General features: G+C 44.1%; 81 protein-coding genes, 2 tRNA genes and 1 other RNA gene (2 of these 84 cut by a window edge). 36 read left to right on the top strand and 48 right to left on the bottom strand.

The features are described 5' to 3' along the window. The 18 genes from HMPREF9448_RS05430 to HMPREF9448_RS05345 form a co-directional block, all read right to left on the bottom strand. A protein-coding gene (locus tag HMPREF9448_RS05430) for a glycosyltransferase family protein (RefSeq protein WP_008861596.1) crosses the window boundary here: on the bottom strand, positions 1-148 show its beginning. The gene continues 1,010 nt to the left of window position 1, outside the view; 148 of the gene's 1,158 nt are visible here — the first part of the coding sequence; its start codon is at positions 146-148; its stop codon lies beyond the left edge, outside the window. After that, positions 136-660 (bottom strand): UpxY family transcription antiterminator, encoded by a 525-nt coding sequence (locus tag HMPREF9448_RS05425; RefSeq protein WP_008861595.1) that lies wholly within the window; start codon positions 658-660, stop codon positions 136-138. Before HMPREF9448_RS05425 ends, HMPREF9448_RS05430 begins: the two co-directional genes overlap by 13 nt. 352 nt (positions 661-1,012) lie before the next feature. Continuing rightward, the gene (locus HMPREF9448_RS05420) at positions 1,013-1,339 is read right to left on the bottom strand and encodes a hypothetical protein (RefSeq protein WP_008861594.1); all 327 of its coding nucleotides are present in this window, start codon (positions 1,337-1,339) and stop codon (positions 1,013-1,015) included. 291 nt (positions 1,340-1,630) lie between these two features. Beyond that, a complete protein-coding gene (locus HMPREF9448_RS05415) occupies positions 1,631-2,950 on the bottom strand; it encodes a sigma-54-dependent transcriptional regulator (RefSeq protein ID WP_008861593.1) in 1,320 nt (439 codons plus the stop codon). Between the two features lie 2 nt (positions 2,951-2,952). After that, positions 2,953-5,385 (bottom strand): hybrid sensor histidine kinase/response regulator, encoded by a 2,433-nt coding sequence (locus HMPREF9448_RS05410; protein ID WP_008861592.1) that lies wholly within the window; start codon positions 5,383-5,385, stop codon positions 2,953-2,955. Between the two features lie 102 nt (positions 5,386-5,487). After that, positions 5,488-6,015, bottom strand: a complete 528-nt coding sequence (locus HMPREF9448_RS05405) for a hypothetical protein (protein ID WP_040295997.1) — start codon at positions 6,013-6,015, stop codon at positions 5,488-5,490. Between the two features lie 4 nt (positions 6,016-6,019). Next, entirely contained in the window at positions 6,020-6,544 is a 525-nt protein-coding gene (locus HMPREF9448_RS05400) for a hypothetical protein (protein ID WP_008861590.1), read from the bottom strand. A 221-nt stretch (positions 6,545-6,765) separates the two neighbouring features. Beyond that, positions 6,766-9,453 carry an alpha-L-rhamnosidase-related protein gene (locus HMPREF9448_RS05395; protein ID WP_008861589.1) on the bottom strand — a complete coding sequence of 896 codons (2,688 nt, stop codon included), beginning with the start codon at positions 9,451-9,453 and terminating at the stop codon, positions 6,766-6,768. A 15-nt stretch (positions 9,454-9,468) separates the two neighbouring features. Further along, entirely contained in the window at positions 9,469-10,575 is a 1,107-nt protein-coding gene (locus HMPREF9448_RS05390) for a T9SS type A sorting domain-containing protein (RefSeq protein WP_008861588.1), read from the bottom strand. Between the two features lie 29 nt (positions 10,576-10,604). Continuing rightward, complete coding sequence (locus tag HMPREF9448_RS05385; RefSeq protein ID WP_008861587.1) at positions 10,605-13,790, bottom strand: glycoside hydrolase family 66 protein; 3,186 nt, start codon at positions 13,788-13,790, stop codon at positions 10,605-10,607. 72 nt (positions 13,791-13,862) lie between these two features. Next, on the bottom strand, positions 13,863-15,398 hold the full coding sequence (locus tag HMPREF9448_RS05380) for a RagB/SusD family nutrient uptake outer membrane protein (protein ID WP_008861586.1): 1,536 nt from the start codon (positions 15,396-15,398) through the stop codon (positions 13,863-13,865). Between the two features lie 12 nt (positions 15,399-15,410). After that, positions 15,411-18,515: a SusC/RagA family TonB-linked outer membrane protein gene (locus HMPREF9448_RS05375; RefSeq protein WP_008861585.1), complete on the bottom strand. Its 3,105-nt coding sequence runs from the start codon at positions 18,513-18,515 to the stop codon at positions 15,411-15,413. A 188-nt stretch (positions 18,516-18,703) separates the two neighbouring features. Beyond that, a complete protein-coding gene (locus HMPREF9448_RS05370) occupies positions 18,704-20,122 on the bottom strand; it encodes a sugar porter family MFS transporter (protein ID WP_040296073.1) in 1,419 nt (472 codons plus the stop codon). Positions 20,123-20,149: 27 nt separating this feature from the next. Then, on the bottom strand, positions 20,150-20,929 hold the full coding sequence (locus tag HMPREF9448_RS05365; protein WP_008861583.1) for a glucose-6-phosphate isomerase family protein: 780 nt from the start codon (positions 20,927-20,929) through the stop codon (positions 20,150-20,152). A 6-nt stretch (positions 20,930-20,935) separates the two neighbouring features. Continuing rightward, positions 20,936-22,714: a class I mannose-6-phosphate isomerase gene (locus HMPREF9448_RS05360; RefSeq protein ID WP_008861582.1), complete on the bottom strand. Its 1,779-nt coding sequence runs from the start codon at positions 22,712-22,714 to the stop codon at positions 20,936-20,938. Further along, positions 22,692-23,669: an ROK family protein gene (locus HMPREF9448_RS05355; RefSeq protein WP_008861581.1), complete on the bottom strand. Its 978-nt coding sequence runs from the start codon at positions 23,667-23,669 to the stop codon at positions 22,692-22,694. The genes HMPREF9448_RS05360 and HMPREF9448_RS05355 overlap by 23 nt, the downstream gene beginning before the upstream one ends. Positions 23,670-23,673: 4 nt before the next feature. Continuing rightward, the gene (locus tag HMPREF9448_RS05350; protein ID WP_008861580.1) at positions 23,674-24,237 is read right to left on the bottom strand and encodes a glucose-6-phosphate isomerase family protein; all 564 of its coding nucleotides are present in this window, start codon (positions 24,235-24,237) and stop codon (positions 23,674-23,676) included. 297 nt (positions 24,238-24,534) lie between these two features. Further along, positions 24,535-25,419 carry an AraC family transcriptional regulator gene (locus HMPREF9448_RS05345; protein ID WP_008861579.1) on the bottom strand — a complete coding sequence of 295 codons (885 nt, stop codon included), beginning with the start codon at positions 25,417-25,419 and terminating at the stop codon, positions 24,535-24,537. Positions 25,420-25,737: 318 nt separating this feature from the next. Between HMPREF9448_RS05345 and HMPREF9448_RS05335 the strand changes: the two genes are divergently transcribed. The 4 genes from HMPREF9448_RS05335 (at position 25,738) to HMPREF9448_RS05320 (ending at position 32,652) form a co-directional block, all read left to right on the top strand. Continuing rightward, entirely contained in the window at positions 25,738-26,106 is a 369-nt protein-coding gene (locus HMPREF9448_RS05335) for an arsenate reductase family protein (protein ID WP_008861576.1), read from the top strand. Between the two features lie 103 nt (positions 26,107-26,209). Further along, the gene (locus HMPREF9448_RS05330) at positions 26,210-26,764 is read left to right on the top strand and encodes a 30S ribosomal protein S16 (RefSeq protein ID WP_008861575.1); all 555 of its coding nucleotides are present in this window, start codon (positions 26,210-26,212) and stop codon (positions 26,762-26,764) included. A 657-nt stretch (positions 26,765-27,421) separates the two neighbouring features. Further along, entirely contained in the window at positions 27,422-30,820 is a 3,399-nt protein-coding gene (locus tag HMPREF9448_RS05325; protein WP_008861573.1) for a LamG-like jellyroll fold domain-containing protein, read from the top strand. 245 nt (positions 30,821-31,065) lie between these two features. Next, on the top strand, positions 31,066-32,652 hold the full coding sequence (locus tag HMPREF9448_RS05320) for a glycoside hydrolase family 31 protein (protein WP_008861571.1): 1,587 nt from the start codon (positions 31,066-31,068) through the stop codon (positions 32,650-32,652). Between the two features lie 90 nt (positions 32,653-32,742). On the opposite strand, the gene HMPREF9448_RS05315 is transcribed toward HMPREF9448_RS05320, so the two are convergent. The 6 genes from HMPREF9448_RS05315 to HMPREF9448_RS05295 form a co-directional block, all read right to left on the bottom strand. Further along, on the bottom strand, positions 32,743-33,108 hold the full coding sequence (locus HMPREF9448_RS05315; protein WP_008861570.1) for a hypothetical protein: 366 nt from the start codon (positions 33,106-33,108) through the stop codon (positions 32,743-32,745). Positions 33,109-33,247: 139 nt separating this feature from the next. Continuing rightward, positions 33,248-33,645: a transfer-messenger RNA gene (ssrA, locus tag HMPREF9448_RS14385) on the bottom strand. A gap of 96 nt (positions 33,646-33,741) precedes the next feature. Next, positions 33,742-34,110 (bottom strand): MmcQ/YjbR family DNA-binding protein, encoded by a 369-nt coding sequence (locus HMPREF9448_RS05310; protein WP_008861569.1) that lies wholly within the window; start codon positions 34,108-34,110, stop codon positions 33,742-33,744. Positions 34,111-34,129: 19 nt separating this feature from the next. Further along, complete coding sequence (locus tag HMPREF9448_RS05305; protein ID WP_008861568.1) at positions 34,130-35,251, bottom strand: DNA polymerase III subunit; 1,122 nt, start codon at positions 35,249-35,251, stop codon at positions 34,130-34,132. Positions 35,252-35,266: 15 nt separating this feature from the next. After that, positions 35,267-36,223: a methylenetetrahydrofolate reductase [NAD(P)H] gene (gene metF, locus HMPREF9448_RS05300; RefSeq protein WP_008861567.1), complete on the bottom strand. Its 957-nt coding sequence runs from the start codon at positions 36,221-36,223 to the stop codon at positions 35,267-35,269. A gap of 660 nt (positions 36,224-36,883) precedes the next feature. Continuing rightward, positions 36,884-37,636: a NigD1/NigD2 family lipoprotein gene (locus HMPREF9448_RS05295; protein WP_008861566.1), complete on the bottom strand. Its 753-nt coding sequence runs from the start codon at positions 37,634-37,636 to the stop codon at positions 36,884-36,886. A 161-nt stretch (positions 37,637-37,797) separates the two neighbouring features. Between HMPREF9448_RS05295 and HMPREF9448_RS05290 the strand changes: the two genes are divergently transcribed. The 3 genes from HMPREF9448_RS05290 to nhaC all read left to right on the top strand — a co-directional run bounded on the left by HMPREF9448_RS05290 (position 37,798) and on the right by nhaC (position 41,318). Continuing rightward, on the top strand, positions 37,798-38,358 hold the full coding sequence (locus HMPREF9448_RS05290) for an RNA polymerase sigma factor (protein WP_008861564.1): 561 nt from the start codon (positions 37,798-37,800) through the stop codon (positions 38,356-38,358). Then, positions 38,345-39,616: a porin family protein gene (locus HMPREF9448_RS14145; RefSeq protein WP_008861563.1), complete on the top strand. Its 1,272-nt coding sequence runs from the start codon at positions 38,345-38,347 to the stop codon at positions 39,614-39,616. Before HMPREF9448_RS05290 ends, HMPREF9448_RS14145 begins: the two co-directional genes overlap by 14 nt. A 217-nt stretch (positions 39,617-39,833) precedes the next feature. Beyond that, positions 39,834-41,318 (top strand): Na+/H+ antiporter NhaC, encoded by a 1,485-nt coding sequence (nhaC, locus tag HMPREF9448_RS05280; protein WP_040296071.1) that lies wholly within the window; start codon positions 39,834-39,836, stop codon positions 41,316-41,318. A gap of 56 nt (positions 41,319-41,374) precedes the next feature. Here the strand turns inward: nhaC and HMPREF9448_RS05275 are convergent, their stop codons facing one another. Both HMPREF9448_RS05275 and HMPREF9448_RS05270 read right to left on the bottom strand, forming a co-directional pair. Then, positions 41,375-41,611, bottom strand: coding sequence for a putative signal transducing protein (locus HMPREF9448_RS05275; protein WP_008861561.1), 237 nt, complete (start codon positions 41,609-41,611; stop codon positions 41,375-41,377). A 157-nt stretch (positions 41,612-41,768) separates the two neighbouring features. Continuing rightward, positions 41,769-42,713, bottom strand: a complete 945-nt coding sequence (locus HMPREF9448_RS05270) for a tRNA-dihydrouridine synthase family protein (RefSeq protein ID WP_008861560.1) — start codon at positions 42,711-42,713, stop codon at positions 41,769-41,771. A gap of 140 nt (positions 42,714-42,853) precedes the next feature. Here HMPREF9448_RS05270 and HMPREF9448_RS05265 point away from each other — a divergent pair, with 140 nt between their 5' ends. After that, positions 42,854-43,204: a hypothetical protein gene (locus tag HMPREF9448_RS05265; protein WP_040295994.1), complete on the top strand. Its 351-nt coding sequence runs from the start codon at positions 42,854-42,856 to the stop codon at positions 43,202-43,204. Between the two features lie 543 nt (positions 43,205-43,747). Here the strand turns inward: HMPREF9448_RS05265 and HMPREF9448_RS05260 are convergent. The 5 genes from HMPREF9448_RS05260 to HMPREF9448_RS05240 form a co-directional block, all read right to left on the bottom strand. Further along, entirely contained in the window at positions 43,748-45,418 is a 1,671-nt protein-coding gene (locus HMPREF9448_RS05260) for a T9SS type A sorting domain-containing protein (protein ID WP_008861559.1), read from the bottom strand. 138 nt (positions 45,419-45,556) lie between these two features. Continuing rightward, a complete protein-coding gene (locus HMPREF9448_RS05255; protein WP_008861558.1) occupies positions 45,557-49,303 on the bottom strand; it encodes a LamG-like jellyroll fold domain-containing protein in 3,747 nt (1,248 codons plus the stop codon). Positions 49,304-49,419: 116 nt separating this feature from the next. After that, positions 49,420-51,351, bottom strand: a complete 1,932-nt coding sequence (locus tag HMPREF9448_RS05250; RefSeq protein WP_008861557.1) for a hypothetical protein — start codon at positions 51,349-51,351, stop codon at positions 49,420-49,422. Positions 51,352-51,370: 19 nt separating this feature from the next. Then, the gene (locus HMPREF9448_RS05245; RefSeq protein ID WP_008861556.1) at positions 51,371-53,134 is read right to left on the bottom strand and encodes a SusD/RagB family nutrient-binding outer membrane lipoprotein; all 1,764 of its coding nucleotides are present in this window, start codon (positions 53,132-53,134) and stop codon (positions 51,371-51,373) included. Between the two features lie 32 nt (positions 53,135-53,166). Next, positions 53,167-56,403, bottom strand: coding sequence for a SusC/RagA family TonB-linked outer membrane protein (locus HMPREF9448_RS05240; RefSeq protein ID WP_040296069.1), 3,237 nt, complete (start codon positions 56,401-56,403; stop codon positions 53,167-53,169). Positions 56,404-56,871: 468 nt separating this feature from the next. Here HMPREF9448_RS05240 and bla point away from each other — a divergent pair, with 468 nt between their 5' ends. The 3 genes from bla to HMPREF9448_RS14830 are packed head-to-tail and all read left to right on the top strand — an operon-like array spanning position 56,872 to position 58,635. Next, the gene (gene bla, locus HMPREF9448_RS05235; protein WP_008861554.1) at positions 56,872-57,777 is read left to right on the top strand and encodes a class A beta-lactamase; all 906 of its coding nucleotides are present in this window, start codon (positions 56,872-56,874) and stop codon (positions 57,775-57,777) included. Between the two features lie 5 nt (positions 57,778-57,782). Then, positions 57,783-58,424 carry a hypothetical protein gene (locus HMPREF9448_RS05230; protein ID WP_008861553.1) on the top strand — a complete coding sequence of 214 codons (642 nt, stop codon included), beginning with the start codon at positions 57,783-57,785 and terminating at the stop codon, positions 58,422-58,424. A 13-nt stretch (positions 58,425-58,437) separates the two neighbouring features. Then, positions 58,438-58,635: a hypothetical protein gene (locus HMPREF9448_RS14830; protein ID WP_008861552.1), complete on the top strand. Its 198-nt coding sequence runs from the start codon at positions 58,438-58,440 to the stop codon at positions 58,633-58,635. Between the two features lie 78 nt (positions 58,636-58,713). On the opposite strand, the gene dnaJ is transcribed toward HMPREF9448_RS14830, so the two are convergent. The 6 genes from dnaJ to ispE form a co-directional block, all read right to left on the bottom strand. Continuing rightward, a complete protein-coding gene (dnaJ, locus tag HMPREF9448_RS05220) occupies positions 58,714-59,865 on the bottom strand; it encodes a molecular chaperone DnaJ (protein ID WP_008861551.1) in 1,152 nt (383 codons plus the stop codon). Between the two features lie 18 nt (positions 59,866-59,883). Then, positions 59,884-60,495 carry a nucleotide exchange factor GrpE gene (locus tag HMPREF9448_RS05215; protein WP_008861550.1) on the bottom strand — a complete coding sequence of 204 codons (612 nt, stop codon included), beginning with the start codon at positions 60,493-60,495 and terminating at the stop codon, positions 59,884-59,886. Positions 60,496-60,766: 271 nt separating this feature from the next. Then, positions 60,767-63,346 (bottom strand): beta-N-acetylglucosaminidase domain-containing protein, encoded by a 2,580-nt coding sequence (locus tag HMPREF9448_RS05210; RefSeq protein ID WP_040295992.1) that lies wholly within the window; start codon positions 63,344-63,346, stop codon positions 60,767-60,769. A gap of 63 nt (positions 63,347-63,409) precedes the next feature. Next, positions 63,410-64,561, bottom strand: a complete 1,152-nt coding sequence (locus HMPREF9448_RS05205) for an acyltransferase family protein (RefSeq protein ID WP_008861548.1) — start codon at positions 64,559-64,561, stop codon at positions 63,410-63,412. Between the two features lie 110 nt (positions 64,562-64,671). Continuing rightward, positions 64,672-65,238, bottom strand: a complete 567-nt coding sequence (locus tag HMPREF9448_RS05200; protein ID WP_040296066.1) for a Crp/Fnr family transcriptional regulator — start codon at positions 65,236-65,238, stop codon at positions 64,672-64,674. Between the two features lie 45 nt (positions 65,239-65,283). Then, entirely contained in the window at positions 65,284-66,102 is an 819-nt protein-coding gene (ispE, locus tag HMPREF9448_RS05195; RefSeq protein WP_008861546.1) for a 4-(cytidine 5'-diphospho)-2-C-methyl-D-erythritol kinase, read from the bottom strand. A 141-nt stretch (positions 66,103-66,243) separates the two neighbouring features. Between ispE and HMPREF9448_RS05190 the strand changes: the two genes are divergently transcribed. The 3 genes from HMPREF9448_RS05190 to HMPREF9448_RS14615 all read left to right on the top strand — a co-directional run bounded on the left by HMPREF9448_RS05190 (position 66,244) and on the right by HMPREF9448_RS14615 (position 69,407). Beyond that, positions 66,244-67,542, top strand: a complete 1,299-nt coding sequence (locus tag HMPREF9448_RS05190; RefSeq protein ID WP_008861545.1) for a histidine-type phosphatase — start codon at positions 66,244-66,246, stop codon at positions 67,540-67,542. Between the two features lie 106 nt (positions 67,543-67,648). Next, on the top strand, positions 67,649-69,205 hold the full coding sequence (dnaB, locus tag HMPREF9448_RS05185; protein WP_008861544.1) for a replicative DNA helicase: 1,557 nt from the start codon (positions 67,649-67,651) through the stop codon (positions 69,203-69,205). 52 nt (positions 69,206-69,257) lie between these two features. After that, the gene (locus HMPREF9448_RS14615) at positions 69,258-69,407 is read left to right on the top strand and encodes a hypothetical protein (RefSeq protein ID WP_008861543.1); all 150 of its coding nucleotides are present in this window, start codon (positions 69,258-69,260) and stop codon (positions 69,405-69,407) included. A 303-nt stretch (positions 69,408-69,710) separates the two neighbouring features. On the opposite strand, the gene mltG is transcribed toward HMPREF9448_RS14615, so the two are convergent. Continuing rightward, a complete protein-coding gene (gene mltG, locus HMPREF9448_RS05180; RefSeq protein ID WP_008861542.1) occupies positions 69,711-70,751 on the bottom strand; it encodes an endolytic transglycosylase MltG in 1,041 nt (346 codons plus the stop codon). A gap of 156 nt (positions 70,752-70,907) precedes the next feature. On the opposite strand from mltG, the gene HMPREF9448_RS05175 reads away from it, so the two are divergent. From HMPREF9448_RS05175 to HMPREF9448_RS05160, 4 genes are all read left to right on the top strand, one after another. Continuing rightward, positions 70,908-70,994, top strand: a tRNA-Ser gene (locus tag HMPREF9448_RS05175). A gap of 321 nt (positions 70,995-71,315) precedes the next feature. Then, complete coding sequence (locus HMPREF9448_RS05170; RefSeq protein WP_008861541.1) at positions 71,316-72,593, top strand: porin; 1,278 nt, start codon at positions 71,316-71,318, stop codon at positions 72,591-72,593. A 41-nt stretch (positions 72,594-72,634) separates the two neighbouring features. Then, on the top strand, positions 72,635-73,819 hold the full coding sequence (locus HMPREF9448_RS05165) for a MalY/PatB family protein (protein ID WP_008861540.1): 1,185 nt from the start codon (positions 72,635-72,637) through the stop codon (positions 73,817-73,819). A gap of 178 nt (positions 73,820-73,997) precedes the next feature. Then, a complete protein-coding gene (locus HMPREF9448_RS05160) occupies positions 73,998-76,622 on the top strand; it encodes a valine--tRNA ligase (RefSeq protein ID WP_008861539.1) in 2,625 nt (874 codons plus the stop codon). Between the two features lie 649 nt (positions 76,623-77,271). Here HMPREF9448_RS05160 and HMPREF9448_RS05155 read toward each other — a convergent pair. The 3 genes from HMPREF9448_RS05155 to HMPREF9448_RS05145 all read right to left on the bottom strand — a co-directional run bounded on the left by HMPREF9448_RS05155 (position 77,272) and on the right by HMPREF9448_RS05145 (position 80,269). After that, positions 77,272-77,769, bottom strand: coding sequence for an outer membrane beta-barrel protein (locus HMPREF9448_RS05155; RefSeq protein WP_008861538.1), 498 nt, complete (start codon positions 77,767-77,769; stop codon positions 77,272-77,274). A gap of 157 nt (positions 77,770-77,926) precedes the next feature. Beyond that, positions 77,927-78,562 (bottom strand): DUF4923 family protein, encoded by a 636-nt coding sequence (locus tag HMPREF9448_RS05150; RefSeq protein WP_008861537.1) that lies wholly within the window; start codon positions 78,560-78,562, stop codon positions 77,927-77,929. A gap of 384 nt (positions 78,563-78,946) precedes the next feature. Then, the gene (locus tag HMPREF9448_RS05145) at positions 78,947-80,269 is read right to left on the bottom strand and encodes a UDP-glucose dehydrogenase family protein (RefSeq protein ID WP_008861536.1); all 1,323 of its coding nucleotides are present in this window, start codon (positions 80,267-80,269) and stop codon (positions 78,947-78,949) included. 626 nt (positions 80,270-80,895) lie between these two features. On the opposite strand from HMPREF9448_RS05145, the gene HMPREF9448_RS05140 reads away from it, so the two are divergent. The 6 genes from HMPREF9448_RS05140 to HMPREF9448_RS05115 are packed head-to-tail and all read left to right on the top strand — an operon-like array spanning position 80,896 to position 90,077. Next, positions 80,896-83,520: a DUF4493 domain-containing protein gene (locus HMPREF9448_RS05140; RefSeq protein WP_008861535.1), complete on the top strand. Its 2,625-nt coding sequence runs from the start codon at positions 80,896-80,898 to the stop codon at positions 83,518-83,520. 12 nt (positions 83,521-83,532) lie between these two features. Next, complete coding sequence (locus HMPREF9448_RS05135; RefSeq protein WP_008861534.1) at positions 83,533-84,810, top strand: DUF4493 domain-containing protein; 1,278 nt, start codon at positions 83,533-83,535, stop codon at positions 84,808-84,810. Between the two features lies 1 nt (position 84,811). Next, positions 84,812-86,920 (top strand): PCMD domain-containing protein, encoded by a 2,109-nt coding sequence (locus HMPREF9448_RS05130; protein ID WP_008861533.1) that lies wholly within the window; start codon positions 84,812-84,814, stop codon positions 86,918-86,920. Then, positions 86,913-87,650 carry a hypothetical protein gene (locus HMPREF9448_RS05125; RefSeq protein ID WP_008861532.1) on the top strand — a complete coding sequence of 246 codons (738 nt, stop codon included), beginning with the start codon at positions 86,913-86,915 and terminating at the stop codon, positions 87,648-87,650. The genes HMPREF9448_RS05130 and HMPREF9448_RS05125 overlap by 8 nt, the downstream gene beginning before the upstream one ends. Beyond that, a complete protein-coding gene (locus HMPREF9448_RS05120; protein WP_008861531.1) occupies positions 87,647-88,501 on the top strand; it encodes a hypothetical protein in 855 nt (284 codons plus the stop codon). The genes HMPREF9448_RS05125 and HMPREF9448_RS05120 overlap by 4 nt, the downstream gene beginning before the upstream one ends. 7 nt (positions 88,502-88,508) lie before the next feature. Further along, positions 88,509-90,077, top strand: coding sequence for a PCMD domain-containing protein (locus HMPREF9448_RS05115; RefSeq protein ID WP_008861530.1), 1,569 nt, complete (start codon positions 88,509-88,511; stop codon positions 90,075-90,077). Between the two features lie 762 nt (positions 90,078-90,839). Here HMPREF9448_RS05115 and lgt read toward each other — a convergent pair. The 3 genes from lgt to HMPREF9448_RS05095 all read right to left on the bottom strand — a co-directional run bounded on the left by lgt (position 90,840) and on the right by HMPREF9448_RS05095 (position 93,042). Beyond that, positions 90,840-91,688 (bottom strand): prolipoprotein diacylglyceryl transferase, encoded by an 849-nt coding sequence (gene lgt, locus HMPREF9448_RS05110; protein ID WP_040296064.1) that lies wholly within the window; start codon positions 91,686-91,688, stop codon positions 90,840-90,842. A gap of 225 nt (positions 91,689-91,913) precedes the next feature. Then, positions 91,914-92,810 (bottom strand): diaminopimelate dehydrogenase, encoded by an 897-nt coding sequence (locus HMPREF9448_RS05100; RefSeq protein ID WP_008861527.1) that lies wholly within the window; start codon positions 92,808-92,810, stop codon positions 91,914-91,916. A gap of 16 nt (positions 92,811-92,826) precedes the next feature. Next, complete coding sequence (locus tag HMPREF9448_RS05095; RefSeq protein WP_008861526.1) at positions 92,827-93,042, bottom strand: hypothetical protein; 216 nt, start codon at positions 93,040-93,042, stop codon at positions 92,827-92,829. A 129-nt stretch (positions 93,043-93,171) separates the two neighbouring features. On the opposite strand from HMPREF9448_RS05095, the gene HMPREF9448_RS05090 reads away from it, so the two are divergent. Together HMPREF9448_RS05090 and HMPREF9448_RS05085 are read left to right on the top strand one after the other, a co-directional pair. Beyond that, positions 93,172-94,503: a glycoside hydrolase family 16 protein gene (locus HMPREF9448_RS05090; protein WP_008861525.1), complete on the top strand. Its 1,332-nt coding sequence runs from the start codon at positions 93,172-93,174 to the stop codon at positions 94,501-94,503. Then, positions 94,500-96,440, top strand: coding sequence for a hypothetical protein (locus HMPREF9448_RS05085; RefSeq protein ID WP_008861524.1), 1,941 nt, complete (start codon positions 94,500-94,502; stop codon positions 96,438-96,440). Before HMPREF9448_RS05090 ends, HMPREF9448_RS05085 begins: the two co-directional genes overlap by 4 nt. Positions 96,441-96,519: 79 nt before the next feature. Here the strand turns inward: HMPREF9448_RS05085 and HMPREF9448_RS05080 are convergent, their stop codons facing one another. Then, entirely contained in the window at positions 96,520-97,365 is an 846-nt protein-coding gene (locus tag HMPREF9448_RS05080) for a glycerophosphodiester phosphodiesterase family protein (protein WP_371417658.1), read from the bottom strand. Between the two features lie 514 nt (positions 97,366-97,879). Here HMPREF9448_RS05080 and HMPREF9448_RS05075 point away from each other — a divergent pair. After that, positions 97,880-98,239 (top strand): hypothetical protein, encoded by a 360-nt coding sequence (locus HMPREF9448_RS05075; RefSeq protein ID WP_008861522.1) that lies wholly within the window; start codon positions 97,880-97,882, stop codon positions 98,237-98,239. Positions 98,240-98,281: 42 nt separating this feature from the next. Continuing rightward, on the top strand, positions 98,282-100,573 hold the full coding sequence (locus tag HMPREF9448_RS05070; RefSeq protein ID WP_157260346.1) for a GEVED domain-containing protein: 2,292 nt from the start codon (positions 98,282-98,284) through the stop codon (positions 100,571-100,573). Positions 100,574-101,434: 861 nt separating this feature from the next. On the opposite strand, the gene HMPREF9448_RS05065 is transcribed toward HMPREF9448_RS05070, so the two are convergent. Further along, a tRNA-Ala gene (locus tag HMPREF9448_RS05065) sits at positions 101,435-101,508 on the bottom strand. A gap of 192 nt (positions 101,509-101,700) precedes the next feature. Here HMPREF9448_RS05065 and HMPREF9448_RS05060 point away from each other — a divergent pair. The 8 genes from HMPREF9448_RS05060 (at position 101,701) to tpx (ending at position 114,049) form a co-directional block, all read left to right on the top strand. Then, positions 101,701-102,009, top strand: a complete 309-nt coding sequence (locus HMPREF9448_RS05060; RefSeq protein ID WP_008861520.1) for a DUF4286 family protein — start codon at positions 101,701-101,703, stop codon at positions 102,007-102,009. Beyond that, complete coding sequence (gene ruvC / locus HMPREF9448_RS05055; RefSeq protein ID WP_008861519.1) at positions 102,010-102,597, top strand: crossover junction endodeoxyribonuclease RuvC; 588 nt, start codon at positions 102,010-102,012, stop codon at positions 102,595-102,597. A gap of 452 nt (positions 102,598-103,049) precedes the next feature. Then, complete coding sequence (gene metH, locus HMPREF9448_RS05045) at positions 103,050-106,733, top strand: methionine synthase (RefSeq protein WP_008861517.1); 3,684 nt, start codon at positions 103,050-103,052, stop codon at positions 106,731-106,733. A 935-nt stretch (positions 106,734-107,668) separates the two neighbouring features. Continuing rightward, on the top strand, positions 107,669-107,908 hold the full coding sequence (locus HMPREF9448_RS14700) for a hypothetical protein (RefSeq protein ID WP_198283344.1): 240 nt from the start codon (positions 107,669-107,671) through the stop codon (positions 107,906-107,908). A 29-nt stretch (positions 107,909-107,937) separates the two neighbouring features. Next, positions 107,938-111,318: a leucine-rich repeat protein gene (locus HMPREF9448_RS05035; protein WP_040295988.1), complete on the top strand. Its 3,381-nt coding sequence runs from the start codon at positions 107,938-107,940 to the stop codon at positions 111,316-111,318. Between the two features lie 464 nt (positions 111,319-111,782). Next, positions 111,783-112,250 carry a hypothetical protein gene (locus HMPREF9448_RS05030; protein WP_008861515.1) on the top strand — a complete coding sequence of 156 codons (468 nt, stop codon included), beginning with the start codon at positions 111,783-111,785 and terminating at the stop codon, positions 112,248-112,250. A gap of 73 nt (positions 112,251-112,323) precedes the next feature. Next, positions 112,324-113,526: a thioredoxin domain-containing protein gene (locus tag HMPREF9448_RS05025; RefSeq protein WP_008861514.1), complete on the top strand. Its 1,203-nt coding sequence runs from the start codon at positions 112,324-112,326 to the stop codon at positions 113,524-113,526. A gap of 22 nt (positions 113,527-113,548) precedes the next feature. Continuing rightward, entirely contained in the window at positions 113,549-114,049 is a 501-nt protein-coding gene (gene tpx / locus HMPREF9448_RS05020; RefSeq protein ID WP_008861513.1) for a thiol peroxidase, read from the top strand. A gap of 96 nt (positions 114,050-114,145) precedes the next feature. Here tpx and HMPREF9448_RS05015 read toward each other — a convergent pair whose 3' ends face one another. Next, on the bottom strand, positions 114,146-115,234 hold the full coding sequence (locus HMPREF9448_RS05015; protein ID WP_008861512.1) for a 2-aminoethylphosphonate--pyruvate transaminase: 1,089 nt from the start codon (positions 115,232-115,234) through the stop codon (positions 114,146-114,148). A 12-nt stretch (positions 115,235-115,246) separates the two neighbouring features. Further along, positions 115,247-115,343 carry the 3' portion of a phosphonoacetaldehyde hydrolase gene (gene phnX, locus HMPREF9448_RS05010; RefSeq protein ID WP_008861511.1) on the bottom strand. 707 nt of this gene lie beyond the right edge of the window, so 97 of the gene's 804 nt are visible here — the last part of the coding sequence; the start codon falls outside the window, past its right edge; its stop codon occupies positions 115,247-115,249.

Raw genomic sequence — 115,343 nt, 5'->3', positions numbered from 1 at the left:
ATGCCGAAACTACCTCTACGTCATATCCGATTCTTACAAGAGATTCAATGATATAATCCATTTTATTAGCCGCAGCAACGCTATAATTTCGCGCTATCCCAGAATCGGCAAAATCATAAAATGAAATATATTTAATCACCGGTCGCATATCTTTTCCAAATACCCCCCCGGTATAAAAACCGTAGCGATTGAAAATAAATTTTCGAGACGAACCACCACTCGACGATGACCTGCAATGCGGATTAACTCCCCTTCGATTCCGGCAAAAGTCCCTGCTACCACACGCACCCGATCTCCTCGTTTCAAATCATGGGGAAACAATTCTATCTCATTTTCATGACGGTCTACCAAATAGATAAAATCCTCCATTTGCTTATCGGGTACACGTAAAAGCGAACGAGTGGAAAAATCCCGCAAATATCTCATAGGATACCCATATTCGTTAATCAACTCAATGCAACTTTTTTTATTTCCTCGAACAAATATCAACCCGTTCACAAAAGGCTCTTCTACTTTTTTTCGCTTCCCATTAATCTCCTTTACGACTTGATGGAAAGGTACAAAATGCTCTACACCCATACGGGCAAGAAGGTCTTTGATCTTACGTTCCTGCCGATACGTTTTCGCTACATACCACCCGATACTGTCGTTTTCCACCATTGCAATTTTAGTTTAGGCAAAGCCTAAGCTTCCAGACAACAATACGTTATCCTCGATAAAATCAGCCTCTCCCTCGAACTTTTGCACTTCTTCCTCTTAAACAGAGTTATAAAATACAAATTCTATTGTACAAATATATGTAAAATGCATGGATTATTTAGAATTATTTATTTAGTTATTATTACTAATCATATTATATATTCATGACATTCTATCTATCTAACTAAATATTAGAAAATTAAATCCCGATACCTCCTTATAGGAGATATCGGGACCATCATCATCTTCACTAAAACAGATAAAAAATAAGAACGTTTTTTAGGGTTAGCCTATAAAATATCTTTCACAAAAGTTATCTGATAGAAAATATCTTTTGAACGTCTTCTTTTTTAGGCTCCTGCGAAGGCACACTATCGGTTTTAGCCGGTTCTTCATTCATATAAACCGATGAAGTCTTGGGTTCTTCTTTCTTGGGTTCCTGAGACGGCACACTGTCTGTCTTAGCAGGTTCTTCGCTCATACAAACCCAAGCTGCCTCTGATTTAGGCTCCTCTTTCTTAGGTTCTTCGGCTGGGACACTATCTTTCTTTACAGGCTCTACATTGGAATCTTGTGCATACAAACCAAGAGTAGATACTCCCATCATGAACACAGCTACTGATAACATTAACTTTTTCATAATTCTAACTTTTTTAGTTATACATTCTATATTCCATTCTTCGACTATAAAACAACAATCGTTATGCCAACACTTCCAAAGAATGCACAAACAACTGATTATAAATAAATTAAATAAATAGAATACAAAAATCTTATGTGGAAATTTGTAGAATAAAAAGAAAAAGGGTGTGGAAAAATTCCACACCCTTTTATCCTCAAATACAGTGAGAGATAAGTGCAAAGGCAAGCGGAAATAAGATTTCCGACTTGACTATGACGAACCGTATCCTATATTCTACAAATATATAAGTTACTCGATTTGATACAATTTCAACTTGTTATACAATGTCTTTCTATCTATGCCTAACATTGCAGCCGCTTTACTTTTATTACCCGAACATTTCTGTAATGCCGATACAATCTTAGTCCGCTCACTATCCGGATCGTGTAAAATATTTATCGGCTTGTCTATATTCATGTCTATGCCCAAATGTTCCACACGTATGGGATTCCCCTGAGCAAGTAAAGCCGCCCTCATAACAGTATTACGCATTTCTCTTAAATTTCCCGGCCAAGTATATTGAGAAATCCGTTCCATCGCTTCCGGCAAAAATCCGGGAACAGGCTTTTCGAGTTCTCGATTGGCTTGATCCAAAAAGAAATTAGCAAACAACGGTATATCCTCACCTCGTTCGCACAAATGCGGCATATAGATCGTAAATTCATTGATTCGATGATACAAATCTTCCCTAAATGCACCTGATTTTATAGCCGCCTTCAAGTCTTCATTTGTCGCAGCAATCAACCTCACATCGACTTTTACTTCCGTTGTAGTCCCGATGGGCTTCACTCTGCGTTCTTGCAACACACGTAGCAACTGTACCTGAACATCGTAACTCAGATTTCCTATTTCATCAAGAAAGATCGTTCCACCATCTGCTTCTATAAAAGCACCGACTTTATCCTCAATCGCTCCCGTAAACGAACCTTTCTTATGCCCGAAAAATTCAGAAGCAGCCAATTCTTTCGGAATGGCTCCACAATCGATGGCGACAAACGGTTTCTCCGAACGTTTACTTAATTGATGTATCCGTTTAGCCACATATTCCTTTCCTGTCCCACTGGCCCCATTGATCAGCACAGACATAGAGGTCGGAGCCACTAACTTCACATAAGTATACAATTGACGGGCAGCTTCACTCTGCCCCTCTAAATAATTTGTTTCCTCCGGTACAGATTCAGACACAGGAATCTGTTTCCCAGTCTTGACACCCGCATTAAAAACCTCGTTTATCTTTTGCAATAAATCTTCCGGATTCACCGGCTTAGATATATAATCTCTCGCACCGAGTTTCATCGCCTGAACAGCCGACGGGATAGCCGCGTAGCTCGTCATTACGATCAAAGGAACATTTACATTCCGATTGCTCACCCATTCCAACAAATCGATGCCGTCTCCATCAGGCAAACGTAAGTCGCAAAGCACCAAATCGACCGAACTTTCAATAAGAGTTTTTTTCGCTGCTGCAATTCCCGAAACAGATGCTACCGAAAATTTTTTCTTGGAAAGCCACGTCTGCAACATAACAGCAAATGTCGTATCGTCTTCTACAATGAGAATATGCTTCATAATTATTCCTCCTTTGCCAATACCAATTTAAGGCCTGTACGTATTTTCTCAGCACAGACCAACAACTTATCAAGATTTCGAGACAGCTCATCGGTCCACTTATGCGCACCTTCCTCTTCCAATCGAGACAACACCGGCAACATATCCGAAATTTTCAACATGGCGAAAATCGGTTGCCACTTATGAGCAATACGTGATACCACAATCCCATCGCGACGAGCCGCGGCCCCTTTCAACTCCTCTATCTGGCTATTTATCTCCTGAAAGAATGTCTCCAATATTTTCCGGCGAGCCTTCGCATCATCTTCGGCAAAAGCCGTAAGAGCCGCAAAATCATACGGAGCCTCTCCTCTTTCTCCCTCATCTTCTATCTCACGGGGAGTTGCCTCTTCATTCCAAATCCCCGATAAACAAAAAGATAATTGCGCCAACGAAAAAGGCTTGTGTAAAATTCCCGAAAAACCTTCCGAAAGGAATTGGTCTGCATCGCTCCTCGCCGTAACCATTACAACCGGAAGCTTTCTCGCCAGAGCGATATGAGACTCCCTCAAAAATTTCAAAAAACTCACTCCGTCCATTTCCGGCATCTGCATATCGGTAAACAAAGCATCGAAATGCTCATGTTCCAGATAACCCAAAATCTCCTCGGCCTTCATGCAGGCAACCGATTCTATACCCAATTGTTTCAACTGATTCTCAAAAAGTGTCAATTGTAATTTATCGTCATCGAGCAATAGGCAACGTTTCCCCGAAAAAGCCTTCGTATCACCGGTCTTCTCCGAGACTTCTTCCAATGGAATTTCCACGGTAAACGTACTGCCAACACCCTCCACACTGCGGACATCTATACGCCCGCCCATCAAATCGACGAGCTGTCGAGTAATAGCCAACCCCAATCCAAACCCCTCGACTCCCTGTGCCGAAGAAAGCCGTGTAAAAGCCTGAAATATATGTTCCAAATCATCTCGGGCTATTCCCCGTCCCGTATCGCTAACCGAAAAAACAAGATATCGGACACGCACAAACACATGAATCGTTACCGTACCCCGGGCTGTAAACTTCAAAGCATTGGACAACAAATTATCGACAATTTGCTTAATCCTTAACGGATCGCCCGAAAAATTGGCATCGGCCGATTTCTCAACTTTCAATATCAGATTCAGTTGTTTCTTATCCGCCACAGGTTGCATAGCAGATACTATTTTATCGAATAATACTTTGGGGCTGAAAGCAATACGATTTATATCCAATTTATGAGATTCCAAACGGTGAAAATCGAGCAAATCGCTTACCAGCGAAAGCAAATGATCCGACGATGCCTTCATGTTTTGCAAATAGAACTTTTGCCGTTCGGTATTATCCAGCCTCATCATCAACTCCACATATCCGATAATAGAACCGAGCGGAGCCTTAAAATCATGCGTTATCGTCAACATCAACTTTTCCCGGGCCTCCAATAAATCTTCGGCTCGTCTCCGAGCTTCTTCCAATGCCCTACGGAAACGATCGTCCCTTAACCAACCTTTCCAAACCAATACCCCAAAAATAACCGCCAATAAAATAGCACCGGAAGCCACAGCGACCAAAGCTCTCATAGACTCCTGACGAATCTGTTCATTTCGTTCTTGTATCTTCTCCGATACAAAAAGTTGCTCTCGTTCAAAGCTATTCATCAAACGATTGATCTGACCGTTCAACCGTTGATTATCGTTTCTCAATCGCCACCGCTCCCGTTCGAGAGCCTGTTGAGACAACTCCCGGATCTCATTATAACCGCTTTCCATCGCTTTCAAATCGGCAGCCAACGAATCGCTCAACGCTCCTATACGTTTCGATTCTATCCGAATGCTATCTAACCGAGTAGGTGCTTTCCCCGAAATAGCATCGGCTATTCGTCCGAACACATTTTTACGGCGGCGTTTCTCTATCAGCGAATCGCTCTGTCGAACCAATCTTTGCTGACGATTCTGAATAAGGATCAACGAATCTTGCTGTTTCATCATATCCTCTATTTTCCGGTTTTGCTCCTCGGCCACATCGATCGTGGTTCCCATCAATCGCCGTATAACCGCATTTTTCCGATTCAGCAGACCGATAATACTATCGATTCGGGACAGCTGGACAGAGTCCGATGTAATACGACGTAACGAATCCACACATGTTACGGCATCATTCGTCACTCTCCTATATACCGGATAATCCGAAAACTGTCCCCAAACGAGCGATTGTCCCACCGTCTCCGCTCTATACAGAGACGATAAAGCGGAAGACATCTCCTGACGTTTCAGCCTCATATCTGCCTCGACCGCTTTTATCGATACCAACAAATTTATCTCATGATACACAAACCACGAAGATGACAACAAAACGGCAATAAGCAACAGATATCCCCAAAGAGCTTTATTACGGGTCGATTTTCTGGAATAAGATGCCATAATTCATTATTTGGTGGTGAAGATAAAACATTTTCACAAAACCTATTCACACTCGTCCTTCAATTTTTTATGCAATTACGAGACTTACACCTATTCTTCACGCTAATAATATAGCGAAAAAAAATACTCCGTGTACATGCTATCATATTTATCCGGTTCATGCTCCATTATATACGTGCTTCCACTCCAATCGGAGTTCATGCACATCGCAATAATCTCCCGTGCGGGGAAACTGTCGACAACCTCTAATACCTCTTTTAGAAACATTAACTCAGCAGTTACCAATTCACCCGTACGAAGAGAAAACATGAGCCACACACGTACGGATAGCCTCTCCAAAGGGAAATCTCGCAAATACTCTTCCCAGATTCGCTTCCTCAACGCAAGAACACGAAGCTCTATCACCCTGTCCCGATAATGAAACCAGTCTGGCGCAACGGCTCTCTGCTCAGAGAATACCCTGGGATAGTTCAATGGACTAACCCAAATATGAGATTCGTAATATTCATACAAGAGCAAACTGTCCGCCGATACGTAACTGTTCAAGCACTCGTCTTTGCTCTCGGCTGTCATGGAGAAAAAAATTCCCACAGCACAGACGACGACCGAAAATATTTTTTTGAAATCCATGACACTAATAGGGTGAAAAAAGATATCCGGTGTACATATTATCATATTTATCCGGCTCATGCTCCATTATATATGTACTTCCACTCCAATCGGAGTTCATGCACATCGCAATAATCTCCCGTGCGGGGAAACTGTCGACAACCTCTAATACCTCTTTTAGAAACATTAACTCAGCAGTTACCAATTCACCCGTACGAAGAGAAAACATGAGCCACACACGTACGGATCCTCTCCCCAAAGGATAATCCTGCGGATACTCCTCCCTAATCCGCTTCCTCAGCGCAAGAACACGAAGCTCTATCACCCTGTCCCGATAATGAAACCAGTCCGGCGCAACAGCTTTCTGCTCCGGAAATACCCGTAGATAGTTCAAAGGCCGAATCATAACATACGTTTCGTAATATTCGTACAGGAGCAAACTGTCCGCCGATACGTAACTGTTCAAGCACTCGTCTTTGCTCCCGGCTGTCATGGAGAAAAAAATTCCCACCGCACAGACAACGACCGAAAATATTCTTCTCATTTCCATATTGAAATTTTTATTATCACTACTAAGACCTATTCGAACAATCTATTAGTCAAATATAGGAATTATTTTCTTAAATTTAAAAATATTCTTTCTTATTCTTCCAATGATTAAACCGCCGACAAATAGATTTTTGGCAGGATCATAAAAAGTCCGTTAAAAACAGAAAGAGAATACCCTGCATAGCAAGATATTCTCTTTCCTAAATAAACAATAAGACTTTATTAAAGTCGAATCAACTTTAAACAATCGATATGGCAATCATTAGCGTCTTCCCGTCCATGCGACATATTAAAGTCATATCCTTTCTTCTCAGGATCGATAGAAAGCGACACCGTATGTTCTCCGGCATTCAACCCTCGAAGAACAATATAATTGGAATCCAACCATTGTTTCCAATCGCCTGTTGCTTCCAAAATGAATGTACCGGCGTCGTTTCCGTCCACTGCCACCGAACGTATGGCGCACCATGTACCATGCGGCCCGTGTCCGTTAGCACCCCGAAGGGCTATGGCATAATCGCCGGCCTCGGGGACTTGTACCTGAAACTTCACATTAGCCGGACGTGCAAACAAATCGATAACAAAGCCACTCCCCGAAAATCCTTTGTGAAGATTAGAAACCGTTCCTGAATGAGAGCTCTGCTCCGCTTCACAAACCGATTGCCAAGTAGAATAAACAACCGCATTGGACATATCCGATGCAAATCCTTTTTCATCGACAGCATAAACCGAATAAAATCCATCGGGAGCCCCAATTAAATCGTAAGGAGAGGTTACCAGTTTATCCTCCTCAGAAAAATTGGAATGAAGGTAGTACTTCATATTTTCCTCTTCCTTCCAACTTAGAGTCGAACCGTTCAATACCAAAACAGGTTCTACCGGCGACCAACATTTCCCGGGTCCAGCCTTCACCAAATTTATTTTGCCTTTCGGTTCATCGATCATCATTTCTATCTCGATCGAATATTCCCCCTTACTATCGGCCGGAAGGACAAAAGGCAATGCTTGTTTCTCGCCATTGACTTTCAACGATTTCACCCGATTTCCCTTTCCAGATACCTTTATATCTATCGTCGCATCGCGATAGCGGAAATCCGACAAAGAAAGCCAGCCGTTCACCATATCGGGTACAACAGGATTAAATGCGATTCCTCGTTCCGTCAAATTCATGCCGAACAAAACTCTATACACCAAACTGATATAGGAAGAAACTGACCACAGTTGCCTATCCGAGTTCAAAGCTGTACCCCGATCATATCCGGTGTCGTAAGTCATATTCTCCTTATGTGTCAGGAAAAGAGCCGAAGCTCTCGTTAAAGAAGCCGCCATGTGTTCCACTGCCGATATATTGCCCACCTGACGAGCCGCATACATATACGGTGTTTGCCAAACCGGCCAAACACTTTTATTGTGGTATGCAAAATCGTCGGGAATAGAAGGATAAAGAACAGCAGCCCCGTATGGATATAGCGGGAAATTACCGACCATACGGCGAATTTGCTCATCGGTGCTCGCTCCCAAAACAGCACACAGTCCGTTCGACATGACACCGACCCGTTCCGAAGCCTTATACCCCGAAATTTCGGGATACAAGTAACACTCGTATAAACCTTTGTCTTCGTTCCAGAAATGTTTGTTTATCGAATCCTTCAACACATTCCTGAAACTTTCCCAATATGTTTTCTCACTTTCTGGTTTACCGAGTATGCCGGCCGTCTTCGACAAAAACTCATACATGAACATGTGCAGCGCATTTGTTCCACAGGAAAACGAACTGCCTATCGTCACATTGGTAAACCAATTCGGATAAGTATGGGTACGCCAGTCCATCGAACAAGTCTCCCCTTTGAACAGCCCTATGCGTTTATCGAATGCTACATGAATGTCCTTTCGAGCCGTATAGCTCAAACCTTCATAAGCACCTTCGAGCCACGAACTATCTCCTGTGTACAGATAGTACTCCCAAGCAGCGAGTGCCCACACCACACGGTCGGTCGATATAGGCCATGAACCTCCGCTACCTGTGTCCTGCAAGGCCTCGCGAGGATTACGAAGAGTCTGCTTATCGAGAGTTTTCCGAGACACTTCCGGCATAATCCATGCATAGCTGAACCATATACTGTACACGGCATCACGAGTCCATGTATCGGGCCAAAGAGCGCCGGCCCTAAATGTGCTGTCGCTGCGCACATCCATCAACATCTCTTCCAATGCCATATTGTACAGAGTCTCTATCAACAAATTGTTTTCAGTGGAAAATTTCGGAAAAGACGAAATATCCTGAGATAATTTCCATACTTTCTCTCCGTGATAATCGGAGTGTATCTCGGTTGGAGAAATAGCCTTAGCCGTTCGTATTCCCAAAAAAGAAGCATCCGTAACTCCATCGGGAGTAAAAGAATAAGGCAAAGGCGTACCCTCTTCTCTCACCCAAGTCCAATGGGCAGAAAAATCGGTATTTCTGTTTGCGTTATCCTGCATGCAAAGTGTACCATCTTTTTCCACCAAATGCAAATTCGACTCGGCCGAACGATTCGAAATTGTGTACCAGCCGCTATTAGTTTGAGTAACAAAATCGAAATTCCCGTAGTACCATTCGGCAGATTCGGTAACCGGTTGATCGACCACAGAACAAACGACCTGCCCATTATCGAGAGACAAATATCTACCACTCTTCTTATTTACGATACAAACATGATCGCCCTCAGCAGCCGCTATTTTCCACAAAGACTTATCGCCTTGCTTTTCACGGCTGAATTTACATTCGCCGTCGTCTTCATACAAATATTCTCCCGTCGCCCTATTTTGAAGTGCCCAAAAAGAATACACCTTCTCATCTTTTTGGTTACACGAAGAAAAGATACTCCCGGCAATAAGAAACAGAAATATATATTTCAAATAGATTTTCATACAGACTCAATTCACTTATTGAACGATTAATTTAGACGAAGAAACGGCACCTTCACTTTCGCAACAAACAAAATATGTTCCCTGAGCCCAACCATCAACCGAAACGACAACCGTCGACATGCTACCGTCGGTATCGATTTCCTTAACAAGTTGTCCCATCATACCGTATATTTTCACTTTCGTCACATCGTTACCTTTCACGGTAAAAGAATCCCCAGCCCGTACTAAGGTAGGATATACACTGACATTTGCCACGGCATGCTCCGATTCGATGCCGGTCGTTCCTTTACTCTTTACAGCACATACACAAGTAGGATTTATACCCGAAGGCATAAGTACAACCTTATCGAAAGTACCTCGACCATTATCGCTGCTATATCCGTTATTTGCAGTTTTCGTCGCACTATGGAGATTAAAACTAACTTCCTCGTCATCGACAGAACACAACCCCATATCGGCATACCCGTCACCGTCCACGTCGCACAACACAGGTATATCGTACGATGTACCGAAAGTCACCTGCACATCTTTTGAGACAAAATCGGGAGTCTTATATTCCGTATCTGACGGAGTAAAAGAGCATAACCAAGAACCCTTATCATAGCACACTATATCGTCCTGCCCGTCTCCATTCATATCTCCGGCAACCAATAAGTCTTTATCGCTAATTCCGAACTGTTGGTTTACATCAGGAGCCATCGCTTGGAACGTAATCAGCCACCAAAGGCCAAACTCATTATCGCGACGGATACCCACATCGCCGATACCGTCACCATTAAAATCTCCGGCCAATTTTTTATCTCCTTCCGACATGCCATATATGACTGTTTGAGGGTCTACGAAGTTATTATTCCCATCATTATAATAAAAAATCCAATTAATGAGATTATCGTTTAAATCGAGCTCACAAAGGTCGAAATACCCATCGCCATTCGCATCGAACACAAATACTTGCGAAATAGCTTTATCAGTCGTTTGTGTCGGTAACGAAAAATCTACCGTTCCATCTAAATCAAAATCGAATTTGTAACCGTCGGCTTGCGACCAATATACCAATCCGTCCTGACTCCATGCACTCATGGATAAGCATAAAGCTGTTAATAAAAAGACAATTTTTCTCATGGTAATCACTTTTATTGTTATACATTATTTTAATTTGCGATGCAACGGATCTGCAGCACCGTCACATCAGTTTCTTTATCTATGACCTGTATAAAATATGCACCCGGCATCGAAAGTATCGTCTCGGATAATAATCGATAACTATCTACAATGCAGTCTTCCATACCAATTACCCGCCCCGACAAATCGGTAATTTGTAGACGGAACTCTTTCCCCCGATAAAAATCGGAACCCTCAATGCATATTCTACCGTTTTCAGTCCAACACTTTATTTTGTCGTTTTTTTTTTGATTATCGATTCCACTGTTATAATCGGGCGACATAAAAATCAAGTTATCATAGTCTGCACTATTTCTATCTACCGGTCCGTAATGCACATCGGTTACGATCGCATTTGCCCATTCCACACCCCACAGACCAATCACATCGCTCAAAATATCCCGCTTATATTCTACCCATACTCCGTTCTGCGGTTTCACAGGAGTCAATGTGATATAAGCGATATTAGGCTGACTATAACCTACGCGATAATACAAGTCCCTCGATTCCCACACAGACGATGTTTCAGACGGTTTCAATAGTCGGAATCCGAACCATGAGGCAGTCGTATTATTCGAACGAACAGCAAGTTTGAACCGGTTGAATTTTTCGATAGGAATCCGAATTGCTCCGTTGTCCGTCGTATTGAACCGAATATCGCCGGCAGTCACGCGAATAGCGGATTCTCCCTGATAAGCATCCGTGATTTCATACCACTCGGCCACATTCCCGCCGAACTCGCTGGCTACTACATAAGGTTTCCCCTCTTGCATGACAGGGATATAGGTAGCCTCATCTTTATTTAAAGTCTCACCTTTCGCATCATAACCGAATGTAAACAATTCTGGCATACTTCCTACCCCGCTCGGTTCCGAAGGGAGCTCTTGCGATTTTGTCGAAGTCAGTACCAACGAAGCAAATACCGACACCGATGGAAGAGAAACCTCCACTTTATTGCCGTTCAAGGAATAGGGAACTTCGTTTCTTCCGTCGATAGTAATGCAATACAGTTTATATGCGACAAAACCATCGGGTAAAGTAAATGAAACCGAAACCTGTGTAGAAGAAGGAACTGTATTAACTTCGTCCCAACGTAAATCTAGGCTGTTGCCATAGTTCACAAGATCCACGACAAAAGCATCTATCTCACGTGTCCTTTTATCATAACGCTTTTTCAACGTCCCGAACACTCCGCTATTACTCCCCGAAACCGTAAAGTCTCCCCGGACATAATCGGTAATAAGATAAGCCGGATTCGAATAATAGAAATAAGCACCATAAGCAGCAACAAATTTATTCCACTGGGCGATACGTTCGAGTACGCTTGCCGGATAATTTACGGCATGAAACGGTACAGGATCGGTAAATCCGGCAACTCCGTCGACCACCTGCGCAGACGGGTATCCTCCTGCCGAAAGACAGGTAGCGAATTGGTAATCTATGTTTTCAACCGGCCAACTGGTCGATAAATTCATTTCCGTCGGAGGATAAAAATTAGCGAACACAGGTTTATCGGGATAACGCGATTTAGCATCATAAATATCACGATACAAATCACTATATTTTGTTCCCGTACCATACGGCCAAAGTTCCATAAACTGATGATTGACCACTGCTCCCGTCGTCAAATGGGGCACATTTCCACTAGTCGAAGGAAGTTGCAATGCCGTAGTCGTAACATCGCTCCTTACTTCCTTAACAGCAATATCCAATTGGTTGACAAATTGTGCCATTTCATAAGAAAAATTTCCCGTACCGGCCAATCCGTCACAAACATACGTTTCCGGCAAACCATACCAGTCCCAACGATAACCGTCATAATTATATTCCTGTTGAGCAGCGACGGCCTGCGCTATGAAATATTCATTAAAGCTCTTATAATTCTTTCCGTTCACCTCATAAGGAGCGTTCACATTCTCGTTAGTAGACATTAAATACAGATAAGATCCCCCGTATGTCATGAAACTTTTATCAGCCTCATTTTTCATGGCCCAACTGGGGTGTGCAAGAGCAAATGCTGGTGTACTGGCATAAATACCTGTATAACAAATTGAACGCCCTCCTATCGATCGAAACTTCTCTACCTTCTGTTTCATCATAGCCTTGCTGGTCCACAAACGGTCATCACCGACATACGTATTCCATGTTTCGGTCTCCGGTGCAACCTCCTCATGAGCTCTCATCCACGGGTGATATTCCAATGTATTGATACCCGCATATTGCAACGCAGCAGCCCATTTATCCACATCAAGAGAATTATCGAAAATACAAGTCCAGCCATGTCGCAGATTTACCTCTGCTCCCACCTCTTCCTGCGTAGCCAAAGGCAATGATTTAGGACGGGACAAATCAATGTCTGCCGCCGAAACAGCCACTACATTCTGTACTGGAACAGTAATCTCCAAATCAGAAACTCCGACACCGTTTAGATCGGCATAATGCTCATATTTAGGTTTCTTTCGATCATATAGATTAACCAACACGCGGCTCTCCAATGCTCGTAACAAAGCCATATCGTCATACCCATCGCCATCAAAATCGCCCACAAAAGGAATATCGCCCGACGTTCCGAACAAAACTCCATTAATAGCCAAATGGCTCTCGAACTCTGGATACCCTGAGATATCGGCAAAACAAACATACCAAGTACCGGAAGAGGGGCGATATACGCAAATATCATCTACTCCATCGGCATTGAAATCGCCCGACAACGGAATATCGCCCGATAAACCGAATCTCCCCTTTTCATCGAACTGTCCGTCACATGGAGCATAATCTATATACCACGTAGCCAAAGAAGAACCGGATCTCATCACGGCAATATCGGCTTTCCCGTCACCGTTAAAATCACCTACCGCACATTTATCGGTAGCCGTTTCTCCAAACGTTATAGCCTCAATATTGCTCCATTCATTATCGCCGTTACCCAGTTTCCATATCCAACGTATCTCTTCGCCCGATGTATCTATCTCACAAATGTCGGGAATACCGTCGCCATTATAATCGGCAACCACCGCCCCGCCCAAGAATGCAGAACCGTACGTTTCCGAAATAGTCGACTGATTTCCAGCATCGAAGCTCCACTCCGAAGCGGTTCTATACACAAGATCGTCATGAGCATAACTCGCTCCTATAATAAAAGCAGAAAACAATAATGTTAGAATTCGTATTTTCATGATTTACATTTTTACATCAAACAAGCTTTTCGCTCAATACTTTTTCTCTCTGTGGGAAAACTAATCCCGATTTTAGTACCCCGGATTATTAGGCAACAAATTAGGATTGGCATCTATATCGTCGATAGGTACTGGCAACAGCAAATGCTTAGGTGTGGTAAAATTAGTTTTACCTATACTTTGGAAAAATGTCTTTGCATATTCGCCATCGTTATCGTATCGAACTAAATCGAACCATCGGTGTCCACCCTCGAACGCTAATTCCATACGACGTTCATGCCTGATAATTTCTCTCAATTCTACTTGATCGGTAGTGGTCACATTAGGCAAACCAGCTCTCACGCGTACTCGATTCAACGGACCGCCATCATTCTCGGAAGATGCCAGAGCAGCCGCTTCGGACGAACGCCCCAACTCATTTAACGCTTCTGCTTGCATCAACAAAACATCGGCAAATCGCAATACCGGGAAATTAAGTGGGCTATCCATCGCCCGGTCGACACCTATATTTTCACACAAGAACTTTTTCACGTTATGCCCCGTCTGCGAACAAGTAGGATCATAAGACCAGCCTTGATAGACATCTCCTTCACACCAAACAGAAACCGACTTACGCAAATCGCCTGGTTCATAACTTTCTACAAATTCGGGATAAACAGCAAACCAACCGAAATTTCCCCACGGTCCTCCGATATTGATACTTGCCAAAGGAGCCATATACTCGTGATGCCACCCTCCTTGTCCCAATATATCAAATTCACTATATGCTGTCACATCTTTTTCATACTGAACCTCAAATAAACTCTCTGGACCGTTTTCGCGCAAATCGCTGAAATTCCATTCATATTTCCGATTAAGAGAATAAACTCCAAGATTCATCACCGAATCGATAGCAACCAAAGTTTCGTTGTACCGTTTCAATGTCAAATAAACTTTTGCGAGTAACCCGAATGCAGCCCCTTTCGTCGCACGTCCTATGTCGGTCGTATTTTCATAAACAGCCGGTAACATCGATGCCGCATCAGAAAAATCATCAATGATGTGCTGGTAAACTATATCTTTCGATGTTCTCGACACCTGCAAATCATCGCTTGCAGTCTGTTGCTTGTCTATCCAGGGCACATCGCCGAACAACCGTACCAGATTGAAATAATACAACCCTCTTAAAAAATGAGCCTCTCCCTTGTATTGGGTTTTCTTTGCGTCAGAAATCTTCGGAGATTTATCGATATTCGTCAAAATCCAATTCGTTCGACTGATTCCCGCCCAGGGTCCGCGCCATAATTCCTTAGCCCCGGAGTTATCGCTGGTCGCTGTGAAGTTAGACAACTGCGTCGTTTCGAGACCGTTTCCACCGGCTTCATTTCCAACACGGCCCTCTCCGGCGACAATATCCAATGTCCACATTCGCAAATTATACATATACGAACTCTGTAACCGCTGATACATAGAATTGACACCACTCTCTATCTCTTCGGGAGAACCCTCCTCGAAAAAGTTTTCGGTAATGATTTGGTCGTTCGGCAATATTTCGAGTTTATCCATACAGCCCGACAAGACAGTCGAAAGAACGACAACAGATATAGTAGATATAATTGTCCTTTTCATGATTCGAAAGATTTAGAATTTTACAGATGCTCCAAACATATAGACTCGGGAAGTAGGATAAATTCCATAGTCCAATCCCCAAAGACCCACCTCGGGGTCAAGACCCGAATAATTGGTCAAGGTCCACAAATTATCGAAACTCAAATACAACCGTAATGATTTGGCCCCGATCTTTTTCAACCAATCCTGAGTAAAACGATAACCGAAAGTAAGATTTTTCAACCTCAGATAAGAACCGTCTTCTACCCAACGAGTCGAAGCTCTGTTATTTCGGTTCGGATCGGCATAAATGGCACGAGGCATCGTATTGCTGGATCCTTCCCCGTTCCATCGGTTCAATGTAGAGGTAAATTGGTTATAAGTACTCTCCATACCCTCATGAGACACTCTTACGCCGTTCCATATATCATTCCCGTACGAACCCTGGAAAAATATACTCAAATCAAAATTCTTATATCCGAATTGATTGTTAAACCCAAAAATAAAATCAGGTTGAGGATTACCGATAACTGTTCGGTCAAAATCATTGATTACATCATCGCCATTCACATTGACAAACCAAATATCGCCCGGTGACGTATTGACCTGAGAATTATGCGATGCTTTATCAGGAGCGCGGTTTTCCATAGGAACCCCCGCAAAGACTTCGTCCAGTGTCTGATAGATACCACCCATCTTATAACCATAGAAAGAGTTGATAGGCAGACCTTCACGAATCAAACTTACACCGCTGAGGATTTCGGGACCGCCCAACTTCAAAACCTCATTCTTATTGAAAGTCATATTTAAGTTGGTTTCCCAAGTAAATTCTCCGACAAAATTGCGAGTATTCAAATTAAACTCGATACCCTTATTCCTCACCTTACCGATATTCACAGGAGGCCAATCGGCTTGTTCCAAAGATGTTCCACTAGTTTGAGGAACAGGCTTCTTGGTAAGCATATCGTTAGTATTCTTTAAATAGAAATCGACATTAGCGACAATTCGGTCATTCAAGAAACCTATATCCAACCCGACATTGTATTGTTCGACAGACTCCCACTTAATAGACGGATTGGATAGTTTGTACGGGTATATAAGCGATACTTGTTCCGACTCAAATCCTCGTTGCGAACCGAAATTATAAACGCCGTTCACTTCCAACTTATCGGCAAATGCATACGCATCGATATTCTGGTTACCGGTCAATCCATACCCTAAGCGCAATTTCAACATCGATATCCAGGGGACATCTTGCATGAAGCTTTCATTAGACACATTCCATGCTGTTGAAAACGAAGGGAAATACCCGAATCGATTATCGGCTCCGAACTTGGAAGAACCATCGGCTCGGAAAGTTGCCGTCAAGAAATATCGGTTGTCATACGAATAATGAACACGTCCCATATACGACATCAACGCCCAAGAATAAGAATTACCGCCCACATCAGTAGCTTTCGTCGCATTATCCAATTCCGTCGTCATCTCGCTGGCACGTCCCGTACCGGCAGCAGACATCCATTCCTTCTTATACTCTTGGTAAGAAGTTCCTATCATGGCATTCAATTTATGTTTGCCGAATACCTTGTCATAAGTAAGTGAATTATCCCACAAATACAACTCTTCATAAGCCGAAGACAATGATTGCGAGGTATTGGTCTGCTCTTTATTACCCCATTTGTATTTAGGTATATAATTGTTATTATACTCATATCCCAGTTCCGCACCTCCGGTAGTTTTAGCAACCAAACCGTCGATGATCTCCCACTCGGCCGAAATATTAGATAACATTCTGAATCCTTTCATACGATACTTTTGTTCGTTTACGATAGCCACAGGGTTCAAAGCATCTCCATTCAACTCGGCATTCCCGGTAGGACCGTTATAATTACCTTCGTCGTCATAAATAGAAATGGAAGGTAACATGCGCATAGCATTCTGAATAACAGTCGATATAGGCTGAGTACGACGATTCTCGGCGCTTAGGTTTACGTTTGCTCTTACCTTTACATTGCTCAATATTTGTGACGATATATTGGATTGAAGATTCAGTCGGTTAAATTCCGAATTTTTCATAATACCGTCTTGTGCATAATAACCCACCGATGTCGCATGATTAATCTTGGAATTACCGCCCAAAATAGAAAGATTCACTTTATGCATCGGAGCCGTACGGAATAACGGAGAAAGCCAATCCGTACCAGCACCGAGAGATTCAGGGTCGGCAAACAACGGATTCAACGATAAACCCGCATTCGACCTCATTTCATTATGTAAAGCAGCATATTGTGATGCATTCAGCATATCGAACGTCTTTGCAGATTGTTGAATACCGAAACTATAATCTAAATTAATTTCTGTTCTTCCCTCTTTGGCTTGACGAGTAGTAACCATAACTACACCGTTTGCACCTCGCGAACCATAAATAGCAGTGGCGGAAGCATCTTTAAGAACATCGATAGACTCTACATCTGCCGGATTTATATACCACATACCGCCATTTACGGGAACTCCATCGATAACATACAAAGGAGACGCATCGTTAATCGTACCGACACCGCGAATCAAAATAGAAACATCTCCACCGGGAGCTCCGGAATTTTGAACCACCTGTACACCCGACATTTTTCCGGCCAAAGATTGTACCACATTAGAAGTCGAATTCTTTACGAGTTCGCTTCCTTTTACAGAAGATATAGAACCCGTAACATCTGAACGTCTCATCGTTCCATAACCTACAACGACAACCTCATCGAGTGCTTTGGTATTTTCTTTCAAAACGATACGTACAGATTTATTCCCTTTAACACTCGTTTCCACGGCATCATAACCGATATAAGAAACTCTAAGTATTGGATTTTTTTGATCCGATTTTATCGAGAAATTACCGTCCATGTCGGTCACAGCCACATTTTTACTATCTTTCAAATGGACTGTCGCACCTATAATAGGTACGCCCGAAGCATCTATAACCTTTCCCGAAATAAACTGTTGCGAATCAGCGGCCGAAACTTTACCGGGACCGCCCTGCTCTGTCTGCTGTGCAGAAATCCCAAACGGTTGGGAAAACAAGAGTACCATACACCCCATGAGGCAACATACTCTCAAACCTCTTTTACTTTGTTTTTTCCTTGTCATAGCACCGTGTTTTTCTCTATGTTATTTTTTCATTTTACAAAAAATGGTATTGGGTTAAGAAATATCCTTACGTGATGCTAAATTAGATGATCTGGTAATACTGCCTTTCCAACATATTAGCCAAGAATTATGGTATCTTACCATAATAAATCAAACCAATCTATTTTTTGGATATTTACCATTATTTTTTATCTCAAATGACGGGGCTTTCCTCCTTTTCTCCAATACTCCTCTATCTTCTCCAATGTCACGCCTTTGGTTTCGGGAACATAGAAATATCCCCATATGATTGCGGCAAGAGCTACTATCGCATAAAACCAAAAAGCACCTGCCGGATTCCCCAAGTTTTCTCCGTCCAAATAAATTTCAGTACCTTCTACAGTGAACGCCTTCACTATTTTGAAGAATGTAAACGTTACCACTGTATTGAACACCCAAACCGATAACGAGCCCAAAGAGGAACCGAGACCTCTTACCTTCTGAGGAAATACTTCTGAAATAATGAGCCAACCGAGCGGGCCGATACTGATCGCATAAAAAGCGACGTAGACGAACACGAGAATAATAGACAACCATTTGCCCATCTCTCCGAGATAAGAAAAATGAGTAAAACAGATACCGAGTAAAAGAAGAGAGACAAAAATACCTGTCAAACCTGTAAAATATAGTTTTCTTCGGCCCAAGCGATCGACAAAATAGACCGAAACAATAGTGAACAACAGATTGACGACCCCAACACCGACCGCCGCCCAAATAGCCGAAACCGCCCCATCGAAACCGGCCATCAAGAATATCTTGGGACTATAATAGATAACCGTATTGATACCTACGAATTGTTGAAAGAACATAATCCCCACACCGATAATTACGGCATTACGCAGCCACGGTTTCATCAATTCTTTAATACCCGACTTATCTTTTTCACTTTTTATCAGCTCATTCTTGATGGTTTTGTACGAATCTTCCATTGCCTCATTCCCTTCGATACGAGCCAACACCGATTTTCCCTCTTCATCTCGACCCCGGCTTATCAACCAGCGTGGACTCTCTGGCATAAATGCCATACCTATCAACAGAATTAAAGCCGGAACGACTCCGATATAAAACATAGGACGCCAGCACGACATATCGCCTTCATCGGCAAACATCAAATCCGATAAATAGGATGCCAACACTCCTATCGTGATCATTAATTGAAACATCGAGACCAAACTGCCCCGTTTATTAGCCGGTGAAATCTCGGCTATATAAAGAGGTACTGCAAAAGACGATACCCCGATCGCTATTCCCAAAAATAAACGGGCTATAATCAACTGCTCGATACTGGGAGCAAATCCCGACCAAAGAGCACCGATCGTAAAAATAACCGCCGAAGCTAAGATAACTACCTTACGTCCCAATATATCGGTTATCTTTCCACAAAACAAAGCGCCAAGAATAGCACCCACCAATCCCGCCGAAGTAACTAATTCCACCATGGAATTATCCAAACCGAAATCTTTTTGGAAAAAAGGTATAGCCCCCGATATAACACCGGTATCGAATCCGAACAACAGGCCTCCGGTCGCAGCGATAACAGCTATTACATAAATAATTGTATTTTTCATCATATCCAATTTTAATTTATTCTAAAATCAAGGTTCATAATTCTTCCAAACCTCTTCTTTCAATCCGGGGTTCGGAACATATAAAAACGTATCTGGCGACTTCTCGAAAGTTCGGTAAATAGACTCTCCTTTCACAATGCCCAGTTCAGGGTATTCGGCCGGAGATTTACAAATAAGTTCCGATGGTTGATAACAAGGATTCGCCCGCCATTCTATTTTTCCTTCATCGTTAAAAACCGGAAACCAAGCAATTCCCTTATGACGACGTACGCCATCATATTCGAAACCATACTCCCTATCGCACCACGCTCCGAAAGTAAGAGGTTTATCAGGATTAGCACTAATAGTCGCATGAGCCCAATATGGAGGAACGATAACCACATCGCCGGCCTTAGCATACACGGCAAAACAACGACCGGGATTATCTTCGGCATATTCCTGCATGTAAATGATAGCCTCTCCTGTCCATATTTCGTAAACCTCAGGAGTAGACCAACCGCTATATTTAGAAACCCAATGGATATGACCTTGACTGCGAATAGGCTCTTTACCCAATCGACCGGCAGCATAGGTCACGACCCCATAAAGCAAATGCATCCGTTCGAGCATTTCTCTGTGTTTACATTTCCCCACGTCCATAGCTATGGAATAAACGATTTCAGGGCCATCGCACTGAGGGTCGGATAAACTTCCCCGAATATCTCGCAAATAACGATTCTCCACTTGGGGACCGAACACATCTGCACCATATTTAAATCCCATAGGATTTACAGTAGGAATTATATCAAAACCGGGATTGAATTCCATATCTTTTCATACATTATGTTTAACAAAAGCTTTTATTGTAGCGCACTGTTTTCCTTCCGACTCTCCATAAGGCCGTATCGTATACTGTCTCACCGATTCCGGGATAATAAATGTCTCGGCATAATGTACGACAAACGGATCAAATTCGCCGGTGGGACTTTCAACGATAGCTTCACGTCCCTCGACAAGATTCAGCACATTCACACTTCCATCTGTTTTGTGAAGAACTGGCTTGGTAAACCAATGCCGACGAGTTTCTATAAACTCACATTCATGCAAACCGGTATGTTCTTCAATCCAACCGTCTCCTTCGGCCACTTTATCTATCTTATTATAAATTTCACGGCGAACCCACGGCTCCGTACGATTCCATTGGATCACATGTTTACCATGCCCGATATTGATAGGTCGGGGACGGCCGTCCAATCCCAAACGCCCCCAATCCCACAACTTGAAGGTGAAAATATAAGGAGTAGCACTGATTTCGAGAACCATACTGTTACGCCCCGAACAATGAACAGTACCCGCAGGTATAAGTACATGGTCGTGCTTTTTCACGGGATAATTACCGACATACTTTTCTGCATCGAAATGCCCTGTATGTTGTGCTTCGGTCAAGGCATTTATCATCTCCTCCGGTACGATACCTTCCTTCACTCCCAAATAAACCGAAGCATCTTCTTCGGCATCGAGAATGTAATAGCTCTCGTCTTGGGTATAATGCATACCGAACTTTTCTTGTATATATTGTGTCAGCGGATGCACCTGTAAGCTCAAATTACCGCCGTCCATCGTATCCAAGAAGTCGAACCGAATAGGAAACTCGTCCCCGAAACGTCCGTAAACCGGGTTACCCAACAACTCACGCGGATAAGAAAATACCAAATCGATAGACGGTATTTCGAAACGGACTTCTCCGAAGCCCAAATACAAACTATTCTCCTCAGGGACACAATCGAAACACCATGCAAAATTGGGAGTTTCACGATCCAAATCGCATATTTCCTTCATCCATTGACCGCCCCACGGACCCGGATCGAAAAACGGAACTACTCGAAAAGGAGATTTCGAAGCCTTTTTCAAACCAGCATCCACGATTGCCGCTGTCGCCATCTTAGGATCACCCATCACATTCGTATCCAAGACATAATCCCATTTGCTCATTAACGTTTTCTTAAAACGGTCACAAATGCGCCAATCTACGAAAAAGCCTCTTTTATATTGCAACGAAGCCCGTTCCATGCGATTATCCACACCGACATTCGAGATTTCGTTTCTCCGAAAACGCATCTGTATTTCCCAACGAGCCATATCGGCATATACCAATACATCGCTTTCGGGCATCACGTAAGCAGCCCCTACGCCATATACGATTACAACACCGGCAGATATACCGGCAACCTTTTCACGCAACTCGGCAATCTTCTTTTCATCGAAATAACAATCCATATGATAGCTAGTCATATAACCGAAAATCTCATCATCGGTTATATCGGACTTCAAAAACGAATTGATCTCTTCCGAAGTTTTCATGGCCGAAGAAGCGTCCAACCACAATGTATGGGGAAGTTGTCCCTTCAAAGCCGATTTTACCTCCTCGTCATAAACACCTTGATAACATTCGACAACCAATACCTTTACCGGTTTATGAACGTTTTCCAACGACTTGTTCAACTGCGATACAATTTCCGGCCAACCTTGCCAACAAACATTTTCAGATGTTTCCGATACCTGTACGACCGGATACTTATCATAATTAGATTTATAATTTGAATACTTTTTCATTTCTTCTCCTCTTTACACTTGTCAAATAATAATTCAATCCCAATAAAGCGGCATTGTCTCCTAATTCGGAAAGCACAATATGCACCCGGTCGATAGGAGTCCAAGCTCGATCCTCGACCCACTTATTGATATAAGGCAAAATAATATCCGCACTTCTCATGATTCCGCCGCCCAGAACAACTACCTCAGGGTCATAAGCATGAATGTAAGAGACAATGGCAGCTGCCCATACATTCATACACTCTTCGCAAATAATAATAGCATTCTCATCGCCTTGTCTCATTAAACCGAACAGTTGTTTAAAATCCATATCGGATGCCGCAATCTTAAAATCTGGCGATACACGTTCGTTAGACCGAATAATATCCGGCAAGAAAAATGAAGAAGCCATAGCCTCTACACAACCTATATTTCCACAGCTGCAACGTCTTCCACGATAATCGACAACCATATGCCCTCCTAAGGAACCAGCTTGATGATGATGCCCCACCAACGGTTTGCTATCTAATATAACACCGGTTCCTATTCCTGTACCGATAGTCATCATTACCACATTTCCCGTACCTTTCGCTGCACCGTAGAGCCACTCTCCGATGACAGCAAGACGGGCATCGTTTTCCAATACGAAAGGAACGCCCCAACGACTATCGGCCCAATGACAGAGATCGATATCACAAGCATCGTCATACTTGTCGTTGGTAGAAATCACTCTGCATTCGACAGGATTCACCATACCCGGAAACGCCAATCCGATAGATACCAAATCCGTCGAAGATATTCCTTCCTCAGACAACAATGAATCAATTGCATGCTCCATCTTGGGAAGCATGTGAGATAAACCCTTCACCGAATCCGAAGAGATTGTGGTAAACCGAACAATCTCAGAATCCAATATCAAACCTATCTTTATGATAGTTCCTCCCAAATCTATTGCGACGCTATAATTTCCCCCCATAACCTTATACTCCTATCAATTGAGGCTTCCCATCGACCTCCAACAATCTGGCTGCAAAGCCATGATCGGCAATTTCCCGATAATTATGCCCTGCATCAGACGGCCAACAAGCTGCAAAAGAAAATAAAGTATTTCCCGTATTTGCCATACGGTGAGCCACACCACCCGGTATATAATGTAGGCTCCCGGGAAAAACCCGTTCGGCCCACACTCGACGCAACTGGTCCATCAAAATCAACATGCCCTCTCCTTCAAGCCCCCAATAAAATTCCGCCCGATCGATATTCGCATGGAAATGTCCCTTAGTCATGAAGTACTCGTTTCCCACTTTTCCCGGATGCAAATAAGTAATCCCGAAATATAATCCGCCGGGAGTACCCTCCTGTTCCGGCAAAAAACTACTCACCTCATAAGCCAGTATATTCTGCGGCATACGAGAAAAAGCATCGACATCGGCAAAAATACCACGCAAATCTCCCAGAGTACGGCTCACATTCTCGACTCTCTCTCCCAATAATCGGTTCCCCGCAAAGAATAATCGGGGAAATACAATTTCCATATTCTCCATTATTTTTCATGTTATTATCGATATGGCAAAGATAGAGTGACAATTGGCCTGCTCTATTCACTATATTTGCCGATAATTTTGGTATTTTACCAAATACCGATTAGAGGAGCATAAAAATGATAATATTCTATATCTATTAGGAAGCTTTTTTGGAGGTTTTTAAGCGATACATAAAAAACAAATTAAAAAACACTTTTTATAATCGAGTAGTACTCAACGTATCAAAAAGTCAATATCAATTACAAGAAAGACTTCCCAGTCCTCATAAATAATCTATATAAAAAGCTATTAAAAAGGTCAAATCGCCTTCTTCTTTTTCACCCCATATTTTTCTTGGTATTCAGAAGGAAGCATGTTGGTTGACTTCTTAAACTGCTCTATAAAATTCGACAAATTATTAAATCCGACCTCCATACTCAAAGTCGAAATTTTCATTTTGCCTTCTATCAAAAATTTCTTGGCATGCCCTATACGCATATCATTCAAATACTGTACAAAAGTCTTTTTCGTACGTTCCTTAAAATATCGACAAAAAGCAGTAGGAGTTAGTCCGGCAACAGCAGCCACCTCTTCAAGTTTAATCGGCTTATTAAAATTTTTCACCAAAAAACGATAAACTTTATTGAATCGCTCAAAATCCGAAGAATTGACCGACTGGGTAAAACCTACGCTCGCTAAAATTTCATATTCGTCGGCTTCTGCCATCATTTCCAAAAGTGTGAGCAAATTAGTTACTCGCTCGATTCCATTTTGATTAAACGTGCGTCGAATATATCGAGCGATCCGTTCACGCGATTCACCGGTAAATTTTATTCCCCGCCTCGAACGTTCTATTAACTCACGAATATTTGCCATCTCAGGCAATCGTATCAATATACCCTCAAACAACTCTTTACGAAAATAAACACAATGACAAGTCGCCCTTAAACCAGAATCCGAGTCGAAAAATTCTTTATCGTTTCTCCACTCATGCGGCAACTGAGGACCCATCATACAAACATCGCCCTCTTCATATCCTCCGATATGATCACCTACAAAACGAGTGCCCCACCCTTTTTCAATACACATGATTTCTATTTCGGGGTGATAATGCCACGGCACGATAAAATGGGGCAAATCTTCCCGATAGAAATTGATATAATTATCGACGGCAAAAGGAAGTTCTTGATACAAAGGTTTCATAATATAGCACAGTTATTAAAAGCAGTTCATCTAAAATCACACATCGAGAGCCAAAACAATATCCCAACCAACTTTGTCGGGGTATAAGCCATTTTTTATTTTTAACTTATAAAAAGTGATAGTATGGCAAAGATAAATTATAATATTATTATAGCGAAAATAAAAAAGAAGCATTAACAATGCCTTTTTGTACATTTGTAAATACGAAGATGAGATGCGGTTCGGCATAGTCCATTCGGAAATAAAATTTCCGTTTGCCTCTGCACTCACCTTTCGCTATCTTTGTCATTCAAAAATTATTTCTAAAAACAAATACCTATGAAAATTTTATTTTTTCAATACCCCTCGTGCAGCACTTGTAAAAAAGCGGCAAAATGGCTAAAAGATCACGACATTGATATAGAATCGAAGCACATCGTCGAAACACCGCCCACTGTCGGGGAACTAACCGAATGGATAACCCACAGCAATTTACCCTTACAAAAATTCTTCAATACGAGCGGACAAAAATATAGAGAACTAAATTTGAAAAACCGTATTAGTACAATTCCCGAAAAAGAACTGATAGAACTATTGGCTTCCGATGGAAAACTAATCAAACGTCCCCTTCTCGTAACAGACTCACAGGTCTTGGTCGGATTCAATGCCGAGTTATGGCAAGACGTTTTGCTATCCGAGACGAAATAATCTCATACTCAAAAAAATTAGGCGCATGCCTATTTGCACGGTTCAAAAAGAAATACTATCTTTGCGCCGCTAATGCAAATAATAACCAATTAAAAAATTTCAAATGGCAACAAAAATCAGATTACAACGCTTTGGTCACAAAGACTACGCATTTTACCAAATTGTAATCGCCGATAGCAGGGCACCACGTGATGGTAAGTTTATTGAAAGGATAGGTTCTTATAATCCGAACACTAATCCTGCTACAATAAATTTGAATTTCGAAAGAGCTTTGTATTGGCTGACAACCGGTGCTCAACCCACCGACACTGTACGTAATATCCTTTCCAAAGAAGGTGTATTGATGAAAAAACATTTATTGGGCGGTGTAAAAAAAGGTGCTTTTACCGAAGAGGTTGCAGAACAACGCTTCGAAGCATGGTTGAAGAACAAAAAATCGGCTATTGACGCTGAGAAAGCCAAAGTTTCTGCCGCAAAAGACGCTGCTGCTAAAAAACGTCTAGAAGAAGAAACCGAAAAGAACAAAGCAAAAGCCGAAGTTGTCGCTGCTAAAAAAGCAGCCGAGGCTGCCGCTAAGGCAGAAGCCGAAGCCGCTGCAAAAGCCGAAGAAGAAGCTAATGCCGTTGCAGAAGCTCCTGCATCCGAAAATGCTGAATAAATATTTTAGACAGCATATTGAAACGGAGTATCCCTCACTGGATACTCCGTTTTTATTTTTCTTCTTCCCAAAAGTATTTTAACGGCTCAGTCGTTAATTAACAGGGATCGTTCATGTATATTCTCTCCCCTATTGCGAACACTGTTCTCCGTAATACTACGGGATATTTCAGTTTTCATTATCGGAGATATTTTAGAACTCCTCCCTTGTCGTGCCCCATAACACTATCGGGCACTCTCCCTATCTCATCTGCGATGAGCACAGGGAGAGATGACCAAGCTCTTATCACCTCCCCCTGTATTTTCTACCCCTCCGTCCAGAGGAAACCGCCCCTATATTTTGCGCAGCAAAACACAGGGGGGAGAGGGGGAGTAACATGGCCAAACAATCGCCAATCGGTCTATAATAGTTCTCTTAACACGATAAAAAGCTCCTAAGAACATCTCACCTGCACGATTCTTATCGTATTCATTTTCTACTTTCTCAAAAAAAATAAAAAAAATTCACTTTTTCACTAGGGATAACCCTCGATTTAAGGTTAATATTATATAGCGCATAAAAAATGCTCAAAAATATGTATATACATATCATGAAAAAATAAAAACATATCATTCAATTTTCAGAATTACTTTTTGTTTAATTAAATATTTGTTTATCATGAAAAAACACTACATGTTATTCACTTTATTGTTTACTCTTCTGCCTTTTCTTAATAGCTATGCCGAAGAGAACAAAGCGATCACTATTCCTCAGCTCTCTTTTAGTTCTCCTACATCGGGTTACCGTTTGGAAATCCCCGAAACAATCTTAGGAGACAGAAATGGAGGTGAAACAGACCGGTCCGGAAAATCCTTTACTATATCTGCATGGATAAATATGGACCAATATACAAACAATTCGGGCAGTAAAGGAAATGTAATCATGGGACACGGTCCTAGAGTACATATGAATTACAACGGTAGTTTAGTTTTAGCTACTACCGAAACAGGTGTTCTTAAAATCATATCAGGTGCAAGCAACAAAGTAACTTCGGTTTTAGAAACCTCGGTAGATCTGGATACATGGACTTATCTTACACTTGTCTATGACAACAGCGACTTTTCGGTAAGTGTATATAAAGATGGTACTCTCGTAGCCACGAAAAACAATACTCAACAGTTAGAACTTTTCGGAGACGACCCTTGTATTTTCTTTGTAGGGGGCGCTGGATTTTCCGGATTCTGTGACGAATTCCAATTTTTCGACCGAGCATTAAACTCAAATGATGTCAAGCAAGCTTACAGCAACCCCCAAAATATATCGGGACTGACGGTTTGGTATGACTTCAATACAATTGAAGAAGGCAGTTCTTTTACCAACAAAGTAACCGAATCTGACCAAGTAAATACAAAGGCTACATTCTATAATCTCACCGGAGGACAAACAAACAGTGATGGTGGATATATCAGTATCACCAACTATACAGAAGCCGTTCCCTCTCTTACCAAAGGAAGACCAACTCCTAGTAACTACACAGTAACACTACCCACTGAAATAACTAATGGCACTTTAAGCGTAATGAACGGCGAAAGCCCTCTTTCGGCAGGAGAAAATACCGTAACATCGGGGACTACTTTAACCATAACGGCGACACCGGCCGATAATTATCGTTTGGAATCCTTGAATATCAACGGACAACCGATTGAAAACGGTGGGACATATACTGTAACGGAAGATGCAACTATTACTGTTTCATTTGTCGAAATCGTTATGCATAAAGTAACAATTACCGTCGACGAAGGAGTAGATTATCAAATTACAGCAGGAGAAGAAGTTATCGAGAACTTAGAATCGATAGCCTCTGGCACAGAATTAACCATAACATTCAATTCATTGCCAGAAAACAAGAAGATAGAATCCGTACTGATTAACGAGCAACCAGCCGAAGCAGAAGAAAACGGATCATACATTTTCACGGTAACAGAAAACACGACTATCATTGTCAACTTGACCGATATTACTTATTACACGGTTACGCTACCGACTCTGGTAGAAAATGGACAACTAAGCGTAATGAACGGTTCCGAGCCTCTTACCACAGGAGAGAATACTGGTATAAAAGAAGGCACGGTATTGACAATTACGGCTACTGCCGATCCCGGTTATGAAATTCTCTCCCTCCAAGTAAACGGATCCGATTTCACCAACGGAGATAATTACACGGTGAACGAAAATACGACTGTCACAGTCTCATTCCAAATCGAAGGCCCCAAAGCCGTACTAGTCCCTGCAATAAGTGGTAATAATAAATACCAATTCCGTTTTGATGATAAAGTATTAGGCGAACACATAAACGGAGAGAATAATTCATGGAATAACGGTAATATAACAGGTTCAGACCATCGTGCCCGTAATTTCACAATGTCCGCTTGGGTGAAAACAGTCAGCACAAATGGGCAAGTAATGGGACACGGACAAGCACCTTACTATGGAGCCGTAGGAACATTTGGTGTTGTACTCGAAAACGGAGTCCTAAAATTGAAAGCCCGTGCATGGGAAGACAAAGGTAACTGTCCGGGAATAGCCGATGTAACGACCGAAGCAACCTTGACCGCTGATGAATGGGCATTTATTACCGTGACAGTCGATGATTCCAATAAAGAAATCAAACTATACAAAAACGGAAAATTATTAGGAACCGGCGATTTAGGAACAATTGTAGAAGGTGGAGAACGAGAAGGGCATGGTATAGGTCTATTACAAGACGAGTGTGTATTCTTCGTGGGGAACGGTGGATTCTCCTGCTATGTAGACGAAGTTCAGGTATGGTCCAAAACATTGACCGAAAAAGAAGTAAAAGAATCCATTCGCGGCGGTTACGACCAGGAGAATATGCCCGAAGAATTAGTGGCCTATTACAAAATCGAAAATGATTCGGAAGCCGAATTGGAAAACAAAGGAACATTCGGTAGCTGTCCCGCCGGTGTAGTAGAAGGTACAACCGAGGTACATACTGGTGCTCCCCACTGGGGCGCAGAAGTTTATACTTGCGACTTTATTCAAGTACAAATCGTAGCCGGTCATACATTCCCGACCAATAATCTCACCATCACTCAACCCACCGAAGGGGGAACATTCAAAGTAGTTAATGCTAAAAATGAAGAAGTAACAAGTGGAGAGGTAGACCAGTTCAGCGCATTGACAGTCATAGCCGAACCGGAAGAAGGATATGTATTATCGCAAGTATTGGTAAATGGCGAAGTAAATAGCGGAACGACTTTTGTCATCGAAGACGACACAGAAGTAACAGTGGTATTCTCCAATAAAGTAATCGTAACCAATACAACCGCAACCGGTGGTAACGTCGAAATGTTCGTTAATGATGCCGAAGAAGCGACCGCATTCGGTTCCGAAATTATACGAGGATCAAAGCTAACTTTCAAAGTAACCGTAAACGAAGGATATGAATTAACGTCATTCCTCGTGAACGAAGAAGAAAAGATAGACGAACTTGCAGAAAACATATATACAGTAAACGCAATTTCCGATAATATGACAATATGTGCTGTGTTCTCGAAAATACCGACATGGAGAGTTACTTGCAATATTACCGGAAATGGTTCTGTCACCATCTCCGACGACGAAAGTAATGTATATGCCAGTGGTTCCGAAATTCTAAACAACACATTTGTCAAACTAACTTTTATCCCCGAAGAAAATTATAAGATAGAAACTTTCACTTCTTCCAATGGAGAATCGCTGTTAGACCAAATTAGTAACAATATTTACGAAATAGGAGCCATAGACAGCAACCATACTTATAACATAACATTCGGAACGATTGTAGGCATAGACAAAGAAAGCATAAAGTCTATATCACTCTACTACCAAACCGGAATACTTTACGTAAGCGGTATCGACGAAAATGCTACCATTGCCATATATGATTTGACTGGCAAATTGGTTAAAGTTACAGAAGAAGCCCCTGTAAATATAGCCGATTTGGCGAAAGGTTGTTATATCGTTAAAATAACGATGGGTAATACAGACAAAGCCATGAAATTTATCAAGAAATAAAAATCTATAAGAGAAATAAACCACATAAAGAGAGGTGATGCTGCAAATCATGCATTACCTCTCTTGTTTTTTAACCAAAGAAATGAACAAAACAAAACTAAAAAGAATATTTCACGACTTCGCTTTATACCACGACATTATTCCTACCCATATCTCCCCTACCTCAAACATAAAGAGTAGAAATAAAGTCTTTTGCCGATTCATGAAAATTTTGTAGATTCGTGCACACATTAATATATTTTATCATGAAAAAAATATCATTACTCACTTTCCTTCTGGGTTCATTTTTTCTTCTACAAGCCCAACCATACACCAAACACATTGCACCCATCAATAATGAAAAATGGTGGGGCTGCTTCGTAGGAATAGGTAACGAAATGCCCTTTGCATCGAATACCCCCCTCTATGATTTGGCAAAAGTCAATTTTAATAACGAAACCTCTCCCCTGCTCCTATCTTCGCAAGGACGTTATGTATGGAATGACGAACCTTTCCGTTTCCGCTTGGTAAACGACACACTCGTTATCGAATCAGATCATGAATCCCCACAAGTGACAACCGCTGGGAAAAACCTTCGTGATGCCTATCTTCATGCCTCAAAAACACATTTCCCGGCAAACGGAAAAACTCCGCCAGCACTCTTTTTTAAAGAACCACAATACAATACATGGATAGAACTCATGTATAATCAAAATCAAGAAGACATTCTGAACTACGCTCATAACATCATCGAAAACGGATTCCCCAAAGGAATCTTGATGATCGATGACAACTGGCAACGCTATTATGGGAACTTCGAATTTAAAGCAGAAAAATTCCCCGATGCCCGTGCCATGACAGACGAATTGCACCGGCTCGGATTCAAAGTCATGCTTTGGATTTCACCCTTTGTATCGGCCGATTCTCCCGAGTTCAGAGATTTGGCAGACAAAGGATTTCTCCTGAAAAACAAAAATGGAACACCTGCCGTTGTAAATTGGTGGAACGGATATAGTGCATGCTACGACATGACCAATCCGGCAGCTGTCGAATCACTAAAACAAACCCTAAACGAATGTATGGGAAAATACGGGATCGACGGGTTCAAATTCGACGCAGGCGATATAGCCATCTTGGCTAACGGAGAGTACGACTACTACGACAAGAATGCCGACCAAAACATTTTCTCCCAACGATGGGCCGAACTGGGACTTTCCTACCCTTTCAATGAATTTCGAGCCGCTTGGAAAACCGGAGGCCTGCCATTAGTGCAACGCATAGGAGACAAAGACTATTCGTGGTATGCCGTATCCATGCTTATACCCAACATGGCAATTTGCGGTATGCTCGGTTATCCCTATGCCTGTCCCGATATGATCGGAGGTGGGCAATTTTCCTCTTTTCTCGATATTAAAGAAGACGAATTTAACCAAGAACTCATTGTACGATCATGCCAAGTCCATGCCCTCATGCCCATGATGCAATTTTCAGTTGCCCCGTGGCGAATCCTCAATCGTGAGAATATGGAAATCTGTGCACGATACGCACAGCTACATCACACGATGGGCGACTACATTTATGAATGTGCCCGTCATGCTGCCGAGACCGGAGAGCCTATCTTGCGCCACATGGAATACAGTTTTCCACATAGCGGATTCACCGAATGCAAAGATCAGTTCATGCTCGGTGACAAATATATGATAGCCCCCATGATTACCGAAGGCACTCATCGTACCGTTAATCTTCCCAAAGGCACATGGCGCGACGATCAAGGAAAAACATTCAAGGGTCCGAAAAAAATAGAGATAGATGTCCCCCTCGATCGTCTCCCCTATTATGAACGAGTGAAATAAGAATTGGGATAATGTAAAAAAGAATCCATATACATATATGGATTCTTTTTTTATAGTAAACTTATCGGCTATCCACTACAATAACTAACCTCAATGCTTTTTTCTTTGAACTTCGAAATTCGATGAATATATGGCTTTTACCGTCAACTGTGGCCGAACGACCTCTTTACACCGAGAACACAAATACAAATAGGTATCCTCCTCCAATTTATATCTCCACCCCTCCCCATAAGAACTTCCACAGACAACACAGAAGAAACGCTCTTCAATCCTCCTACCTCTTTTTCCATAAAGTAAAGTCCTGACTTTTTGAGGTGTTTTTCTTTTAAAGACTCGTTGCGCCTCTCGATTTATACGACAGTTTTTCTCAAACATATTGGCAAAAGACACTACGGCTTTTTGTACTCCCGAAAGATGTGGGTGCACCTGTTTCTTGTTTGCTTTTTTACCAGCCATCGCTCTTTTATTTTTCACAATATTAAGATACAATCAAACAATACCATTTCAGAATCTTATGAAAAAAGATATTAAAAGTAAAACAGATAGTGCCACTTTTAATACCACTAATCAGCAACTTATTGAAAAACAATATATATCGTGGAGCTGGAGGGATTCGAACCCTCGTCCAAACGAGGAACTAATGAGCTTTCTACATGCTTATCTTCGCTTTGATTGTCGGGTACAGACAAGACCGAAGCCACCAATCTGCACCTTAGTTTCTAAATTTTCATCATCAGCTCGAAACTGGCCTCTGACTATTTCCGATATTATTGCACCACCGTTTCGGAACGCTTCGGAACAACAGCAACCGGGTGATGTCTTGTCTCCACAACTGTTGCGGAGATTAAGCTAATCTACTGTACTTCGATTAAGCAGCAAGAGCGTAGTTATTTTCGCCAGTTAAATTTTTGTTGTCTGATATTATAGAGCGGGGCAACAACGCTCTGCATGCTTACCCACCACTTCTACCCGCTGTCAAAACCGGTCAGCCCCAGTGGTAGTTTCCCGGTGTTTTCTATCCGGGACGGCAAAGATAATATTTTTTCAATAGAAAAAGACCTGTTTTTTCAAAAAAATAGACATATCTCTCTATAATAGTCTTTCCCGCTCCTTACGATTCAAACGCTTGACAACCATATCATAAGATTTCTTCACTAACTTCCTGACCATCTCGTCCGAAACATCTCGATTAAAGTAAACGCTAATCCAATGTCTTTTATTCATATGCCACCCCGGCTTTACTCCCACATAACAAGCCTGCAATTCGCCCGATTCCACCGGGTCGCATTTAATACAACAAAAATCGAACACTTCGACATTCACAAAACAAAACCATTTATCGCCCACATAGAAACACAAAACATCACGGCTATATCGGTCGGCAACATTCACGAAAGGCATCTTCTCTTCCACACCCTTCAACGAAAGACAATATTCCCTAAATTCTTCTACATTCATTTCACATCTCGACTCCTCATCAGCTTTTCAACAGCATAATAAGTTTTATAGATAGATCGAAAAGAACAATCTTGGCATTAGCATTCTGCCCGACATCATTTTCGGCATCGCTCAAATGTTTCATGATAGCCTGTACATTACGTTCATGAATAAACGGAGCGAAACGCGAAGAAAATTGAGCCTCTTCCCGATTCATATAGGTTAATGCAGGAACATGCAAATTATAGATGTAATTCTCACGTATCATTCGTTGGGCATAGGAAAGAAATCGGCGCAAACGCTCGCGCCCCAAATCGGCCACTTCTTCGCTCCATATCTTCAAGTCCTTTATTTTCCGAGCATAGGCCAAACGCATGACCTGTACAAAATAATCGAAAAACAACTTATTCTCCTCATTCAATTGAAGAGCCTCACAAGCCTTCAAATAATTACCCTCTGCGACATGGGCCACCGAAATAGCATCCTGCTCCGTTATCCCATACCGGCGTTGCAACGCCTCGGCTATAACCGACGTGGACAAAGAGCGAATCTCGATAAGCTGTGAACGCGAACGTATAGTCCCCAGCACTCTATCGGGATTATTGCTGACTAACAAAAACACACTACCGGGAAAAGGCTCTTCCAGCAATTTCAGCAATTTATTGGAGCAAGTGTCGTTCATGCGTTCCGGCAGCCATATAATCATTATTTTATACGGAGATTCATAACTCTTTAAAGACATCTTCCGCAAAATACTTTCACTCTCTTCTCCATAAATTACGGCCTGCTTGTTATCGGCATTAATATACCTCAACCATGAATCGATCCCGAAATAGGTATTCTCCTTCAAAAACTCAGTCCATTCGGGCAAATAATCGTCACATATCCGCTTCTTCTTATCCACTTTGACCATCGGGAATACAAAATGCAAATCCGGGTGAGTCAAAGCCGTATGTTGCCGGCAAGACGGACATACACCGCAAGCATCCCCATTCTGACGATTCGTGCAATGTATATACCGGGCATAAGCCATAGCCATAGCAAATTTACCGACACCCTCCGGTCCACAAAGCAACTGGGCATGAGCCACATGATCATTGTCAACCGAACGTAAAAGTCTTCGCTTTACCTCCTCCTGTCCGATAACGTCTTTAAAAAACATCGCGCGATCCCTCCGTTAATAAACCGACTTCGCCACTTGATAAACACTATCGACCGCCATAAGCGAATAATAGTGAATACTGGGTACTCCCTTCGCTTTCAATTCGAGCGATTGAGCTGTACACCAATCTATCCCTACCTGCTTAACCTGCGAATCGTCTTTACACTTAACAATCTCCCGAACCAGCATATCGGGTATATCTACGTGAAATACACGAGGTAACAATGTCAATTGCGAAGCCTTCGAGATAGGTTTCAATCCCGGGACAATGGGTACGGTAATCCCTGCTGCCCGACAACGGTCTACAAACGAGAAAAACTTTTCGTTATCGAAAAACATCTGGGTAACTATATAGTCGGCTCCTGCATCCACCTTTGCCTTCAACCATTTCATATCCTCGTCGGGATTAGGAGATTCGTCATGTTTCTCGGGATAACCCGCCACTCCGTATGAAAATTGCCTTGTACTGACCAAATCCATTCGAGTGCCATCTATGAAATAACCCTCATTAAAACGATTCACCTGCTGCTCCAATTCAATAGCATGTTCATATCCACCGGAAGCAGCGATAAATCGATTCTCATGCTTAGCCTTATCACCTCTCAAAATAAGCAAATCGCATATCCCCAAAAAATTCAAATCTATTAAAGCATATTCTGTTTCGAGAGCTGTAAAGCCACTGCATATGAGATGAGGAACAGTGGGTATCTGATATTTATTTTTTATAGCTGCCGCTACCGCTACTGTACCGGGACGACTACGTTCCGAGACCCGGCGAAACAACCCATCGGGGGTATCCTTATAAACCAATTCACTGCGATGTGTGGTTATATTAATATATAACGGCGCAAATTCCCGTAGCGTGTCTATCGCTTTAAAAGATTTCTCGATACTGCTACCCTTTAATGGAGGCAATATTTCAAATGAAAATCCTGTACTCCCGCTATTCTTTATCAAATCGGCAACCTTCATTTATTTTTCATTTAATCGGGTATTAATCTAATACCTATTTTAATTCTTACCACTCGTACAACAATAGACAAAGATAGTGAAAGGTGAGCGCAGAGGCAAACGGGGATCTCATTTCCGAATTAGCTATGTCGAACCACATCCTATCTTCGTTATGACAAAGATAATGTAAACCAAGTGCAGAAACAAATTTATTTGGATATACCGAATACAGTCCATCTTTAACAAACTCGTCCGATACCACAAACGAAAAATGTGAAAAGGATAAAACAAACAAATCCTTTTCCCCTTTTTGAATTATTTCTATCTCATTCTAATATAAGGAAATATCCGGGAACAGCGAATATTTGTTTACAGTCTCGCCAAAATGTTAAAGACCGTATACATTTACGACCAAATCGATTTACATTAGTTAAAACAAATTAAATCCAAGAAAATTATTGTCTAAATATTATGTTTGAGAACATATTTACCCCTATATTTGCAATGTGTTTTTCATGGTATTAGATTTAAGGTTAACAAAGATTGGTTGTCGTGAGACAATCAATTTTTTTTTGTACCTATCCAAAAAACTTATAAGCCCTTATTTCACAATAAAAAACCGGAAGCAAAATATCCATTCTGCTCCCGGCAATCAACACCTATTTACTTAACTATCAATTTCTATCGGACATAAGTAGAAACACTCTTCTCCTGAGTTCCAGAAATTGCATCCTCTCCTGAATCCTCCTTCTCGAAATCACAAGTACGAACTTCCGTTCCATAAGGACTACGCACTTTTATTTTCAACCCTTTCAAATCGGGATTTTCCAGTTTCAAATCATCCAATCTAAACGAAGCCACCCCCCATAAAATATGGTCTATCTCAGGATCATTCAAACGATTATGACGCAACTCCAACTGTAAATAACCGTCTCCATCGGGATTAGGAGATAAAGAATAATTCCTAACCAAATTAATCATGTGTTTCTCGCGACCAAGACCTCGCATTTCAAACTGAACCGTCAGATACTTATCGCTCGTCCACATATCCAACACATTCACAGGATCGTTACCGATACTATCGGTCGTTTCAGGAGTGATGGGAATAACATTCTTAACCAACACAGAATCTATATCATTGATAAGAATATAATAATCATATCCCTCCCGCTGTCCTTCGAGAAAAGAGAAGTTCACGATTACCCGTTTTCCATCTTTCAACAAATAATTAGGCAAACGACTGCCATTCGACGGGAAAAGTGTTTGCTTACTATCCAACTGGATATATGGCTCACTCCCGTCTTTTACGACCATATCGCCCACCGCATAGGAAAACGGAACGTATCCGCCATCGTCATCATCGTCACAAGACGACAGCCCGCACAATGTCACAACACCTAATAATCCTACCAATAAAAACTTTTTCATTTTCATATTCGTCTGTTTTTTAATTTATCCACTTTTATGAGGTAAACGTAAACCATTCAAAAATACTGCACCGAATTTTGTTAAAGAGTTAAAAACAATTTTTCTATCACCTATCATGCAGTATTTTTACATCGTTACATTTAATAAATAACAGGAATCATCAAAAAATGAACGAAGCAGAGCTGGTAGAGTGTTGCAAGCGGAAAGATATGACGGCACAGAACGAGCTGTATCAACGCTATGCCGGTGAAATGTTCGCACTTTGTATCCGTTACTCCGGGAACAGAGATTTCGCCAAAGATCTTTTACATGACGGGTTCCTTAAAGCCTTTACCTCTTTGGATAAATTTTTCTACCGAGGCGAAGGCTCATTAAAAGCATGGTTGAGCCGTATTATGGTAAATACAGCATTAGAAGCGATTCGCAAGCAAACACAACATATCGAGCTCGACATCGAAACCGCTCCCGAAATAGCCGACCCGGAAAATGAAGACGACGACAAAATCGTAAAAAACATACCTCAGGAAACGCTTCTTCGATTCATTTCGGAATTGCCGGACGGATACCGCACGGTATTCAATCTGTTCACATTCGAGAACAAATCACATAAAGAAATTGCAAACCTGCTTCATATAAACGAAAAAAGCTCCTCATCACAATTACATCGGGCACGAACGATATTGATGAATCGAGTTAAACAATATTGGGCACAATATGAAAACGGATAAAACTAAAAATTGGACAGACAGCTGGAAAGAGCAGCTCGATGAATATTCGGTTACTCCTCCGCCAGAAGTTTGGGAAGAACTTTCCAAAGAGCTCGCTCCACGTCGTATCCCCCTTCGGAAAAGAACCATTTGGTGGGCAGCCGCTTGTATTACACTTTTGTTATGTACTTTTATCGGGTTACAATTCCTCCGTCCGACTACCGACTTAAATAATCTCCCGCTTCAAACAAAAATATCCGGCTCGGAGCAAATGGAAGTATCTCGAATGCAAAATACTGTACCCTCGATAAAACAGGAACCACTCGATATAATAGCCCAATCTTATAAACCGATACGAGCACCGCAAACACCCGACCGTACCGATGTGGAAAACCATACGCCATCTCAAATAAACGAATCGCGACACATCGAACAACGGGAATCTTCCGAACCGGAAAAATCAACTCCGGAGAAAAAACGAGACAACGCACAGACTAGCTTGTTTCCATCGAGAAACGAGAATACCAACACGACAACCATACATACGCATACACAAACCAAACCTAAAAGCACTTGGTCTTTGGGCGTATCTCTGGGGAATAACCTAATCGCGTCAGCCGACAATCGAAATGGATTCAGCAATTTAGCCCCTTATGCCTCTGCCGAAATGGCAAGTCTCCCTTCCGAAAAAAATCTTTCGAACTCCGAAGGGCCGGTAACAACACCCTACCAACATATCATGCTGCAAAATATCAATAGCCAACCCAAAACAGACATTAAACACCACTTTCCCGTATCGGTTGGAATTACAGTCCAGAAAGAACTGAACAATCGACTGGCATTAGAAACGGGACTTGTATATACCTATCTTTCGTCCAACTTGACTGCCGGAGGAGCTGCATACTATACACAAAACCAGCAACTACACTATTTGGGAATACCGTTAAAACTAAACTGGAATTTCTTAAAAAAGCGCTATTTCAATCTCTACCTATCGGGAGGCGGAATGTTGGAAAAATGTGTTCACGGAGAACTCTCCGCACAATACGAAATGAACAATCGTCCGCCGTTTTCCAACGACGAGACTCTGCATATAAACCAATTGCAGTGGTCCGTATCGGCATCGGCCGGAATCTCTTTCAAACTGGCGTCGCATATAAGCCTCTATGCCGAGCCCGGTATCGTCTATTACTTCGACGATGGATCGGACATTTCGACTATTCGTAAAGAAAAACCCTTTAACATCAATCTGCAAGCCGGACTTCGATTCAATTTCTGAATTTCCGCTCGATTTTTACACTTCTCTCCAAACAAAGCATTCCAATCTACATACCGTCGAAAAAGTAGAATACCGACAATCCTCTTTTTTATTCAAAAATGAATAAATATTTATACATACAATAATTACTGTTTATTTATTCAAAAATAGAAGAAAATAAAGGTAATATATATGCATTATGATTACCTTTGCAAGCTCGAATAAAAAGAAAAATAATATGGACGAAAAAAGCAAAATACCCACTCCCGTTATTTCACTGATTCCATTGTTCGTTCTTGTCGCACTGTTGGCTATGGTTATCCCTATCTTCGGTGGAGATGCCCTTTTAGGAGGAAGCCAAGTATCGCTTCTGATCGCTTCGTCCGTATGTGTAGGCATAGCCATGATAAAATACAATTATAAATGGAGTTCTCTCGAAGAAGGCATGGCTAAAAACATAAAGAAAGTGACACCGGCCATCATCATCTTACTACTCATCGGAGCCATTTCCGGCACATGGATGCTCAGTGGCGTAGTTCCCACGCTCATATACTACGGGTTACACACGCTCACACCTCAGATATTCTTGGCATCTTGCTGTCTCATCTGCGCCATCGTTTCCGTCATTACCGGGAGCTCTTGGACAACCATCGCCACCATCGGCGTCGCCTTGCTCGGGATAGGAAAGGCACAAGGATTCGAAGCTGGGTGGATTGCCGGCGCTATCATTTCGGGGGCTTATTTCGGTGATAAAATCTCTCCGCTCTCCGATACGACGGTGCTCGCTTCGTCCACCACCGGAACGAAACTTTTCACTCACATACGCTATATGCTCGTCACGACAGTACCCTCGATAATCATTACGCTGATAATTTTTACGATTGCCGGATTCTTAAAGGGAAATGTCGCTCACGAACAAACAGCCCTGTTTGCCGATACATTAGCGCAAAAATTCAATTTATCGCCCTGGCTTCTCCTCGTTCCTGTCATTACAGGAATCCTTATACTCATAAAACTTCCCACCATTATCACACTGTTTATATCCTCGGTCATTGCAGGAATATGCATACTCATCTTCCAACCTCATATTCTCCTGCAAATCGCACAAGGTGAAACCCTAGACTTCACTACCGGATTCAAAGCCTTGATGACTTCCGTATTCGGTAGCACCTCTTTATCGACCGGACAACCCGAAATCGATGCGCTCGTCGCCACCCGGGGAATGCGAGGCATGATGGATACCATTTGGCTCATTATATGCGCCATGTGTTTCGGTGGTGTCATGTCGGCAAGCGGTATGATCCGTAGCATTACCGACGTTTTCGTCCGTTTCGTCCGTAAACCGAAAAGTGCCGTATGCTCCACTGTCGCCTCCGGACTTTTTTTCAACACTTGTACGGCCGACCAATACCTGTCCATCATACTGACCGGAAACCTCTTCAAAGAACTATATAAGAATAGGGGATTGGAAAGCCGGCTCCTCAGCCGCACCGTGGAAGATTCGGTCACTGTAACATCGGTATTGATTCCGTGGAACTCTTGCGGAATGACACAAGCGACCGTTCTCGGAGTAAGCACCCTCACTTATCTGCCTTATTGCTTTTTCAATCTGCTAAGCCCGCTAATGTCTATCATTATCGCCTTTACCGGATTCAAAATTAAACAAACCTTTTCGTCCGAACTATCCGGGAATAATTCGAAACCGATAAAACAAGCGGCATAAAAGCTGTTTCGATTTTTATGGGTATTGAAAAAACGAAACAGGTTACTCAGACCCTGCTACTTTTCCGATTCAGGAAGTTGTGTCGTACTTAAAATAGTATCGGCCTTCTCCACGTCTTCGGCAAAGACATTCAACCTGATGGCCCCCACCTCCGAATTTGTCAAAGGCAAGACGCTCGAAAATATCTCGTTGGACAAAAAACATGGAACTCCGTTTGTCTCCAATACATCTTTTACGATATTCGCTTCGACCGGAGAATCGAATGTACGATATAATACGATCTCTTTTTCCATAGGGCTCCAATTTTTAGTGACTTTTGTCAAAGATGGTGAAAGGTGAGCGCAGAGACAAACGGAAATTTCATTTCCGATCTGGCTATGCCGAACCGCATCCCATCTTAGACTTGTTTCAAAGATAACAATTTTTCTGTAAAATAGGTCGAAGGCAGTTTTAATTTTTTCCCTCCAACGAAGAAAAGAGCAAGTTTACGGCCTCTGTATAATCTTTTACATTCCGGGACTTCGATAAACGCTTTCTCAATCGCTTCTCCATATCTGGTAAAAGATACTCCCAAAACGACATCATACGAGTCAACAACTGATGTTCTCCTTGCAATAGAGTTTCATAATCGGTAAAAACACGCTCGTGCAACGAAGCCACCCTGCGATAAGAGTTCTCTCTCGAAAAATTTTCATTTCCATATTCCTCTGCCAGCCACGGTTTCGCCAATAATCCTCTGCCGACCATAAGCCCCGACAGCCGGGGAAACTCCCGCTCCACGGCAACCATCTCCTCTACCGTGGTCAAGTCCCCGTTATAAACCAACGGAATAGGACAAGCATCGTAAAACCGACCGAAAGATTCCATATCCACACAACCCTTGTACTGCTGTTTCCCCAGTCGGGCATGAAGCGTGATTTGCCGCAAAGGCAAACTTTCAAACAGAGGTAATAGCCTCAATGCCTCCGAAGGCTCCTCCCACCCCAATCTCATCTTCACCGAAAATTCCAAAGAGTCATACGATTCCAAAGGCCGCAACAATCGCTCTACCTCGTCAGGGAACGGCAATATACCCGACCCCTTATGACGATAAGCCAATATCGGGAAAGGACACCCTAAATTTATATCGACCCGAGTATAGCCAAGAGAAGCCATACAATCCACAATACGTCTCAGTTCATCGGACTCCGAGGCTATCGCCTGCGGAACGACCGGCACACCCCGGTTGTTTTCAAAGTCTATATCTCGTAAATCCTTCCGTCGGAAATCTCCCTTCTCGATTCTCACAAAAGGGGTATAATAAGCGGCGATGCCACCGAATAAAGCGGCATGTGCCTTACGATAAACCACATCGGTATAACCTTGCAATGGAGCGAAATACACAGGTAATGACATATGGCGAAAATAATACAAATTGGATACAAAAACAAATTCAACGAGCTGCCGAGTAAAAATACCACTTTTACCCCTCTTTCTCTGTGTCTCTCATAAAATCGGAGTAAGGGGCGAAAGCGGAATACATCTCAACCTCCCCCATGTCCTGTGGCATTACAGGGCATTCACCCCCTCCTCACCCTGCCGTGTCCCGCAGCATGGCGGGGTGGCGCAAAGCGATAGGGGGGAGTGCCCGCAGGTCGAGGGGGGTTAGAATACAAGCAAATGCACAAACCCCGATCCGCCTTTATCGGGCGGTGAAGACGCAAGGGAGACGGAGGAAAAAGGGCGAGGACCGTCCGAGCGGAGCGAGTTCCGCAGACCCCGACGGCGACCGTGGCGACGAGCCTAATAGCCCGATAACTGCCGGAGCTTCTGAGTTCGTTCTTCTCGCTGCTGAGAAGAATGAACAAGCACAAACGAGTTTTTTCAACCCCTCCGTCACTACGTGACACCTCCCCTATATTTTGCTTCGCAAAACACAGAGGAGGAGGTTGATAGTAAACTATCCTCTCCAAAAACCGGACAAGTTCAACCTAACCGGAAGTGTTTCACCTCATAGTTAACCTCTCTCCTCAGGAACTTCGTTCTTTCTAACTCTCCCCTATTGCTAATACAACAGGGGAGAAGGTTAAATACTTCTTATCTTACCGGCAAAATCACATAATAAAAGGGTGGCGCAAAACTCCGTCTCTGCCGTGCCCCGCAGCATTGCGGGGTGGCACGAAGCAAAATATAGGAGAGACGGTACGTAGTAACGGAGAAGCCGAAACAACAATAGAACAAAGATGTCTCACTCCTCCTCTGTGTTTTGCAACACAAAATATAGGGGAGGTGGCCGAAGGACGGAGGGGTTAAAACCTGCAATCAAAAAACTCTTATGTAATCTTCTCAACCCCTCCGTCAAAAAAATGGGAGTGCCATAGTTGCACTCCCCTTCCCTATTTACAAGTTTATCGAATAAAAAATTCTACTATCGACCGAGAAATCGGCTCTTACTTCCGAATCAGTTTATGGCAAGAGCTGTCGCCGTCTTTCTCCAACTTCAAGATATAGACACCCGAAGCAAGTCCCGACAAACGAATTTCGGTCTCACCCGTTCCGGCGACTTTCGAGAACACACAAGCTCCCGTCATGTTGAACACGCGAACCGATGTACCTGCGGCAACACCGCTCACCACGCAACTTTCTGCAAACGGGTTAGGATAAATTCTCACCCGGTCGGCCTGTTCTTCTTCCACGCCCGAAACATAATTGGTCTTTACGGAGATCGTCACATCTTGACGCATGGTATGGAAATACACGCCTTCCTCGAACAAAGCGGTTATATCCTCTTCGTTCAACATGACGGAAACCAATTCGTAGCCGTCTTCGAGTACCGGTTCGGAAATCATCAGCATGGTTCCGTTCTTGATGTTCCCATCGGCCGGGACATCGGCCAAATCTCCACCGACATACACTTGTACATCTATGCTGCCACCCTCGATTTCATCGATAGTCAGTTTGAACATTTTATCGATTTCTTTGGCTTTTACAACAAGCATCACATCTTCTTTCATCGTCAGCGAATAGATACCATCTTTAAACTGATCCTTAATATCCGATCCGTTCAGCGACACATAAACCAATTCGTATCCTTCATCAAGTACCGGTTCATAAATTTTCAAGGTCGCATTTTCCGGTACTCTGCCACCGGCCGACACATCGGTCACTACCCCCTCATCTTCGAATTCCGCTTTTATCGTACCTCCCACGAAATCCTTAACCGTCAATCCATACGTTTTTTTTCGGATCGTCACGGTAACGTTCACATCGCCTTTCACCACATGGTTATACGTTCCTGAGAAAAACTGCTCCGTTATATCTGTCCCGTTCATCAATACGGAACCTACTTCATACCCTTCTTCGACTGTCGGCCACCACAAGATAAGCGTTTGCCCATCCAAAATCTTACCGTCCGACGGTACATCGCTCAAATCTCCTTTATCAGAAATAGCCACCCGCATACTACCATGCTCGAACGGTTCCACCGTCAGACGATAGGCTTTCTGGAAGGCCGCCGTAATTGAAGTGTTTTTCTTCAATACGAACTTATACTCATTGTTCGCAAGTTGGTCGGTTACATTTTCATCGTTCACGACGAGAGAAAGCAAATCGCATCCGCTGTCCGGAATAACTTTCACCGTTATCTCCACATTCCCGTTCACACAAGTTCCCGTCGTCAACGGTTCTTCCGAACCCGCCGCATAAAGTTCTATGCGCCCGTTCAAGGAATAAGAGAAATCTACTTGGTAAAGAAGACCGAATTCCGCAGAAATCACAATATCCCCTTCGCCTTCGGGTATAACATACGTATATCCCGATCCCGATTTTTCGATCTCTTCCCCGTTCACCCGTACGGCAACCAACGGCAATTTGGTCGGATTATCAGAATAAGCATCGATGATAAGCGTAGTACCCACGTCTACTTGCTGCCCCGACTGCACATAATTCGGGAAAAAAGAACCCGCAGGCCTATAAGCCACCTCCAAATGAGTACCGGGCTCTGCCGGAGCCTCGATAATCACTTTACGACTCGCCGCATTCAACTGCGCATCCTGTGCGCTCAAACTACAAAACAAAAAACAAAACAGTGTAGATAAAAAAATCGAATAACTCTTTTTCATGATATATTAATATTAAAAATAATCGCAAAAAAATAAATTTTCTACCGATTAAAAATTTGTTAAAAGGACCGAACCCTAAATGATAGGGCTCGGTCCGCTATTGAGATCACCCTCTTAAAAAGAAAGTGAGAGATTACATCAACGATTCAACACTTTGACCGTACGAACCACCTTGCCCTCTTTCATCACCTTCACCACATAAACGCCTTTGGCTCCGAGAGAGATGCTCATGTTTTGACCGGCTACGACAGCGGCATCTTTCTGTGCGACAAGCATTCCCGAGGCATTGTACACGCCCACTTGGTAGTCTCCGTCCTCGGCAAATTCTACAAAGAGAATACCCTCTACGGTATACGTGCGCAACTCACCGGCCATGCTCTCTTCTACACCGTCTACATCGCCTACTTTGAATACAGGATAGCTCTTGGTATCGGCCCCGAGCGTATTTTCAAGAGTCAAAGTAACCGTATAATCGCCCGGTTTGCTATAAGTCAGTTTCGTGGAACCTTCGAGGTCGGTACCGGTCGATTCGCTGAGGACACCGCGTTTGGCTGTCCAAGTCGGACGAGTCTCTACCTTGAAAGTGGATCCCGGCACAAACGGACAACCTGAGATATACAGAGGATTCTGAGCGACTTGACGACCGGCGCCTTCACTACCAAGAGCTTCCGTCTTGAACGAACAGGCTTTAGCCCCTGCAACCGAACCTTTGGCTGCAAAGTAGTGGTCTTCATCGGCATCGGTTTCGAAATCCCAGTAAGCCATCACTTCTTGGGGAAGGCTGTTGGCATCCAGACCGTTCTTCACGTTTTGCACTTGCTCGGGAGTCATGGCTCCGTTCCAAACCAACAGATCGTCGATAATACCATTATTGAAAACAGGTTCCGATCCACGGCCTCCGGCAAAACAGAACCAATCTGAAGTCGTGATAGAATAATTCACATTAGCCCATGTTTCGGTCGTACCCAAAGCTCCATCTAAAACCCACGTTGACTCTTGGAGCACACCGTTCAGATAAAATTTGGAGCGGAATTGCGACTGGTCGTTATACTCGAATGTCAATACCACGTGATTCCATGCATTGGGTGTTACGACTGCGTTGGGGAACGTATATTTCAACTCGGGAGCGCCATTGTACGTAGCGGTCCGGAAGGTATAACTGTTAAGTTTACCCGTAGATGACAAGTCAGACCACATCCAGCCCCAGTTATTCACCGGCCATGCACTCGATGCGCGATTTTCCACACTGAAGAAACAAGACCCTTCGGGTATCGAAGTGAAACGAACCCAAGCCGACACGGAGAACGTTTGACCGTCACCGATAGACAAATCGGACATTCTTCCGCCTACCCAGCCTTCATTGATCTCGATACCGCGCGAAGAAGCTCCATTGGCTTTCCTTCCGGTATAGCCCAACGTCAGCGCCTCGTCCACGTCGATCTTCACTTCATCTTCTGCCACAGCTTCCCCGCCGATAGTCAGCGATTGAATCTCGGGCAACGCACCCACGGCTTCGCTGGTAATCTGCACATAGTAACCATAAGTGGTCGTTTCGCCGTCGCAAATGACTTGCAGATCATAACCGCCTATTTCTTCAATACCTTCCGATACGGTAAATACAGTCGTATTACTTGCCTCTTTTACGACCTCACCGGTACTGTTGAGCAATTTCCAGTCGGCAGCGGCGTGACGGGGATCGACATACGAAATTTCGAAGCTCTCGCCCGGCTTGATGGTAGTTTTATTTATCTGTATATCGTCGGTAACCGTATACTCACCCATACTCATATAATCGCTCCATGCGATCTCGGAATCGGACTTCATATCGACCGAAACGGCTGCGACACCGAAACGAATCTCCTGTTCGCCCTGCAAATCGGTAGGAACAGAGAAATACATACCGGCCCAAGAAGTAGTGATACCCATGAATTGAGGCTCACCGCCTTTTTGTTGAGCATACAGTTTGAACATCGAAGCATTCACGTCGAGGTTATAAACCGGCTCGCCCGGCAATTTGTCGTTATCCATGTTAAATATCACCTTACCATCTACACCTTTGTAGTGAGATGCAAGAACTTTGGCAATCTTAATCTCGGGAGCCGCCGGTGTAGGCATAGCACCGCGGGTGATAGAAAATTCACCGAGGTATAAGTCGAGGTTCTCGGCATTTTCGAAATGGAGGGCAACCATAGCGATTTCCTTACCGGCCAACATAGCCAAAGATCCACTCACTTTAAACGTCTTTTCCACCCACACTTCATCGTCGGCCTCATCGGCGACAGTCAATACCTTGAAACCGCTCTCGCGCAAAATCGTTTGCTCGTCGCCTTTGGCAGAAAGTGCCAAATTAACATCGGCCTGACCGCCTACCAATTTGTAACGAACCGTAATCACATCGGCTGCGGACAAAGCGAACTCGGTCTTGAACAAATGCAAATACTCATTGTCCACAGAACCGAAGAGGCGCAGACACGAACCGCCTACATAGGCATCGTCGTAAGTAAACTTGGCCTCCAAGCCATTTTCCACTACCTTGTCGGCCGTTTTACCCATGAAATCGGATGCAAACCACCAACGCCAAGTAGGCAAATAGTCCTGTACACCGATATTGTACCATTCGTTATCGTTCTGACGTTCGCCCATCCAGTTCAAGAAACGACCGTTACCCAAATTGAAATAAGAAATAAACGGTTCCTCGGAAAGATCCCATTTGAGCGAACTGCGTGCCGTCATGAAAGCCGACATACCGAACCACTTGTCATCGGGGTGATGGTTACCGCGATTGTAAACCTCGATTTTATCGATGGGATTGCGGTTACCGTTGGTAAAGAACTGCTCGATCAGATGTTGATAATATGTTTGCTTGGCTACATCTGTACTACCGTTATTAGCACGGTCGGCCCACAACATATTATAATCGTGAGCGCCCCACAGACCGATAGAGAGATTATAGTCTTTGAGAGTTCTCCACGTAGAAGGATCACCGCCCTGCATGTTGAAGCCGGCATAAAGATCGAGCGAACTGCGACCGGGGGCATAGGTATCTACAGTAGATTGGGTCAACCCTCCCAATACTCCATGCCAATTGTAATTGAGAAAAAGCGAGGTGCGGATATGCTCGCCATCGCCGAAGGTATCGTTGTTATGATTACCGAGACCACTATCGAAAGTAATCTGCCCATTATCGTTGGTTCCATCGTACCAGAAGTTCTCGACCACCGGGTTACCTTTTTCCGTAAGGTATTTGTGAACTGTCTCGTGCAATGCACGCAATCCCGACAAAATAAAAGAAGAACCTGTACTGAACTCCGAGTTATAGCCTAATCCGTCCACACCATGATAATGGAGGAATTTAGCCACTTTCTCTGCCTCTATGCCCACCAACGTGGAAAAACCAGAGGACCACTCTGAACTTATACCTCCCCAAGGAACGGAAGCCACACCCGAAACACCTACACCATTTTTATGGGCGACATCGGCGAATCCACCGGGGACCCACCCGTGTGGAGCCGTCCAGTCTCCGTAATGAGTAACGTATGACCAAGTACTGAAAGCCTCGGAATCGAACTTACCGTTAGGACGCGCATTGGTGTTACCATTGCTGGCATTTCCTACCGGAACCCAGAAAACGAGTTTTCTGTCGTTGGCCTCGGTGAGCGTCTCGTCGATCTGCGTGGCCGCATTGCGAAAACGTTCTTTGGGTTTCACACGGGAAACATAAAAATTCTCGTCCTCGAACAAATCTTCGCCGAGAACCCAACTACTAACATACTGACCGAGTTTCGAACTCTCCGGCCACGTCATGTAATCTTCTTTCAATTCTTGTGCTTGCGAAGAAAATGAAAGAACTAAAATTCCAGATAATAAAAATAGATTTTTTTTCATGGAAAATTTTTTTTGGTTAATAAAAATTTGAATTATTCTCAAAAAGTTTTTTCTATCTTCAAGTTCCGCGGACAGGAGGCGTTTTAGCGGCCTCCTATCCCGAAACGACTCTTTTTTTACAACACCACGGGAACACTATCGGCTTCGATAGAGAGAGTGCGACTTCCCACATTACCCGTAATCGAGAACGAAACGGTTGTCTCGTCGCCGCTGCCCGAGATATCCATGCTGCCCGTCACCTCGGCCCGAGCTCCGTCTATATCGACTACCGTACCGACAGGAATATCGTAATGTCCTGCATAACCGCCACCCTTATAGGCATCGGTCAACGTAAGCATGATTTGCCCATAACCCGATGTGGGCGAAATGAACACTACCAAATCGCCGCCCTCGTCATAAACCACCGAGTTTTCTTTCACGGTGTTGGAGGCGTTCAATTCCAAATCGACAGGTAGAGCGATCACTTTCACCTCGGCCTTCTCGGACGATACGCCAGCCACCTCGGCAATAACGTCTGCCTTACCGGCCTTAATACCCGTAATCGTCCCCTGTGTGTTATCGTCGCCGGTTTGCTCGGCAGTGAGCACATCGGTAGCAGATGAAGTCCAAGTCACGTCATAAGGATTCTCTCCTCCCGACAAAGTTTTGGCATCGATACCCCATTGCACAGTCTGTCCCTCGAAAAGAGTACGCGCATTACCCGATTTCCACAAAACAGACAAGATACCCTCGGTGACACTCACCGGAACCCTTTTTTCCTTGCCGTTGGCCGTAAGAACCAGCTCGGTCTCGCCCAATGCGAGTCCCCTCAGCTCTATGACATTACCGTTATATTCACCCACTTGAACTTTGGAAGGATCGACTGCCTTGACTACCGGCTTGTGATAAGCATAAGACGAAGCGGGAATCACTCCCGTCGTAAGTCTCAACACACTTCCCACAGGCATGGAAATCGGATCGTGGTCGACCGTAATTTCCTCCACCGGATAACGAGTCTTAAAGTCCTGCACACGGAACGTCGCTACGAACACCGTGTCGGGAGTAATACAATGGAATTCGGCTTCGCCTTCCTCCGAACCCGAGCGCAACGCAAGCACGGCATCGAATCCCTCGCCTTTCACATATTCCTCGGTCTTGCCCGTAATCAATACCCCATTACTCGAAACGACTTCCCAACGATAGGCATCGTAGCCCGCCTCGATATCCTCTTTGGCGCCCGACTGCACGTTCATGGCGATACGCACGGTATCTTCCGAATTGATGTCCATTTCGGCCTCGTACGTATAGGCAAAGTACATCGACAATACCTCCTTACTGGGACGGGTATTTATATAGGGCATATTTTCGAAACCTTTGCCATAGAAAGTAGCCAACAACTGGGGAGCCAACATGATATCGCAAGATGCCGACTTGGCCGTGGAAGCATCACCAATGGAAAGGGTGACTTTTCCCTTCCCCGAGGCACGGGGAGCTGCATAGTGCACGGCTACGAGACCTCTCACGGTGTCGACCGTCATCACCGGATCGAAAGCGGTTAGCCCTTCGAGAGTAGGAACCGGATCATAATCATAAAGAAGTTCTTTGGGAGAAACAGAGAACAGCACCGAATCGTGGGCCGTATTGTAACTACGTTTCGAAGTCATTTCGGTGAAAGTGCTGTCGTTGGGAATACACATCACACCGTCGGGCAAATTGCGCGACACGGTAACGGTAGTAAGGGCATATTTGCCGTTCTCCAACATGGCTTTGAGCCGGGTCTCTTTTTCCTGACCGCCATCCAAAGCCACCACAGCGGTATCACCCAGCAAGGCAGCAACCGTCTGGTCTTCTATCGACCAAGAGACAGGAGTCTCGATCACTTTCCCACTCACATTGGTAACCGTCGCCGAAATCCTCACCGTATCGCCCAATTTCAAATTAATGTCCATGGGATCGATGGTAATATACACCTCGGTCGCACCGTCGAGCGTAGCTTCCTCTTCACATGCGGTGAACGAAGTCACACCGAGGAAGCTCGCCAAAAAGAATATAAAGCTATATCGTTTCATGTTTCAAATGTTTTATAGATTAAAAGTTTACCGGAATTACCAATGTAAATTCGTTATCGGGGCTTTGCTCGCCTCGGGTTTCGGTCTGTTTATCCCAGAAAACACGCGAAGCGCCGGTGTTGGGTTGCCCGAGAGCCTGTACGAGTGAAGCGATCTCCAACGTATTGTTGGCTGTCTCCTCGATGGGAATACGACGTAATTGCAACTCGGTGTCGACGCCTTGGTCTTTCATGTTGTTCACATCGACCGGGAAGATACGGGGATATCCCGTGCGGCGGAACGTGGTCCATGCCTCGGCGCTCATGGGGAAGTTGGCGATATATTTCTGAGTGATGATTTTTTCCAGCATCACCTCCTTCGAGTCGCTCGCATCCCATTTCACACCCACTTTCACACGACCGGCTATGTTGTTCTCGTTGTTATACGGATCGACATAATCGATATCTTTCGCCGCAGTCTGGGCAAGATATTCGTCGATGACGGTTCCGTCGGTGATCCCATTCTCTTGGAAACAAAGACGGATACCGGCCTCATACCAACTCTGAGCGTCACGGCCAAGCGCATTCCAGCCTCTCAAAGCAGCCTCGGCCAACAAGAAGATACTCTCGGTGCGTTTGAAGAAAGATTGATGCATATATTTGAATTCGCCCGATAAAGTCGAGAATGGGCCATAACCGCCTTTGTCCTTGCCTGTGGTATTGCTGTTACGCATGCTGATACCCGTACGCACTCCGTAAACATCGATGGGAGCCTGTATACCCGTAGACTTCTCTTTAATAGGATATGCATTGGTATCGAACCAGCGGGTAAGCAGCGGGTGATTGTAACGTTTGAGAATATTTTCAAACGAAGCGCCCAAACGAATATCGTGCCACTCGTTACCGATACGCCACAAAGCACAAGCGTTTTGCTCCTGATAATAGGCTATATCCTTCGCATCGGTGTCGGTGAGGACACCGATTTCGTCGGTGACAGCTTGTTCAAATTTGGACTGAGCCGTACCCGGATTGATTTTCACCATGTTCATGGCCATACGCATTTTAATACAGTTGGCAAACTTCACCCACATGCGCCAATCTCCATTAGAGAGCGTCTTGATAGTCAAATCCTCGATCTTGGCGAACTCCTCGCGGGACGGCTGACGCTCTTTCAATATGCGTATAGCCTCGTCGAGATCGTCGAAAATCAAATTGTAAATGTCCTCGCCCTTTTCATAGGTCAACGGCGGAGTACGTTTCAAATTACGCCAGTCGCTAAAAGGAGCCGCGCCATAGAAGTCGACGATTTCGTGGCCTTGATAGGCTTGGATAATCAACGCCACAGCACGCCATTCGGGTTTACCCAATTCGGTAGCGTGGTGAATGGCATTGTAAGACTGTGTGAAAATCTGGTTATCCATAGGGCCCCCCAAATAATCGTTGGGGAAAGTATAAAGCGTAGGCAACGGACCACCGAAAGCAAAAGTACTCTTGGTAGTCGTCCAGTATCCTGCATAGTTGTCAATACTGTTCGCCCTGTAATATTGATATTTGTGAGGCGCCCACGATCCGTTAGGTTCGTGCGAATAGTTGATCATGAACGGAATAGCTCCTTTCAGCTCCTTCTCGAGAACAGTAATATCGGTAGCTCCCGCCCCCTCTTCGTTATTGTTGTCCATCTCCTCCTGCTTACCGATCAACCACGGATACTCCTCCTGAAACTGGTCGCCGCAAGAAGTGAACAAACCTACTGAAAACACGGATTCGATAACGAGGAATCCGATCGAATATATTGTTTTTCTCATATTGATGACTATTTATATTAAATCGTTCTTCATTAGAAATTGAATTTCAATGTTAACGCAAAACTACGCGTCGTAGGCAAAGAATAACAGTCGATACCGGAGTAACCGTTGGCGGCCGATACCGAGATGTCGGGATCCACGGGAGAATCTTTATAGATAAAGAACGCATTCTTCACCGAGAACTGAGCGGTCATACCTTGATTCTTACCGAACAAATTGGGCATGTCGTAGCTCAACGAGATGTCACGCATGCGCAAGCTGGTGGCATTATATACATGGTCTTCCATGGGAAGAGCACCGATGGTCGTATAGTAGTTCTCGACCGAAACTTTGTTCCCCGATCCGTCAGGTAGAGGTTTGAGAATATATTCCTTTCCGTTTTGCATAACCCGTTCTCCGTTCAAGCGGTCTTGTGCAGAACGTTCGGAAAGGCCGTACAGGTCGAGATCAGCCTCGGTCAATGACATCACCTTACCGCCGATACGGCCGTCTATCAAGAAATAGAGCGTGAAGTTTTTCCAAGTAAATGTATTGTTCCAACCGAGAGTGACAGGCGAAGTCATATTGCCCACTTTGGTCTCGTATTTACCGGAAGCCATCACGGGAACGGCATTCTCGTAATTACCGGCATCATTGATTTTGATATGGCCGTTTTCATCGCGGGCGAAAGAGTTGACATAAATATCGCCATAGCGTCCGCCTTCTACGTATTTAATCTTGAAAGCGTTGGGACCCATTTGCACTTCGTAGGGAGCGCCGCTCTCGGTTTTGTAAGTTTCGAGGATACGGTTGTCATTCCATGCGATATTGAATCCAGTCTGCCATCTCCAATCCTTATTGATGTTCCAGCGATAAGATGCTTGGAATTCCAAACCATAGTTGCGTATCTTACCTGTGTTGACCGGCTTCGATTCGCCATTGGCAGTGGTGACATACAAGAACTGGTTACGTAACGTCGAATTGTAATAAGTAAGGTCGAAGTTGAATTTGTTTTCGAACATCCAAACGTCCAAACCGGTCTCGAACGAAGTGGTCGTCTCCGGTTGAGGATCGTCGAACAAAGGAGGACGAGTACTGATCGTACCGTTGGAGAAATCGTAGCTCTGACGGGCGAACAAGGTGTTGGGAATGGGGTTACCTACCACCGACCAACTACCGCGCCATTTCAACTGATTGAGCCAATCCCGGCGAGGCAAAAACTTGTCGATGAGCACATTCACACCGGCCGAATAGTAATCGAACGATTTATATCCGCTCCCTTGCGTGAACTGTTGGAACGACTGTGCCCACTCCAAACGATAACTACCGTCGAGGTAAACTTTATCGAATAATCCGACCGAAGCCGTAGCGAAGAGTGCCGTGCTCCAATCCTTGTTATTCCAACTGTCCGAAGCCGATGTAGCACTTCCGTTAGGGTTGTTGGGACGGCTGTGTTTATTATTCTGAGGAACGAAAGCATTGGGCACACCGCAAGTATCTATCGCCGTAGTGATGCTCGTGTTACGATCGTAATGACGTGAAAAGCTGGTTCCCACAGCCACATTCACATCGATTTTATCATTGAAACGGTCGTTCCAAGTGAGCATGTGGTCATTATAAATGTCGCTCGAGCGAGAATCTCCATTGTAATATTTACCACCTACATAATCGAAGCCTACCCGGTTCATACCGGCATACTCCTCGTTCAGATTATTCTGAGTCACATAATCGACATTGAAACGCGTCTGATATTTAATATTTTGCCAAATCTTGGCATCCAAAGTAATATTTGCCAACAAACGGTCGCGCTTCAAATAATCGTTATACATGTTGGCCACCCAGTAGGGGTTGTTTAGATATTGGTCATACCAGTACCAAGTTTGAACCGGTTGTCCAATCAATTTGGGATTACCTTTCTCCGGATCGCTCACGATATTGTCGGCCACCGTACCGAGGTGTTTATAGTTATGCTTGAAATAACGCATATCGATATCGGCCGGAGTACGGTACAAAGCATAGAGAGCGCTCAATGCCTTACCCACAACAGGAGCGTTATCGGTCTTCTGATGTATCCAGTTAAGGCTCGTGTTGATATTGATACGCTTGTCGAACAACGAGAAAGATTCCTTGAACATCACGTTATTACGGGTAAACTTATTGTTCGGTATCAATCCCGTTTGATAGGTATTATTATAAGAAAAATAAGTTCGGAAGTTTTCCGTACCGCCACTCAACGTAACGCCGTTGGTCGTAGTCACGCCTTTGTTGAAAAAGTCTTTTACGGCATTGCGTGCAGAATTCATCAGATACGGGGCAGAAGCCACCTCGTCGGCCGAACGAGTACCGATCTTAGGACCCCACGCCGACCATTGGTCTCCGCCACTGATACCATAAATCTGTTGGGTACGAGGATACATGGCTATCGTCTCGATCGACGTGGTGCTCGACACATTCACCTTGACAGAACCCGAAGCACCCGATTTGGTCGTGATAACGATCACACCGTTATTGGCTGCGCTACCGTAAAGAGCTGCGGCATTCGGGCCTTTCAAAATCGTCATGTTATCGATATCTTCGGGGTTGATCGTCGACAAGAGGTCATCGCCGCTACGTCCGCCGCCGAGTATCATATTATCGGTCGCCTGCGTACCCATACCGTCTTGCATAGGTACACCGTCGACAACGATCAACGGCTGATTGGTTCCGAGAATAGAAGTGGAACCGCGAAGCACAATTTTAGAAGCTCCACCGCCCGCTCCCGAATTATTGGGAACGATAGTAAGACCAGCACTCTTTCCTTGCAGCGAGTTAATGAAGTTATTATCCTTGATACGGGTCACTTCCTCGTTCTTAATAGTCTGGGTAGCATAGGTAAGCGTTTTGGATTCCCGCGATATACCCATCGCCGTTACTACGACTTCTTGTAAAACCCGTGTCTCCTCATGCATAACGACATCGTATGAGGAAGCATTCGCCAACGACAAAGTCGCCTTTTGATACCCGACATAACTGAATTCGAGCACGGCATTATTATTCGGGACCTCTACCGAGTAAACACCGTCTATATTAGTAGAAGCTCCTATCGAAGTTCCCTTCACTAATACACTCACACCGATTAGTGGTTCTCCCGAAACATCGGAAACCACTCCTTTAATAGTACGCTTGCTTGGCTGGGTTACATTTGCAGTAACCTTTCCTGCCCCTTGATCTATTGCATTAGCAAAAAACGGAACAAAAAAAGACAAAGAAAACGCCAAAAGCCCAATTTTACACTTCTGATTTTTTTTCATGCTTTTAGATTTAACCATTTAATATTTAACATAAATAATACTATTTAAACATTCCTCTCTCGTATACCTTGCGTAAATAAATCTCACGAAACATTTTTACATACCGTATCAATAATATTAACCCTAAATCGAACTATATCCCTAGTGAGATTCGTAATTTTTTTCTATTTTTTTTGAACAAACGAAAAATAAAACCACGTTTATTAATCTTTATTTTATTTATATTCAGATAAATAAACACACAAAAATTTTCTTAATACAATATATTTATTTAAAATTATAATAAGGATAACAATATAATCTCCATTATTAACCTCTGATTCTTCAACATCGAATGAAAAATACTCCCGAACAAGATATTCCGATAAACACGCACCGATACCCTATCTCCCTGTTAAATTAAATAAAGCCGGGCATACATGATTAAATTTATTATATCTTTACTCAACTTAAAACAAGCAAAACATCATGCCCAAGAATAAAATAATTCTATTCTGTTTTCTGTTTTCATGGATAGGACTACACCCTATCGCTGCTATTAGCTTGGAAAAACAATCGACCGTCGGACAAAAGATTCGTCAGGCCATACAAGGGAAAAATGCAACGGTCGGCGTAGCATTCTCGATCGACGGACAATTATTTACGTTTAACGACGAACATCGGTATCCGCTAATGAGTGTTTTTAAACTCCATGTTGCCATAGCAGCTCTTCAAAAAATGGAAAACGAATGTATCGCTCTGGACTCTTTACGCTTCATCGAATCGTCTCAAATACACAAAGACACTTATAGCCCACTAAGAGAATTATACCCCGAAAGAAACTTTTATCTTTCTTACGCCGACCTCATGCGCTATGCCGTTTCTCAAAGCGACAACAACGCTTGCGACATTCTCATAGACTATCTCGGCGGTATCGATATCGTGAAAGACCGAATCGACAAATTAGGTATCACAAACTACAATCTCACCGAAACCGAAGAAACCATGCACTCTCGCATATCCAATTGCTATAACAATTGGAGCACACCTTCGTCTACACTTCAACTATTGGAAAAACTCTACAACGAACCGATACTGAATGAAACACATACCGAATTTCTAAAAAATATTTTGATAGAAACTTCTACCGGAAAAGATAAAATAAAAGCCGGATTGCCCGATAATATTGTCTTAGGACACAAAACAGGCAGCTCCGACCGTTTGGACGACGGAACAAAAATCGGCGACAACGATACCGGCGTAATCTATCTCCCGAACGGAAAATTATGCTTTCTCGCTATTTTCATCAAAGACTCTCGTGAGAGCGACCAAACCAATGCACAAATTATCGCCGATATCGCAAGAATCATTTACAATTCCGCGGTTCAAAAATAAGAAACATGAAACGCCCTTTCACATACATCATTCTACTTTATCTTTTAACCATCGGTTGTTCCGGGAAATCCGCTTCTGTTATCGGCGGGGCTAACGGATCTACCGAAATTATCGTTGCTGACTGTGATACCGATACGATTTTAACAGGAGATGACTTAGAAAAATTCGACAGTCTTTTCAACGCATGGGTAAACAATTACAACACCAACCCGATAACTCACCTCAGCAGCAACACGAATGATGCGAAAAAATTGGAACAATTTCCGCAATTGCTAAACATGGGGAAAAAAATCATTCCCTGTATCATCACCCGATTGCCCGACAAAAACCTATTTTGGACATTAACGCTATATGACGAACTGCAAGACATCGATAGCTTAAAGTCATTCGACTATACCCGAGGCGAACAATTCAGAGCACAAGAAACCCTCCGGAAATATGTAGAAGCTAAGTTACACAAGAAGAAACGGGTATTCAATTCAGATCAAGAAAAAATAAAAGCTATTCGAGAATTGGCTAAGGAGTACGGCTGGGAAGAAGATTCTACGCTCTCTCCCCGCGAAAAAGACTCCATACTCCTCAACTTAGATTACGAAATCACAGAGGAAACATTCAAATTTTACAAAAATGGAAATAACGAGGAGTAAAATACTAATCATAATGGGCATTATCATGCTCATAGGATTCATCACAATAGGGTTTTTCATTTTTCCGATAGGCATTACCCTATGCTCCATAATCGGATTATGTTATGGAATTATAGGCAAAGACAAATTATTCACCCGATGGTCATTCATCGGGTTATCGGTAGGAATCATTTTTTTAATCTACACCTATTACGTTATACAAGGAATGTAAAGAACTATTCCCCAATATAAAATGAAAGCACCGTATATTATTGATATACGGTGCTTTCATTTTATATCATCGTCGTTTTCACTCAAACATATGACGCAATTTACTGAATATTCGCTGTTTAGCTGTGAGTGTAGGCTGTATATTGGGTGCAGTTTTCAAATCCTCGAAATGCTTCTTTTCGCTGGCATTGAGGTTTTCTGGAATGTAAACCGATACATTTACAATCAAGTCACCTACTCCATAACGATTGACCGAAGGCAATCCTTTTCCCCTAAGCCGGAATATTTTTCCGGGTTGAGTACCGGGATCCACTTTTATACGAGCCTTACCATCAAGAGTAGGAACTTCGATAGAACCGCCCAATACGGCAGTCGGCAAATCGAGCAGCAAATTATATATCAAATCGTTCTCGTCGCGCAGTAAATCGGGATGCGGTTCCTCTTCGATTAAAATCAACAAATCACCATTCACACCGCCATGACGAGCAGCATTCCCTTTGCCCGCCATAGAGAGTTGCATACCTTCGGATACCCCGGCCGGAATATTCAACGTGATTACCTCTTCTTCACGTACGATACCTTCCCCAGCACAATGCGGACACTTCTTCGTAATAATACGGCCCTCTCCACCGCAGTCGGGACACGTAGTCGTCGATTGCATAGCTCCGAGAAAAGTCTGTTGTACCCGTGTCACTACTCCCGACCCGTTACATTTCGAACACGTCGTATAAGCCGTACCGTTCTCTGCACCCGTACCGTTACAATGAGAACAGCTCACATACTTAGGAACCTTTATTTTTTTCTCGACACCGGTAGCGATCTCTTTCAATGTCAGTTTCACCTTTACTCGTAAATCCGAACCTTTATTGACATGACGACGTCCCCCTCGTGAGCCGCCCCCGAAGCCTTCGAATCCGCCGAATCCACCACCGAAAATATCGCCGAAATGCGAGAAAATATCCTCCATAGACATACCGCCGCCACTGAAACCGCCACCGGCAGCACCACCTAACCCTTGATGCCCGAACTGGTCGTAACGAGCCCGCTTATCCGCATCACTCAATACTTCATACGCTTCGGCAGCCTCTTTAAACTTTTCCTCAGCCTCTTTGTTTCCGGGGTTCTTATCCGGGTGATATTGGATAGCTTTTTTACGGTATGCCTTTTTTATCTCCTCGGCCGTCGCATTTTTAGCGACACCCAGCACTTCATAATAATCTCTTTTTTCCATTGCTCCCTGTCCTATAATTTATTCCCCTACCACGACTTTGGCAAAGCGAATAACTTTGTCATTGAGCGTATATCCCTTTTGTACGGTATCTATCACTTTACCTTTTTGAGCCGGATCCGAAGCCGGGAACATCGTCACAGCCTCGTGATATTCTGTATCGAAATCCGCTCCCTCCGTAGGAATCTCCTTTACGCCGTTTTGTTCTAGATAGCTTTTGAATTTATTATATATCAAGCTCATTCCCTCTTTCACAGCCGCTAAATCATTACTTTCTTCCACAGCTGCCAATCCGCGTTCAAAATCGTCGATAACCGGCAGAATAGCTTTCATGCAATTCTCACCGCCATTCTTGATCAACTCCGATTTCTCACGCAACGTCCGTTTCCTGAAATTATCGAACTCGGCCATCAATAGCAAATAATCCTTCTGCATTTTCTCGATAGTCGCCTTCAAAGTTTCCAATTCGGCTGACAATCTGGCAGCCTCATCAGCCTCGCCTTCTTCACCGCCCTCCTCGGAACCTGTTTCTTCCGAAACTTCGGGTTCTTGGTTCAACGACTCTTTCTTCTCCTTTTCAGAAGCCTCATCTACAATATTTTGCGATTTTTCGCATTCTTTCTTTTCGGCCATATTTATAATTTTTCTTTTGTTACATTTTCATTTTCATCACGCTCATATCATCATTACCAATGAGCACCATTATAGTATCAAAAACACTGCCAAACAAGCCCAAACTGCACTTTTGTCAGAGTGCACTGCCACCTTCCCAATGTTTTCATTTCTATCCATTACCTGCAAAAAAGCAATTCCCTTTCTCCAAAAGAAAAAGAGCAGGGCAAACCTGCTCTTTTTATATCCTGTTCAAAAATAATAATTGTTCTTTAAACGTAAAAATCCGACACTAATCAAACTTCGGCACTATCTCGAATATCTCCACTGGCCCTTCTATTTGTACTTCGGAAACTACCTCGGCCAACTCGACCTTAAAAAACAACGAATCGATAACCGACTCAACCGCCAACGAACCATCGGGCCTAAACTGTCTCAAATGCACGACAGGAGCTCCATTCCCCGCCTCCGGCAATTCATTCACCAACAAAGTATATCCCTCGGTCCGAGGAGCGACCCCGAAAGAAAAAATTCCATTATTTCGATAACTTGTGCCTATTTGCTGATCAAACGCATAAAGAGCTTGCTGTACATCGTCGGACTTTAAGCTGAAACCCAAATGTTCCACTCTGGGAGGATTCACTTCGAATGAACGAACCGATGCGTAATTCGTGCGAGTAGATTCGAGTCTTTTCAATCGGACATATCTGGCCTTTACAGGCTCCCCGTTCCAACGAACGATATACTGTTTATTCAACTCTTCCGTCAACGGAGTCCATGCTTTACCATCAATCGAATATTCCACTACGGCATGGTCGAAATAATCGACATCGTCCACAGAATTACGCCCCTGCAAAATAGAAACTTCGGTCACATCTTTGACACTTCCCAAATCAACCCCGATCCAATCGCCGGCTTTTTGAGCGATTCCCGATGTATAATAAGTCGTAGTATCGTGATCAAACATTAACTTGCTCAACGTGGTTTTCGCATTATGGAACGAACCTATACCCCTATAACAGATAGGAGTCTCGCCCGACAACCGAGTTAAAAAGCCGTATGCCATATCGTCCATAGCATTTTCATAAAATGGTTGCAGTTTCATGGTCCCGCTTTTATGAGCTTCATAATCTTCTCGATCCTTCTTACTCATCAAGTTCCGAATATACTTATTCCAAAAATCGGCATCATCTTTACCGTCACGATAAACACGGGCAAGTTCCAAAGCCCGTTTTCCTCTCGTACCCAACTTTCCGAATTCTTGGAGCCACGGAGTCAACTCACTCATCAAACCTTTATTGGTGCAACCTTTTTCTATTTCGGCAGGAGCTTTCTCTACCTTATCGAATTCTGCCCAAAGAGCCTGAGCCTCCGTTTCATTCCAATCACCGATTCTGAATGTCTTGGTTTCCCACGATTCATCGCGGCGATAACCGGTCTCCGTATCGCAGGAATGAATAGCGAATGTCCGATAGGCCTCCCTTGCTTTCGGCATCAATTCGCCGAGTCCTCTCTCCCAATTATCGATAGGATTATAAGCCGCTATATTCCAGGTATAATCGGCAACCCCGTATAAGGCCAATTTCGAAGCCTCTCCATGTTCCATCGGATTACTTGCTATTCCGCAAAGATCATTAGAATCCAACGAAGTATTCAAGCCATAAACAGGTCCTTGCAAAATAATATTGCGCACATAGTCGGTAACCGGATAATTCCACCAAAAATATGCCGGCCGCTTAATTCTGGAATTAACCCAATCCAAAGTCTCCGGTGTTAAGTCGCTGCATACTACGTCTCCTGTCCAAAACACTTCTATCGACGGATCGAGAGTTTCTCCATAAATAGCAAGACTTCCTTGCGGTGTGGGGTTTGCCCAAAGCTTGGAATAATCGGTCGGACAAACCGTTAAATATGCTACATCGCCTTTGGACTTCACAAAATCCTTAGTCAATCTATTCAAAAGCTCCGTCTGTTTCACCGGATTTGTCCCTTCACCCGATATATCGTCGAAAAAGAGGGCGAAAGCCCGTACACCGAGGTCATACATCAAATTAAACTTATTAACGAGGTTTTGATAATCCTCCTCGTTCCATTTAATATCTTGTCCCGGGTGTATCGCCCAGACAAAATCGACCCGATTACGTTTACAAGCCTCTATCAATTCTTTGATATTTCCGGCCTCTTTTTCGGGATATGGAAGCCTCCAATTCGGACAACTGTGGTACGGATCGTCTTTCGGACCGTACAAATAACTATTCATCTTGAACTTTCCATAGAAATCTATCAAAGACATTCTCACCTCATGAGACCACGGCGTTCCATAAAATCCTTCTACTACTCCCCGGTATTTCAAATCGGGGTAATCGTCGATTTCCACATATGGTAATTCGCCCGTTACAGTCGCAGGACTCTCGACTAACTGGCGAAGGGTCTGCAAACCGTAAAAAGCTCCCCGCTCGTCATAACCGACGAGCGATATACCATTCTTTCCGATATTCATGCGATATGCACCCGAAACAGGTTTTACCCCATACTTAGCCGAAGCCTTCGAACCAAAATCGACGGAGAGTTTTACCCCCTTCTTGTTAAAAGTGACAAAATCCAAATCCTCGGAAAACTTTCCATGCTTATCTTTTAGACACACTCCACCCGAAATATCGAGCCTCCCGGTTGGGTCGAGAACCAGTTTATGAGGAGTAGGGTTAATAATTATCCCTTTATGATCCAATTTTTTACCCGGCACAGCAAAAACGTCTTGCGCTTCCGATCTCTGCGATGCCAAATCGAACTCCGATTCCTGCGCCGAAAAGGTTCCGCACAGCAACAAACCGATGCATACCATCAACGACTTTCTACAATCTATCATTTTCATAAAACTAATTTAAGCATGGAAATTTTATTATCTATCAAATAAACCCCATTAACGGGGTTATCCCTAGCGTTTTTTCAAAAATTTCTTGCTCAACCACCGTCTCACCGGCTCGTCATAAAGTTTCAAACAAAGATAGGCTACCAATATATTCCATACATAAACACACAAGGCTACTTGCCACGTTTCCCCGAATGTAAAATACTGGTTCTCAATCAACCAAGAATAGAACAAATACATAAACGGGTAATGCGTGATATAAAGAGGGAAAGAAATATCTCCCAAAAATTTACATATCCTCGTAGATGTTTTATCGGTTGTGTTTCCCGACGCACCCAATATAATAAGAACAGGAAATACCACGACTATACAAAAAGCCTCAAAAAGACCATTCATGCATATAGGTTCAACCCCTTCTACATAAGGAACACAAAACAAAACCAACAATACGAAAGAACATATCCAGAATGCCCCTCTCACTTTCACGGGTTTGAAATTACGAGACAACAACAGTCCCAAAGAAAACGGGAAAAGCATTCGCAACAATCCGCCCACAAAATTCACCGAATCGAGCGTCCAGCCTACCCCTATCATGCCATACCCCGATACATCGAAGATAGCGAAACAAGCCAGACAGATTCCCAGTAATACCACAAAAACAGTTAACGCCTTAGTAGACAAACGACGAATAAACAAAGCATACAAAATATTACCGATATACTCGAAAAATAATGACCAACTGGGACCGTTCAAAGGAAACATTTCACCATTACCCCGAACCTCATAACCTGCACCCGGATAGGCCGGAATGAAAAACATCGCGAAAAGCAAAGCCCACATCACCATCGACGTTGCTACATGAGTCCCGTCCCACTGTTCGCTACCCTGGATACAAAATGTAATCACACCTAAAACTGCACCCATGACAACCATCGGGTGAAGACGAATCAACCGCCGCTTAAAGAAATTTTTTACCGTCAGGCTCTTTCCCAAACGATCATCATAAGCATAACCGATAACGAAGCCCGATAAAATAAAAAAGAAATCCACGGCCAAATATCCATGATTGATGCTTTCTATAAGAGTACCACCGGCAAAAGCATACCCTTCGAAGACATGATACCACACGACCAAAAGCGCAGCTACACCACGTAATCCGTCAAGCAACTCATAATGAGGTTTGGTATCTGAAAACGCAGCAGAAGAAATTTGTTGCATAATGAATTGGTAATTTAGATTTTTGATTTTAGTGATGATTAATATTACGGCAAAATTACAGGACTTATATAATTTAAAATTTGTCCTATGTCAAAAAATCCTCCGAAAGGTCATTTTCGGGCTCCCCTGAGACGACTGAGCGTCGAGAGTGTTATACCCAAATACGATGCGATATACCCAAGTTGAGCTCGCTGGTTCACCTGAGGGAATTGCTGCCTGAACTCCTCATACCGTTCTTTTGCCGATAAAGTCAAACGTTCCTTATGGGAGCGATGCAAACGCCGGTACTCGTCTTGATGAATAATCCGCCCCCAATTAGCCAGTTCGATATTCGTTTCGAACAGCCGACGCAATTTATCCAGAGATATTCTATAAACGACTACATCTTCAAGGGTCTCCACAAATTCTTCGCTCATCTTGTTATAATAGAGTTCGTCCATACTGAACACGATTCCGCCCTCACACGAAAAAGAAGTCGTTATCTCTTCTCCGTTCACCAACCAAAACGAGCGAGTCATTCCCTTCCCTATAAAATAAGCCGATTTACAATACATGCCCGCCCTTATCAACTGATACTTCTTGGGAAAACGGCACAAAGTCATGCTCTCTTTCAATGTCCGTATCGTATCATCGGAAATCGGATATAAAGAATTTATCTTATCTATAATACCGGTCATGTAACAATCTTCGATCATTCTCTTTTTCAAAAACGATTTTATACGCTATACTTCACAAATTCCAGTCCAAACAAAACACCCCGGATAACAATCGGCAAGATCGACTTCTTTATCGAATAGGGCAAATACCGAAGAACCCGAACCGGACATAGATGCATATACAGCTCCCTGTTCATATAAACGATCCTTTATCTCTCCTATTTCCGGAAATCGGGCAAACACACTTTCTTCAAAGTCATTGATCAATCTACCTCTCCACTCCTCGACCGGACGGGAAACGGTATCCCTCACCGACTCTTCCGGCAATACCGGAGTAACCAACGAATAAGCCACCGACGTAGGCACGGAGACAGAAGGCTTTACCAATACGATTCGATAGGACTTCAACGACAATTCGATCGGCTCGAACTCATCGCCTATTCCTTTGGCTAATAAAGGTTTATTATGCAAGAAAAATGGGCAATCGGCTCCCAGAGAAGCAGCTTCCTTGTCAAGCTCGTCATCGCTCAACGGCAAACGAAAATAATCTCTCACCATCGCGAACAAAAAAGCGGCATCGGAAGAACCACCTCCTAACCCAGCACCAAAGGGTATGGCTTTATGGAGATAAATAGATATCGGGGGTAACGAAAAACGATGGCTCAATCTTCGCCACGCTTTCATCACCAAATTATTCTGGGGATCACCGTCTATGACAATTCCCGACAAAGACAACTCCGTCTCCTGTTGCGACGTTGGAACAATCTCCAAAGCATCTTGTAACTGAACGGGATAAAATACCGTCTCTATATTGTGATAACCATCGGGACGACGGGCTACGATACGCAACCCCAAATTGATTTTTGCATTGGGAAATCTAATCATCTATATCCTTGTTTTTCGAGAATCTTTGCGAAAATAACCATTCTCAGTCACATAGGCAACTCCACTCTAAAAAAGAATAAAAATTTCATCGAAGAGAAAATTTATTATAATTTTACCGACATAATAGAAAAACAGAAACAAATGAAAAAAAGAACCCTCACCGCCGGTACTATCCTTTTATGCCTATCTGCAATCTCTTTCGGGCAAAATTCTATAAAAGATTTTCTACATCAAAATCCACAATTTTTCGGTAGTACGGCTTCTGTTTATTATTGCAACGACACCACAGACACCCCGGCTCCAAAAGATTTCATACCGTTTCACATCGATCATATAGCTCGACACGGTTCACGCACCCACGATTCAAAAAGCATGGTTCCGAACCTGTACAAACTAATGAATAAAGCCGATTCTTTGAACCTTTTAACCCGGGAAGGCAAACTGCTGCGCAATCAAATCGACACCATCTACCATTTGATGAATCATCGCTGGGGAGACCTCACTCCGCTCGGAGCCCGACAACACCGGGATATGGCTCGTCGCATGTATCACCGCTTTCGTCCGGCGTTTACACCTCAGGACGGCAAAGTGACCCTTGTGGCACAATCGACCACGGTTCCACGCTCTATGGCGAGTATGGCGGCATTCGTCGCAGAAATGAGAGGTTATACCCCCACGGCGGAGTTTTCTATGGATCCCAGCAACGGATATGACAATACCCTGCGATTCTTCAAAGGAAAAGAATACCAACAATATCTCTCGAAAGGCTCATGGAAAAAGATACTCCGAGCCTATCAGGAAAAGCATACACCCACAAGGCTTATCGACCGTATATTCAAGAAAGGGTGGGAGCAAATCATACCCGATCCTATTACATTCATGACCCACCTATACGCTTTAACCATCATATTACCGAATACCGACTACGACATATCCCTGTATCCGTGGTTCACAGAAGAAGAAAAATTCGATTTGTGGAGCGCGAACAATCTATCGCAATACCTGCGTAAAGCCAACTCCATTCCCGGAAAAGGACTTCCTGTCGCCATTGCGAAACCTCTGTTAAAAGACATGTTGGCTACATCGCAAGCGGCGATCGACGGAAACGGTGTCGAAGCCAATTTACGTTTTGCACACGGTGAAAATACAATTCCTTTACTCGCCCTGTTAGGCATTGAGAATGCAGCCGTTGTAGAAGCCGATCCCGAAAAAGTAACCGAGGTTTGGCAAGACTTCAAATACAATCCTATGGCGACGAATATCCAATGGATACTTTATAAAAATACCGATGGGAAAATACTCGTGAAAGTATTGTTCAATGAACAAGAAACAAAATTACCCATCGATTCGGAATATGCACCTTATTACGATTGGAAGCTATTCCAAAAATATTGTGAAAAGCAAATGGCGAAATACCCCGATACGACACCGGCCCTGTAATTAATCGGAAATATCCGCCTGTTGAAAAGTTCATTATAAGATTCACTCACCAAATTTCCCGATAGCAGAAAGATTGACTACTTTTGTAACGGGAAAGAATTGCTGCATGGAAACTCGAAGAAATTACACTCGCCAGAAAAAAGCCTACGCTCCGAAAGTTTCGGAACAAGGCAAGCTACAACCTCAGGACAAAGAGCTCGAAGAAGCCGTGTTGGGAGCTCTCATGCTCGAAAAAGATGCCTATACCACCGTTTGCGACATCTTAAAGCCAGAGTGTTTCTATGAGCCGACCAACCAGCTCATTTATAGTGCAATATCCCGGTTGGGAGCACAACAACGCCCCATTGACATGCTCACCGTCACCGAGCAACTGCGACTCGACGGAAAGCTCGATGAAGTCGGCGGAGCCCTCCGTATTTCCGAACTTACCGGACGTGTAGCATCGGCGGCGCACATCGAATACCATGCCCGCATCGTAGCCCAAAAATATTTGGCTCGGGAATTAATCGAATTTTCCAGCGAAATACTCAACAAGGCCTTTGACGAGACCAACGACGTAGATGACCTTATGCAGGAAGCCGAGGGGAAACTCTTTGAAATTTCCCAACGTAACCTGAAAAAAGACGTTACTCAAATAGACCCGGTACTGAGCGAAGCTATCAGACAAATTCAAATAGCAGCCAATCGAAGTGACGGATTGAGCGGACTGCAAACCGGGTTTCACGACATCGACAAAATTACTTCCGGTTGGCAAAATTCCGACCTCATCATTATCGCCGCCCGTCCCGCTATGGGAAAAACGGCATTCGTCCTTTCTATGGCAAAGAACATGGCTGTCAGCTATAACACGCCGGTGGCTATCTTCTCGCTCGAAATGTCCAATGTCCAGCTTGTCAATCGTCTCATCATCAACACTTGCGAAATCCCCGGCGATAAAATCAAAAGCGGACAGTTGGCCCCGTTCGAATGGGAACGGCTCATGTCTCGTATCGAAATACTGAGGAACGCTCCTATATATATAGACGATACCCCCAGCCTTTCCGTTTTTGAACTTAGGACAAAAGCACGCCGATTGGTTCGCGAGCACGGAATCAAAATCATCATCATAGACTACTTGCAACTGATGAACGCTAGCGGTATGTCCTTCGGGAGCCGAGAACAAGAAGTCAGCACCATATCTCGTTCGCTCAAACAATTGGCAAAAGAGCTTCAAATACCTATCATCGCCCTGTCCCAGTTAAATCGTAGTGTGGAATCCCGGGGTAACGACAAAGACGGTAAAGAAGGGAAACGCCCGCAACTTTCCGACTTGCGTGAATCGGGAGCTATCGAGCAAGATGCCGATATGGTTTGCTTTATACACCGTCCCGAATATTATACGCGGTCCAAGGAAGATGCCAATGGAAACAGCATCGAAGGCTTGGCAGAATTTATCATAGCCAAACACCGTAGCGGTGCGACCGATACCGTGAATATGAAATTCGTCTCTTATCTGGCTCGATTCCAAAATTACGACGAAGACACCCGACTGACCGATTTCAGTGCACCGGTAACCTCGAAGTTCAATACTCCCGACACGAGCACACCATCGGCAGCGCCACTGTCTGGGAACCCCGATTTCCTGAATCCCCCCGGTTCGTCCAATAACGATATACCCTTCTAAAAAGAACTTTTATCTCCCGACCGATGTTATTCTTTCGAATAACTAATATAGTATGGAGAAAAAACGACAAAAAATCTGGACTGCGATAGGTGTAGGCATAGCTATCGCACTACTGTTATATTGGCTCACATTGGCCATTTGGATAGACGATGATACCGATACCCCTATGCCTCCTCCCGTAGAAGAAATCTCGAATTATTAAAATATACTAAAATCGCTCCGGATAAAAACTTTTTGCAATACGAGTGTGTTTTATTATCGAAACCGGGAAAGAAACGGCTCTCCTTAGGGAAAAAGAAGCGAAGCGTCGCTTCCGTCGAGCCAAAATCTCCGGTCTGGAAGAGTTAATTTATACGATAATATTCTTGTTTTTTGTGTGTTTCATTGGTATTATATTATCCTTTGTTTATTCCTGTAATAAACATTATCCTCTTTCTTGTTTTTGATATATTTCAAGTAGTAAAGCCCCGTCGTGAGACGAGGCTTTACTATTTACATTCCCCCATCAACGTATTCCGAGTCTGTTCAATGCTTGCTGGTATCGAATTGCATTTCGTTGATGCTCTGCCAAAGTCACGGCAAAATTATGATAGCCCGAAAAATCCTCTTTGGCGCACATATAAAAATACCCGTTCGGTGTATGTGTCAGCACGGCATTGATAGCCTGTTTCGAAGGAATCCGTATAGGGCCGGGAGGCAATCCCGTAACCCGATAAGTATTATATGGCGATTCTATGGTCAAATGAACATTCAATATGCGTTTCAGCGAAAAATCCCCGTGGGCAAATTTTACCGTAGGGTCTGCCTGCAAAGGCATGCCTTTACGCAATCGGTTCATATAAAGACCCGCAACCTTTCCCATTTCATCACGTTTGTTAGTCTCTTCCTCTACGATCGAAGCCAGAGTCGCTACCTCCACAGGAGTCAATCCCCACCGCTTTGCCTGTTGCTCCCGCTTTCCTTCCCAATAAATGCGATACTCCCGCTTCATCTTCTGTAAAAAAGATTCGGGAGTCACAGTCCAGTAAAACTCATAAGTATCCGGCAAAAACAAAGCCGGGAGAGTCGCTTTCGTAAAACCTAAATCCGCACAAACACTATCGTTGTACAGCAAAGCCAACAACTCCTCTTTCGAAAAAAACAACTGCCCCGATACCCTTTCGGCCAATTGTTCGAGAGTGCGTACGTTATTAAATGTAACTCGTATGGGAGATTGGCTTCCCCTCGACAATTTCAAAGCCATCTGCCGAGCTGTCATACCGGCATGAAGCCGATAAGCTCCTACACGAACATTAGAATCGAATTTATAAAACGACAGCAAACGTTTTACTCTCGGGATCGAATTCTCATCTGGAATCACCGAATGCAAAGCACTATCGAGCTGAACATCATTCCACTTCGGATAAACATAGCACACCGTTTGTTCGGTAATAACAGGATCATACAAATAACTCTTCATTACCGGAATAAACAAACATGCGAGAATCAAAATAAGCCCTCCTGTTATCCAAGCAAATATCTTTATACCTTTATTCACATTCGACATAATAATCCGATTATACACAGCGCAAAAGCACCTTGACGGGACAAAAGTAACGATTATTCCCGAAATAAAATAATGCGAAAAAGTTTGCTGTTTCAAATATTCCGCTTATCTTTGCGCTGCATTTGAAAAAATGGCGTCAACGACAAATCGTCCTTTGGAAGGATGGGTGAGTGGCTGAAACCACCAGTTTGCTAAACTGACGTACTCGAATGGGTACCGGGGGTTCGAATCCCCCTCCTTCCGCAAATGCAAAGTCCATAGCGTAATATATACGCTATGGACTTTTTTTATTTGAATCGATTCCCCCCATTGTCGAAATTTCAGAAACGGTCTTTGGAATATTGACACATTGGTTGTAATTTTGGAGCAATTTAAAATAAAGGTATGAAAAATTTCAAAAATATTCCTTTTGTCGAAATTTACACAGAAAAAACGCCTTATCGAAGAAACAAAATGCACCAATAAAAATGAATATTTTTAATAATATTCCAAGTATTTCAAATCTATTTCAAAATCACATTCAATTTTTGTAGCATGAATTTCAAAATCAAATCAAACAACGTTATGAATTATCAACGATTATTTCTATCGGGAATATTTCTCTCGCTATTCATGCTATCTGCATCCGCAAAGACATTTATCATCGGGAACGATTCGACCACGGTCCGCACCTCCGATACCGATTATGCCGATGAATTAGAAAAAATACGAATGCACATGCCCGATATAGAAGTCGGGAACGGTATATCTTTCCAACCTAAAAACAAAAGCTATAAACTCACGATGCGCATTCGCATGCAAAATTTGGTCGATATCGACTTCAACGAGAAATTCGAGGCTCAGGATATCGACGCCCGCGTCAAACGGCTCAGGTTACGTTTCGATGGATATATCTATACACCCAAACTCACCTATTTAGTTCAGTTAGGCTTCTCGCCTTACGATATGAAAACGCTGCCCAATGGGAACAACAACATCGTACGCGACGCAATGATTTACTACGTTCCCAACTCGACATGGAATATCGGTTTCGGACAAACCAAAATACGGGCGAATCGCGCCCGAATAAACTCTTCGAGTGCCCTACAATTCGTAGATCGTTCCATTGTAAACTCCGAATTCAATCTCGACCGCGATTTCGGTATCTTCGGAGAATACAATCAACATCTATTCGGCTCTTTGGATTTAGCGGCCAAAGCCTCTATTACTACCGGAGAAGGCAGAAACTGGGGAAACAATAAAGGGAGTGGACTCGCATATACGGGACGCATAGAACTATTCCCACTGGGACGATTCACCGGGAAAGGAGATGCTATGGAAGGCGATTATGAACGAGAACAAACGCCCAAAATCCTTTTAGCGGGAGCATACAGCTATAACGACCGAGCTCTTCGGGCACAAGGTTCCAATGGGGACAAATTACTGTTTGACCAGACCCGTAACCTTTCTTCCTATTTTGTCGACTTCATCTTCAAATATCAAGGATTTGCTTTTTATACCGATTTCATGGGGCGTATATCATCTTCCTCTCCGCTCATTAAATCGGGCGAAAATGTAGAACAATATGTCCTCACTGGAATGGGGCTCAACGTACAGGCAAGTTATCTCTTTCGTTCCAATTGGGAAATCGCATTGAGAAACTCTACCATCATGCCGGATAAAGAAGTACAGCCTTATGCCAATTATCGCAGTCACAACCAATCGACGTTCGGTGTCACGAAATATCTGATAGATCACAGATTAAAAGTACAAGCCGACCTGTCTTACAATTACAAAAATGAATTTGTCGATTCCGATTATAATCGCTGGCAATTAAGATTTCAGATAGAACTCGGCTTTTGACAAATCGACATAAGCAACCTAACACCTAAACAGTATATAAAATGTCCTCTCAGTACGATTTCGACACAATTATCGACCGGCATCACACCGGAGCTATGAAAACCGATGTTCTCTGTGAGCGCTATGGTCGGGAAGATCTCATTCCTTTATGGATTGCCGACATGGATTTTGCGGTCGCCCCCTGTATAACGGATGCTCTCGTACGCCGGTTACAACACCCGGTTTACGGATATGCCGAGGCTCCTGCGAGCTATTGGCAATCCATTATCGATTGGCTCGACTACCTGCATGGCTGGAAAGTAAAAAGAGAATGGATCACCTATATTCCCGGGATTGTCAAGGGCATAGGCTTGGCAGTCAATGTATTTAGTAACCCCGGAGATAAAATCATCATACAGACTCCGGTCTATACACCGTTCATGGCCGTCCCCGAAAGTAACGGTCGGCAGGTTGTACATAATCCGCTCAAATGGAACGGCTCCCACTACGAAATGGACTTCGATCACCTTGAATCGATCATCGACTCCCAATGCAAGCTGTTCATTCTCTGTAATCCTCATAATCCCGGAGGAGTGGTTTGGCCGTTGGAAACATTACAGCGAATCGCCGAAATCTGTGCACGGCACAACATACTCATCATTGCCGATGAAATTCATGCCGATATGCCTCTCTTCGGAGCCAAACATCACCCTTTTGCCTCGGTATCCGAAACAGCGGCTCAAAACAGTATATCATTCGGAGCTCCTTCCAAGACGTTCAACATCGCAGGCTTGGTCAGCTCCTATGCCATTGTTCCCAACGAAACGATTCGTAAGCGCTTCTTCGACTGGCTCACGGCAAACGAGCTGAACGAACCCACATTCATGGCGACCATAGCCACCGAAGCCGCTTATAACCATTGTAGAGAATGGCGCGAACAAATGTTAGCCTACATCGAACAAAATATACTATTTGTCGAAGAGTTTCTCGATTGTCATATTCCCGACATCAAAGCCATCAGGCCGCAAGCATCCTTTATCGTATGGCTCGACTGTACACGGCTTCACCTCGAACACGATGCACTCATCGACCTTTTTGTCGATAAAGCCAGACTCGCACTCAACGACGGTGAAATGTTCGGCCCCGAAGGCAAAGGACACATGCGGCTAAATGTAGGTACACCTCGCGCAGTTTTGCAAAAAGCGCTCGAACAACTACGTTCCGCCGTGGACGGGCTTAAACGATAGCTTACGAAATATGTCGAAAACAAAAAAACTTTCTTTTCGAGACAAATACCATAAACACCTTTGACTCCGAAGAATATCTTTTTCGGAAAATATTTTATATTTTTGCACCCGATTGGTACAAAAGCCTTTTTACTTTTGTATCTTGAAATAATATAGAACATTCTGAAAGAACGACTTTATGAACGAACTTGCCACGAAGTACAATCCCGCCGACGTAGAAGAAAAATGGTATGCCTATTGGTTGAAAAACGGTCTTTTCAAATCGAAGCCCGACGGTCGAGAACCCTATACCGTTGTCATTCCGCCACCCAATGTCACCGGGATTCTGCACATGGGGCACATGCTGAACAATACGATACAAGACATTCTGGTACGCCGGGCTCGCATGGAGGGGAAAAATGCTTGTTGGGTTCCCGGCACAGACCATGCATCTATCGCCACCGAAGCCAAAGTGGTAAATAAACTTGCAGCGCAAGGTATTAAAAAAAGCGATCTTTCCAGAGAAGAATTTCTCAAATACGCTTGGGAATGGAAAGAAGAACACGGCGGAATCATCTTGAAACAACTCCAAAAATTGGGAGCTTCCTGCGATTGGGACCGCACTGCTTTCACTATGGACGAAATCCGTTCCGAAAGTGTTTTGAAAGTATTTGTCGACTTATACAACAAAGGACTCATTTACAGAGGAGTCCGCATGGTAAATTGGGACCCCAAAGCCCTCACCGCCCTCTCCGACGAAGAAGTCATTTATAAAGACGAACACAGCAAACTCTATTATCTGCGCTATTTTATCGAAGGCGAGGATAAATACATTATCGTTGCCACCACACGACCTGAAACAATCTTAGGCGACACGGCAGTTTGCGTAAACCCCAACGACCCGCGTTATTCATTTCTTAAAGGGAAAAAAGTCATCATACCGCTGGTAAATCGAGTGGTTCCTATTATCATGGACGACTATGTCGATATTGAGTTCGGAACCGGCTGTTTAAAAGTCACCCCGGCACACGATGTAAATGACTATATGTTGGGAGAAAAATACAATCTGCCGAGTATCGACATATTCAACGACAACGGAACCATCAGCGAAGCCGGAGGACTTTACGTAGGAATGGATCGTTTCGACGTTCGCAAACAAATCGCCAAAGACTTACAAAAGGCTGGATTACTCGAAAAAGTCGAAGATTACGACAATAAAGTGGGTTATTCCGAACGTACCAATGTCGTTATCGAGCCCAAACTATCGATGCAATGGTTTGTCAAAATGGATAAACTTGCAGCCCCAGCTCTCGATGCCGTCATGAAAGACGAAATCAAATTCCACCCCGATAAATTCAAAAACATTTATCGGCACTGGATGGAAAACATTAAAGATTGGTGTATCTCCCGCCAGCTTTGGTGGGGACATCGCATCCCGGCGTACTACCTTCCGCAAGGCGGATTCGTAGTAGCTGCCACACCCGAAGAAGCGTTGAAATTAGCCCGAGAGAAAAGTGGTAAGGCCGACCTTCAAATGAGCGATCTGCGACAAGACGAAGATTGCCTCGACACATGGTTCTCTTCGTGGTTATGGCCCATCTCGCTTTTCGATGGTATCAACAATCCCGGCAACGAAGAAATAAACTACTATTACCCGACCACCGATTTGGTTACAGCCCCCGATATCATTTTCTTCTGGGTGGCTCGAATGATTATGGCCGGATACGAGTATGAACACAAACTTCCTTTCCGCAATGTCTATTTCACCGGAATCGTACGGGACAAAATAGGACGAAAAATGTCCAAGTCGCTCGGTAATTCGCCCGACGCTCTCGAACTGATAAAAACCTACGGAGCCGACGGTGTCCGCATGGGACTCATGTTGGCCGCACCTGCCGGAAACGACATACTATACGACGATGCGTTATGCGAGCAAGGACGCAACTTTAACAACAAAATATGGAATGCCTTCCGCTTGGTAAAAGGTTGGAACGTAGATGAAACCCTCCCCCAACCTCAAACGGCAGCCATTGCCGTAGAATGGTTCGACGCACAACTCAACCGTACGCTCGAAGAAGTCAAAGACCTGTTCGGGAAATATCGTCTGTCCGAAGCCCTCATGGCTATATACAAACTCTTCTGGGACGAATTTTCATCTTGGTATCTCGAAATGGTTAAACCGGCCTATCAACAACCTATCGACCGCAAAACCTACGATGCTACACTCCGGTACTTCGATGCACTGCTCCGTATGTTGCATCCTTTCATGCCCTTCATCACCGAAGAATTGTGGCAACACCTGTATGACCGCAAAGAAGGCGAAAGCATCATGACAGCACGCATGCCCGAGCCCCAACCGGTCGACATGGAAATCATAAACCGATTCGAAACGACCAAACTGGTCGTAGCGGGAATACGTACGATCCGCTTGCAAAAAGGCATAGCCAATAAAGAACAGCTCACGCTGCAAATTATCGGCGCACACGATCACTCGAACGATTGCATATTGACCAAAATGACCAATCTGGCAACGATCGAAACAATCGAAGAAAAAGATCCGGCCGCCGCTTCGTTCCGGGTACATGCAACGGAATATGCGATTCCTATGAGCAACGCCATCGATGTAGAAGCCGAATTGAAAAAACTCGAAGCCGAATTAAAATATGCTCAGGGATTCCTCAAAACAGTGATGGGAAAACTCGGCAACGAACGCTTCGTTCAAAATGCACCCGAAGCCGTGGTAGCTATGGAGCGCAAAAAGAAAGCCGATGCCGAAGAAAAAATCAAATCGCTCGAAGAAAGCATAGCAGCCTTGAAAAAGTAGTAAAAGACCATACAAAAAAATAAAATCCCGCTCTATCGAAATTAGATAGAGCGGGATTTTCATACCCGAACAAAAAAACAGCCCCACCCTTTACGACTCAATAGGAAATCAATGAGAATTGTCTTTTAGTTCCTCCCCTGTGGCATGGACATATAGGGAAGGTGGCACGGAATAACGGAGGGGCTAACTCAATGGAAATGTCGAAAAATACCGACAGTAACGGAAACAGAATCAAGCATCGGCTTCTCCCCTCCCTCATCTGCAATGGATAAGAGAAGTAAACGAAGTATCGGAGAACTCAAAACCCCAGTAGAGCAAAAACGCTGGAAAATTTCTACACTCCTCCCCTGCCGTGTCCCGTAGCCTTACGGGGTGTTTTGCATCGCAAAACATAGGGGAGGTGGCACGTAGTGACGGAGGGGGTAATAACAGGAATGGCAGGAAATATAAGGGAAATACCCGCAAGGAGAAGAGCTCAAATTCTACAATCAATCCCTATGCACTCCCCCTATGCCACTGACCTATCCCGATTTGTCATCTCGCAAAAAAGAAGTTCGGCAACACCTTCTCACCTTACAATTCTACCGAAAAGAATAAAAAAACCGTCCGATAAAAATCGGACGGTCGAAATATCGATTCGTTTCAAATATTAAAAACAATAATACAAGCTGAGACTTATCTCATTGCCGCTCAAAGACAAGCCCGACACGCTGCTTCCGTTATATTTAGTACGATATCCCAGAAAGCCGTAATGAGCTACCAAAGAGAAATTATCGGTCAAATTAAAAGATATACCCGGCTTAAAGCCAATTTCAAAACCGGTATCCGAATCCGCCCCTTTATACTTTTGAGTAGAAATACCGAAACCACCATCTACCAACAAGCCTACGAAATCTTTCTTCCAAAAATTCCAACGGGCATACGGAGCGATATAAAACGAATTGAAATTGTCCATATGAGTATAACCTATCATACCGGCAACCGTCCAAGTATCGTTAAATGCATAACCGAATTCAGGAGCGATTGTAATCATGGTATTTTCCGATGCATCATCGTAAAGTAACCCAAATTGACCACCCACAAAATACTGAGCATTGGCTGCTAACACACCAAACACAAGAGCTAAGGTTAAAACTAATTTCTTCATTTTATTTATTTTTTAGTTTATAATATGGAACAAAGGTAATCATTCGACAAAAAGATCGGTCTTCTATTTTCCCGTTTTTTTTCTTTTTGCGTTAAAATATAATAAAATAAGGAGGGAGTTTAAAACTCCCTCCTTATTTTATTTTACTATGATTTTCTTATTTCACTAGTTCAAACCCCATCAATACACCCTCATACTCATCGAGCAATCCACCGACACTTTTCAATGTAGAACTCTGAGACTTCGATGCAATAGTAGTCAATACCTTCACGAATCGATCCACATCGAAAAGCATTTCCAACGTATTGCCATTCTTGTTTATAACGGCATCCATAACCATTATGGGAATGTAACCACCCACGGCAGTAAATGTAACCACGAATCTTCCGCTCTCTTCGTCTTTAACAATATGACCGTTCAATTTCGCATTACCATATTTCATTACAAAAGTAGTATCGGCAAAAACAAATGAAACCCGCGAAGGCGTGATACCGGCCTTTGTATAGTAGGTCGCCAACTTTGTTTTCAAAGATGCAGCCACGACCTCACCTCCCGCCGATTTCAAGAAATCGCTGCTTTCGAACTTACAAGCAGGAGCCGAATATTTCCACGTCCCGGCTAAATCGGCAACCGTCAACGAAGCATCTGTACCGGCAATAGCACTCACAACCTTATTCACTGTCGATGAATTCAGTATGTCTCCAAGCCCACCCAACGAAAGCTGAGCTTTCACAGAGGTAAAAAACAAACACAAGCAGCATACGATAGATAATCTGCACACCCATTTTTTCATAATAAAATCTCTTTACAACATTATTTATTTACAAAAACAATACATCTCGAAACAATCTAATCTCACTTACCGATATCGAGTTCTGTTCCATTGCAAAGATACGCTCCAAACAATTAAAGTGTTCCTCAAAAACAGATTTTCGACAAAAAAATTAAAAATAAGACAAATCACGATAAAAGCACGACCACATTGAACCAAAACACTCCTATATCGTTATTATAGACAGAAAGGGCGCTCCGAAGGATTCCCGAAACCGTAACGGTAAAAGGAGGAGCAGCCATTACGAAGAAGGATATTCCTCTCAGCCCCTTTCTATTATAAAAAGACAGGTATCCGCCCCGGGATAGGGCGCATACCTGTCTTACTTTTTTATCGGATCAGTCCTTAAACCGTCGGACGACCTATACTATAATAAGCAAATCCCAACTCTTTCATCTCAGACGGATCATAAATATTACGACCGTCGAATATCACAGGTGATTTCATAGACCGGATAACCGTTTTCCAATCCGGCAAACGAAACTCTTTCCATTCCGTTACAATCAACAAAGCATCCACATCGGCAACCGCTTCATAAATATTCTCGGCATATTCCACCTTATTCCCTATCCGCCGCTTGCATTCCGGCATAGCCACCGGGTCATATACCTTTACACGGGCTCCTGCATCACATAACTTATCGATCAATATCAAAGCCGGGGCTTCGCGCATATCGTCGGTCTCCGGTTTAAAGGAAAGCCCCCACACGGCAAATTTTCGTCCCGATATTTTCCCGTCGAAATAGCGGAGCAATCGGTAATAAAGCAATTCCTTTTGCGACTCGTTCACCCGTTCGACAGCTTTCAAAATCTGCATATCGCAATCATTCTCTTCCGCCGTCTTTATCAAAGCCTTCACATCTTTCGGGAAACAAGAGCCCCCATATCCACAGCCGGCATACAAGAAGCGGCTGCCGATACGATCGTCGGCTCCGATACCTTTGCGCACGGCCCCTACATCGGCTCCCACCTCGTCGCACAATAACGCAATTTCGTTCATAAAGCTGATACGAGTCGCCAGCATAGCGTTAGCCGCATATTTAATCATCTCCGCCGAAGGAATATCGGTAATAATAATCCTGTACTTGTTGATCATGAAGGGCTTGTAGAGCTTTTGCATCAAAGCCTCCGCCCGCTCGCTTTCGACCCCAACGACCACACGGTCGGGACGCATAAAATCGGCTATCGCATTCCCCTCTTTCAAAAATTCGGGATTGGAAGCCACATCGAAGTCAATCTTTTCGCCCCTCTTATCCAACTCGCTCTGTATAGCCGCTTTCACTTTTCGGGCAGTCCCCACCGGAACCGTACTCTTGGTAACGACAACAAGATAATCAGTCATATACCGTCCCACACTATGAGCCACATCGAGCACATATCTCAAATCGGCCGATCCGTCTTCGTCAGGAGGAGTACCCACCGCACTGAACAAGATTTCCACCCCGTCGAGACAAGCCGATAGATCGGTGGCGAACCGCAAACGTCCGGCTTTCATATTCCTGATAACCATCTCGTCGAGCCCCGGCTCGTAAATAGGTATATCGCCACGCTCTATACGAGCTATTTTCTCGGCATCTATATCCACACAGACAACGTCCACTCCTATCTCGGCGAAACAAGTTCCCGTAACCAAGCCCACATAGCCTGTACCTACTACCGCTATTTTCATATATTCCAATTTTTTATCGCCCCTCTCCCACCGTTCGTCTTTAACGAGATAGTGGGGAGTACCCGCAGAGCGAGAGGGTTAAAAATAAACTTGACTATCTTCACATTTTGCAAAGATAGTACAAGCCGAGAACAGAAACAAAATTCGGGAAACCTTTCCTTCCCCCTGTAATGCTCCGCAGCATTACGGGGTGTCGCAAAGCAATAGGGGGGGGAATACATCTCAACCTCCTCCCTGCCGTGTCCCGTAGTATTACGGGGTGTTTTTGCACAGCAAAATATAGGGGAGGTAGCCGAAGGACGGAGGGGTTAAAAAAGGCTATCTTTACGTATAAAAATACAGAATAAATTTAAATACTATAAAATAAAAAATAATCGATTTTTTACAAAATCCGACCCTAAAAAAATATTAGCAAATTCCCCGGATTTTGTAGCCCAAAACTCCTATATCTCCTTAATTTATATTATTATACTTAACAAAACTTTCTATTGACTGTTTCATCTAAGAAAAAAATTTATACCTTTGAACCGATTTTCATTTGTGCAAATAAGAGTATTTACACAATGAAGCCGCTCATAAAGAGTTTATTAATATCTCTTTATCGGTGAAATAAAAATAAAATAAGCATGAAATTAAAAAAAATTTTCCTGTATAGCGCAACCATGCTATTGTTAGTATCATGCGCAAATGAGGATAAGCAAGGGTCTTCCGGATACGGTGCTATCAACGTACAAGTTTCAGCCGATTATAAAGTAGTTCCTGTAACTCGCTCCACAGCAGAATCAGCCTCGACAATCGAAAATCCCGATGTAAGCGAATTTGCTTTGAAACTGGTCTCTTCCGACGGTAGTTTTTCTCGGGCATGGGATAGTTTGGCCGATTTCGACCCGGCTACCAAAATACCGGTCGGAGCCTATACGATGAGTGCCTTCTACGGAGATATCGATATAGAAGGATTCGAAAAGCCGTTCTATCTCGGAGAAACCCCGGTAGCCGTGCGTGACCGGGAAAATAGTTCGGTAGAAATCAATTGTACATTGGCTAATGTAAAAGTAACCGTCGAGTATTCCGACGCTTTCAAAAAATACTTTGCCGACTATTCGACCACCATTCACTCTACCGGAGGAGAATACATCGAATTTTCTAAAACCGAGACGAGAGCAGCCTACGTAAAACCCGGGAAAATCACGATTCAGACCCACTTGAAAAAACAAAATGGGATCGAATCTACTTTCGAACCGGCAGCCATACCCAACGCAGCCGCTCGTCAGCACTACAAAATAAAACTCGACATCAGCGACAACAACGCCGGTGAAGCACAACTCAACATCAGTTTCGACGAGACAACCGAAACACAACCTATCAAAATAGACATATCCGATGAAGTAATGGTAGCTCCGGCTCCCTCTTTCCTCCTGTCTGGTTTTGAATCCGGTGTTCCGGTTGAAGCAAAAGAATTTAATTATCCGGCCGACAAAAACGTAAATATATCTCTCACGGCCAAAGGAGGATTGGCAGGGTGTACCCTTACGACCTCTTCCCGCAGCCTCGAAAGCAAAGGGTGGCCGCAAGAAATCGACCTCATAAATATGAGTGAAGACCAAGCAGAAATACTCCGTCGATTAGGGCTGAAAATCAAGGGATTCTCCGAAGTTGGAAATAAAATGGGATTCATCGACTTCACCGAACTATTCACACAATTACAAATTATCGACAATAGCGATCAACACATGTTCGCTATTTCGGCAAAAGACCTGTACGGAAAAGTTAGCGAATCGCCTATTTCTTTATCGGTAAAAAACCTTCCTTTAACATTCACCCTACAAGAACCCGAAGCCGTTTTTGTGGGTAGCTCTTCGGCCATAATTCCGGTATTATACGATGGATCCGATATCGATTTGGTTCAATTCAGTTACCTTAACGCCGAAGGCCACAAAGTAAATTGTACCTCGACAGTTCTATCGACCGAGGAAAATCTATACCAAGTTAAAATATCCGTCGAAGCCACAAACAAACCGGTAAAAATAGAAGCCTCTCTATCCGGTGGATTAAAGACGGCTGCGACTTCCATTCCTGTCCTCACGCCCGAATTCACGATATCAGCCGAAGAATACGACGTTTGGGCAAAAAAAGCCACCGTCAAGCTCACAGCCACCGACCCGCAATACCAAGAGGCCGTAAACCGTTATGCGGTACTTTTCGCAAACAGCTCAGGGCAGTGGATTCAAGCCTCCTCTACACACAAAGACAATATTTACACCATCAGCGGATTGTTCCCCGATACTCGTTACCAAATAAAAGGAACGTGCAACAGCCAACAAAAAAATGTCAACTATCACGGTAATTGCACAATCCACACCGAAGCCGCCGCGGGAGTACCGAACGGAGACTTCGAAAATTTGGCACAAACCATAAACATATCCGACATGAATCAAGGCGGAAAATGGTCGCCTACCGTAGGAAACCCCACCTACCAAAGCAAATGCAGTTTCAACGTCAGCGAACCTGTCGGGTGGGCCAGTGTAAACGCAAAAACAAGCAATACATCAGCAACCAACCAAATGTCTTGGTTTGTCTGCCCCTCCACATACAACACCACATTGTCATGGACTGGGACAGTCCCCGGAATCCCCATTTTCGGAGGTGGAGGAACCGACACTCCCGACATATACAAAAACCTGACAGCTCAAAATGGCTCTAACGCCATGGTCGTTCGCAATGTCGCTTGGGACGAAAACGGAACGACTCCTCCCCCCCACTATAAAACAAGAGGGTCGGCATACTATTACAGCGAAAACGTCCCCTCGATAGCCAACCGCTCCGCAGGCAAACTATTCTTGGGCACCTACTCCTATTCCGGTAATTCCGAATCCTACAACGAAGGAGCCGCATTCTCGTCGCGGCCATCGATTCTGAAAGGGTGGTATAAATACACTCCCGACAACAAAGACGGCTCTGAAACCGGAGTGATCTCGGTAACATTGCTAAACGGAAAAACGGTACTCGCATCCGGTACTATCAACCTTACGGCAGCATCAGACTATACCGAATTTACAGTTCCATTGGTCTACAACGTTACCGACAAAAAAGCCAATCTGTTGAAAATAATGATTACATCGTCCAATCACGCTTCCTATTCACAAAGCGAAGAAACCGCAACGATAAAAACGACCGACTACTACTCCCGATACGAATCCAATTCGAGGGGAGCGACTCTGACAATAGACAACTTGAATTTCATTTATGAATAAACCCATAGCGATATGAAAAAGATATTCTACATAGCTCTGACCATAGTCTTGGGACTGGCAGGCACATCTTGCGACCGCGAGAAACTCACCTACGACTCCGAACCCGGGGAAATTTCAGGGAAAACCGGAACTCTCGATCTTTCTTCTTTCGATGCCATACCCAATAACGACATAAAAGAAACCGAGAAAAAACCGATAAGCCGGGCTGTCGACACAGGCGGTTTTACAGTACAGATATTCCGCGCGGACAATGGTAGCGAAACCCTCGAAAAAAATTGGAAATACAGCGAAACCCCCGAAATAGTTACACTAAACATCGGTAATTATAATTTAAAAGTATTTTCCCACGAGGTTCAACCCGCCGAATGGGAAAAGCCCTATTACTATGCAGATAAAACTTTTTCTATCGAAGAAAACAGAGTGACACAAATCGATACGCTCGTATGTACCCTCCAAAATATAAAAGTCTCGGTCTCCTACTCCGAGGATTTAAAAACACTGATGGGCGAAGATTGCAAAGTATCGGTTACCGTTGGAGAAGGAGCTCTCGATTTTATGAAAGAAGAATCTCGTGCCGGTTATTTCCGTTCCGACAAAGAGAGCAATCTGCTCATCGCGACCTTCTCCGGTACGATCGACGGCTATGAAGAGGTCAATCGCATACAGGTAGACAACGTAAAAGCCGGCGAATGGCGTAAAATACACTACGATATCAAACGACCCGAACCGGGAAGCGAGACAGGAGGCGTCACACCGTCGGTTACACTCGACGCCTCGTGCCAAATCATCGACCATCTCGGGAATGTCACGATAGACGAAGAAGTCATTGTCGACCCCAACCCTATCGATCCCGGCACCAAACCCGATCCGGGTCCGGACCCCGAGCCCACCGATGCCCCGAAAATTACAAGCGCGACCGTAAAACTTGGAACTCCGGTCACTGTAACCGAGGGATTACAAGTAATCGTAGATATTACAAGCTCCGATAAGAACGGACTTACAGGACTTGTAGTCGATATAGAATCGCCGACATTGACTCCCGACGAACTTGCAGGTATGGGATTGGCCTCGCATCTCGATTTGGTAAATCCGGGCGACTTGAAAACAGCCATAGAAGGATTGGGATTCCCCACTGGCTCGAACGTCTTGAACCAATCGAAAGTAACCTTCGACATCAGCGACTTTATGCCGTTATTAGGATTATTGGGCGCAGGGACTCACAACTTTATCATAAAGGCTACCGACGCGCAAGGAACGACAACAGAAACATTAATACTCGTAACAGAATAATATGAAACGCTATATAAAAACATACTTTACTTGCGGACTGCTCCTTGTAGGACTGCTATCGGCTTGTAAAGAAGAAGACATGACCCTCGGCGAAGGATCGGTACGGTTGAACGTAAAAGTTTCCGACGAGGTGGCTGTCGTTTCCCGTGCTATCGACCCGGGCATATACGCCTCCATGCAAACCCGCATATACAGCAGTAAAGGGCTCATTCGTTATTACGATAGAGAAAATCTCATGCCCGACATACTGAACTTGGCAAGCGGACAGTATCATGTCTTTGTAATAGCCGGAGATTCTGTCCCGGCAGCATTCGATACCCCCTATTATACAGGATCGGCCGACTTCGCCGTCCAAAGCGGAGAAACTACCTCGGCCGAAGTAAAATGTACTATTGCAAATACGTTGGCGACGGTTGCGTTCTCGCCCGAGTTAGCAAACGTCGTAACCGACTATAAAGTAAAAATATTTACTACTACCGGCGAGCTCTCATTTACAGAATCTACCGTAGATTCCGTAGGATACTATATGCTCAACGGGAAAGACCGCAGCTTGGCATGGAGTTTCGAAGGGAAAAAAACAGACGGTAAAAACTATACCCAATCGGGGGTTGTCGAAAACGTAGTTAAAGCGACGAAATACGCATTCACATTCAGCTATAACGCCGACAACGCAGCGACCGGAGGTACATTCATCGACGTCAAAGTAAATGAATCGACCGTAGACTCCACCCATAATGTAGTGATTACACAACGTCCGCAAATTGTCGGAGACAAATTCGATATAACCCAACCGCTTTATTACGAAACGAACAGCGGAAAAGAAGCTGCGATTTGGGTGAATGCCGCGACCAAATTGAAAAATGTAAAACTTTCTTGTGAAAAATTCCCCTCCTTAGGACTCTCGGCCGATTCCATCGATTTCCTGTCGGCCCCCGAAGGCATCATCACGGAATTTCAAGTCAAAGGCATCGGAGCAAAACACATCTATCAGGAAGATAAAGACCTTTCGAACGCAAAAATCACTCTGTCCGAGAACTTTGTAAAATCGCTCCCCGATGGAGAATATATCTTCACAATAAAAGCCGTCGATACAAATGAAAAAGAAAATACACAGGTTTTGACGATAGTCGTATCCGATGCCATAGTCGTTACGGAAGCCCCGGCAAGATCCGGTATCTGGGCAAAGAAAGCCACGCTATCAGGGACTTTGGTAAAAGAAACATCGGAAACTCTCTCTTTCCAATATCGCAAATCCGGTTCGCAAGAATGGATATCCGTTCCTGCCGTCCTGTCGGGAACAAGTATATCTGCCGAGGTAACGCAACTCGAACCGGGAACGACATACGAATATCAAGCCGTTGCAGGAACACAAGCCTCGGTAAAAACAATAACGTTCACTACCGAAGAAGCGACGAAACTGCCCAACAGCAGTTTCGAAGATTGGCATACCCCGGACAAAGCAATGGTAATATACCCGCAAGGAGGGGAAATGTTTTGGGATAGCGGGAACCACGGTTCTGCGACGATGAATAAAAACGTGACTACACCCGACGAGACCTACAAACACAGCGGTAAATACTCTGTTAAATTACAATCTCAATTCGTTGGTGTCATGGGTATTGGCAAATTTGCTGCCGGAAACTTGTTCACCGGACAGTTTATCGGACGAGACGGTACGAACGGTATCCTCGATTTCGGACGAACATTTACCTCGCGACCGTCCAAACTTCGCGGATACATTAAATACACGCCGGGAACCGTAGACTATTCCGAAACTGATGCACTTACAAATGGCGCAACGGATATAGGCAGTGTCTATATCGCACTTGGAGACTGGGATGCTCCGGTACGTATCACGACAAAAGATAAAAACCTGTTCGATAAAAACGACGAAAAAATAATTGCCTATGGCGAATGGGATTTAACAACCCAAACACAGGGAGAAGACGGCGGACTTCTGGAATTCGAAATTCCTATCGATTACCGTTCTCTCACCCGTATTCCCAACTACATTGTAATCGTGGCCTCTGCCAGCAAATACGGAGACTACTTTACAGGTAGCACGGGTAGTACCATGTGGCTCGACGATTTAGAATTGATTTATGAATAAACTCATCTCTGCGATATGCTCATCTCTGCTTTTAGGGGTAAGCCTTACTACGGTTCACGCTCAGGAGTTCGACCGAGGTATTGTACTAAATACATTCATACCCAAAGGACAATGGGTAGTAGGTAATTCCATATCCTATTCCGAATATAGCAACGACAACTACCAGTTCCTCGTCATCGAAAACATGGACGGTATAGGCTACACATTCAAAGTAAGCCCCATGTTTTGCTACATCGTCAAAGATAATTTGGGATTGGGAGGTCGGTTTGCCTATGAACGAAGCCTGACGAAACTCGACAATGCCTCCATCAAAATAGGCGACGATCTCAACTTCGACATGGACAACGTGTATAGTCTGAGCCACTCCTATTCGGGAATGGCGATCATGCGTAACTACATCAGTATCGGGAACAGTAGCCGCTTCGGACTTTTCAATGAACTGCAACTCTCTTTGGGTGGTGGAGAATCGAAAATGGTAAACGGGTCGGGAGAATCTCTCACAGGAACATTCGAGCGTTCGTTCAACTTCAATATCGGAATAGCGCCGGGGCTCATGGCATTTCTCAATGACTACACAGCCATCGAGGTAAACGTCGGCTTATTAGGTTTTAATTACAGTCATGTCAAACAGACCACCGACCAAGTTTATACCGGTAAACGGTCTCAAAACATGGCAAACTTCAAAGTCAACATCTTTTCTTTGGGTTTAGGTATCGCTTTTTATTTATGAAAAACTTAAAATACATATTGATTTTAATAGGAATACTCATTCCCGGACAAATATTGCTTCATGCCGAAGTGCAAGATTCGACAACCGTCATTCCCGATACGGTAACCATCGTTCCGGGAAACACTTCTGTCGCCACGTCCGAGCCCGATACGATCGCCGAAAAACACGGGCTCAGCAGAAAAAAATACAAACGGGGATTGAAAAACTATCTGCTCATTCCCCAAAAGCAATGGATCGCAGGTTTGACTCTCTCGCACGGAGAATTCGACAGTAAAGACAATAACCTCCTGATCTTCATCAAAGATTTTAATTTCAAAGGCAACATAACTACCCTGAACCCATTCGTAGGCTATTTCATCAAAGATAACGAATGTATAGGTATAAAACTCGGATACAGTCATTTAAGTGCAAACTTAGACAATTTGGATATAGACATCGACGACGATATGCAATTCAATTTGGGCGATATACGTTATTTAGGCGAGACCTTCTCGGCCGCTCTGTTCCATAGGGCATATATCGGAATCGACAAAAACAAGCGCTTCGGCTTCTTCAACGAAACGGAATTAGCCTTTTCAAGCGGTTCGAACCGCTTTGTAAGAGGGAGCGACGAGTCATTGAAAAATACCAAAACAACGACATCTGAAATCAAATTGGGGTTAAATCCGGGATTTTGCGTATTTATCATGAACAACATCAGTACCAGTGTTTCGTTCGGAGTAGCCGGATTACGATACGGAACGATCAAACAAACGACGAATAACGAAGAAACCGGAAGTCGCAGATCGAGCGGAGCCGATTTCAAAATAAACTTGTTCAACATCAACATTGGCATGTGCCTGCACATATAGAAGTAAAATGAAACGAAACTATATACACATCATATACTCTCTTTTATGTACACTCCTCTTATCGGCTTGTATTAAGAACGATATTCCCTACCCTCGCATCAAAGCGCAGATATTAGGGATCTCCGCCGACGGACAAATCGGTACAGCCGCTATCGACAACGACAAACGCATGGTAACGATGGAATTGTCCGATACGGTCGATTTGCGACGAGTACATATCGAAACCCTCGATCTCACCGAAGGAGCCGTATCCGATCTTCCTTCCGATTCGATTATCGACCTCTCCAAAAGTTACACGTTGACACTCTCCATCTATCAAGACTACACATGGACGATAAATGCCACCCAAAATATCGAAAGAAGTTTCAGAGTAGAGGGACAAATAGGAGCACCGGTATTCGATGCCCATAATCACAGAGCCATTGCCTATGTCAATAAAGACATCGATTTAGCGAACATAAAAATCACCGAGCTCGTTTTAGGCCCTCAGGGAATAACCTCATATTCTCCCGAAAAAGAAAAACTCACCGATTTCTCTTTGGGATACCAAAAAGTCATTATCGTATACCACGGTATTATGGAAGAATGGACCCTATATATCGTACCATCTGAATCCGAAATATCTACCGACGGGGTCGATGCTTGGACGAATGTTGCTTGGCTGCACGGTAGCGGAAAAGAAGATGCCGAAAATGGATTCGAAATAAAAGAAGCGACAGCCGGCACATGGGAAAAAGTCCCCGACGAATACGTCACACACGATAAGGGAAGTTTCACCGCTCGCATGATACATTTGAAAGCCAACACGACCTATGTATGCCGAGCCGTATCTGGTGACTTGACAGGGAACGAAATAACATTTACGACCGGAAGCGCAGCCGAACTTCCCAACGGAAGTTTCGACGATTGGAACAAAGTAGGAAAAGTCTGGAATCCATGGGCCGAAGGAAGCGAAAACTTCTGGGATACAGGCAATAAAGGAGCCACTACATTGGGTGACAGCAATACACAACCCACCGACGACACTTGGTCGGGAACCGGACAAGCGGCTAAATTAGCGACCAAGTTCGTAGGAATAGGTTCCATCGGGAAACTGGCTGCCGGGAATATGTACACGGGAAATTACCTCCGTACAGAAGGAACCAACGGAGTGCTCAACTTCGGAAAACAATTTACCCAACGCCCCACACGGCTAAAAGGATATTTCAAATACACCTCGGTCGAGATAAACAAATCGAACGACGAGATGAAATATCTTATCGGACAACCCGATACCTGCCAAATCTTCATAGCACTCGGGGATTGGAGCGAACCGGTCGAGATACGCACAAAACCAAGTGACCGCAAACTATTCGATAAAAACGATCCGCATATTATCGCTTATGCCGATATGTACAGCGGAAAATCCGTAACCGAATACACACCGTTCACTCTTGAACTCGAATATCGAGATACCGACCGGATTCCCACCTATATCGTAGTAGTAGCATCAGCTAGTAAATATGGCGACTATTTCACCGGGGGTGACGGTAGCGTACTCTTCTTAGACGATTTCACGCTCGAATACGATTACTGATCGGCGATTTCCGGTGAATCCAAAAGCCGAAAAAGGGAAAAACCATATCTGACACTCCGCCCCTACTCCGAGGCCGATAGGAAATTTCGTATGATTTTTGCAGATAAGGCTATAAGATTTCTCTTGGCAAACAAGAATCCCTCACCTTCGCCCCTGCCCTATCCCGCAACATTACGGGGTGTTTCCGTAAGCGAATATAGGGGGAGTGCCCGCAGGGCGAGAGGGTTAAAACGAAAATATCTCATCTTCGACGAGCAGAGGGAGAGTAGGTTAAATAGCTCCCGTTCGCCACATAAAAATACTAGACCATAAAGGAAAAAGAATCTCCCTCCTCCCTATATTCTGAAAATAAGGAAGTCGACTCTTAGAATAAGGATTTATGTCCCACTATTGGGAAGATATTTTAAACCTCCTCCCTGTGTTTTGTACAGCGAAATATAGGGGAGGTGTCCGAAGGACGGAGGGGTTGAAAAACAGTATAGCAACGTTGTTGTAAGATTTCTATACTCCTCCCCCCCTGCCGTGCCCCGTAGCATTGCGGAGTGTCACAAAACAGCATGGGAAAAAGGCAGCTTTTCAATCCTCCTCCCCTGTGTTTTGCACAGCGAAATATAGGGGAGGTGTCCGAAGGACGGAGGGGTTAAAAAACAGTATAGCAACGTTGTTGGAAAGTTTCTATACTCCTCCCCTGCCGTCTCCCGTAGTATTACGGGGAGTCGCAAAGCAATAGAAGAGGGGTTAGAAATAGAAAAATTGTACAATCTATTTCTTTTTCTCCTTCGCAAATTTAATCGGCACTCTCGGTCGAGACAAAGCACGAATAACCAACCACACCCCGGCGATAACGAACGGAATACTCAACAACTGCCCCATATTCAACAACATAGTCTCCTCGAACACCTCTTGATTGTTCTTGATAAACTCGATACAAAAACGAGGTAGAAATATGCCTATCAAAAAGGTCCCGAAAATAAGACCCTCCCGTTCCTCCGCATTACGTTTCCAATACATATACAAAAGCAATCCGAACAGAAGCAGATAACACAAAGCCTCATAAATCTGGGTAGGGTGCGACGGTTCCGTAAAAATAGGGGCAGCACCCTTCATCCACTCCGATAAATTCTGTATGAACCGGAATCCCCACGGCAAAGTCGTCACATGTCCGTAAATCTCATGATTCATCAAATTACCCGTACGAATAAGCGCAGCGACCAAAGCGACCGGAACGACCAATCGGTCAAAAGTCCACAACATATTCCGGTGAGTAACCCGTCGGGAATATAGCCAAATGGCGATAATAATCCCTATCGCACCTCCGTGACTCGCCAAACCGCCTTCCCACACTTTCAATATTTCTAAGGGGTGCTGCGAATAATAATCCCATGCATAAAACAAGCAATGTCCCAAGCGAGCGCCCAAAACCGTCGCGATTACCACATAAATAAACAACGAATCGAGCCATTTCAGGTTCACCTGCTCATGACGAAACATGCGTTCCATCATGTTGTAACCGACAATAAAACCGATAGCAAAAAACAATCCGTACCACCGTATCTCGATAAAGCCGTCGTAAAGAGCCGGATTAGCAGTCCATGTAATAAATTCAGTCAACATATTTTAGTAAAAATAAAACCCTACCGATATTGGCAGAGGCAAAGATAGTGCAAGGTGAGCGCAGAGACAAACGAAAACCTCGTTTCCGATTTGACTATGCCGAACCGCAACCTATATTTAACCCAACCAAAGATACGAAAAACAATAGAAGAAAAAATGATAAAACCATTTCCCCCTTCTATTGTTTGTTACAATCTCGTCGAATAAACAAATTTATTTAGCTTATACCAACCGACGCACCAACTCGTCTCGATCACCATACAGTAAATCGATAACAGGAATTTCGATTAACGTATAGCAACCAGGACGTTGCAACATAGCGGCACGAGCCGTACATACTAAAACCTGAGCTGTCAATGCTGGATTATTGATAGACATATTGAACTCGAACCGCTGGTTCTGTGTCTTTCCCGAAACACCCTTCCGAGTCATGTTCACCCCATGCCCCATATCTTTCAAAGCATCGACACTCTCCACCTGCATGACATGCGTTTCATCATGGGCGAAATAATTGTCAGTCTTTATAGCGTGAGCCACCTCTTCGAATGTATAACCCTCTTCAAGTTCGATATAAACCATACGACGATGTATACCCGTTCCCAAAGGTATAGTCATCGATAAAGCCGCTTTTACTCCGGCGATAGCCTTCACAGCGACCGTATGTCCCATACTCATACCGGGACCGAAATTAGTATACGTGATACCTTTGGGGGCACAAGCCTCCATAAGGGCTCGCACGACCGAATCCGTTCCGGGATCCCAACCCGCCGATATAATAGCGACCGAATTGTATTTTTTCGCTGCTGCATCGAGCGTTTTGCGCAAATCGCATATCTGTGTGTGAATATCGAAACTATCCACGGTTCGTATACCCTTTTCGAGAGCCTTGATAGCGAAATGCTCCACTTCGCGAGTAGGCGTACAAAGAATAGCGACGTCCACATCTTTCAACTCGTCGAGAGAAGACACTACCGGATAAGCCGACAATTCTATGGGAACCTCCGAAACACGACGACGGACTATACCCGCTATTTCAAAATCAGGAGCGACTTGCAAAGCATCTAAAACAAAATGCCCTATATTGCCATAACCGACAATGGCAGCTCTAATCTTTTTCATATTCTATTCATTTAAATTACGAGGCGTAAAGATACAAAAAATCTGTAAAACCCAATTCTTGCATATAAATTTCTAACAATTTCCCCAAACTCCATACAAAAAGAGCTAAACATTCCATCTCGCTTTTCAGTTTGTAAACATCATTCCCTATGAGAAGTTCCAAAAACAGTTCGAAAATTTCGGGAACCCGTCCCACCCCTTCGTTGAACCCCGCTATGAAATACAATGACATATTACGAATAGAAAGGAAAGCCCTTTTTGAACAAAAAAACATCGATAAAGTAGTACACAAAAAGCTCTCTTTATCGTCTTTATAAAAAAGAACTTACATCTGATTACCAGTTAAACGACACTTCAACCTATGAAATCAAGAAAAAATCTTTGGCAATACACCGTAATACTGTCCATACTGAATATATTTTTTATAACCGCTCAGACATCTCACAATCAAAATATCTATGCCGATTTCAATTTCAGCCGAAACGATACGACTCACGACAAGTGGACGAAATCGATCGAAATAATCACACCTCGATTACGTACAGTTATCACCGACGACACAAAAATCACATTGAGAGCACCGGGAATGAATCGAGTATATGCTTATTGTTGGCAACAACCCACGACAGGACAACCCAATAAATGGGGGCACGATGTAAACCTCACCCCGGGAGGAATTGAAACAAAAGGAGCTGAAAAGGTCTCTTTCGTCTTTCCAGCCCGGGACTTCCCCTACGGCCCTACAAATATCCGCATATACGCAAGTAACAACGAGGGGAAAAAAGATGTATTTGAGTTACAGCTCTACAACAAAGCCGGTAAAAAATGGAATTACGGTATACCGGATACCGTTCCCTCTCAGGCCAAAGGACTGAAACTCGTATTTGAAGATGACTTCGATAATGAATTATCCATATCCAATGACGGCAAAAACGCCCGGTACTGCGCTCACAAGCCCCGATACGGAGATTTCAGCGGCTGGCCATTTTCCGATGTCGACGGTCCTGATAATCCTTTCGAACAAGTCGACACCTATTTGAAAATTAAAGCCCGTAAAAGAGCCGGAACAAAAGGAAGCTCAGGACTAATATCGTCTGTAAATATGGACGGTGAAGGATTTTTCACAAAAGCCCCCTGTTATCTCGAATGTAGGTTTACCGCCCAGTCTGCGCCCGGTACTTGGCCTGCATTTTGGACTCTCACCAGCATCGACCGAGGCATCAATGGAGACGAACTGGATATTGTCGAAGCCTATGGAGGGGTAGGAAAAGGTAACCCCAACCACCCGGGTTACTCCATCACGAGCCATTTCTGGGGACAAAAAGAACCCGATGGGACATATAAAAAACGCTTTAATAAACGAGTTCCCATCATGGAACTGGGTGGAAAATCATATTGGTCCACCACCTTCCATACCTATGGTCTATATGTAGGACGAGACGAAACGATATACTATTTCGACGGTATCGAAGTACTGAGGCATCCAACGAACGACATATCAAAAGAAAAACCGCTTTTCTTCCTGATAAACTATGCGATCGGAGGAATAAGCGGTTGGCCTATCGACCTCGAACGTTTCGGGAATGCATCGGATATGTATGTAGATTACGTACGAGTATTCGCCGAAAACGACATTCAATATTCCATACCACTTCCCGAAAAAAATAAAAATCACAAATCCCATCAATCATGAAAAACAGACTGTTATCCTACGGAATCATTTCCCTCGTTCTCGGTTTGACATCATGCCATACCAACGATTCTGTAAAATTCCAATTCGACAGCAAGAAAATCGTGTCGGGTAAAAAAATCGCGATAAAAGACATCGCACCCCAACTACCTACCGATTGGGACGAGTATGACTATGTAACCATAGAATTTCGTTCCACCACGCCACAGCGATTTCAATTAGGATTCACCACCGACTCAGGATACAACGAACTACGACTTATATCATATGTTCCCAACGCATGGAACAAATTAACCATTCCACTGAGATTTTTCAGAGAACTACCCGTTGCCAAACACGATATAGCAGCAACTTCCAATCAACCGAGAATAACAGGCTGGATCAACTTGGGAGGAAAACGAGGCCCTTTGACAGGAGTAGATTCAATAGGCATACGCATGAGAGCCCCTATCGATAACCCTACGATCGAACTGCGATCGATCGCTTTGTCAAAAGACGATCCCGGCGACAGGTACTTAGAGAATAAGCCCGCTTTCGACAAGTTCGGTCAATGGAACTTGGGCGACTATGAAGGAAAAATTTACTCCGAAGAACAACTTCAAAAAGAATGGCTGCAAGAAGAAACCGAAATTAACGAAACAGAAAATTTCAACTATTCCCGTTATGGAGGCTATTTGAACAAACGAGTAAAATCGACGGGCTTTTTCAGGACAGAACAGATCGACGATCGTTGGTGGCTCATCGACCCGGACGGATATTTATTCCTCTCCTATGGGGTCGATTGCGTCGCCCCCATAGGAGACTACTACACGAAAAACACCGACAAATGCACAAATATGTTTCAAGAACTTCCGCCCAGAGAACTTTTCGTCGAATCCGAGAATGTATCGCCCGAAACACATACAGCCTCTTTCGGTATCTGGAACCTATATCGTCGATACGGAAAAAATTATCTCGACCGAGCTGCCGAAATGACAATCAAAAGAATGGACAAGTGGGGATTGAATACCCTTGCAAACTGGTCGGATAAAACTATATACGACAAGAATCGAAAAGCATTCATTCTACCTTTGGAAAATATAGGGTTCGAAAACGAACTGATGGGATTGATGGACGTATATGACAACGGAATTGAAAAAAAGATAGACGAAGCGATTGCCCGTAATGTGGCAAAATACAAAAACAATCATTGGTTAATAGGCTATTTCATCGGAAACGAACCCGCTTGGATTTCGAAAGAAAATCGCCTGTGTTCCTTAATTCTAAATGGAAAAGATCGCCCCATCAAAACAGAATTACAAAATTTTCTGAAAGAATCCGGCGATACACCCGACTCCCGCAAAACTTTTATATATAATACATTCGAGAAACTCATGAAAGCCATATCCAAATCGTTAAAGAAGAACGATCCCAATCATCTGAACTTAGGAATAAGATATGGCTACATAGAGCAATTAGACGACGAATTGCTACGAATTAGTAAAGAGTCGTTCGATGCTTTGAGTTTCAACTGCTACGCTCTATCTCCCGACCACGAAAAAATGAATCATGCTTTGGAAATCTCTGGCTTGCCGATGATTATCGGGGAGTACCACTTCGGGACAGTCGACAGAGGACTCGCACAATCCCTATGGCAAGTGAACTCACAAAAAGAAAGAGGAGATGCTTTTCGGTATTATACCGAAAACGCCTTTGCTCACCGAGGGCTCATCGGTACAGGCTGGTTCCGATGGATCGATCAGAACATCAACGGACGCACCGACGGGGAGAATTACAATTGCGGTTTTATCGACGTTACCGACAGGCCCTATCCCTATATGGTCGATGCGGCTATCGAAGCAGCCAAATCGCTATATGAAATACATTCCGGTACAAAAACACCTTTCCATCAAGCGCCTAACGCCGTGGGACACTCTCCCATACCCGATCTCTGGGAATAAATAAAACTTCTATTCATTCTCACAAATCCATGAAGATTCCGGAATCTTCATGGATTTATTTTTTACCAATAAACAAAAATCAATCGTGTAACCCTCGTTTCCGCAGATAATCGAGCAAATATGCCGGACGGTCGGTCTGTATGATACGACAGCCGAGTACATCGATCAAATAACCGTACCCCTCGTCAGGATTGGCAAGCGACATGTCGTCGTCATGTCCTCCCGCCATTGTGTCCCACAAAGTATTATACCAAATAAGGGACTCCCCTTTCAACGAATCGGCAAGCATTCGGGGCAATGGGTTGCTATCTTTGACAAACAACAATTCGAAAGCGGCCGGCCGCATATCCTCGACAAATACATCTATCTGTCGTTTTGCATCTTCTTTATCGAGATTCACAATGGGCATATAAATTACCTCATCGAGATATTTCCCGAATCGAGCTTTCACCTCTTTCGCTGGCTTACTGCCTTTCATGATTATCTGTTCGGTCGTGCCGGTCTTTTGCAACAATTCATAAACTTGGTCGAAATAACGGTCGGCTTTATCCAAGTTAATCATTATTTTCCCCTTTGCGGCAAGTAAAGCCTCTTCCAAAGTGGGAACCTTGTGTATTGTTTTGATATTGCAACCGTTCTTTAACCGCAATGTTTTAATAGAATCGAGCGTCCAATCCGAGACCTTACCCTTCCCGGTCGTCGTACGATCGAGTTTAGAATCATGCATCAATATCAATTTTCCATCTTTCGTCCGCTGTAAATCGAGTTCAACGACATCGACCCCCATGCGAATTGCACTCTCGATAGCTTCCAACGAATTCTCAGGGAAATTACGCCAGTCTGCTCGATGCGATACTACGATTACAGAGTGGAGATTCCGATTCAACAACTTTTCCCGAATTTGGGCTGCTCTTTCTTGTGCCATTGTCGGAAGCATCGCTAATGCAAACAGGATCACTCCGACCGAAAATCTCGAATGTCTCACCTTCATTTCAATTTATGGTTATTATTTTCTTTACGATAATTGTTATATACCCATATCATAGATTTCCCGCTTACGAAAAAAAGCAGAAAGCGACGTAAACCCAACATGAGAGATAAACTATTTCATTGAATATTAGAAATCCAGTGATAAAAGTATCTATTCATAATACTCAATTATGATATTTAACGATTAGTATTATCGTTCTTAAAGCTCAAAGTTACAGAAATTTGTTAGACAGCATACAATTTTACACAAAAAACTTACCCTATAAATAAGATTTCATAGGAAGTCTTTGTACATACTTTTCCTACTTTATACAGATACACCTATTGCATATAAAATAATATTAAGAAAAAACCATTTAAATTATTTTATTCTCTACTTTATTTATAATATTATAATTTTGCGCTCTCATAATTAAATAAGAATTAAACTAATTAAAAAAACAAAGAAAATGAAACAGATTTACATGAGCGTGTTGCTTGTAATGTTGTTTACAGTGAATGTGTTTGGCGAACAGCATGCAAGTAAATTTGGAGAAAAAGAAAAAGTAGCGGTTGTATACGAAAACAATGTTTTTTTGAAGGCAGAACCGCGCAATAGCGTTGACGATGCATTGGGGTGTCCTCCTAATACCGTTCTCTCAGGTGCATTTAGTAGCGATGCCGACTATATGGGACAACAAAGTTCCGATATGGGTCGTGCCGACGGAGCTACCAAATTTTACCAATCCTTTTCTGGATGCTATCAGAAAGTGAACGGAATTCGCTGGTTAGGGAGATTCATGTTTTGGGACGAAGAAAATTACGAGTAGTTGTCTTGCGCCGACCGTGGCGGCATCGATGAAAATGGCGAAATGACAGAACCGATCCGTTTTGAAGTGGCGTTTTATGAAATGGGAGCCGACGGTTACCCCGGCAAAGAAGTCTACCGCAAAGAATTCGATGTCTTGGGAAAATTCACCGGAGTGAGTGCAAGCGAATATGATGATTTGGCACGCATTTACGAATTTTCGGTTGAATTGGACGAAACAATCTGTCTAGAAAGCGGTTTCTTTTCGGTAGCAGCCGCCAAAGTAGACAACGAAACGCATAATTGTGCTTTCAGTGTGTTCACATGTAGCAATGTCCCCGGAATAGGTTTAATTTGGATGGAGGCTTACGAAGAATATATGACCTCTCAGTTATCCATGTGTTACTGTTTAACGGGCGACGGCGGCTACATTGCACAAAAAGCATTGAAGTTCGAACGTTTATTATCTCCTTTGGAAACAGCAAGCGACAAATATGAAAAGGTACAGGTGGAAGTAATGAATATCGGTGAGCAAGCTATATCCGATGCGAAACTTCAATTATATTTAGACGATAAATTACTGGCAACCGAAGAACTGGGTGTGACACTAGCTTCTATGGAGAGCTACAAACACACGTTTGACCAACGGATCGATTGTTCGCAACCGGGTAAACATAATATCGAAATACGCAATGTCACGGAAGGCGATGAACAAACAGCCCATCAATCCATGTTTTTCTCTATTACAAAAAGAGAAGAAGGGATAGTTTGCGAATCGTATTCGACGGATGCAAGTTACGAATACATTACCTCAGTCAAAATTGGAAGCATTAGCAACCCAAGCGAGGGTAACGTATACAGCGATTTTTCTGATATGAAAACAAGCATTAAACCCGGTGAAGTGCTAGATTTGAACGTAGAGTGTGAAGGCGGAAGTCTATATATAGGTGCATGGGTAGATTGGAATGGAAACGGCTCGTTCGACGAAGCGGGCGAGTTTATCGGTTATCTTCCTAAGGGATCTATTAAAGTATCGATTCCTGACGAGGCGGTAGTCGTGCCGGGAGAAAGACGCCTACGAATCATAGCTTCTTATGAAGACATTCTTAGCGCTTGCGGTCAATATGGTTATGGAGAAACAGAAGATTATACACTGGTCGTGGAACATTCCGACAATTCACCGATCATTAAACCCGGATTAAGTATCATCGATTCGTACCAATCGTTCGACGTACGACCGGTAACGCTAGAAATAAAGAACGAAGGTAGTGCAGAGCTTACAGGAACAGCATCGGTACTTTATGCTCTACCTCACTCTCCGGGCAGCAAACAGTCGGCTTTTGCTACAAAAAATAGCAAACCTTCTTGGAGATTTACAAAATCTGCAAAATCCCATTCGGTTAAAGCGAAAGAAACCGAGTCGCAGGCAGAATTCGTATTGCGCTATGACAACGGACTCGAAAGCGAAGTATCGCTCAGCGGTGGTTCTTCGGCCGTGTATGCACAGTATTTTCCGGGCAATATGCTTGCTGGATTGTCGGGTATGCAAATCAGTAGTGTCGATGTATATATAAACGACGTACCCGACAAAGCTCAGGTGGTAATTTTCGGTCAAGGCTCACAGTCAAATGCCGGAAATGAATTGATGAGACAGACTTTTTCCCCAATAGCACAGTCTTGGAATCATATTGTGCTCGAACAACCTCTGACGATAGGGAATACCGATTTATGGATAGGTGTTAATATAGATGGCTTTGAACCGACAGACTTCGTGATTGGTATCGACGGCGGTCATGTACAAAATGGCTTCGGCGATATGGTTAAACTTGGCAATACATGGTGGTCAGCAGGAGACTTAGGTTTAAATAGTAACTTCTGTATTCGCGCGAATGTAATGGGTAATCGCACCCCGACTATCAACTGGCTCTCGCTTGATAAATATGAATTCTCTGTCGCTCCTTCTGTTATGGAAACGCTCACCGTATCATTAGATGCAACCCAATTACAGAGAAATACTTTATATGAAGCACAAATCGTGTTAGCCAATAACGATGCTGTAAGTAGAATTGTGAAGATACCAGTATATCTGAATAACGACCGGGAGTCAAAAGTAGAACTCCAAACATTAGCTTCGACAGTAGTTTATACATATGGAGGCTACTTGGTGGTACAAACTGACAAAGCTTTATCGAGTATATCTTTGGTGAATATGAACGGTGCTGTAATGAAAATGCAAAATGTCGATGGTTATACGACGAATATGAGCCTTGACAATTTGCAAACCGGCATTTATATTTGTTGTATTGTACATGCCGATGGAAGCCGAGAGAATGTAAAAATACCGGTCGTTCGATAGCCCCGGAAGATCATAATAGGTTAAAAATCGTATCAGCTTATTCTATCAATAAGCTGATACGATTTTTTTATTGATCGGGTATAAAGTACGGTTGTTCGAACTCAGTAGAAATTTAGTAGGGATAGACCCGAATTTTAACGAATGAAATGGATTGTATTTACCCTCCTCCTCTGTGTTTTTGCAATGCAAAAATATAGGGGAGGTGGCACGAAGTGACAGAGGGGTTGAAAACGGTATCTCATCAGCCGGTTTATATCAGACATATACCCTTCTTCCTTGCCGTGCCCCGTAATGCTATGGGACACGGCAGGGAAGAAGGTTGGATAGTTCCTGCTCGCCACATGAAAATGCCAGACTATAAAAGAAAAAGAATCTCCCTCTTCCCTATATTCTGAAAATAAGAAAGTCGACTCTTTGAATAAGGATTTATGTTCTACTATCGGAAGGATATTTTAAACCTCCTCCTCTGTGTTTTGCAACGCAAAATATAGGGGAGGTGTCCGAAGGACGGAGGGGTTAATCTCATAATCAGAAATTACTATGAAACTTTCCTCAACCCCTCTCCCCGGAGACTATTGTTTCCGGGGAGAGGGGTTGGAATATACACGGAAAACCACACACGACTAAGTGCAGACTGTCCGTGTGATTTTGTCAGATACGCCCGAGAGCATGATAAACATATAGATAAAGAACAACTCGATGAGCAGTACAGCAAAAGCATACAATAATTGCAAGCCACATTCGACAGAAACTATGTGATTACCCCTATTGCTTTGTATTATCTCTTTTGCCCCCCATAAAAAAAGAAACCCCGTTTTACCGGGGAATAAACTGTTGTACCTCAAAAGACGGATAACGATGTGGAGTATAGCGGACTCGAACCGCTCACCTCGACACTGCCAGTGTCGCGCTCTAGCCAGATGAGCTAATACCCCCTTAATGCGGTGCAAAGATAAAACTATTTTTACGACTGTACAAAATATTGAGAAGTTTTTTTACCTTCACGATAGACCGAGGCAACAGGCATTCGGCAGGAGCCAAATAAATTTGGCTCCTGCCCCCATTTTTTTTACCTTTGTCAAAAGAATAATATGGTTCTCCGAACAACAAGATAACCCCATACCACTATGATTATATTCAACACCACATACCACGCCGATCACTCTCGGAAAGATGAATTTATAAGTTGGTTAAAAAATTTCTATATTCCGGCTGTACTGGAACACGGAGCTTTACAAGAACCGCAACTGACCCGTATTTTCGCTGAGAATGAGGAAGAAGGCATAAGTCTTTCCCTGCAATTCAAATCGCCCGATACCGATACGCTCGAACGTTGGCACGAAGAGTGCGGAGAAACACTACTCTGCGATATGCAAAAGAAATTCGGCAAGCAAGTATTGGGATTCAGTACCCTATTGGAAGTAATCGACTTATAAATGAACACGACAAACGATAGAATTATTATCGGCATCGACCCCGGGACCAACGTCATGGGCTACGGAGTCTTGCGTATCGTCGGTAACACCCCCGAACTGATGACTCTGGGCGTGATTCAATTAAACAAATTCGAAAGTCACTATCTGCGATTACGTCGCATTTTCGAGCGGGTCTTAGGCCTCATCGAACAATATCTTCCAGACGAGATGGCTATCGAAGCTCCATTCTTCGGAAAGAACGTGCAATCCATGCTGAAACTCGGACGAGCGCAAGGAGTCGCTATGGCAGCCGCGCTCTCCCGCGACATTCCCATTACCGAATACGCTCCGTTAAAAATCAAAATGTCGATTACCGGAAACGGAAGTGCATCGAAAGAACAAGTCGCCGCCATGTTACAGCGCATTCTGCATATCCCCGATGAAAATATGCCACCCCTTCTCGATGCCACCGACGGATTGGCCGCCGCTCTCTGCCATTTCTACCAGACCAACCGGCCTCATCTCGAAAAAAGCTACAACAGTTGGAAAGACTTCATCAACAAAAATCCCGATAAAGTATCGTCTGGAAAGAAATCCGACCCAAAATAACAGGGAGCTATCATTTTATCGAACGACAAACGACCGGCATCTCCTCACCTCGATTTTCTTTCAAACAAATATACGTCCGATACAACGGCGTGCCCCTCTTGCCTTCTGTGACACGAATCAGTAGCCCACGAACATTATATCTAAACACAAAAGAAAATTCAAATATTTTCTCTACAAAATAAGGTCAAAAATAGAATAATCCACTGCATACTCCATTTCAAACAACAAATATTTCGGTAGACAAAACAACAATTATCCCTATATTTGTAACTGCGAAGATAGGACACGGTTCGGCATAGCCAAGTCGGAAATGAGATTTTCGTTTGTCGCTGTTCCCAGCTTTCCGTATCTTCGGCAAATGCGAAAAGCAGACTACGGTTCGGTAAAAAACGAACATATTCATTTTATCCGATTCTTATCTTTCGTTATATGACAATCATAGACCGAGATATATGCAGACATTGAAACAACTACTCGACCAACGCATTCTCATTCTCGACGGAGCTATGGGAACGATGATACAACGTTACGGACTGAACGAGCAAGATTTCAGAGGTTCGTTGTTCCCCGATTCGGCAGTGGAATTAAAAGGGAACAACGATTTGCTCTGTCTCACCGCACCACACCTCATCGACGAGATACACCGTGCCTACCTCGAAGCCGGAGCCGACATCATCGAGACGAATAGCTTCAATGCCAACGCCATATCGATGGCAGACTACCGTTTGGAAAGCCAGGTAAAGGAAATAAACCGGGCAGCCGCCCGCATAGCCCGGAAGGCTGCCGACGACTATTCAACACCCGATAAACCCCGATTCGTGGCCGGTTCGATAGGGCCCACGAACAAAAGCTGTTCCATGTCCCCCGATATGGAGAATCCCGCTTTGCGAAATCTCGACTTCGACACACTCGCGACAGCCTATCGGGAGCAAATCACGGCCTTGATAGAAGGTGGCGTGGACCTTCTGCTCATCGAAACCATTTTCGACACGCTCAACGCCAAAGCCGCCCTTTTTGCTGCACAGGAATCTATGAAAGCGACAGGACGAGAGCTTCCTGTCATGCTCTCGGTAACAGTCACCGAGAGCGGGCGAACGCTATCGGGACAAACTCTCGAAGCCTTTCTTACGGCAGTCTCCCATGCCGAAATTCTCTCGGTAGGTTTGAACTGTTCGTTCGGAGCAAGAGAAATGAAACCCTATCTACATCGGTTGGCATCGATCTCCCCCTATTACATCAGTGCTTACCCCAATGCCGGACTGCCCAATCGGTTGGGCGAATATGACGAAACGCCCGCATCGATGGCTGCACAAATAAAAGAATTTATCGACGAGGGACTGGTAAATATCGTGGGTGGTTGTTGCGGAACGACACCCGAGCACATAGCCCGCTATCGGGAAATCACACAAAATGCCTCGCCCCGCCGTCCCATCGCGAAAGACAATCGTCTGCACATCTGCGGGCTCGAAGACCTCGTTGTCTGCCCCGAAAACAATTTCGTCAACATAGGCGAACGCTGCAACGTGGCAGGCTCTCGCAAATTCCTGAGGCTCATTCACGAAAAGAACTATACCGAAGCGCTCGATATCGCACGCAAACAGGTCGAGGCCGGCGCACAAATCATCGACATCAACATGGACGATGCCATGCTCGATGCCCGCAAAGAGATGGTAGACTTCTTGAATCTCATCGTCTCCGAGCCCGACATTTATCGGGTTCCTGTAATGATAGACTCTTCCGAATGGGAGGTTATCTCCGCCGGCTTGAAATGTCTGCAAGGGAAAGCCATCGTCAACTCCATCAGCCTGAAAGAAGGAGAAGAAACATTCCTCGCGCATGCCCTTGAAATCAAACGGTTAGGAGCGGCGGTAGTCGTCATGGCTTTCGACGAAAAAGGCCAAGCCGATACCTATGAACGGAAAATCGAAGTCTGCGCCCGGGCTTACAAGCTCCTCACCGAAGAAGCAGGATTAGCGCCTTGCGACATTATATTCGATCCCAACGTGTTGGCGATAGCTACCGGAATCGACAGCCACGACAACTATGCGGTAGACTTCATTCGAGCTACGGCTTGGATACACGAAAACCTGCCGGGAGCGAAAGTGAGCGGAGGCGTGAGCAACCTCTCCTTTTCGTTCCGAGGCAACAATTTCATTCGCGAAGCCATGCACGCCGTCTTTCTTTATCATGCTATCCGCAACGGGCTCGACATGGCGATTGTCAATCCCGCCACATCGATTACCTACGACGATCTACCGACCGAAACTCTTGCGCTCATCGAAGATGTCGTATTGAACCGTCGGCCAGATGCGACCGAACGTCTCATCGACTTCGCCGAGAAACATCGGGGCGAAGCAGTCAAAAAAGAAAACAATATCGACGAAGACCGTCATCGGCAACCTGTCGCCGACCGACTGAAACAAGCTCTCGTCAAAGGCATATCGACACACCTCGAAACCGACCTCGCAGAGGCCGTCCGTCAATACGGCTCGGCACTCGCCGTCATCGAGCAACCCCTCATGGACGGCATGAACCGGGTGGGACAACTTTTCGGCGACGGGAAAATGTTCCTTCCCCAAGTCGTCAAGAGCGCCCGCACCATGAAGCAAGCAGTGGGTATATTGCAACCACTCATCGAGCAGGAAAATACCCGCAATGGAGAAACCTCCAAACGGGGAAAATTCATTGTAGCCACAGTCAAGGGCGATGTGCACGACATCGGGAAAAACATCGTCGCCGTCATTCTCGCCTGCAACAACTTCGAGGTAATCGACCTCGGCGTGATGGTTCCGGCCGAAAAAATCGTGGAGCGAGCCATTGCCGAACAAGTCGATTTCATAGGGTTGAGCGGACTCATCACCCCCTCCCTCGAAGAGATGTGCCACGTCGTTTCCGAAATGGAAAAAGCAGGACTGCACACACCGGTCATCATAGGCGGAGCTACCACCTCGAAACTCCACACGGCCGTCAAAATCGCCCCGTGTTACAGCGGTGCGGTCATACATGCCGGCGACGCATCGCAAAACCCGCTTATCGCCGCACAACTGCTCAATCCCCAAACTCGTGAGGAGTTTATCCGCAGCATACGCACCGAACAAGAAGCACTGCGCAACTCCTTGAAACCGGTCGATTTAGTCACCCTATCCGAAGCCGAAAGATACGCCCCCTACATAGATTGGGACACATATACCGCCCCCCGGCCTCGGCAAATGGGATTGCACACCGTCCCCGTCACTGTCGGCGACATACGACCTTTCATCAACTGGCGGGCATTCTTCTCCGTATGGAAAATAGGCGCAGGCTATGCCTCCATAGCCGACATGCAAGGGTGCGACCACTGCAAAGCCGTCTGGCTCGCCTCTTTCCCATCGGCCGAGAGAGCCAAAGCCGCCGAAGCCATGCAGCTCTACAAAGAGGCGAATCGTCTGCTCGACACCCTCGAAGCAGAAAACAACACCTCCCCACAAGTCTGCTATCTACTTGCCGAAGCCGCCTCTTACGACAATATCATACGACTGCGGCTACCCGACAGCGATTTCGACATACCCTGTCTGCGGCAACAAGTGCGTAAATCCGAAGCCAATGCCCACTACTATTCTTTAAGCGACTTCATTCGCCCCGCCAACGACGGGAAACCCGATTATGCCGGACTATTCGCCGTCACCGCCGGAAACGAGATACAACGTCGCATAGAGCTCTTGCGTCGGGACGGAGACGACTATACCGCCCTCCTGCTCCAATCCCTCGCCGACCGTCTTGCCGAGGCTGCCGCAGAATGGCTGCACCGGCAAATACGCCGAGAATTTTGGGGTTACGCCCCCGATGAACCCGACCTCGACTTGCAGTCCCTCCTCTCCGTCCGGTATAGGGGAATACGTCCGGCAGTAGGCTATCCCTCCCTGCCCGACCATTCCCTTTTCTTCGATTGGGACAGAGCGTTAGACTTCTCGCGTATCGGAATAACCCTCACCGAAAACGGCGCCATGATGCCCAATGCCTCTGTCGCCGGACTCTACATCGCACACCCCGATGCCCGCTACTTCCACATCGGGCACATCGACGAAACCCAGCGCGAACACTATGCCCACCAAAGAGGCTTCACCCCCGAAGAGACCGGCAAATGGCTATCGGTATAATAATAGAGGGGTACTCTTACACTCCTCCCTGCCGTGTCCCGTAGCCTTACGGGTTGTCGTAATGCGATATAGGTGCACTTCTCTGCAATGAATAGAGGGTTACACCCACCCTCCTCCCTTGCCGTACCCCGTAGCATTACGGGGTGTTTCCGTAAGGAAATATAGGGGAGGTGGCACGCAGTGACGGAGGGGTTAGAAAAGCTCTCAAAAACGGAAAAAGTCCCCGCCTTTATCGGGCGGTGAAGACGCAAGGGAGACGGAGGAAAGAGGGCGAGGACTGTTTGAGCAAATGCGAGTTCCGCAGACCCCAACGGTGACCGTGGCGGCAAACCGTTAAGCCCGATAACTGCGGCGGTGCTTCTTTGTTCGTTCTTCTCGCTGCTGAGAAAAATGAATAAAGAAAGTGAATAATGTAACAAGGACTTTCTTTGGCAGGGAAAGTAACAGAGTCTGGACTCCCCTATCTATATACCCCCTCCCCAATAAAATAAAACGATCTGAATACTCTATATTACCTGCGCCAACCCGGCATGAACGTTTTTACGGCGCAGAATAAAACAAGTATTATCCGGTAGAGAACAAAAATTCAAATACTTAAATTTGATTTTATTCTTCTCTTGACCTATCTATCTTTGCGGTGCAGGAAAGACAATGGTCTCTTCCGGCAAATACATATTATTGAAGCGTTTAGTTTTATCCTTAATAAGAAAATCGCCAATTTTCAAAACACAAGGGATAGACGGTACAAACGTTCATGCTTGCGTATACAATCAATCGCCCATGCGGTGTTGTTATACGACTGGCGTGGGTTGGCTGTTTATTTTGTGTTGGGTGTTTGGCGATACCTCTTATTAGATAAACTGACAAGTTCCCACGCTTTTCTATTTTAAATGCCGAACGAAGGGGGACAGGGAGGCAACACAAAATTTATACATATGATGAAAACACGAGTACAGAAATGGCTGCCGGTAATAACCGGGCTGATGTTCTCGATGCATGCACTCGCTTACGATTTCGAGAGCGGAGGAATCTATTACAATTACAAAGAATTTTCAGATTCGGAGGTATATGTTACCCACAATGGGACTCCCTATTCCGGGAACTCTTATTCGGGGCATGTGAAAATACCCAAGACAGTCACCTACAACAGCAAAATGTATCGGGTGCCGAAATAGGGCAGCAAGCCTTCAAGAGCTGTAAAAAATTGATATCTGTCGAGATTCCCGAAAGCGTGACAAAAATCGGGAATGGGGCTTTTGACTATTCGGGTCTATCTTCCGTAAATATACCCAATAGTGTAACCATAATAGAAAATAACGCTTTCAGCTCGACCCAATTGACATCAATCCGTATTCCCGGAAACGCAACTCAATGGGAAAGAGCTTTTGCCGGATGCAGCAAACTGACAACAGTCATTATCGAGAGCGGAATAAAAAAAATAGAAAAAGGAGCTTTTGCCAATTGCACCGGACTGACCTCGGTTTCCATACCCAACAGTGTGACAGTCATCAGTGAATCTGCGTTTAGCTCCTGTACGGCATTGACGTCCATCGACATACCCAATAGTGTCACGGAAATAAGTTCAACAGCATTCTCGGGTTGTAAAAGTCTGATACATATATCTATACCCGAAAAGATTACGGGAATAGGCACATCGGCTTTTTCCGACTGTACGGCTCTTTCCTCTATCACATTTCCCTCCACCCTCACAGGCATAGGCGACAACTGTTTCGAGGGCTGCACCGGTTTAACCACCGTCGACATTCCGGCCACAGTCTCATACATAGGCCATACCTCGTTCAAAGATTGCACGAAGTTAACCTCTGTATCCATTCCCGATGGCGTAACCGGGATAATCGGAAGAGAAGCCTTTTCCGGGTGTGTAAAATTAAGCTCCATCACGATCCCTCAAAATTTGGAAGGCGTAAGAGCCAACGCTTTTTCCGGTTGCTTGAATCTGAAATCGGTTACATGGAATGCGCGAGATTGTTCGTTCAGTAGAGACAATGTCTTCCCTACCTCCGTTATCACCTCGTTTACATTCGGCGATAATGTGGAAAAGATTCCGGAAGGCATTTGCGAGGATATGGAAAAACTCACTTCCGTGACTATTCCCGAATCGGTGACAAGCATCGGGAAAGAGGCGTTCAAAAATTGTACGGAACTGACATCGGTCGTATGGAAAGCGCGTAAATGCGCAAATTTCTCAAATTCGGCCTATTCACCTCAATTCAACACCTGTCCCAACATCACCTCGTTCACTTTCGGAGAAAATGTAGAGAAGATTCCCGCGTATCTTTGCTCCGGCATAACACAAATTTCAGAGATATCCATACCCGAGTCCGTGACATATATGGGTAGGGCTGCATTCAAAGAATGCCCGGGAATAACCTCGGTAAGATGGAATGCTCGTACTTGCACAGACTTCACCAGTGCTGAAAACTCTGCGGGATTCAACACCTGCCCCAATATCACTGCATTCGCTTTCGGGGAAAACGTGGAAAAAATTCCTGCCTATCTCTGTTTCGGTATGGAAAGGTTGACCGAGATAATCCTTCCTCAAAAAACGACGACTTTGGGAAATGGAGTATTCAAAAACTGTATCGGGCTGCAATCCATAAGCATACCTCTATCTACAACGACCATCGGAGCCGATGCTTTCAACGACTGCATGGCATTGACATCGGTAATATGGAATGCGCGCTGGTGTTCGGACTTTACATCATCTCCCTTCAATGCCAGCCCGAATATCGCCTCATTCACTTTCGGAGAGGGGGTAGAACGGATTCCCGCTTTCCTCTGCCGGAGATTGGAAGCGATAGACGAAATAACATTGCCCGAAGGCGCGACCTATATCGGGGCGGAGGCTTTCTCCGGCTGTTCGGGCGTGACAGTGGTGAACCTCGGAAACTCACTGACAAATATCGGCAGCAAAGCCTTCTACGGCTGTGGACTATCCACAGTCTCTATTCCCATGAGTCTGACGAGCATAGGAGCAGAGGCTTTCGGGGATTGTGTCCGGTTGAAGTCGGTTATATGGGATGCCCGAAATTGTTCCGATTTTGCGACCTCGTTCCCTGAAACGGTAACCGCCTTTACCTTTGGTAAAAATGTACGTCTGATTCCATCAGGAATCTGCCAAGACATGGCTTTGATAGATTCCATTTCCATTCCATCTACGGTAACCCACATAGGAGATTTCGCATTCTACGGTTGTGATGGATTGGAACGAATAATTTCTTCGGCTTCTATCCCGCCGACTATCTCCGAGACGACCTTTGAAGATTACACTACAAAATTATATGTGCCAATAGGCAGCAAGACCCGATACCACGAAGCAGACTATTGGAGCAACTTCACTGACTTGCGCAATGATGGAGCCTCCTACACGATTGTCCTCTCGACCGATATTGAGAAAGGTAGCGTATCGGGAGGAGGCCTGTACGAAGACGGTGAAATCGTCAGAATTTCCGCTACCCCCAAAGTCGGATACCTATTCGCTCGATGGAGCGACGGAAATACCGAGAACCCTCGTAAGATCACCGTAGAATCCGAACTATCTTTAACTGCGGAATTCACCGCGGTCTGCCGATTATCTGTCTTATCGAACGATGCAACTATGGGTACGGTGAAAGGCTCGGGTGAATACGCCGAAAGCACAATTGTTATTCTCTCCGCTTTACCCAACGAAGGATTCCAGTTCGCCCGGTGGAATGACGGAAGTACCGAGAATCCAAGACCCATGACCGTTATGGACGATACCGAACTAACTGCCGAATTCTTACCGCTGCACAGCCTTTCGGTAGCGGCTGACAATACCACCACAGGTATAGTAGAAGGTTCGGGTGAATATGCCGAAGGTACAGTTGTTATTCTCTCCGCCTTACCCAACGAAGGATTCCAGTTCGCCCGGTGGAATGACGGAAGCACCGAGAATCCAAGACCCGTAACCGTTATGGAAGATACCGAACTGACTGCCGAATTCTTACCGCTGCACAGCCTTTCAGTAACAGCTGACGCCACCACGGATATAGTAGAAGGTTCGGGTGAATATGCCGAGGGTACAGTTGTTATTCTCTCCGCCTTACCCAACGAAGGATTCCAATTTGCCCGATGGAATGACGGGAATACCGAGAATCCAAGACCCGTGACCGTTATGGAAGATACCGAACTAACTGCCGAGTTCGAAACAGGCTCGCACCGGCTGTCGGTCCGCTCGGGAAACGAAGATATGGGTAACGTGACTGCTCTATTAACAGCCACACCGAACACCGGATATCAATTTATTCACTGGAATGACGGCGACATCTCCAATCCGCGCACAATAGCCATATCCGAGAATATCGATCTTATTGCCAAGTTTGAGGCCAAAGCCACGAATACAGATGCGATTTCGAATGATAACGAACGTATTTCCGTAATAGGCAGAACCCTGTACGTGGAAAACGGAGGAAAAACATATCGGATATACAATACCATAGGACAACTCGTCTATACGGGAAACGACAGCGAAGTGTCTCTCTCCAACCCCGGTATTTATACAGTATGCACAGGTAACCGAACACAAAAAATAATGATAAGATAACACGCCCCACAATCTTTTATCTTTCAGACTAAGGAGAAATGACAGGTAGAAATCTGTTATCTCTCCTTTTTTACTCCCCCTCTCCTCTGGAACCGGTGTCTCCCCTATTGTATATTACCATTCATTATTATACATTTGAAAAAGTAAGACATCAGAGTATGGCATAAGTCCGCCTCCCCTTTGGTTCACGAGACCGAGCAGTATACTACCTTCACAGCACAAGGGAGAAGTGCACAATGCTATCCTTATACCGAAACTGAAATGCCACATTCAACCCTCTCCCCCTGCCGTTTCCCGTAGCATTACGGGGTGTTTCCATAAGGAAATATAGGGGGAGTTCCCGCAGAACGAGGGGGTTAAAACAAAAGGCATACAAATTCCAAGAACAAACCCTCCGAAGAAAGTTCAATTATGCCATAAATCAAAGATGGCAAGACCATACATTTGCCTAAAAAAACAGAAGTATGGAAACACAAGAACAAATTTTGAAAGAACAACGGTTGAAAATAGAAACACTCCGGTATCGAATCCTGTTACGATACTACGAGTTACTGCTCACATTAGATGTAATGACACAACCCAACGAAGTGAAAACATTGATGGGGTATATCAACACACTCGAACGCTACGCCAAAAAGTATGAAACAAAACCCGTTAAAAAGAAATCGGGAAAGCGAAAAGAGCATATCGACGAAATACCGGTAACCGATGAAAATACCGGAAGCGAAGAAACAGATTATATGCCCGACAATCCGAGTAACCTTTTCGACCTGTTGGAGGACAGCGACGAGACATACCCTCCCGAAGCCGATGTGTTGCCCACCGACATAGACGACTTTTTAAGAGCCGGTTATGCCCGCTATCTGAAACAAAAAGAAAATAAAGAGAAAAACAATCCGGCTCACCCGCAATTAGAGGATTCTCAACCTTGAAAAAAATGTAAAGACCGAGAACAAAATGCGAAAAATAATTGTTATCTTGCAATAGATATAACAGTATAAAATTATGCCACACCGTCTTTTCGTTCTCCTCTTTGGAATATTATTCATAGGTCTCCTCCCCGGTTCGGCTCGACAATTCCCGGACAAAATATGGCATAAACTCGATTCCATTCAAAACTATCGGACCGAGTTCACATATACAGTGACATTACCACTCACCGATTCGGAAATAAACTATCGGGCAGAACTCTCCTATCGAAAAAATCCAATCGACACACTTTGCGGATATTCATACTTAATCGATTACAAAGCCGAGAACGATACATGCCCGTATGCCAATTTTATGGCTTACGACAACGGCGATTACTTCCGGTTCGACCGTGATCGGCTACGAGAATATCATCATCGCGAAGACAAAGAACCGTTCGCACATAGAGGTAACAATCCGGGAGTACACCGTTCGGGACTGTTCACCGAACTTTTCCCGGCTGAAATATCCCGACAATTAAAAACATTCGTCGGGAAAAAAGATTGTCTCGTACAATTTTTCCCCGACACGCTCGTGCAGGACCGTCTGTGCGACGCCATACTCGTGAATGACTCCGTAAAGGGCGAATTGTCCCGAACCATACTCTATACATTCGACACCCACGACGGGATGCCCCTATATCGGGAAACCGAAAATAATCCGGGTCATTTAGGTTCGCAAACCGTTACTGTAAAATATTCGGGAAACGATACGGATACGAAATTCCCCTCCGACTATTTCGGTGAGACCAACCTGCTGGAAAATTACGGAGAAATATTCCTCCGATTCCGAGAAGGCACTTATGCAGCCTCCGACCGGGTAGGACAAAAAAGTCCGGAGTTTTCCCACAAATGGGGTGAACATCGGTTTTCTTCCGATCAGTTGAAAGGACAAAACTGCCTGCTCTTATTCCTCGACGAACGAGGCGAATTTTGCAAACAAGCCCTACAAATAGCCGAATCCGTATCCTTGCAAGAAAATCTGACGCCGGTTATACTCTACATAGAGAAACAACCCGAGAACATAGAAAACCGTTCGGGAGCCATCATACTGGAATATACCGGAAAAACAGCCGGCGAGTATGGCGTGACAGGCTACCCCACCCTCTTCCTGCTCGACCCCGAAGGCACGATACGATTCGTAAAAATAGGATATTCCCCGCTACTGGCCGAAGAACTCGAACTCGCCGTCAGGCAAATATTACACGACCGGCCCATACAAGCACAGAAAAACAAATAGTTTCATCTATAAATTAACAACAATGGAAAAAATCACTTTCAAAGGCACACCCGTACACACTTACGGTAAATTGCCGAAAGTAGGAAGCCAAGCTCCCTGCTTCACACTTACTCGATCCGACTTGACGGAACTTTATTGTCACGACCTCAAAGGACGTCGCATTGTACTGAACATCTTTCCAAGTCTCGACACTTCGGTCTGTGCTACTTCGGTGCGTAAATTCAATGAGCTGGCAGCATCTCTGGACAATACGACCGTCGTGGCCGTCTCCAAAGATCTACCTTTCGCCCAATCACGCTTTTGCACGACCGAAGGCATTAAAAACTTAATTGCCGCATCGGCATTCCGTTCGCCCGAATTTTCAAAAGATTACGGTGTGGAAATGGTAGACGGCCCGTTAGCCGGACTATTGGCCCGTGCAGTCGTGGTCATTGACGAAAATGGAAAAGTCATTCACGCTGAACTCGTCCCCGAAATCGCACAAGAACCCAACTATGAAGCCGCTATAAAAGTGTTGAAATAAACTTCGACCCACACAACTGAATCCCTTCCTCTATATCGAACATAAAACGATATAAAGGAAGGGATCACAATGTTATTCTATTTCAGATCTGCTGTTTTAATACCGACAACCTCTGATCGTTTCTATCAAACGTACAAAATCATCTGGATATACATCACCGATATTACCGATACGGAATGTATCTGCCTTAGAAATCTTCCCCGGGTAAATAACAAAACCCTTTTCTTTCAGCTGCACATAAAACGACTTGAAATCAAATCCTTTATGTGGATAAAGGAACGAAGTAATGATAGGCGACTGTACCTCATCGGGTAACAAAGTTTCGAATCCGAGTGTACGCATACCGTTTACCAATACATCGTGATTTTCACAATATCGTTTATAGCGTGCGGTTACGCCCCCTTCTTCCGTAAGCTCTTCCATAGCTTGTTTAAATGCCCGCACCACATGAGTAGGAGAAGTAAAGCGCCATTTACCATGCCCTTTCTCCATCGTTTCCCACTGATCGTAAATATCGAGAGAAAGGGATTTAGACACCCCACGGCAACGCATCAGTTCAGATTTACGAGCAATGATGAATCCAAAGCCGGGAACTCCTTGTATACATTTATTAGCACTACTTATCATAAAGTCGACACCCAACTCTTGCAAATCGATGGGAATGCCTCCAAAACTACTCATTGCATCTACAATCAGTCGCTTGCCATACACCTTGACTATGTGAGCAATGTCTTTTAACGGATTGAGAATGCCCGTTGTTGTTTCGCAGTGAACTATGGCTACATGAGTAATATCGGCATTGTGGGCTAAATAGTCGTCTACATAACTTACCGATATCTGCTCTGTTTCATCAAAAGCCAACAGATCATAATCTATCCCATGATATTCGGCAATGTTTCCCATGCGATCTCCATAAGCTCCATTGCTTAATATAAGGAGCTTATCTCCCGGCTTAATAGTACTTCCTATAACTGCCTCCACACAATATGTGCCGCTACCTTGCAACAAAATGGAGGTATATTCATCGGGGTGCCGAGAAGACAATGCCACAAGCGAATTTCGTATCTCTTCCACAATATGTACATTGTAATCCTCGTCCCATGTACACCAATCGGTCATCATAGCTTCCTTCACAGTTTCGGTAGTAGTAAGAGGACCGGGAGTTAATAATATGTACGGTTTCATATCAATTAGTTTTTAAAAATTATTGGAATCATTCATTCTTCGATTTATATCTTGTATTACAGAGGGCAACCCGGTAATGTCGTCCACTACATAATGAGCTCCTGCACCT

Origin of the sequence: Barnesiella intestinihominis YIT 11860, assembly GCF_000296465.1 — a bacterium.
GTDB classification, from domain to species: domain Bacteria; phylum Bacteroidota; class Bacteroidia; order Bacteroidales; family Barnesiellaceae; genus Barnesiella; species Barnesiella intestinihominis.
This window is presented reverse-complemented; position numbering and strand designations above follow the sequence as displayed.

Excerpts from the sequence above, each read along its gene's own strand:
- bla (WP_008861554.1), top strand. The coding sequence starts at position 56,872 with ATGCCCAAGAATAAAATAATTCTATTCTGTTTTCTGTTTTCATGGATA.
- tpx (WP_008861513.1), top strand. The coding sequence starts at position 113,549 with ATGGAAAAAATCACTTTCAAAGGCACACCCGTACACACTTACGGTAAA.
- HMPREF9448_RS05350 (WP_008861580.1), bottom strand. The coding sequence starts at position 24,237 with ATGGAGAATATGGAAATTGTATTTCCCCGATTATTCTTTGCGGGGAAC.
- HMPREF9448_RS05390 (WP_008861588.1), bottom strand. The coding sequence starts at position 10,575 with ATGAGAAAAATTGTCTTTTTATTAACAGCTTTATGCTTATCCATGAGT.
- HMPREF9448_RS05070 (WP_157260346.1), top strand. The coding sequence starts at position 98,282 with ATGACAGAACCGATCCGTTTTGAAGTGGCGTTTTATGAAATGGGAGCC.
- HMPREF9448_RS05075 (WP_008861522.1), top strand. The coding sequence starts at position 97,880 with ATGAAACAGATTTACATGAGCGTGTTGCTTGTAATGTTGTTTACAGTG.
- HMPREF9448_RS05310 (WP_008861569.1), bottom strand. The coding sequence starts at position 34,110 with ATGAATGTAGAAGAATTTAGGGAATATTGTCTTTCGTTGAAGGGTGTG.
- HMPREF9448_RS05345 (WP_008861579.1), bottom strand. The coding sequence starts at position 25,419 with ATGAAACCTTTGTATCAAGAACTTCCTTTTGCCGTCGATAATTATATC.
- HMPREF9448_RS14615 (WP_008861543.1), top strand. The coding sequence starts at position 69,258 with ATGGAGAAAAAACGACAAAAAATCTGGACTGCGATAGGTGTAGGCATA.
- HMPREF9448_RS05335 (WP_008861576.1), top strand. The coding sequence starts at position 25,738 with ATGAAAATTTTATTTTTTCAATACCCCTCGTGCAGCACTTGTAAAAAA.
- HMPREF9448_RS05370 (WP_040296073.1), bottom strand. The coding sequence starts at position 20,122 with ATGAAAAATACAATTATTTATGTAATAGCTGTTATCGCTGCGACCGGA.
- HMPREF9448_RS05415 (WP_008861593.1), bottom strand. The coding sequence starts at position 2,950 with ATGAAGCATATTCTCATTGTAGAAGACGATACGACATTTGCTGTTATG.
- HMPREF9448_RS14145 (WP_008861563.1), top strand. The coding sequence starts at position 38,345 with ATGAAAACGGATAAAACTAAAAATTGGACAGACAGCTGGAAAGAGCAG.
- HMPREF9448_RS05155 (WP_008861538.1), bottom strand. The coding sequence starts at position 77,769 with ATGAAGAAATTAGTTTTAACCTTAGCTCTTGTGTTTGGTGTGTTAGCA.
- HMPREF9448_RS05200 (WP_040296066.1), bottom strand. The coding sequence starts at position 65,238 with ATGACCGGTATTATAGATAAGATAAATTCTTTATATCCGATTTCCGAT.
- HMPREF9448_RS05060 (WP_008861520.1), top strand. The coding sequence starts at position 101,701 with ATGATTATATTCAACACCACATACCACGCCGATCACTCTCGGAAAGAT.
- HMPREF9448_RS05190 (WP_008861545.1), top strand. The coding sequence starts at position 66,244 with ATGAAAAAAAGAACCCTCACCGCCGGTACTATCCTTTTATGCCTATCT.
- HMPREF9448_RS05145 (WP_008861536.1), bottom strand. The coding sequence starts at position 80,269 with ATGAAAATAGCGGTAGTAGGTACAGGCTATGTGGGCTTGGTTACGGGA.
- HMPREF9448_RS05410 (WP_008861592.1), bottom strand. The coding sequence starts at position 5,385 with ATGGCATCTTATTCCAGAAAATCGACCCGTAATAAAGCTCTTTGGGGA.
- HMPREF9448_RS05140 (WP_008861535.1), top strand. The coding sequence starts at position 80,896 with ATGAAATTAAAAAAAATTTTCCTGTATAGCGCAACCATGCTATTGTTA.
- HMPREF9448_RS05290 (WP_008861564.1), top strand. The coding sequence starts at position 37,798 with ATGAACGAAGCAGAGCTGGTAGAGTGTTGCAAGCGGAAAGATATGACG.
- HMPREF9448_RS05245 (WP_008861556.1), bottom strand. The coding sequence starts at position 53,134 with ATGAGAAAAACAATATATTCGATCGGATTCCTCGTTATCGAATCCGTG.
- HMPREF9448_RS05425 (WP_008861595.1), bottom strand. The coding sequence starts at position 660 with ATGGTGGAAAACGACAGTATCGGGTGGTATGTAGCGAAAACGTATCGG.
- HMPREF9448_RS05325 (WP_008861573.1), top strand. The coding sequence starts at position 27,422 with ATGAAAAAACACTACATGTTATTCACTTTATTGTTTACTCTTCTGCCT.
- HMPREF9448_RS05240 (WP_040296069.1), bottom strand. The coding sequence starts at position 56,403 with ATGAAAAAAAATCAGAAGTGTAAAATTGGGCTTTTGGCGTTTTCTTTG.
- HMPREF9448_RS05230 (WP_008861553.1), top strand. The coding sequence starts at position 57,783 with ATGAAACGCCCTTTCACATACATCATTCTACTTTATCTTTTAACCATC.
- HMPREF9448_RS05380 (WP_008861586.1), bottom strand. The coding sequence starts at position 15,398 with ATGAAAAGGACAATTATATCTACTATATCTGTTGTCGTTCTTTCGACT.
- mltG (WP_008861542.1), bottom strand. The coding sequence starts at position 70,751 with ATGTCGAATGTGAATAAAGGTATAAAGATATTTGCTTGGATAACAGGA.
- HMPREF9448_RS05400 (WP_008861590.1), bottom strand. The coding sequence starts at position 6,544 with ATGGAAATGAGAAGAATATTTTCGGTCGTTGTCTGTGCGGTGGGAATT.
- HMPREF9448_RS05210 (WP_040295992.1), bottom strand. The coding sequence starts at position 63,346 with ATGAAAATGATAGATTGTAGAAAGTCGTTGATGGTATGCATCGGTTTG.
- HMPREF9448_RS05015 (WP_008861512.1), bottom strand. The coding sequence starts at position 115,234 with ATGAAACCGTACATATTATTAACTCCCGGTCCTCTTACTACTACCGAA.
- metF (WP_008861567.1), bottom strand. The coding sequence starts at position 36,223 with ATGAAGGTTGCCGATTTGATAAAGAATAGCGGGAGTACAGGATTTTCA.
- HMPREF9448_RS05375 (WP_008861585.1), bottom strand. The coding sequence starts at position 18,515 with ATGACAAGGAAAAAACAAAGTAAAAGAGGTTTGAGAGTATGTTGCCTC.
- HMPREF9448_RS05265 (WP_040295994.1), top strand. The coding sequence starts at position 42,854 with ATGTCCTGTGGCATTACAGGGCATTCACCCCCTCCTCACCCTGCCGTG.
- HMPREF9448_RS05405 (WP_040295997.1), bottom strand. The coding sequence starts at position 6,015 with ATGGATTTCAAAAAAATATTTTCGGTCGTCGTCTGTGCTGTGGGAATT.
- HMPREF9448_RS05360 (WP_008861582.1), bottom strand. The coding sequence starts at position 22,714 with ATGAAAAAGTATTCAAATTATAAATCTAATTATGATAAGTATCCGGTC.
- ruvC (WP_008861519.1), top strand. The coding sequence starts at position 102,010 with ATGAACACGACAAACGATAGAATTATTATCGGCATCGACCCCGGGACC.
- HMPREF9448_RS05025 (WP_008861514.1), top strand. The coding sequence starts at position 112,324 with ATGCCACACCGTCTTTTCGTTCTCCTCTTTGGAATATTATTCATAGGT.
- HMPREF9448_RS05095 (WP_008861526.1), bottom strand. The coding sequence starts at position 93,042 with ATGTCATTGTATTTCATAGCGGGGTTCAACGAAGGGGTGGGACGGGTT.
- HMPREF9448_RS05330 (WP_008861575.1), top strand. The coding sequence starts at position 26,210 with ATGGCAACAAAAATCAGATTACAACGCTTTGGTCACAAAGACTACGCA.
- HMPREF9448_RS05260 (WP_008861559.1), bottom strand. The coding sequence starts at position 45,418 with ATGAAAAAGAGTTATTCGATTTTTTTATCTACACTGTTTTGTTTTTTG.
- HMPREF9448_RS05305 (WP_008861568.1), bottom strand. The coding sequence starts at position 35,251 with ATGTTTTTTAAAGACGTTATCGGACAGGAGGAGGTAAAGCGAAGACTT.
- HMPREF9448_RS05030 (WP_008861515.1), top strand. The coding sequence starts at position 111,783 with ATGGAAACACAAGAACAAATTTTGAAAGAACAACGGTTGAAAATAGAA.
- nhaC (WP_040296071.1), top strand. The coding sequence starts at position 39,834 with ATGGACGAAAAAAGCAAAATACCCACTCCCGTTATTTCACTGATTCCA.
- HMPREF9448_RS05090 (WP_008861525.1), top strand. The coding sequence starts at position 93,172 with ATGAAATCAAGAAAAAATCTTTGGCAATACACCGTAATACTGTCCATA.
- HMPREF9448_RS05150 (WP_008861537.1), bottom strand. The coding sequence starts at position 78,562 with ATGAAAAAATGGGTGTGCAGATTATCTATCGTATGCTGCTTGTGTTTG.
- HMPREF9448_RS05315 (WP_008861570.1), bottom strand. The coding sequence starts at position 33,108 with ATGGCTGGTAAAAAAGCAAACAAGAAACAGGTGCACCCACATCTTTCG.
- HMPREF9448_RS05270 (WP_008861560.1), bottom strand. The coding sequence starts at position 42,713 with ATGTCATTACCTGTGTATTTCGCTCCATTGCAAGGTTATACCGATGTG.
- HMPREF9448_RS05160 (WP_008861539.1), top strand. The coding sequence starts at position 73,998 with ATGAACGAACTTGCCACGAAGTACAATCCCGCCGACGTAGAAGAAAAA.
- HMPREF9448_RS05085 (WP_008861524.1), top strand. The coding sequence starts at position 94,500 with ATGAAAAACAGACTGTTATCCTACGGAATCATTTCCCTCGTTCTCGGT.
- HMPREF9448_RS05115 (WP_008861530.1), top strand. The coding sequence starts at position 88,509 with ATGAAACGAAACTATATACACATCATATACTCTCTTTTATGTACACTC.
- metH (WP_008861517.1), top strand. The coding sequence starts at position 103,050 with ATGCAGACATTGAAACAACTACTCGACCAACGCATTCTCATTCTCGAC.
- HMPREF9448_RS14830 (WP_008861552.1), top strand. The coding sequence starts at position 58,438 with ATGGGCATTATCATGCTCATAGGATTCATCACAATAGGGTTTTTCATT.
- HMPREF9448_RS05250 (WP_008861557.1), bottom strand. The coding sequence starts at position 51,351 with ATGAAACGATATAGCTTTATATTCTTTTTGGCGAGCTTCCTCGGTGTG.
- HMPREF9448_RS05355 (WP_008861581.1), bottom strand. The coding sequence starts at position 23,669 with ATGGGGGGAAATTATAGCGTCGCAATAGATTTGGGAGGAACTATCATA.
- HMPREF9448_RS05365 (WP_008861583.1), bottom strand. The coding sequence starts at position 20,929 with ATGGAATTCAATCCCGGTTTTGATATAATTCCTACTGTAAATCCTATG.
- HMPREF9448_RS05295 (WP_008861566.1), bottom strand. The coding sequence starts at position 37,636 with ATGAAAATGAAAAAGTTTTTATTGGTAGGATTATTAGGTGTTGTGACA.
- HMPREF9448_RS05255 (WP_008861558.1), bottom strand. The coding sequence starts at position 49,303 with ATGAAAAAAAATCTATTTTTATTATCTGGAATTTTAGTTCTTTCATTT.
- ispE (WP_008861546.1), bottom strand. The coding sequence starts at position 66,102 with ATGATTAGATTTCCCAATGCAAAAATCAATTTGGGGTTGCGTATCGTA.
- HMPREF9448_RS05100 (WP_008861527.1), bottom strand. The coding sequence starts at position 92,810 with ATGAAAAAGATTAGAGCTGCCATTGTCGGTTATGGCAATATAGGGCAT.
- HMPREF9448_RS05125 (WP_008861532.1), top strand. The coding sequence starts at position 86,913 with ATGAATAAACTCATCTCTGCGATATGCTCATCTCTGCTTTTAGGGGTA.
- HMPREF9448_RS05170 (WP_008861541.1), top strand. The coding sequence starts at position 71,316 with ATGAATTATCAACGATTATTTCTATCGGGAATATTTCTCTCGCTATTC.
- HMPREF9448_RS05395 (WP_008861589.1), bottom strand. The coding sequence starts at position 9,453 with ATGAAAATCTATTTGAAATATATATTTCTGTTTCTTATTGCCGGGAGT.
- HMPREF9448_RS05215 (WP_008861550.1), bottom strand. The coding sequence starts at position 60,495 with ATGGCCGAAAAGAAAGAATGCGAAAAATCGCAAAATATTGTAGATGAG.
- HMPREF9448_RS14700 (WP_198283344.1), top strand. The coding sequence starts at position 107,669 with ATGATGAAAACACGAGTACAGAAATGGCTGCCGGTAATAACCGGGCTG.
- HMPREF9448_RS05120 (WP_008861531.1), top strand. The coding sequence starts at position 87,647 with ATGAAAAACTTAAAATACATATTGATTTTAATAGGAATACTCATTCCC.
- HMPREF9448_RS05275 (WP_008861561.1), bottom strand. The coding sequence starts at position 41,611 with ATGGAAAAAGAGATCGTATTATATCGTACATTCGATTCTCCGGTCGAA.
- HMPREF9448_RS05385 (WP_008861587.1), bottom strand. The coding sequence starts at position 13,790 with ATGAAAATACGAATTCTAACATTATTGTTTTCTGCTTTTATTATAGGA.
- HMPREF9448_RS05130 (WP_008861533.1), top strand. The coding sequence starts at position 84,812 with ATGAAACGCTATATAAAAACATACTTTACTTGCGGACTGCTCCTTGTA.
- HMPREF9448_RS05135 (WP_008861534.1), top strand. The coding sequence starts at position 83,533 with ATGAAAAAGATATTCTACATAGCTCTGACCATAGTCTTGGGACTGGCA.
- dnaB (WP_008861544.1), top strand. The coding sequence starts at position 67,649 with ATGGAAACTCGAAGAAATTACACTCGCCAGAAAAAAGCCTACGCTCCG.
- HMPREF9448_RS05080 (WP_371417658.1), bottom strand. The coding sequence starts at position 97,365 with ATGGCACAAGAAAGAGCAGCCCAAATTCGGGAAAAGTTGTTGAATCGG.
- dnaJ (WP_008861551.1), bottom strand. The coding sequence starts at position 59,865 with ATGGAAAAAAGAGATTATTATGAAGTGCTGGGTGTCGCTAAAAATGCG.
- HMPREF9448_RS05205 (WP_008861548.1), bottom strand. The coding sequence starts at position 64,561 with ATGCAACAAATTTCTTCTGCTGCGTTTTCAGATACCAAACCTCATTAT.
- HMPREF9448_RS05320 (WP_008861571.1), top strand. The coding sequence starts at position 31,066 with ATGAAAAAAATATCATTACTCACTTTCCTTCTGGGTTCATTTTTTCTT.
- HMPREF9448_RS05420 (WP_008861594.1), bottom strand. The coding sequence starts at position 1,339 with ATGAAAAAGTTAATGTTATCAGTAGCTGTGTTCATGATGGGAGTATCT.
- HMPREF9448_RS05165 (WP_008861540.1), top strand. The coding sequence starts at position 72,635 with ATGTCCTCTCAGTACGATTTCGACACAATTATCGACCGGCATCACACC.